Here is a 110,231-nt window from a genome sequence, read left to right on the forward strand (position 1 = left end):
TAACTAATTAATCCATCGGTTGTTTTCCTCTGACTTATTCAGCAAGCCCTAATTATCCTAAGCAGGATGCGGAGTGCGATCGCATCCTACCTTCAAGCTGTGAGAGTTCAACTTCAACAGGAGCCACCCAAACGGTTTTCGGTTTATCTAGATTGAGTTGAACCGGGGTAAAATCCTCTACCGACAAAGATTCGGCTAACTTATCTAGGCGAATCTCTTCTCATTTACCTGTTGAGCATTCCAGGGGGCTTCCGTCAAAAAGTGGATGCGCCGCCTCGGAGGTTTCCTCCGAATTTAGGCGCACCAAGAGTGTAATCGGTGGTAAGTCACTCCCACCGCGTTATCCGCCATTTGAGACAGGTTTTTTCGTTCACTTTCCCCTAATAATCCCCCTTTATTAACTCTTTATTTTCGTTTAAGTCCCGTTAAGCCTAAAAAAGCACTAGGCAATTGGTTTATACCCAATTGCCTAGTTTTTGCCTATTTACTAATAACCAGTAACTACAAGTGCTAATAGTAGTCAGTTTCTGGTTCTGGGAGAGGCATCACTTCAAAATTAGAAGGGTCTCGTAGGTAGCGGGTAGCTTCCTCTTCTAAACGGTGGATGCGGTAGGATTCAAGGGCATTTGTGTGCCGGAGGGCTGCCAGGTAGCCATCAATATACAACCGCAGGTCATCGAAGCGATAACCTCTATTCCACATAAAAACTAAAGCATCAGTAAGCTGTTGGTAGTAGCGTATGGTTTCAGTATCTTGAAGCATGGTTTAAAGAGTTTTGAGTTGCTAATTTTAAGTTTTGAGTTGTACGCTGTCAATTCGATGAGTCATAACTACAATGACAGATACTACTCATTGTTATTGTGCCCAAGGTAAGCAGGGAAATCTCCTAGCTTGGGTAAGAAGAATATTTCCCGCTTAGTTGGCAAAATTGTCATAGGACTGATTTTTCGGAAACTAAAGTGTATAGGTAAGAAAGGCGATCGCATGGATCGCCTTTCTCTCAGCTGAGGTAGAGATGCTTGATTATACGGCATCGCCCAGTTGGGGGTATTTTTTTGAGCAATCGGCGGTTCAGACATCAGCTTACTCAGCAGCAGTCGAATACGTTAATGTTCGTTAAGCTTATTGTACCCCTAGAGCCACTATACGGTTGGAGCCTTCCTATTACTATCTGGTAGAACAGTTCTGGGGAACTGTTGAACTGGCTATCTTTATATCTTCCCTCGAAGTGAGCTTGCTTCCTCAGTAACAGCTGTTACAAAATCTTGACATTAGCTTTGATAACCTGAGACGCACCGCGTCAAGGAAGTAAGCTGCCGTGGGATTGGTTTCTATTCAAATTGTTGAGGGTAATCCTCATTTGCGATCGCTATTGGGCTGGCACTTACAGCAATCAGGCTACTGGGTGCATCAATCAGCAACACTGCATCAGGCAAGAGACACGTTCTACCATCGTCAACCGACACTGGTTGTTCTTGACTCTGATTTACCTGATGGTGACGGTGTCGAGTTTTGTCGCTGGCTTCAGCAGCAGCGGCAATCGCTGATTTTAATGTTGTCTGCCCGCAACACAGAAAGTGATATCGTTGCCGGACTCAAAGCTGGTGCGGATGATTACTTGACTAAACCGTTTGGGATGCAAGAGTTTATGGCGCGGATTGAGGCACTAATTCGACGTGTCCGCACAACCGCTGCGCCAATTTCTCTTGAATATGGTGACCTTAAAATTGACCTCGTGCAGCGTCGTGTTCGCTTCAAAGACGAGTTTATTGACCTAACACCTCAGGAATTTAGCTTGCTCTATGTGCTGGCACAAGCAGAAGGACTGCCTCTAAGTCGTTCTGAACTCCTACGCCGCGCTTGGCCGGATGCCATTGACAACCCACGCACGATTGACACCCACGTCCTCTCCCTCCGTAAAAAGATTGAAACCGATCCCCGACAACCTAGCTTGATTCAAACCGTTCGCAACGTCGGTTATCGGTTCAACCCCGCCGTAATTCAAGGAAATCAGATTCCATCAGGAGAACTAGCGACTCAAAGAATTAATGCTGGATATCCTGCTGCATCAGTAGCAGCCAGAGTAATTCAGCAGTAAATCAAATGAAGTAGGTAGCAGCGCCTCAGATAGGCTTCGTAATTCATCCCACCTTAAAAAAACTGGGATGAACGGCGACATTTCTGTAAACTAGAATGGGATGCAAACTGTTTAAGTTTGTGTGAAGTATTCTGGTAACTGCGTTATGACTATGGTATTCACAGCAGCTTTTCTCGCGGCTTCTGCTTCGCCGATCGTAGCTCCTGAACGCTCCAGTCAAGTTACCCCCAAGCACTATCCCAACTACAAGGTAATTGTGCTAAACGATGACTTCAACACGTTCCCGCACGTTGCCGAGTGCTTGATGAAGTATATTCCCAACATGACAAGCGATCGCGCTTGGGAACTTACCAATCAGGTACACTACGAAGGCCAAGCAACTGTCTGGGTTGGCCCTCAAGAGCAAGCGGAACTTTATCACCAGCAGCTTAGTCGTGCTGGATTAACAATGGCGCCTCTAGAAGCTGCCTAAATAAACATCATGAGCAACCCCAACGGCGGTAGACTGGTTTGGAATCACTCAACTCACATTCCGGGGCTAATTCCCGTACTCGAACGACTCCTCGGTAACAGTAGTAGCATTCAAACCATTACTCCTGCCGTGATTGGACGTGCTAGAAGTCATTGTCCTAGGTTGGAATTGAAAGTATCTGTACCGATTCGGGGCGGATATAAGATTATTGCTAGGGCTGGAAAGACGTTTCAAGAAGTGTTTATTCTGACTGTCTTGGATAAGGAAGAGCTAGAAAATGCGATCGCAAAAGCTCTAAAACGCTAAGAAGTTCTCAAAAAGCCCTCATAGCTGAAAGCCGTCAGCTTGTCGCGTATCAGCTTTTTTGTTTTCCTTGTTCTGTCTAAATTTCACATACCACCCCCTGCACCTCATCTCTCCAGGAAACCGCTATAGCCACTAGCTATCGGTAAAACTAATAGAGAAAAAATGCGAACAAAGCTTTGTACAACTCCCTAGGACTTGTGCGAAATCCCCTATTCACAAGTTTTTCACAATTTCTACTTAGTATTCAAAAATCAGGGTTCTAATAGTTGTTAGGTATTAGGTGGTAGGGGAGAGGGATTTTCATTGCAATGTTTGTGTACTCCTGTTCATGGGTGTCTTCTTGCTAAGTTGATGTGCAATAAAACTGTATAAATCTTGATAGTGAGTTGTTAGTTTTTAGGCGTTAGTAATAAAAAATGTTGCTCAACTCCTCCTTTGACTTTTCAGCAACCAATATTTCCCTAATAACCAATAACCAACAATTAACAACTAACAACCAACACCCTTAGCATTTAGAATCGGTGTCTTCACAAGCACCAATACTCACCCAGCTACTGGAACCATCAGTCCAATGTTCTTTTTTCCAAATTGGGGCATTATGTTTTAGCGTGTCAATCGCATACTTGCAAGCTTCAAACGCTTCGGAACGATGAGGACACCCAACAGCTAGCAAGACACTAATTTCCCCAACCTGTAAGCGACCAATACGATGATGAATTACCACACGATTCACATCAGACCATTTCTGTCGAATCTCAGCAGCAATTGAAGTGAAGACCTGTACTGCCATCGGTTCATACGCCTGATACTCCAGGGCAACAACTGGCTTACCGTCCGTTTGCTTGCGTACTGTCCCACTCATGACAACGATAGCCCCATTCGCTGGATCATCGGCGAGGGCATAAATTTCCGTCAGGGATAACGGCGCAAAGGTAATCGTAAAACTATCTCCAGCATACTGTTGAGCTGAAGCGCTAAGAGACTTGATTAATCCTAAATTCATCGCAACTATCGCAACTTCTGTGTTGTTAATTAAAACGCCTAAACCTATTGTGTTTGATCTAGTGCCATTGGTGTTTACTCAATTAGTGCTGAAATACACTAAAGAAGAAGCCTCTTTTTCACATTCCGATGAGACTAGCAACAACTAACTACGGAAAAACTTTTCAGCATAATGAAAGCAGTACTGCCTAATAATGAAATGGATGGGTTTGAGGTGACGTACCAGGATAAGATTCTTGAGCCTGGTGCTAAAGAGGCATTGGATGATTTCACGCTGTTAGCCGCACAAATTTGTGAAGCGCCAACCGCCTTGATCACGCTGCTTGACCACAATCGGCAACAGATTCACTCACAATACGGTTTAACACTTACACAGACGGCTAAGGAAATCGCTTTTTGCGCCCATGTCGCTCTAAAAGCTGACGTATTCATCGTTCCAGATGCTCTTGTTGATGAACGGTTTGCGGCTGATCCTTTAGTCATTTCTGCTCCCTACATTCGATTTTATGCAGGTGTACCCCTGATTACGTCTCAAGGATATACAGTGGGAACACTTAGTATTATTGACTATGTACCACGGGAACTGACTCCTGGGCAGTTGGCAAGGCTACAAACCTTAAGCCGTCAAGTCATTAGGCAACTGGAACTAAGACAGAATTTAGTCAATCTAGAACACACAGCGCGAGAAAGTGAACAGTTAGAGCGTAAGCTGCGCCATCGGGAGTTAGAACTCCTTGATGTCTTTGAAAATGGGCCTAGTGGTTTACACTGTCTGGATGCGAACGGGATGATCCTGTGGGCGAATCAATCTGAACTCGATCTTCTTGGTTACACTCGCGAAGAGTATGTTGGTCATCCAGCCGCAAACTTCTACGCTGACAAGGCAGTAATTGAGGATATCCTCAAAAGGCTAGCAGCAAACGAGACACTACATAACTACGAAGCACGGATGCTGTGCAAGGATGGCTCAAGCCGCTATGTACTCATCAACTCCAATGTGCTGTGGGAAGATGGCAAGTTTAGCCATACACGTTGCTTTACTCGTGACATCACTGAGCGCAAATTGGCTGAGGAGGCGCTACGGCAGACTGAAGAGCGCTTCCGCAACTTAGTTGAAACGAGTAGTGATTGGGTGTGGGAAGTGGATGAAAATGCCGTCTATACCTATGCCAGTCCCAAAGTACGTGATGTGTTGGGTTATGAACCCGAAGAAGTCATTGGCAAGACTCCTTTTGATTGGATGCCTGCCGAAGAAGCTCGTCGGGTCGCTGATATTTTTGCTCCCATTGCCGCTCAAGCCTTGCCCTTTTCCTGTTTGGAAAACCTCAACATTCATAAAGATGGGCATTTAGTTGTTCTTGAAACCAGTGGCATTCCTTTCTTCAATGCTGAAGGGAGATTTCGCGGTTATCGAGGGATGGATCGAGATATCACAAGGCGAAAATCAGTAGAGGCAGAACTTCGTGATTTAGGAGCGGCACTGGAAAATGCAGTTGAGGGAATTTCTCGTTTAGATGCCCAAGGGCGCTACATCGCTGTCAACAAATCCTATGCCAATACTCACGGCTATGAGCCGGAAGAAATGATCGGGATGGAGTGGCAGTTAACAGTACATCCTGAAGACGTGGATAAGCTGACAGCAGCTTACCAACAGATGTTGGTCTCAGGCAAGGTGGACACTGAAGCCAGAGGGATACGCAAAGGAGGTGCAGTTTTTTATAAGCAAGTGGTGATGATTGCGGCTTACGACGGACAAAAGCAATTTATCGGTCATCACTGCTTTATGAAAGATATTAGCGATCGCAAACGAACGGAGCAGAAAATCCATGAACAAGCGGCACTACTCGATGTTGCCACTGAAGCGATTTTTGTCCACAGTCTAGACAACAAAATTCTATTTTGGAATAAAGGTGCTGAGCGTCTTTATGGCTGGAAGAGAGAGGAGGTTGTGGGAAAAAATGCCTGGAGGCTCTTGTACCAGAACAGCCAGTCCCAACAGGAAATTCAAAAGACTCTGCTTGAGAGAGGTGAGTGGCAGGGTGAGCTACATAAAGTTACGAAAGATAACAGAGATATTATTGTTGAAAGTCGTCTGACCTTAGTACGGGATACCCAAAATCAACCAAAATCAATTCTCGTTGTCAATACCGATATAACAGAAAAAAAACAACTGGAAGCACAATTTCTCCGTACTCAACGAATGGAGAGTATTGGTACATTAGCAGGTGGTATTGCCCATGATTTAAACAATGTGCTTGCTCCAATTTTGATGGCGGTTCAACTGTTACAAATAAAACTAACAGATGAGCGTTCCCAGCAGTGGCTAGATATTCTAGAAACGAGCGCTCGGCGAGGAGCAGATTTAGTTAAGCAGGTTGTCTCTTTTGCGAGAGGGATGGATGGCGATCGCACAATTGTCCAAGTCAGGCATATTCTCTCGGAAATTCGGCAAATTGCTAGGGAGACATTTCCCAAATCAATTGAAATGTATGTTGATGTGTCACAAGATTTATGGGCGGTTTCTGGTGATGCAACCCAACTACATCAAGTGTTTATGAATCTTTGCGTCAACGCCCGTGACGCTCTCCCTGATGGCGGTACGCTTAGTATTTCTGCGGAAAATCTGCTTATTGATGAAGATTATGCGCGGATGAATATTGAGGCAAAAGTTGGTACTTATGTTGTGGTGACTGTTTCCGATACAGGAATCGGTATTCCTAAGGAAATATTGGATCGAATTTTCGAGCCATTTTTTACAACTAAAGAAATAGGAAAAGGCACAGGGCTGGGTCTTTCAACAGTAATGGGTATCATCAAGAGCCATGGGGGTTTTATCAATGTGTATAGTGAAATCGGTCAAGGTACAGAATTTAAGATATACTTGCCAGCCTTAGAAGAGACGGAAGCGCGGTCGTTTGAAGAACTCGAACCACCCGCAGGACGAGGAGAACTTATTCTTGTTGTTGATGATGAAGTATCAATTCGGACGATTACTAAAACGGCATTAGAAAACCATCATTATCGAGTGTTGACAGCTAGTGATGGGATAGAAGCGATCGCTTTATACGCTCAGCACAAAAAATCTATCAATGCCGTTTTGATTGACATAATGATGCCTGAAATGGATGGCTCAACGACTATTCGTACTTTACGGAAAATGGAGCCACAGGTTAAAATTATTGCCGTTAGTGGATTAGTCTCTACTGATAAGCTGGCACAACTAGCAATGCTTGAAGTTAATACTTTCTTATCAAAACCTTATACAACAATAGACTTGCTAAAAAGCCTACATACTGTTCTCAACTCTCACGTCTAGAAACTATTTCCATAGCACTCGCCCAGGCAATTAGGACTCTCGCCAAATGCTAAAAGCTTGACACAAGTCAATATGTATCCCTTTTGCCTTCTGCCTTTTGTTATAAAGCTCAGAGTCGTGTTTGTAGTTGCTCGTTGCTAGCATTAGATGTTGGATTGTAGCGGAGTAATCCGTCAAGAGTTTTTAGTAATTCCTGTGTGGTGAAAGGTTTGGACAAAAATGTTTTAACCCCTGTACCGATAACAGCGGCAAGCTTATCACTTGAGGCGAGTCCACTGATAGCAATAATCTTGACTTGAGGGTTAATCTTACGCAACGTGCGGATAGTTGTTAGACCATCCATAGACGGCATCATCATATCTGTCAATACAACACTAATTTTGTCACGATGTTCAGCATATAGAGCGACTGCCTCAATTCCATCACAAGCTGTCATCACCTTGTAGTTGTAAGCTTCTAGTGAAGTTTTAGTAATTTCGCGAATCGCCACTTCATCATCGACAACGAGAATTAATTCTTCATGTCCGATCGGTAGTTCTGTATCTTCCAATACCTCTGTTTCTGTTGACTCTATAGCAGGTATGTACACCTTAAATTCGGTACCTTTTCCGATAACGCTGGATACATTAATAAAACCGTTGTGGCTTTTAATAATACCCATTACTGTTGAAAGACCCAGCCCTGTGCCTTTCCCCAGTTCTTTAGTTGTAAAAAATGGCTCAAAAATGCGATCTAAGATTTCAGGCGGAATGCCGATTCCTGTATCTGTAACAGTAACAACAATGTAAGAACCGACTTGAGCATCAAGATGCATCTGAGCATAGCTTCGATCAATAAATTGGTTTTCCGCACAGATGCTCAACCTTCCACCATCAGGCATCGCATCACGAGCGTTTACACAAAGGTTCATGAGAACCTGATGCAGTTGTGTTGCATCTCCGGAAACCGTCCAAAGGGTTTGTGGAATATCAGTGCGAATTTCGATGGATTTTGGAAATGTTTCCTTAATAATCTGCCTAATTTCTGATATTAAGTGCTTGACTTGTAAAATTGTAAACTTACCTTCTAATCCTTTGGCAAATGACAGCACTTGCTTCACTAAATTCGCGCCGCGTTTAGCATTTGCTACTAGTACAGGAATCAATCGCTGATATCGCTCCTCCTGAGGTTCTGCCTCTAGCAGTTGAGCCGTCATCAGAATAGGAGTCAGCACATTATTCAAGTCGTGGGCAATGCCGCTAGCCAGTGTACCAATGCTCTCCATTCGCTGAGCGCGGAGAAACTGAGCTTCGAGTTGTTTTTTCTGTGTAATATCAGTGTTGACAACTAGGATGGATTTGGGTTGACCCTCCTCATCACGTACCAGTGTCCAACGGCTTTCGACGATGACTTCCTTGTCATCTTTGGTAAGTTGATGCAACTCTCCTTGCCACTCACCGTTCTGGACAAGAATTTTTTGGACTTGTTTGAGCTTAGCTTGCTGTTCCCCATCCAATAGATCCAGGGCATTCTTCCCGACAGCTTCAAGCGCCTTCCATCCATACAGACGCTCAGCGCCTTTATTCCAGAAGAGGATTTGGTTGTCTAAATCTCTAACCAGAATAGCGTCTGTTGCAACATCTAGCAGTGCCGCTTGTTCGCTGATTTTCTGTTCTGCCCGTTTGCGCTCGATCGCATAACGAATCGAACGCTCCAAGAGGGGGGCACCGAGTTTGTCTTTTTCCAGGTAATCTGCTGCACCAGCATTCATTGCCTCGATGTCTACTTCGTGGTCTCCCTGACCTGTAAGTAGGATGATTGGTGCTTTGCAGCCATTTGCCACCGCTTCTTGTAGGAGTTCTAGTCCAGTGCGCTCTCCTAGGCGGTAGTCGAAGAGATAGACATCATGCTGATTTTTGGCGATCGCTTTTAATGCCGCCTCATAACTTGCGACCCAGTCCACCTCAAATCGTATCCCTTCAATTTCAGTAAACCAACCCTGCGTCAGGATATAGTCATCTTCATCATCGTCCACTAAAAGGACTTTAACGGGATCGTTGTTCATGGTTTTCTCCAACCCGTTCCTGCGGCAATTCAACAATTTCAAACCAGTATTTCCCAATCGTCTTGATCACATCGACTAACGATGCGAAGGTCACTGGCTTTGTAATGAACGAGTTTGCGCCCAAGTCATAGCTACGATATATATCTTCTTCTGCTTTTGAGGTTGTCAGCACCACAACAGGAATTTGCCGAAGATTCGGGTCGGACTTGATCAACGTCAGTGCCTCACGACCGTCTTTTTTCGGCATATTTAGATCCAAGAGGATTAGACCTGGACGTGGAGAATCGCTCTCTCGAACATACTTTCCACGTCGATACAGATAATCCATCAACTCCTCGCCATCCTTAACAAAGTACAGTTCATTGGCTAATCGGCTCTCAGCCAACGCCTCACGAGCTAACAGGCAGTCGTCGTCATCGTCATCCGCCATCAAGATTGTGACAACTGTTGGGTTGCCCTTCACTCTGTGTGTTCTCCTATCTTTTGTTTTAGAGGTAGTGTGACAATGAAGCTTGCTCCCTCTCCTAGTGTGCTTTTTGCTGTAATGCTGCCGCTATGACGCTCTGCGATTTTACGGCAGATTGCTAGACCCATGCCTGTACCTTCGTATTCGCTGCGACCGTGCAAACGTTGAAAAACGTTGAAGATGCGATCGAGATACTTTTCATCAAACCCAATACCATTATCCTCTACTATAATTTGACAAAGTTCGGCAACTGGAGAACCCTCTATCGGCTGATTTCCTTCTGGGGCAACAAGGTGTCGGCTGTAAATCTTGACGACTTGTGGCTCTCCATCTCGGTGAAATTTCAGCGCGTTGCTGATCAGGTTCTGGAGTAATTGACGCATTTGTAGCGGATCGGCGTGAATTGTTGGCAATTCACCTACTTCTACACGCGCTCCTGTCTGCTGGATACGCACTTCTAAATCAGATAAAACTTCTTGCGTCACTTGGAAAAGATTCACCGGAATGAAAGGCTGGGCTTTTGTCGTAATTCGAGACAGTACCAGTAAGTCATCAATGAGAGCCTGCATTCGTCCTGCGGCGTTCTGCATCCGATCCAGGTAGTCGCGTCCCTGATCAGCCAGTGTCTCACCGTATTTATCTTTGAGTCGGTTGCCAAAGGCTTGAATTTTACGCAGGGGTTCTTGCAAGTCGTGTGAGGCAACAGAAGCAAACTGTTGGAGTTCCGCATTAGAACGAGCGAGTTCTTGCGAGTAGCGGGTTTCTTGTTCTAAGAGTTGCGATTGCGCTAAGGCGATACCGATTTGATCGGCTAGCTGTCCCAGGAGTTCTGTTTCAAAGCTTGACCATTGCCGAGGATTGGCACATTGATGAGTAATCAGCAAACCCCAGAGCTTTTCCTTCAAGAAAATCGGTACGGATAGCTTCGCTTTCACATCGAAGTGACCCATAAATTCAACTAGGCAAGCGGGTACCTTTGCCGTTTTTATATCCGCAATCGTGTAAACTCGCCCTCGTCTATACCTCTGTAAATAATCTATGTCAAAACAGTCCTCCGTAATATCTCTGCCTAAAACCGACGGCCAATTGGGATGTACGGCTTCTGTAACGATTTTGCCGAGTCCATTAGCACGAAGCTCAAAGATCAAAACACGATCAGTCTGGAAAATCCTTTGGACTTCAGTAACCGTGGTTTGGAGAATTTCCTGGATGTGCAAAGACTGGCGAATTTTTAGCGTCACTTCAGCAAACAACTGCGATCGCAAATTCTGTCGCTGCAATTCTTCTTGGGCAAGCTTACGCTCGGTAATGTCCATATTGATGCCAGTCATGCGTACCGCTTTGCCAATTTTGTTGTGATAAACTTGACCTTTGCTGGCGACCCAATGAACACTACCATCAGGCCAGACAACACGGTATTCTAAATCGTAGTTGGCTCCCTCCTCCAAAGCCGCTCGCAGGCTTTCAATGACCAATTCCCGATCTTCAGGGTAAACGCTGCGAAGGAAGCTTTGATGAGTGCCGCCGAAAGACCTTGGGGCAAGACCAAAGTTTGATTCCGTGGTTACTGAGAAAGTAACTTTTCCACTTGAGACATCCCAATCCCAACTGCCCATCTTTGCCGCTTCTAAGGCGAGTCTCAGACGTTCCTCACTCAATTGCGCCCGCTCTGTCTGCTGTCGGAGTTCCCGCATTGAGTGACTCGCTTGGAGAAGACGACGCACACGTTGACGCAGGACTGCCCAGTGAATCGGTTTCGTAATGTAATCTGTAGCACCCGCCTTAAACGCTTGATCGACCGACTCTTGGTCTTCCAGGGCTGTAATCATTAACACAGGTGTGCGTAAGGCTAAGCCTACCTCATCTGGAGACACTTCACCATTGCTATCCCAACCAGGGCAGGAAAGGGCTTGTAACTGGTGGCAGCAGGTAAAGCCGTCCATTACTGGCATCAAAGCATCGAGCAAAACCACATCCGGGCATAAACGCAGGTATGATGCGATCGCTTCCTCTCCATCACTCGCCTCTGCCACCTGATACCCAGCTTGTTCCATCGCTCGACGAAGCTGAATCCGCATGAACTTGTCATCGTCTACCACGAGGATGAGGGGGCTATCGTTTTGAGCATCGGTGATGTTCATTGCTGACCTTGTTGTCGTACTATTTGCAAAGCGTCCAGGACTCTTTCTAACTCGGCTTCCAGTTGTTGTAGCTTGTCTTCTCCATAATCACTAATTCCAGACCGACTCATTTCCTCTATCTTGCGACAGAAATTGGCAAGCGTTGTTGCACCAAGTGTGAGACTGCTGGATTTTAGGGTATGTGCAGCTTGTCGTAACTGCATTGCATCAGCTTGAGCTATGGCGGATGCGATCGCGTCCATCAGTTTGGGTGCATCTTCAAGGTAACAATCAATCATCTCAGCCAAAACCGAGTCAGCGTCTGAACCCACCATTTCTCGGAATGCTTGCAGCACGTTCATATCAATCGGGGAATGGAGAGTAGGAGATGAGGAAGACACAACAGACAAGTCCGCAAAATCTCCCTTGTCCTCTTTTTCCTCCTTATTCTCACTTTCTTCTGATTGCCTATTTCCTTTCTCTGGCTGCCACTTACTCAGCGTCTTGCTTAATACTTCAATGCGGATTGGTTTGCTGATGTAGTCATCCATACCTGCCTCAATGCACTCCTCGCGATCGCCTTGCATGGCATTCGCCGTCATTGCAATAATTCGAGGGCGTGTGTCTGGCGGCAATTCCTGGCAAATGCGTCGGGTTGTTTCCAAACCATCCAGTTTTGGCATCTGCACATCCATCAGCACCAGATCATAGGATTGGCGATGTAGAGCTTCTAGCACCTCTAGTCCGTTGGTAGCCAAATCAGCTTGATAGCCCAGTTGTTTTAGGAGGTTTAATGCCACTTTCTGATTCACTCGATTGTCCTCTGCCAAAAGAATCCGCAACGGGAACTGTGATGCGAGTTGAGGAATAGACTGAACTGTAGTCGAGTGGGACGGCTTGAATTGAATAGGCTGTCCACTGAAAATCCGACTGACAACATTAAACAGATGCGATTGTTTGATCGGCTTGGTTAGGAAGGCAGCGAAATCGACAGGGGCAACGTGATAACTTGGGTCTGGTCTACCAATAGAAGTCAACATAATTAAAGGTAATTTTTGGTAACCAGGCTGCTTGCGAATTGCTGCGGCAAGAGTCAGACCATCCATTTTTGGCATCTGCATATCCAGAATTGCCATATCAAACACTTCCCCTTGCTGTAGACAATCAAGGGCTTCAAACCCTGATTGTGTAAGCTTCGTCAGCATTCCCCAAGACTGGGCTTGCAGCGCTAAAATCTTCCGATTAGTCGCGTTGTCATCCACAATCAGCAGTCGCTTGCCCTCTAACTGAGGTGGTCGATTGTCAAGGTTAATAATCGGTGCATTGGAATCACAGGGAGCAACTACAGTGAAATAAAACGTGGAACCACGATCAACTTCACTTTCAACCCACATCCGACCCCCCATCATCTCACTTAGCTGCTTACCGATCGCTAAACCGAGTCCAGTTCCTCCATATTGACGAGTAATCGAAGAATCGACTTGGCTAAAAGACTTGAATAGGCGATCTAGTCGATCTGAGGGAATGCCGCAGCCTGTATCCTTGACAGCAAATTGAATTTCATAATCAAGTTGAGGAGTGGAGAGTTCAGAAGCGGGATTTGTGCTGCAATTATTCTCCTTGTCCCCTTCCCCACTCCCTAATTTTCGAGCTGTCACCGAAACAACCACTTCTCCTTTCTCTGTGAACTTGACAGCATTACTGAGCAAATTCACTAAGATTTGGCGCAATCGGGTCACGTCTCCCACAATTGTGGCTGGGGTTTCGGGATGAATTAGGTATGCCAGTTCAATGTCTTTTTCTGCGGCTTTGAAAGCCAGTAAATCTAGGGATTCTTCAATACAAGTTCGTAGGTTAAAGCCGTGTGATTCGAGTTCCAGCTTGCCGGATTCAATTTTGGAGAGGTCAAGGATGTCATTGATCAGTGCCAGTAAAGCATCGCTACTACTTTGAGTTGTTTCTACGAAATCATACTGCTGGGGTGTTAGTTCTGTATTGAGCAACAAACCCGTCATGCCAATAATCGCATTCATTGGCGTGCGGATTTCATGGCTCATATTGGCGAGAAATTGACTCTTGATGCGGGTTGCCTCTTCAGCGGCGGCTTTTGCCTTTTCCAGTTCAAGATTCGCCTGAGATACTTCCTGTGTGCGTTCAAACAGCGCTTGTTGAGCGAAGTAGCGTTCAGTAATATCGTCAATAATCCAGAGACGACCCGGTACGTCACGCACACGAGTCACTGTGCTAGAGAGACTCAGGACTTTCGGCTGAGGTTGGCTGAAAATCCAGTTCCAGTTGCGAATTTCTGGCTGAGGCTGGGAAAAAAACTGGGCTGCCTGTGCGGCGATTTCGGCTTGGTTATCCGCACTAGTGCGTAAGATTGCCATGCCTTGGGCGAGTAGGTGTGGCTCGATCGCACCTGGGGTTAAGTCGAGTTGTAGTGCTGCGGCTTGGTTAACCCAACCTTGTTCACCACTTTCATCAACGAATACGACACCTTGATGAATGGTTTCTAACATTGCCCCAAAGCGTGCCTGGAGTTTATCAAGACGTAGAGTCGTGTCGCTAAATTGCAGCAGGGTGCGTAATTCACCCAGTAGCGACTCGATAAATTGTTGTAGGTAGAATGAGATTTCGGTCGGCTGATGCCAGATTAGCAAGATTGCGCCCTGTACTCCCTCTTGTTTTCCTTGACGAAGCGGGTCAAGGGGAGGTTGCAGTGGCAAAATCGCCAGGGACTTAGTACCTTGGGCTAGTAAAACATGGGAAGCGTTGGGGGTGGCGGGGTAATTGGTATGGTAGAGGCAGCGATTTTGAGCGATCGCTTCTTCAAAGAGGATCGGCGTGGTGAGTTGATCGGGGAGTGCCTTCGGAGGCAAACATACCAATGCCTCAGCGGTTACCTCATCCAGTCTGCGTAACGCGATCGCAGCATCAGCACAGGCATACTCACGGAGTAAGGTAAGGGCTTGTGTGATTAGTGTAGAAGGCGTATCGGCAATGTCTGCTTCAGTAAGTTTTGCTAGCACCTCTTGGGAAGCCAATCGCCACTCAATTCCCCGTAAGAACCTGCCGAGTAGGAATCCGAACCCGGTGACACTGCCCAGTTGAAATGCCTGACGCACGAGCGTTTCCTCACTCCCAGGTACTATGCTCGTTAGCACCAGGCAAAGTCCTGCTAATGAGCCTACTACCACCACTGGTAGGGGTAACAGGGTGCAGATTGTCAATAGCGCTAGAGCAACAAACCGCTCTGGTATCCAGCCATCAAACACACCTAGCGCAATAGTAAGAAAGAGTGTGAGTCCTAGTAAGCCTTTGCCAAAGGTTGGTAACTGGTCAGGAGGATGTCGCCATCGTGAAACTAGGCGCTGTAGCATTAAGTGGAAAGACATGAAGCGATCGCACTCGTAACAACATCGGGTGCGCTGATATGAGGAAGGTGTCCCTTAGCATCGATGTTAAGGAGCTTACTAAAAGGAATTTTATCTGCCATATACTGACCGACTTCAGGGGGTACAGCAATATCATCACTTGCCTGTAAAATCACAGTGGGTACAGTAAGTCGCGGCAATTCAGCTCGGTGATCGGATTGGAAAATCATCTTCGCAACGGCTTGTGCAATATCAGGACGGATAGCGGTAAGGGTATTTGCAAACTCCCTCGCCAATTCTGGTCTATCCTGGGTAGCCATCGCAATCGGAGCAAAGCCACTTGCCCAAGCATAGTAGTTAGATGACATGGATTCATAAAGCGCATCCAGGTCAGATTGCTCAAAGCCTCCGTAATAACCTGCATCATTGAGGTAACGGGGAGAGGCATCGATAAAAAATAGTTGACTAAAGCAATCAGGCTCAACTAACGCCGCGAGTAAGCTAACCATTCCACTAACCGAGTGACCCACAAGAATGGTCTTGGTTAGCTTTAACTCAGCGCACAAATCCAACAAATCCTCAGCATAGCTGTAGAGACTGCTGTAACGGCGTGGACTATAGGCAGAAAAATCTGACTTACCCGCCCCCACATGGTCAAAGAGCACGATACGGAAATCTGAGGAAAAGCTAGCGACTTGAGGTCGCCAAGCGGTTTGATCTGAGCCAAAGCCGTGGGCAAATATGATCGTCTGGCTGCCGTTCCCCAGGACTTTAACATTATTGCGCTGAACAATACTATTTCCCATAAGTGGGTATTCCTGATTGCATCACCTAAGTCAAGGATGGCACAAGTTTGACACGGATTGAATAGTGCTCAATCCCTCATCCAAAAGCCTGCGTATAAGCTCAAGGCTTTATTGATATATTAACTAGCAACATACCGCTTATCTAGACTTATTAAAGCTTCCTTGTATAAATAACTTCCCAGCTCTCTACATCCTCTCGGTTTTGGACTGTATCTGAAGTTGCAATAGCTTGTACTTCATCAAAAAAGACTTCAGTCTTTTGTAAATTCACCCTAGTCATTAAACCTTGCTTGATTAGCTTATTCAAATGTTTGTAAATTAAGCTCAAATGGGGATTAAGAGCGAAGTTAGAAGGCTTTTGTGAGCTGTTTCGTAACGTTTCTGATATCTGGCTCAGAATTGAACTAGGGTTGAATTGCACAAAAAAAGACTTAGTATACTCCTCTGTATACAGAAGCTTATCTACTCTTAGGCTAAAACCTTGAACTTGCTGTGTTGCTTTTTCAAGTAGGGCAGTTGGCGATTCTTCCGGCGCATATTCGCCTGAGTAAATAGTGACATGAGGAGTGAAAGCTGGAGCATCATACTCTTGTGCAAGAGTATTGATAATTTCCTGGAAATATGCCCTATCCTCGTCTGAGGGAATAAGCCAGAACGATACTTTGGTTTTCAACTTACAACTCCTGAATAGATCGTTTTCCTCTGAAGCTTGGAGTGCTTTAATCAAGACTTAAAATAGGGGTTAGGTGGTAGGTGGTAGGTGGTAGGTGGTAGGGGAGAGAACTTTCATCGCAATGTTTGTGGGCGTGAATGCATGAGGTTTAATCCATCAATTATTCGGGTAAGCAAGGTCATTCATTGGTAGGCTCCAGAGATGGAACTGAGCCACCAAGCAATACGCTGTTTGTCGGTATAACAGTAACGAGCTGAGCATCTTCATCAATGCCAACCTTGGCTAATCCAAATTGCTCGATTACCCAAGCATTGGTTGTTAGGTGTAAGCTAATTTCGGTAGCTCGGTACTGACTTGATTCTGATGCCAATGCAGCTGGTAGGAGTAACTGATCTGCCAGATGCAACTCTACAGGTGCGCCGTTGGCATGAAACTCTAGCAACTCCTCCGTTGCCATCTCAGCAACTCGCTCTGCTGGTACTCCCAGTTTTCCCACCGCACCGAAGCCAGCTCTACTATGCTCGTACTCAGCCGTGAGAACAATTCCCGCTCCTGGTGCGATTCCCCGTCCTCGCAGTGGCTGTACATGAGCTTTGAGGTGTGCTTCCCGCAATAGGTTTTCTGCTCGACTCGCCATTCGTTGAGGGATATGGGAGGGAAGTTGCGTCACAACAGCTAAGCCCCGTACCTGCTGTAATTCTCCTCGCTCTAGCAATTGAATACCCTGTAGAGGCGAAGCGTTCCTGCCGATTATTCGCAATTCCACCTCACCATTGCCTTGAGGATACCAACCCCAAGCGTGTAGCTGCACTTCTGCCTGCACACCCATCTGGTTCAGGATGGGGAGATACACTTGCTCAATGTAAGTGATAGGCGGACTCCAAGGTACATGCGTTCCTCCCTTGAGTGTCACTACAGAGTCACCCGTTGCTAGTGCCAAGGGCAGTAGGATTGTCTGCAAAATCAGAGTGATAGCACCTGCGGAACCTGCGCCTGTAGTCTGAGCAACATCAAAGGTGTAGTGTCCCGCTTGAACTGGGCAACTGGGAATAAACTCTAGTGTTGTTGAACGGACGGCATCCCCTTTTAGCTGAGCCTGACAGATGCTAGCGGCTGCTCGCACAGCCGTCAAGTGTTGAATTGATAGTCCTGGCTTTTCACGCCCTGCCCGAATACGATCAAGATGAATGGGTTGACCAGTAATGGCAGCTAAGCTTAGGGAAGTCCGTAAGATCTGACCACCACCCTCGCCGTGGGAGCCGTCAATGTGAAGCATATTGGCTAATGTGTGTCTTTAATTAAAGCTGGATTCAGCACTGGCTTATCCACTGTAAGGTTATCGTCACATCAAGACAAAGAGCATACGCCTTAGAGGGGAGAATGTAGTGAAGGGGCGATCGTTAAGGTGGTAGGTGTTAGGTGGTAGGTGGTAGGTGATGAAGAGACTTTCCCTACAACCTGCAACCTACAACCTACAGACTGCCTTTGAGATAGATCCCGTACAATAAACTGGTTCTATTGCCTCCGAAGAGAGAATTTAAGCTTCCTAGTGGCGATCGCAATTTTTCTTCTCACTCTTATCCTGGTTATCTGGCAGCCGCGAGGACTGGGGATTGGATTTAGTGCTATTGGTGGGGCGCTGCTTGCCCTTGCCACGGGTGTTGTTACGTTGCAGGCTGTCCCAACAGTTTGGGCAATTGTCTGGAATGCGACATTTACCTTAGTTGCTTTGGTGATTATTTCCCTCATCCTGGATGAAGCCGGTTTTTTCCGCTGGTTGGCATTGATTTTGGCTCGTTGGGGGGTTGGGAATGGGCGTCTACTGTTCTTCTTAGTAGTATTGCTGGGAGCCTTGGTGACAGCCTTGTTTACCAATGATGGAACTGCCCTGATCTGGACAGCTACAGTAATGGAACTGCTGCTACTACTGGGGTTTAACCCAAAAGCAACGTTTGCGTTTGTCTTCGCTACGGGGTTTATTGCCGACGCGACAAGCTTACCCTTGCCAGTTAGTAATCTCGTCAATATCATTGCGGCTGACTATTTCAATATTTCTTTTTTGCGCTACGTTTTGGTGATGGTGCCGATCAATTTCGTTGCGATCGCATCCAGTTTAGCTGTTCTTTGGTTCTACTTTGACCGTCATATCCCACTCACCTATGATTCCGCTTGTTTGCCGCCACCACGGGAGGTAATTCGCGATCCCCTCGTCTGTCAGTGGAGCTTTGCGATTTTAGGGTTACTCTTAATTGGCTACTTTTTTGCGGAACCGTTGGGTGTGCCCGTTTCCTGTATTGCCGGAATTGGGGCATTGGTAATGCTGGCCTTAGCAGGGCGTTGGTTTCATAAAGATGCGATCCCCATCATTCCCATCCGTAAGATTTTGCAGGAAGCCCCTTGGCAGGTGATTTTATTTAGCTTAGGGATGTATCTGGTTGTCATCGGCTTGCGTAATGCTGGAATAACAGCGCTATTGAGTCAGTGTTTAGAATTCCTCTCAAGTTGGGGGCTAACGCTTGCCGCGACTGGAACTGGTGTTCTGGCAACTCTGCTTTCTGGGGTGATGAATAATCTGCCAACGGTATTACTCAACTCTCTAGCGATTCAAGATGTCTCTGGAGGCGATCGCATTCTTCAAGAAATCATGGTGTACGCGAATATAATTGGTTGTAATATAGGAGCAAAAATTACACCGCTCGGTAGCCTATCAACACTGCTCTGGCTGGATGTTCTAGCGCGTAAAGGATTTCGGATTAGTGCCTTTCAATACATTCCTATCGCTCTCATCCTAACCATTCCTGTTTTGTTTATTAGCTTGCTCAGTTTAGCGATTTGGCTTCCCTGGATCATTGCCTAATTGTCTTGTACATCTAGGGTAGACGTGATATCTTCTGGTCTCTAAGCAATATTAATAACAATTTAAGAAAGATAAAGTAGTATAAATTTATCAAGGAAACTAGACATAGGGTTTAAACTAGCAATAAAGATTTAAAAGTTTCATTACTATTAGGGTGTATCTGCTTACCTCTCAACAATAGCTTCTGAGCTAGCACGGCGTAATATTTTGTTATGCCAGTTGCTTTCTCAAAAGCACTTTTCGACTACCCCGCGCCTTGGCTTTTGTAGACTTAGCCTAAAAACTAGGTCTTTTAGAGTCTCCTTGTCGCTCTCAAAACGCTAGAGAGGAGTTGAGCCAATAAACTAGGTGAATGATCAATGGTAACCAAAGTGGCAGAAAGCCCAACCACTAAGCGAAAGAGAGAAAAAACTGAACCCGAACACTTTCTTGAGGGTGCGCTGGAGAAGTTCTTCAACCTGACGCTAGATATGTTTTTCATCGTGGGGGTTGATGGCTATTTCAAGCAACTCAACCCGATGTGCGAGAAAACACTGGGTTACACCACTGAGGAACTAAGAGGTCAACCGTGGGTTGAGTTTGTTCATCCAGAAGACCAACAATCAACCCGTGATCAGTTACACAAGCTTGCCACAGAAACTTGCCCAGTACAGTTTGAAAATCGCTACCGTTGCCAAGATGGTTCCTATAAGTGGCTGTCGTGGAACGTCACGCTATGCCAAGAACACGAATTAATCTACGCAGTTGCTCGTGATAATACCGAGCATAAACAAGCAGAAGCTGCTAGAGCAGAAACTGAAGAGAGCTTTCGCTTATTGGTAGAGGGCGTTAACGACTACGCCATTTTCATGCTTGATTCCCAAGGTTATGTGGTTAGCTGGAACTCAGGTGCCGAGCGCACTAAGCAGTATTCCGCTTTAGAAATCATTGGTCAGCATGTCTCCTGCTTTTATTCAAACGAGGATATAAAGCTAGGCAAACCGCAGCAAGGATTAGACATTGCAGCACGTCAGGGTCGCTTTGAAGAAGAAGGTTGGCGAGTACGCAAAGATGGCTCGAAGTTCTTGGCAAATGTTGTCACTACCGCCTTACATGCAGAGGACGGACAGCTAAGTGGTTTTGCCAGAGTGACACGGGATATTACGGAACGCAAGCTTGCTGAAGATGCGTTGCAAAAGGCGAATGACGAGTTAGAAAAACGGGTTGAGGAGCGAACCGCTGAACTGATAGAGACGAATGAGCTTCTCAAGCAGAAGATTACTGAACATAAGCGCACTGAGATGGCTTTACGCCGTTCAGAAGCGCGCTTGAAAAACCAAGCTGAGCAATTGGAGATTGAAACGCGAAACGCTACGTCTCTTTTGCAAGAACTTCAGCGCACTCAAGCTCAGTTAATTCAAACAGAAAAAATGTCAAGTCTGGGGCAACTCGTCGCTGGTGTTGCTCACGAAATCAACAATCCTGTTGGTTTTATCTATGGCAACATCGACTATGCGACTTGCTACATCAAAGACTTGATGCGCTTAATGAAGCTCTATTCCCATTACTACCCAGAGCCACTGCCTCAAATCCAGTCGGAGATGAATGCCATTGACTTCGATTTCCTAATGGCAGATATGCCAAAACTCCTGGCTTCGATGAAGGTAGGAGCAACCCGGATTCGCCAAATTGTTCTGTCATTGCAGAACTTTTTAAGGGCTGAGCAAGTCGAGATGACACCCGTAGATATCCATGACGGGCTTGAAAGTACACTCTTAATTTTGCAGAACCGCTTGAAAGCAACAGACCAGCATCCGGAAATTACACTTCTCAAAGAGTACGGAATCCTGCCACTGGTGGAATGTTATGCGGGACAAATCAATCAAGTATTCATGAATCTCCTCACTAATGCCATTGATGTGTTGGAGGGGTCACCAGAACTCCGCGATATGTCGCGTTGCATCACAATCAAGACTGGCGTTCAGGATATGCGGAGAGAGTATGCCGGAAACAGCACGGAGGAAAAAGTTCCTCATGCTGTAATCCGGATTGCTGACACAGGCCCAGGAATGAGCGAGAACGTTTGCCGTAAGTTATTTGACCCATTCTTTACGACAAAACCAGTGGGCAAAGGCACTGGCTTAGGCTTATCCATTAGTTACCAAATCATTGTGGAAAAGCACGGCGGTCAGTTAACTTGTGTTTCCGAACCTGGAAAAGGGGCAGAGTTCTTAATCGCAATTCCAATCAGGCAGCGTAAGTCCTCATCAGAATTATCTGAGTCTGAGTGTGACTGAGGGTATTAAGCCATGTCAACACCCTAGTTCTATGCCATCTGAGGCTGGTATATTCATTGCTTGCTGCGCTACTACTGAGGGCGAGGAGGCAGCCTGTTCGATTTGAGCCAAAAGCGTTTGCGCCTCTAGGTCGCCCTTATTGGCTTGCTGTTTGAGGTAGCGCTTCAGTTCATCGGCTAGGTTTGTTGGGATATACATTGGGCTTTTTCTGTTTTAAACTTCAGCCGCTTCTAGCTGAAAGCTGAAAGCTTTTCCTTGCTCAAGGTTTACCAATCCACTTCCATAAGGGGTGACTTGGTCCTTGCTGAGAAATTCGACGTACTTGTTGCTCTAGACGGTGTTGTTCTTGGGGTGGTAGTCCCCATATTACATTCCGACTTTGCCAAACTAAGACAGCGACAGTCATACCAATACAGAAAGCAAGACCGAGTGCAGGTATGCGGTTGTAGACAATTGCGTAGCGTAGGGCTGCCCAGGTAAAATGCGATCGCATCAACGAAAGTTCATACTGCCACCCCCACAAACTTAATGGCGCAAGCGTTAGCCAGAGGATGCCAACCAGCAACCAACGACCGTAGACGGTTAGCTTATGTAACCGTTTTACCTGTGCCTTAAAGGTAGGGTCAAGGTCTGGGTGGGTAGTTTGAGGCATCTCGGTGTCTGGCTGATCCATTTTTGCGGTTAAGTCTGGCGAGGGCAGTGCATATCCTCTAAGCAGTTGGGCAGCAATCAACAAAATCAGGCTTTGGCAGTGCGTTTTCTCCACCAGGCAAGTAGTGTGCTGGCGATGAAAATACTCGAATAAGCACCGGCTGTAAATCCAACAATTAGACACAGGGCGAAGTTTTTCAGCGTTTCACCGCCAAACAGGAAGATAGAGAACAATGTCAGCAGCACCGTCAACGTAGTGTTAATCGACCGAGTTAGAGTTTGATTTACAGCATCATCAACAACTTGGTCAATGTTCTGCTCTGGATTCAGGCTGATTACCTCCCGCACTCGGTCGTAAATGACAACCGTATCATTGACCGAGAAACCAATAATCGTCAGGATACCAACAACGAAGAGACTATCGATTTCAACACCTTGCACTAAACCCAAGATGGAAAATATCCCAAGTGTAATAATGACATCGTGGAATAGGGCAACAAAGGCGAAAAATGCATAGTCTAACTGGAATCGGAAGGTTAGGTAGACGAGGATACCCGCGAAAGAAAGAATAATCGCCAGTAAGCCAGACGAAAACAACTGCCGACCTAAGGTTGGACCAACTGTATCTATCTGAGTGGCTTGAGGATCAAATGCACCAACTTTTTCGCTTAGGGTATTTCGTAGTTGGGTGCGTTCCTCACCATTAAGTGTCTTGGTGCGAATCGTCAGCGCTTGTTGTTTTTCGCCCAACACTTGGATGCTGCTACCACCTAAGCCCTGCTGGGCCATTACATCCCGAACAGTTGCCACATCAATCGGTTTGTCACAGTTACCAGGTTTTGTGCAATCCAGTTCAAATTGCAGCCTTGTACCACCAACAAAATCTAGACCTAGACGTAAAGGTGTTCCCAGTGTAGCTGTGGAAATCACCATGCTGATGATACCCGCAAGGATGATAGTGGCAGAAACCGTCCACCAAAGCGATCGCTGTTTGATTACATTGAGTTTCATCTTGACCCCTTCACCTATGACTTAACTGACGCTGGTGGGTTGGGAACAAAGAGTTCAGGCTTCTGACGCAATCCTGGAAATCCCAGAACCACAAGTAGCAGGAAGGTGCGACTACAGGTAAGCGCAGTAAACATACTCACCGCTACTCCCAAACCGAGTGTTAGGGCAAAACCCTTGACTAAACCTGAACCCAACCAAAACAGCGCTGTACAAGCAATCACTGTGGTCACGTTACCATCCAAAATACTCGAAAATGCCCGGTAAAAACCTGATTCTACAGAACGATAGAGTGTCTTTCCCGATCTTAATTCTTCTCGTGTTCGCTCAAAAATCAGCACGTTGGCATCAACCGCCATACCAATGCTGAGGATGAATCCCGCAATTCCTGGCAGAGTTAAAGTAACTCCTAATAGAGCAAAAGACGCGATTGTCAGCACTGAGTAGATAACCAGTGAAACATCAGCAATCAAACCGGGTAACCGATAGTAGACAGCCATGAATATCAAGACCAAGACCAAACCACCGATGCCAGCATAGATACTGCGTTGAATACTATCTCGCCCTAACGTTGCACCGACAGTGCGGTTCTCCACAATCTCCACTGGTACAGGTAGTGCGCCTCCTCGCAACTGTACAGCTAACTCGTTAGCTGTTTGAACCGTAAAGTTTCCAGTAATTACAGCATTTCCACCCGTAATGCCATTTGCGGCAAATTCTGGCCCAACTGTAGGCGAGCTAATCAGAGCATTATCAAGGAAAATACCAATGCTGCGACCCGTTCCTGCCAAGTTTTTAGTTAGCTGAGCAAAGCCTTCCGCGCCTGCTGGGTCAAATCGGAGAGTTACTTCCCAGGCATTATCGCCTTGAGCGGGTTGGGTGCCAGCATCTTTAAGATTTTTTCCTGTAAGTTTGGCAGGTTCAAATAGCTTGATGATTGCTTCGTTACTGCTTTGGAGTTCTTCTTGATTAGCGGCGATCGCGTTTTGATCACCTGCCTGTCTCAGTTGTTCCTGTCTCAGTAATTTCTCCTGTTGCACCTGCCTTTCTATTCCCAATTGCGCCTCGGTTCCAGGTTTTTGTTCCCGAAACTCTAGCTGTGCTGTTCCCCCCAGCACTCGTTCTGCCTGTTGCGGGTCATTCACCCCTGGCAGTTGCACCAAGATTTGATCAGAACCGACCGTTTGTACCACGGGTTCTGAAACCCCAAGTCCGTTGACTCGATTTTCAACGACACTAAGAACAGCTTCGAGTTCCTTTGACGTGATTTGTTTAATGTCTTCTGTTGTCTTTACCTGAATAGTCAGTTGCGCTCCTCCCTGTAAGTCCAGTCCCAACTGGATGGGAATCTTGACCAGCACTGTGACCGCTGCTATTACAAGGACTAGGATAAAGGCTAATAATAAACGCTGTTTTTGCATAACTCCGACTCGCCGCAACAAGTGATATGATATCTCTTTTGCAGATGCCCCTACCTTTTGAGCAATGTCCTTAGTCGCTGGCGAACTATTAACCTTGGCAAAGCAGGGGAAGAGGTGCAGTAGGGAAAAAGCCTTCCCATTTCATTGTTGAAACAAGTCTAAACTTCCTCCAAGAGCTACCTTTTGCACCTCTAGCTTCCTTTGAATGCGCGATGTGCAACTCCTAAAAAAGACTTTTGAAACCCCTAGGGTTAATCCATTCCAACCAATCGCCTTTCTTTCGCTAGAAAATGAGCGATCGCAACTTAAACTCGCAACGCGACCATTTTTTGTACAGCCTCCACAATCTGTTGAGGTTGCACAATCGTCAGGTTCTCCAAAACCCCGTTATACGGCGTTGGAATATCTTGAGATGACAGTCGCAGTACGGGTGCATCCAGTTCATCAAATAATCGATCATTAATTGAAGCGGTTAATTCTGCACCAATCCCACCCGTCTTCATACACTCCTCAACGATAATGACTCGGTGAGTTTTGCGAATAGAAGCACCAATCGTGTCAAAGTCTAGAGGCTTGATGGAAATCAGGTCAATGACCTCCGGGTCAAATCCCTCTTTCTCCAACTGCTTCACCGCTTGCATGGCATGGTGACGCATCCGGGAATAGGTCAGAATTGTGACATCTTTACCCGTTCGTACTACTTCCGCTTTATCAAGGGGTAGTACGTACTCCTCTTCTGGCAGGTCTTCTTTGAGGTTGTAGAGAAGAACGTGTTCAAAGAACAAAACAGGATTATCGTCACGAATCGCCGCCTTAAGCAGCCCCTTGGCGTTATAGGGAGTGGAACAGGTGACAATTTTTAAACCTGGAACCGCTTGAAAGTAAGCTTCTAGTCGCTGTGAGTGTTCTGCACCCAACTGACGCCCAACACCACCGGGTCCTCGAATCACCAAGGGGATTTTGAAATTACCACCGGAGGTATAGCGTAGCATTCCAGCATTGTTGGAAATTTGGTTGAAGGCAAGGAGCAAAAAGCCCATGTTCATGCCTTCGATAATTGGTCGTAAACCTGTCATTGCTGCACCGACTGCCATGCCAGTGAAGCTATTTTCAGCGATCGGGGTATCGAGAACCCGCAGATCACCGTATTTTTTATACAAATCTCTTGTAACTTTGTAGGAGCCGCCGTAGTGACCAACGTCCTCCCCCAGAACAAATACCGCCTCATCGCGTGCCATTTCTTCATCAATGGCTTCACGCAGCGCGTTGAAGAAAAGTGTTTCTGCCATCAATCCCTAACCAAATGGGGCAAATGCCATCCTAACATTGCCTTAGCCAGGGAAAAGAAGATTTTGTTACCAGTTCTCATCGCTCCTCGAAGAGTGCATCATTCCAGGGAATGCCGCACACTCTCTTAGCATGAATGGCGTTGACTTAATAAATTCAGTTGCAACCAACCGACCCTTGCGCGGGGGGTTTGGGGGAGACGCTTGTCCCCCAATGGGGGGTTTGGGGGGCAACGTCCCCCAATCCGGGTTCTTCTACAAACGACTAGTTTTCGCTCAAGGAGAGTGACTTCCTCTTAGCACTCAGATGCCTTACGCTAAGCAATTATACTAATTGCGACTAGTTAGCTGAGGCGATTGGCTGGCTAGTTTAGGCGATCGCATCAACAGGGAGGCAACTGCTGCACGATAGAATATGTTCAGAACTTCCGTGTACGGCTCTTTAATCAGCTAACAGTGAGGAGTGATTTGTGATTAAGCCTTTGGGCAATCGCACGCAAGGAAAAACCCTCTTGTCAGCAGTATATAGGAAAATTTAAGTCGAAAAGCTGAGTTAGCACTTCACGAGAGAGGAGATAAAATCACGCATGGGCAAGGTAGTCGGCATTGACCTGGGTACAACAAACTCCGTGGTGGCTGTCATGGAGGGTGGCAAGCCGGTTGTAATTGCCAATGCAGAAGGAATGCGGACAACGCCTTCCGTGGTTGGCTTCAGTAAGGACGGAGAACAGCTTGTTGGACAAATGGCACGCCGCCAAGCGGTACTCAACCCCCAGAATACGTTTTATGGGGTCAAGCGGTTCATTGGGCGCAAGTATACAGAACTGAGTGCAGATTCTAAGCGCGTTGCCTACACGGTTCGTCGAGATGACACTGGTAACATCAAAATTAAGTGTCCTCGTTTGAAGAAGGACTTTGCCCCTGAAGAAATTGCGGCAATGGTGTTGCGAAAGCTAGCAGATGAGGCAGGTCGCTATCTAGGACAACCCGTGACAGGTGCGGTAATTACGGTTCCCGCTTACTTTAATGATTCTCAGCGACAGGCAACCAAAGATGCGGGACGGATTGCGGGTTTAGAGGTCTTACGGATACTCAATGAACCAACGGCAGCATCTTTGGCGTATGGATTAGACCGCCAAGAGAGCGAGACAATCTTGGTATTTGACTTAGGAGGTGGTACGTTTGATGTCTCTATCCTCGAAGTTGGGGATGGAGTATTTGAGGTCAAAGCAACGAGTGGTGATACTCAACTCGGTGGGAATGATTTTGACCAAAAAATTGTTGACTGGTTGGCAGAGCAATTTTTGGAAACAGAAGGGGTCGATTTAAGACGCGATCGCCAAGCCTTACAACGTCTCTTTGAAGCGGCGGAAAGAGCGAAAATTGAACTTTCAGGGGTCGGTGTCAGTGACATCAATTTACCCTTTATTACCGCGACAGAGGATGGTCCAAAGCATCTAGAAACACGCCTGACTCGCCCTCAATTTGAGGGATTATGTGCTGATCTAATCAACCGCTTGCGTAGACCGTTAAAACGTGCATTGGGAGACGCAGGCTTAAGTCCAGTTCAAATTGATGAAATTGTTTTAGTCGGTGGCTCAACACGTATCCCACTCGTCCAACAACTGGTGCGAAGCTTAATAGATAAGGAGCCAAATCAGAACGTTAATCCTGATGAAGTGGTGGCAGTAGGAGCGGCAATTCAAGCAGGCATTCTCACCAGTGAAGTGAAGGATGTGCTGTTGTTGGATGTGTCACCGTTGTCCTTAGGATTAGAAACCATCGGTGGTGTAACTAAAAAGCTTATCCCCCGTAACACCACAATCCCGGTACGGCGTTCTGATATATTTTCCACGGCTGAAAACAATCAGACGCTTGTGGAGATTCATGTCCTGCAAGGCGAACGGGATATGGCGGCGGATAACAAGTCACTCGGTCGGTTTAAGCTCACGGGTATTCCTCCAGCGCCAAGGGGTGTGCCTCAAATCCAGGTAGCGTTTGATATTGATGCGAATGGGATTTTGCAGGTTACAGCGTTAGATCGGACAACGGGTCGAGAACAAAGTGTCACGATTCAAGGCGCTTCTACTCTTAGTGACTCAGAAGTGAACCAGATGATTCGTGAAGCGGAGCAATTTGCCCAAACCGATAGGGAACGGCGGGAGCGGGTGGAGAAGCGTAACCGTGCTGAGACACTAGCAAATGACGCAGAACGGCAACTCAAAGAGGTGACTCTAGATTTCGGTTCGCAGTTTGCTAGTGGTTATCGACGTCGGATTGAAGCGTTGGCGGCTGAACTCCGTGAGGCGATCAAACGTGATGATGAGCGTAGTATTGATCGGGCACAATCTGATCTTCAGGATGCCGTGTATGAGCTGAAGCGCGAGGTGCGGATGCAATACGCGGATGATGAGGATGATGACTTCTTTGGCTCGATTCGTCGTACCTTTACGGGAGAGAGTGATAGTGACCGATATCGCGATGATCGGCGTGACTCTTCTCGTGATTCCTACCGTGACTCCTCTCGTGATTCTTACCGTGACTCTTCTCGTGATTCCTACCGTGACTCTTCTCGTGACTCTTCTCGTGATTCTTACCGTGACCCTTACGATGCTGGCGGTCGTTCATCACGACCTCAACCGCGTCGTGCGCCACTACAAAATGATTGGGATGATGATGACGATGATTGGTTCTAACCACAATTAGCTGTTAAAGCTTTTTTTGAGAAAGTCGTTTAAGGGAGCTAATCTAAAGTTCATCACGTTTCTCGCCCCAAACCAACCTTTGGCAACGAAGAGCTAGCCGCTAATTAAAGGATCGATAAACACTATCTCTATGCAAAACTTTCGGGACTATTATGAGATTTTGGGGGTGCCCATAGAGGCATCCAATGAAGAAATTAAAAAGGTTTATCGGCGGCTGGCTCGGCAGTATCACCCTGATCTAAATCCGGGAGACAAAGAAGCAGAAGAGAAGTTCAAGGATATCGGTGAGGCGTATGAGGTTCTCTCCGACCCAAATAAGCGATCGCAATACGACCAGTTCAGCCGCTTTTTGAGGAAAAAAGGTTTCAAAAAAGGCTCTAAAGTACCAAACTTTAGAACAACAGGCGATAATGACGGAACATTCCGCAATCGCAATGGTGGTCGTAGCTCTACCCAAGAAGTTGATTTCAGTCAGTTTGGAGACTTTAATAGCTTTGTTGACCAACTGCTAGGACGCCGTAACGCGGCAAGGGCAGCAACAGAACCGGAACGTTCTAGTGTCCGAGTCAACACATCAGATGCCTTCCGACCAGGAACAACAAAAACGGCTTACACCATTAATCCTCGTGCCGATCGCAAAGATATCGAGGCACGACTAACGCTGCCTTTAGAAAAAGCCTATGAAGGAGGGCGAGAGAGAATCCGCCTAGAAGACGGGCGGTCTTTGGAAATTGATTTACCTCCTGCAATGGTGACAGGTCAGCGTGTGCGGCTTAAGGGGCAGGGCATCGCGGGTGGCAACCTCTACCTGAGAATTACAGTTGCTCCCCATTCCTTCTTCAAACTAGAGGGTTCAGATATCTTCTGTCAGTTGCCAGTAACTCCCAGTGAGGCGGTGCTAGGTAGCGCAATCGAAGTGCCAACCCTGGATGGCAGAGTGAAAATGACTGTTCCGAATGGAGTCCGGTCAGGGCAACGACTCCGACTTGCGGGTAAAGGCTACCCCAGCACCACTGGAAGCAGAGGCGATCAGCTAGTCGAAATCCAAATCACCGTTCCCAGAGACCCTAGTCCCCAAGCACGAGAACTCTACGAAAAACTGCGGCAGATTGAAAACTTCAACCCTCGTCTTGATTTGCCAGTTTAATTGAATCTTGTGCCGCTATCAGAGTGTTGATACGGCTAGAGGATTAGTGATTGGGGATTGGGGAAACTTGCTGGAAAGCGATCGCTACTCCCAAGCTGAATTACTTTGCATTCAGCAATATAGTCAAGGGCGCACAGCCGTGCGGCTTTAACTGTATTGTTTAATCCCCCATTCCGCACCCTCAACTGTCACAGAGCGGCAAGGGCTGGTAGCAGTGACTAGATGCCACAATTTTTAAGTAGAAATACTCGATTTCGCTGATGACAATGATCATCGAAATCAGGGGAGAGGGGTGAGCGACACTCGCCCCTCCCCCACCCTGTCGATTACAGGATAAAGAGAAGTCAAAGTTGACAGGAAGAGTCAAAAAATCAAGGAATAAAGGTTGACTGGCATAAGAGATAGTTGAGATGAGCCAACAATCTTTTAACTCACTTGACAAGAATCCAACTGAAACTGAATGATTGACTCATGAGGTTGAGAGTAATAAATAGTAAGCGCGACAGGAAGCGGGAAAAAACCTTAAAATATCTAAGCGCTCCTGGGTCAGATTAGAAATTTGTTTGACCGTAGCAATCCGCAGGAAATGAACCGACTGAAAGCATTGAAAAATCCAACGTAAAGTGGGATTGATGGTGGGTTGACCCAACTGATTTTTCAAGGTGGAGTTGGATTGCTGCAACTGGGAACGGAGATATCGTTGACCCAAAGTATAGACCAACAAACACAACCCCATTACTAAAGCCAAAGCCTCAATTCTTTCGGGAGATTTGAGAAAAACACTATCGGCAAAAAATAAAGGGTCTTTCAGAAAAGCAAAACCTCTCTCGGAAGATTGCTGTTCCTTGTACTTGGCAATCATTTCATCACAGCTAAGCTGGTCAAGATCTAAAACATTGGTAGCCAGTATGAATCGTCCCGCTGCTAGAGTCTGTCTAGCAATGGCACCAGCATCCGGTTCCAGTTGTGCTTGAATTTTATAAACCTGTTGAGAGGATTCAGCTCTAGAAAAGGAATTAGCCTCAGATTCAGATTCACAGAGAACTGACACTATCTGAATCTGTGTTAAGTTGTGATATTTAAGTTGTTTAGATAACCGACTGGCAGCCGCCAGCGCATCGGGTTGACAAGCGAATTCTTGAGCAGCTAACTCCCGCAATTTTTTTTTAGCTTCTTGATGCGCTTTGGTGATATTTTTTTCCAGTTGGCGCAAGTCTGAGATTCGACGGCTTTCGCTCTCTACAACCAACCACCGTTGGCGAACTCCACCATAATTACTGGTATGAGCTGCCCAACGATATCCAGCAATTGTACTTTCAACGAAGTCTTTAGAGTTCAGTTGCTCTATCAGTTGCTTGGCTTGAGAAAGAGTTAGGGGAACTCGGCATAACCATCTTAAGCTAGCCATCTGCTCGATGTTAGGGGCTGTATATAAAGCACTGTCAGCCACCATCAAAGCATCCAGTTCTAGCTGCTTTTTAAACTCCCTAAAAATTTGGGCAAAGGCGGCTGAATCTGATTCATTGCCAGAAGCGACCCGTAAAAACAACGGCACATCTCCATCGCCACTACAAATTAGGTTTAAGATGAACTGCTTTAAATCAGGACGATGGTCACGGGAATAACCGTAAGTAATTCTAATCGGTATCGGAGCTGTTTTGGGGCTACTAACTATTTCTCCCGGTTTTTCCCCTACTAGCTGGTTGATTTGCTCTACTATTCCTATCTCATCTATTAGACCCGCAACTAAGCCAAGATGGTCTAGATTTTGTACGGAAATTTCTGGTACGGAACTCATCGACTCTTCGAGGAATCAACCCCTGCCACTCAACGGGTAGAGTCTATTATTTCATTACTATTGTCTGGCTCAAAAAATAGCGCAGCTTTTTTGAGCCAGCTTCTCAGCGAATGATTATCACCCCTCCCCCCTGATTTCGATGATCATTGTCATCAGCAAGATTGAGTATTTCTACTTAAAAATTTGGGCATCTAGTCACTGCCACCAGCCCTTGCCGCCCTGTGACAGTTGAGGGTGCGGAATGGGGGTTTAATGAAAACTTGATTCAGTTTGTTTTTGAGGGAGAGTTAAAGGCGATCGCACTCTTCAATTTGAACATCGCACTTCGGAAGAAACGCGCTAGCGTTAGCGAAGCGAGGCGTTAGCCTAGCATCCCGCTCTTGGTTATCGCTCCTACACAGATGGACTAACTATCCAAAACCCTTCAGCAGGCAGTTGTGCTTCTTCGCCTGAGCGGATTGGGCTTGAGTTTGGGTTTGGGGCTGGGAAGCAGAAGCCACTCCTACTCCCGAAAGCGGGTGTGTGCTAACGACTTTCCAGACAGCATCCTGAATGATACTAACTAACTCAGGATTGTTCACCTTGTAAGGGCTTGCGGTCAACCCTTTTGGGTTTTCCTTGAATAGCGTTGCATAGAACGTAGACCCCACAATGTAGGAACCTACATCGTTAAAGTGAATGCCGTCAGAATAGACTTGCGTGATGTTTGTATATCCTGGTACCTGACCCGCTTTTATCCGTTGGTTCAGTTCATACAGAACATCACCCACTGGCACCATGAAAATACGATCTTGTGTCTTGGGGTACGCTTTTCTCAACTCGGAAGTCAGCTTCTCAAAATAGTCCCGCGACTCTTCTGTGCCATTCCCTTCACTCGTATACTTCCTAAGCCATTTCTCGTCAAAATCAAGACTGCCATTTTCATTGCGGCGAGGCCAGCGAGAGTAGACATAGATGCGAAGGTTGGGGCTTTTTGGTAAGGCTAGGTTGATGTAGTTCTTTGCCATCGCCAAATCTCCGTCGTTGCTGTCAAGCTGGCGGTCAAATGGCTGGAGGGTAAGGACATCCCATTGGTAATTTGGCAAAGCGTTCGGGTAGTAGCCAAAAGGTTCTTCGCAGAAGCCGTCGGCTGGATGTTCCCAAATCCAAGCCAAAGGTGCCCCAGGAATCATGTGCCTACCAAAAACATACTGATGTCCCCGACTCTCTACCAACTGGCGAAGAGCATTGTAGTTGATAGTATCTGTGACGCTGTTGCCAATATGATAAACGCGAAGCGTCTGGGCGCTATGTGCAGCAAAGTTAAGTAGAACCACCGTCAAGATTGCTAACAAGCCTACTGTGAGCATCCTTACAACTCTTCGATAAGACATGAAAGCATTCTCCTAGGGTGAAAAGGAAACAATGAGGAATCTCCGCTTCCGTTTTGTTGGCATAACGGCGGTTAGTTTAGCGTCGATGCTTAGTGTGGTTTAGCTATGCAAGGAGTGTTAGCGTAGCTTTCGCCTTACACCCACCGTCCTACAACTACCCGCACCGTTCCATCTTCCAGGGTTTCTTCCTCTTCAACATTAAAACCCTGCTCCTGCACCGATGTCATCAGCATTTTATGAGCATACTTCTGCATAATTGAATTTACAAAAGCCTGCTGATCTATCTTCGCTCCCCAAAAATCTGCAACTAGCTCGTAAGTTTCACCATTGCGGCGAAAACCCAAATCATAGCCATTGTCTTGCCGGATGACGTACTCAGCGTTTGTTTTATTCCCTGCGTAGCCTCGGACTTTTTTGTTGTACTCTAACGTGTATCCCAATTCCTGCAATGTCTGCTGTAGGATTTCACCATTTTTGATTTGAACTTTGATTGTGGTGAAATGAGACATGAAATTTTTCTCCTTAGTTATGTTGTTATTAGCTGCCTAAAATTGACCTCTCCCCCAACTGCTCCTGCTCTTGACTGAGGAGTCTAGCTCTCCTTTCCTTCGCAAGGGTTGCGGTACTGGGGGAAGTCTTAACTTCTTCTAAACCCACCAGGCAATTACTACTCTAATCGTGCCATCTTCTAACGTTTTTCCTCCTCAACTGTAACGAAGTGACTATGGTATTAGTTGTCGCAGACGGTTGTACCCTAGTGTTGGGGTTCACGACCAAGATTCAGACGTTCGTAGCCTCATGCGATCGCGTCTTTACGGTCATCGACGAGCCGCCTGCGATCGCGGACGAGCCTGATGCGCGATCACTTCCTGTCTATCCCCGCACACTAGCCCTTTGAGACGTGAGCTTTGAGTACAACTCTGGGCAACCCTACTGTAAAACCAAGTCGGCAGTAGGTATGTCATCCGGCTTAATTGTTATAAGTCACCGTCCAGTTTTGAGGTTGTTTAAGCTGTCCTAGTAATCCCTTAGTAGTTGACAACAAAGTTGTGCGAGTTCTCAAAGGATATCTCGTTAGGGCGTATCCAGGTGGGGCGTCTATTCCTTCAAAATGTTGATGGGGATTAGTATATTTGGCTCTTTGACAGTAATTGCCTACACCCTTGATTGTTAGGAGGACTGGCTCAGACCGATTGCATTTCTCAAAAGGAAGCGGAAAAATTCCATAGACTTGATGCCGACCCAACCACGGCTTAACAACTACTTTGAGAGCAGGAACGGTAGTAGTGGGACGGTTAGATGCTAGATATCCTAATCCAGTACACCGACCATCCAGTGGTTCCTGTAGGCGATGAACTAACTGGGTGATACCCACCATTGTAAGTAGAACAATGGTAAAGAAAAGTTGACCTTTTCGTAAGTTCAATCTCAACCTTTGTTTCATACCTTGTTTTAGTTCAAAGTTGATATACGGGGAATGGGGAATGGGGAATTGATAAATTTAATCGACTTCGAGAGGGCCGATGCCTCGTTGCTGAGTGTAGCGTTTCAACTCATCCACTAGCTGGGTATCATTGGAGGCTGTTCTTGCACCTGCTTCGGCTGCCCAGTGTTTCAAATCTTCAATTTGTTCGCGTGCGATCGCAGCTATTGGTACTGTCTCCTCTATGGCCCGTAAAATATCTGTTATCACCAAGTCCCGTCTGTTACCTGACTCTGTTCGCTCAAAAAAGGCTCGGTGCATTGCATCCACCACTACCTGCTCAATCTCTGCGCCACTAAAGTCTTTCGCTGTTTTTGCCAACAGTGCCATATCGAACTCCCGCAATCGAGAAGGACGCAATCGTTGCAAATGTACTTTAAATATCTCCTGTCGCTCACTTTCTGTCGGTAAATTCAAAAAGAAGATTTCATCAAATCGTCCTTTCCGTAGTAATTCAGCAGGCAAAATTCGTACATTATTCGCCGTTGCCACAAGAAATACAGGTGTTGTTTTCTCCTGCATCCAAGTGATCAAACTGCCAAACACGCGGCGAGATGTGCCAGAGTCGCCATCAACACCACTGGCAAGATTGCCAAACGCTTTATCAATTTCATCAATCCACAAGACACAGGGTGCCATGGCTTCTGCTAATTGAATCATCTGCCTGACTCGGCTTTCACTTTCCCCGACAATGCCACCAAATAACCGCCCTGTATCCAGTCGCAATAGGGGCAATCGCCACTCATTAGCAATGGTTTTGGCACTTAGGGATTTACCTGTACCTTGAATTCCCACGAGCAACACACCTTTGGGGTTAGGAATGCCGTATTGTCTCGCTTCTTCCGTAAACGCATCCGATCGCATTCTTACCCATTGCTTCAAGTTTTCCAACCCACCGACATTCTTGAGCGATTCATGAGTTGTAAAGAACTCTAAAATGCCTGTCTGACGAATTGTTTGTTTTTTCTCTTCTAATACTTGGTCAATATCAGTCTCATCCACTTGTTGTTTTGCGGCAAGGGCAAGGGCAAGTACCCGCCGAATTCGCTCCCGGCTTAATCCTTGGCAAGCTTTAATCAGTTGTTCGAGGGCAAGTCCCGTAAGTTTGAGTTTTTCCGAGACTACCAGTTGCTCAAGTAAGTAATTAATTTCCTGTACATTGGGTAGGGGAAAATCAATGACTGTCACTTCTTCGCTTAGCTCAGCCGGAAGTTCTAAGGTATGACTAGTGAGAATTAGGGTTTTACGACTGCGTTTGAGTTCCCGTATGAGGTTTTTCAACTCTCGAACTACAGGCGCGTTGCGATCGCTATGGGGATTTTTCAGCAAAAAGTGCAAATCTCGTAGTACAAAAATTGTACCTTCGGTTGTCGAGGTCTTGGCAATCCGGTTCAGCGCTCCCATCACTGAACCTTTATCAGCACCGTTGTCATCCCAACCGCGCACAATGTCCCATAGTAATAGCTTACGTTCCGGCTCTGACATCAGTGCGACTTCGAGCAATACATCTTCAACTGGCTCTTCTTCCACGCCAACGATGTACAGTAGCGGGTAACGTGCCCGCAGCATTAAATCTAGCTGTTGCACTAGGGCACTATGGGGACTCATTGAGGACATTGGACTTGTCGTGTTGGTGGATAGGTGAGCCAGAAGCGATCGCGTTTTGACGAAAATCGGTTACTAAAGTTATGGGACACTTGAGTTGATGTGTACCTAGCTCGATTGTACTGAAGTCAAGCAAGCGTCTATTATCTCCAACTACTAAATAGCGATAACTGTTCTTCTCCAAACACTCGCTCTTGCTCATTTAGTTGCATCACTCTCCGCTTCAGATTGGATAAATTCTAAGCATTCTGTACTGTCTCCACTCTTCAACAAAATGAGGAAAAAAACATGACGACGCTATTAATTCAAACCGAAAGCGTCCCGCTGATGGTGAATTTTCCTGCTATAAAATCGATGAGTATTGAACAGTTCTATGAATTCTGTCAAGCGAATCGCGATTTTAGAATTGAGCGTACTGCTAGTGGAGAAGTTATCATTATGCCACCAGCTTTTTCAGATATAGGCAATCGAAACATTAAAATTGCTCAGCAACTTGCAAACTGGGCAGATTACGATGGAACAGGTGAAACGTTTGACTCTAGTACAAGCTTTACCCTGCCTAATGGGGCAACCCGCTCTCCTGATGCTTCCTGGATTAAACTAGAGCGTTGGTATGCTTTAAGTAAAGAACAACAAGCCTCATTTGCTCCAATTTGTCCAGATTTTGTGATTGAGTTACGCTATAGGAGCGATACTCTTAGAGGATTGCAAGACAAAATGCAGGAATATATTGATAACGGTGCATTACTCGGATTGTTGATTGATCGTAAAATCCGAAAAGTATATATATACCGTCCTCATCAAGAACCTGAGATTTTAGATAATCCCGAAGTCGTGTGTGCTGATCCAGAGCTTCCAGGATTTATCTTGCGGATGGCAACAATCTGGTGATTAATAATATTTTGCCTGAAATAAGTTTTGGAGTGAGCAGCTTTACTAGCGTTCTTATATGAGCAATCAGTCATGAGGAATTGACAACAGTTGAGGGTTAACTGTCAACACAAAGTGACTAAATTTAAATTATCTAGCAAGCTCCTTGAACAACTGCCAACATTCCTTTGCGATCGCCCAATCTTCTTCTGTATGTATAACCACGACTGGGATGGTGGAGTCGGTTGCGGCTATATCTTCATCTACAGGAGAGGCTTGATTTTTCGCTTGGTCAAGTTTTAGTCCGAGAAATCCAAAGCCTTCAACGGCAGCAGCGCGTACAGGTGCAGAATTTTCCCCAACACCACCAGTAAAGATGAGTGCGTCTAAGCCTCCAAGAGAGGCAAGCATTGCACCAATATGCGATCGCAAGCGATGGACATACACATCAAATGCTAGCTGTGCGCGGGAGTTTCCCTCTTCAATGGATTGCTTGATTTGGCGCATATCACCACTAACGCCAGAAAGTCCTTTTAACCCAGACTGCTTGTTGAGGATATTGTCCAACTGCTCAGCGTCATAGCCTTGCCGAATCAGGTGAATCAGGATACTGGGGTCAACTGAACCAGAGCGAGTACCCATCATCAACCCTTCTAAGGGTGTATAACCCATTGTTGTATCAATACAGACACCGTTACGAACAGCGGCGAGTGAGCAACCATTACCTAAATGGCAGCTAATGATTCGTAGGGAGTCTAAAGGTTTACCTAACAGTTGAGCTGCTCGTTGTACACAATATTGATGACTAATTCCGTGAAATCCGTAGCGGCGAATCCCTTGCTCAAACCATGCATAGGGGCCAGGGTAAACGGCGGCTGAGAGCGGCAATTGGCTGTGGAAGGCTGTATCAAATACTGCCACTTGCGGCACTTGTGCCAATATTTGTTCAATCGCTTCAATTCCTTCTAGGTTAATTGGATTATGGGCGGGAGCAAGCTCTGCTAGCTGTTGGATGGCGGCTTTCACATCCGGTGTAACGAGTGTTGCCTCAGTGTATTCTTGTCCTCCGTGAACAATCCGATGTCCAACAATATCAATGTCACTCAGTTGAGTAATCACCTGAGTGCTACCGCGCCAGAGGGTATTGAGCATATAAGCGATCGCTTTTTGTCGCTCATCCACTGGTCGTTCTTCTTCTAAGGACGCACCTAGAGAGGTTTTCACCTGGAAAACAGCTACATCTGATTTCCCTGTCCAGTCGATTTTTGCCTCCCATAGTGGTGCTATGGCAGCATCCGGAAGAGAATCATCCAACTGGTAAAGGCAACTCTTTTGGCTACTTGACCCCGCATTCAGCACCAAGATTTTCATTAAAATCCCTTGAATTCTTCTAACGCTTGTAAAGAGAGATTGAGCAGCAGGTTAAGGCTCCACTTTCAACATCAGGACAAGCTGCCTTGTGATAGCTCCGTGAACAATTTACTGCCCAATGCCGTCAATCTCATTATCGCGAGGCAATAACCTGAGTTTTGCTGCGCTATGAATATTGAGCATAAAGGAATCTATCAACAATCTGCTAGGCAGTTGGCTTGGCTGTGACTAATGTGCTGACCCTTATAGTTCAATAACTTTTTTTAACTGAGTAGATATATCGTTGGAAGGTAAATGATGAAATTCAAAACTATTTTATTAGGAGCCGCATTAGCAAGCGTTACTCTTTTCGCTTCATCCAATCTAGTACAGGCTCAAGTCTGTCCCAATATTGCAGAAGTTCCTCCTGCCAAGCAAACCAGAATCATTCGTAATGATAGCTATGGTTATCGCTTTAGCATCCCGCAGAACTACAGAGCAATGGCATTTCGTAGCAATGCAGTACTGGTATTTGACCCTGGAACTTTTGAAACGGCACAGTGCTATGTGAGGAATAGAGTTCCTACAGAGCTTCCTTCTAGTATCTCTGTATATACAACCCCCGTTAATCCTGGAAACCGCAGTGTAGCCGATCTGGTTAGACAAAACAACCCGACAATCGAGAAGATTGAAAATACCAGAGTTGCCAACCAAACCGCTGTCTCTTATACCTCTAACGCTCTGGGATACCAGAGAGGTGTTGCTTTCTTTACTCCCGACCGAAGGTACATGATTACTGTCTCGGCTCCGTTTAATCTTGAACAGGGTCGTCCTACTACTATCCTTAATAAAGAGGTGTTTGATACGGTTCTCTCAAGCTTTACTTTTGGGCGTAGTTAATACTTTTGTAGGGTGCGTTATGAATGCACCCTACAAAAGTGCTACACACCTGTTTTCCGAATGGCACCTGCCCAACCGATCGCATTTAAAGTACGTAGTGAGTCAACAATAGATTTCAGGGAAATGTCCTCTGGATAGCCAATCTCGCCGCCGGATCAGTCCCACTTTTGGAGTCAATAGTGGGGGGATAAGGCATGTTGGATCAAGAGATTCAATGCTCTTTCAACTTAATCAATAAGCTTTTATATGTATTAATTCTTTATCCTAAAAACGTTATAAATTGGCAAACATATGTTAAACATCAATTTTCAAAATAGAGCGAAACCCTTAAAATTTTATTGATAAATAAGCTCTGGAGCCTCGATGTCTGATAATAAGTCTGCATCACCTTTTGAGATTTAGCAATCCTAAGGATAAACCATGATTGAACTTCACCAATCTTCACCTTGTTGGGGACTACCAGATTTAAGTCCTTTTTGTATCAAGTTACATACATATTTTCGGATTGCTAAACTGCCCTATGAAGTGAGCAGGGAACTAACGTTTCAAGATGCGCCTAAAGGGAAGACCCCATTTATTCGATACAACAATAAACTGATTGGTGACTCGAATTTAATTATTGATTACCTGAATAAAACATTAGAAATAGACCCGAATGAAAACTTAAGTCACGAAGAAAAAGGTGTTTCCTTAGCATTTATACGGCTAATAGAAGAAAACCTTTACTGGGGGCTAATTTATTACATTTATAAAGTAGAAGATAACTGGCTATCCTATAGAACGATTCTAGAAGAATTAATATTAAAGCAATTCCCAGAATCTATTCGGAACCAGATTCTTGAAGAATTGTACGACCAAATTGTCAAACAATTGTGGGGTCATGGCATGGGTCGTCATTCTGAGCCGGAAATCTATGAAATTGGAAAGCGTGATTTGTGCGCTTTGTCTGATTTCTTGGGAAATAAGCCGTTTTTCATGGGTGAGAAAGCCACCACTCTCGATGCGGCTGCCTATGGTTTTCTCTCACGGTTGATGTATGATTCTTTACCATCCTCCCTCAAAGAAGAAGCACTAAAACTGGATAATTTACAACTATTTTGTGAGCGAGTGAGGGCAGAATTTTACACACAGCAAGAGACAAAAGCCTGGAACGTTCAAATTGGATCATAGGTCAGAGAGGAGCATCAATCAATCACCCTCTATAAGAAGGGGGCGTTATTAAGGCCCCCTTCTCTTAACTAGAACTGTTGCAAATAAATGCTTGAGAAAACGGTATTGCTACTTAACAGGAGCGCCCGATCGCACAGTTCCCCCTTCATCAGCAGCATCCGTTGATTTAGTTTCACTGGGCGTTTCAGGTTGAGCGCCACCAGAGTGGGGCCACTTCCAATCCCGAACATCTGGCAGATCATCGCCATACTGAGAGATGTAATGGACGTGTTCAACGAGCTTATCGCGGAGCATCTGTTTGACGTGCGCTCCGATATACTGAAGCCCTGGCACGCGATCGATCACATCCATGACTAGATGGAAGCGATCCATATCGTTCCGCACCACCATATCAAAAGGCGTGGTTGTCGTTCCCTCTTCTTTGTAACCCCGCACATGGAAGTTCTGGTGGTTTGTCCGGCGGTAGGTTAAGCGGTGAATCAGCCAGGGGTAGCCATGATAGGCAAAGATGACGGGCTTATCGGGCGTAAAGATCGAGTCGAAGTCTTTATCGTTCAGACCATGAGGATGTTCTGTCTCCGGCTGGAGTTTCATCAGGTCTACCACGTTTACGACTCGTACCTTGAGTTGTGGGAAGTGCTGGCGCAGTAAGTCAACGGCAGCTAAGGTTTCCAGAGTAGGAACATCGCCTGCACAGGCCATGACTACATCAGGTTCACCTTCCTGGTCGTTACTTGCCCATTCCCAGATACCAACACCTGCGGTGCAGTGCTTGACAGCAGCATCCATATCCAAAAACTGCAACGCGGGTTGTTTTCCGGCAACGATGACGTTGACATAATGGCGGCTACGCAAACAGTGGTCGGTCACAGATAACAGCGTATTGGCATCGGGTGGTAAGTAAACCCGAATCACACTTGCCTTCTTGTTTACCACATGGTCAATAAAGCCTGGGTCTTGGTGGCTGAAACCATTATGATCTTGCCGCCAGACGTGGGAAGTCAGGAGGTAATTGAGCGAGGCGATCGGTCTACGCCAAGGGATGTGGCGGCAACTCTCTAGCCACTTGGCGTGTTGGTTGAACATCGAGTCAACGAGGTGGATAAATGCCTCATAACACGAGAAGAAGCCATGACGCCCTGTGAGTAAATAGCCTTCTAGCCATCCTTGACAGGTATGTTCACTGAGGATTTCCATCACGCGACCGTCAGGAGAAAGATGATCGTCGTAGGAGTAGGTGTCATCCATCCAGGTGCGATCAGTTGCTTCAAAGACATCGCCCCAACGGTTAGATGCGGTTTCATCGGGTCCCACAATCCGGAAATTGCGGCTTTCCTGGTTGAGCTTCATGACATCCCGCAGGAATTTACCGGAGACGCGGGTTGCTTCTGCATACGTTGTACCGGGCTTCGTCACATCGACGGCATAATCTTGGAAATCAGGCAGCTTCAATCCTCGAAGTAGGACACCGCCGTTGGCGTGGGGGTTGTCACCCATGCGACGCTGCCCCTTGGGAGCGAGTGCGGCTAGTTCATCAATCAGCTTACCCGTTTCATCGAAGAGTTCTTCCGGCTTGTAGCTCTTCATCCACTCTTCGAGCATTTTGATGTGGTCGGGTTTGCTGGCGAGTTCTGCAAAGGGAACTTGATGCGATCGCCAAAAACCTTCGGTTTTCTTCCCATCCACTTCCTTGGGTCCCGTCCAACCTTTAGGCGATCGCAAAATAATCATCGGCCACCGAGGACGCTTGCTAAAGCCATTAGTACGGGCATCCTGCTGAATCGCTTTGATTTCCTCAATGGCAGCATCCAGCGTTTGAGCCATCAACTGATGCATGGCTTCAGGATCGGAGCCTTCTACAAAGTAAGGCTTGTAACCGTAGCCAACAAACAAGCTTTCTAATTCCTCATGGCTAATTCGCGAAAGAATTGTCGGGTTCGCAATCTTGTAGCCATTCAGGTGCAGGATGGGCAATACAGCGCCGTCAGTTGCAGGGTTGAGGAACTTATTGGAGTGCCAAGCGGTAGCGAGTGGACCAGTTTCCGCTTCCCCGTCACCCACAACGCAGCAAACCACCAAATCAGGGTTATCGAATGCCGCACCGTAAGCATGAGAAACCGCGTAACCCAGTTCACCACCTTCGTGAATCGAGCCAGGAGTTTCAGGGGCAACGTGGCTAGGAATTCCACGCGGAAAGGAGAACTGCTTAAACAGTTTATGCATCCCCTCGGCATCTTGGGAAATATGAGGGAAGTACTCGCTGTAGCTACCCTCCAGGTAAGTGTTGGCCACTAATCCTGGACCGCCATGTCCTGGCCCTGCAATGTAGATGGAATTTAGATCGTATTTTTTAATGATGCGGTTGAAGTGAACGTAGATGAAGTTAAGCCCCGGAGTCGTACCCCAATGTCCGAGTAGCCGAGGCTTAACGTGTTCTAGCGTCAGTGGTTCCTTCAGCAGTGGATTGTCAAGTAGATAGATTTGCCCGACGGAAAGGTAGTTAGCCGCACGCCAGTAGGCGTTCATTTTGCGTAATTCTTCTGCGGCAAGGGGTTTTGTTTCTACGGTAGGTGCGATCGCTTGAGTCATACTGAATTTCTGCCTTTTTCAATAAGTGCAATGCGTGAAGCAGTTAAGTGAGTCGTTTATGGATTCAGTAACAATCAACAAATGATGAATGACCTTTTGACTGATACCAAACCATGTGCTATTAGCAAAGCGCCTCCGTTACCAGTACACCGACAAGCAATCTGTTCATCAGGAACCTCTCTAGTAAAAAGCAAATATTCTGTTAAGAATGTGGCTTTTAATTGCTGTACATCTTTCCTAATTGCATCCTACTAATCCCTGCTCTACTTAACAAGTTAGTTACTTCCTCAACCGTATAGTTACCAGAAGTAAAAAAATTAGGCACAGTCTTTCACTGAGTGTTTCCTTAAGATAAAGTTAAATCTCCAATTAATGAGCAACTTCTGATTAGAACTCATAGGAAGATAGTTGAGAATACAAATTGTAAACATCTGCATTTAGAGTGATCTCATGCTGGAGACGAGTGAGTGCTTGGAGGTGAAATGCCCGATTCAGTTTACATTAGACATCATTGGTAGTAAATGGGCACTTCTAATCCTGCGGGAGCTTTTCACAGGAAATCGTCGTACCCATGAATTTCTCGAAGCTCTACCAGGAATTAGCACGAAAACACTTACCATAAGACTGAGAGAATTAGAAGCTTATGGCTTAGTTTCCCTCCACGTTTTTCCAGAAATCCCACCTCGTGTTGAGTACTCTCTAACCTAGAAAGGGAGAGAACTTCAGCCAGTGATGGCAAGTCTGTATCAGGTAGGGCAACAGTGGCTACAGCGAGACGATTGCGAGTGTCCTCTAAATGTGAATGTTGCGACAAAATTGGAGCATTTAGCTTAAGAGTTTATGTATTGAGCAATACATTCATCTATCAGACTCGATAGAATCTTTTCCAATATCCAAGCGATTCTGCTTCAAAAAATAACCAACAAGATAAAGGGAACCGCACAAGACAATTAAACGGTTTGAGGGTTCCGCCAAGTTTGAACTCGTTGCAGCTTGTAGCCCTGCTTCTAAGTTAGGATAAGTGCGGCAATCCTGTAGTTCTGGGCAACGATTTTTAGCGACGATAGCGAGGGCATCTGGGTCGGCTGAACTGTGGTCAGGTACTGGGACTAGGTATAAGCGATCGCATGGGCGTAGGATTGCCTCAAAGATGTCAGCATGGTCTTTAGTCGAAAGAATGCCCATCACCCACGTAACCGGAGTATTTAGAGTATCAACATACTGACGCAGGGCAACGGCAGCAGCAGGATTGTGTGCCCCGTCAATGAGTAAGCGATGATTGCGCCAGTGAGTCCACTGAAGGCGTCCGTGCCAAGTTGTTTTTGCCATCCCAGAGGCAATTACATCGTCTGGAATCTTCCAACCCTGTGAACGGAGGATTTGCAGGGTAGCGATCGCAAGTGCTGAATTACTTAGCTGAATATCTCCCAGTAGTTGCAACGGGTACTTAATACCCTCATATTCTGCCCAACCTTCCTGAATCCGCTTAGCTGATGTTACCCAAACCGTAGGGCATTCTAATTCTTGTCTTCGCTGCTTTACAACTGCCTCAGCTTCTGCTGGAAATTGTCCGACGACAGCCGGACAACCTGCTTTGAGGATGCCAGCTTTCTCTCTTGCAATGTCAGCTAAGGTAGGGCCAAGGTTTTGCCAGTGTTCCCGACTGAGGGACGTGATGATCGAGACAAGAGGGCGATCGCATACATTGGTGGCATCCAGCCGTCCCCCTAATCCCACTTCCACGACAGCGACATCAACCTGCTGATGTTGAAAATACAACCAAGCCGCTGCTGTAATGACTTCAAACTGAGTCGGTGAATCGTCACAGTCCTCTGGAATTGCCGCTTTAACCCGTAGCAGGAATTCTCGCAAAGCGTCCGTTGAAACTGGCTGTTCATTCAGACAAATTCGCTCATTCCAATCAATTAAATGCGGGGAAGTATAACGTCCAACTCGATAACCTGCCTCAGTTAGCACAGCAGAGAGGTAAGCACAAACAGAACCTTTGCCATTTGTCCCGGCTACATGAATTACTGGAACTGCATGGTGTGGATTGCCTAAATCTGCCAAAAGTTTAGTAATTCGCTCTAGTCCCAAATGCACACCAAAGCGTTGGAATGATTGAAGGATTTCGCTAATTTCTGCCATTAAGAAAATATTTACTGGAGGTTTAAACCAAAGAGTCGTTCAATCAGTATCTGAAATCTCATATCAAAGTGCATTCAAAGCGGCTACTAAATCAATGGTGCCTTTCTCCTTAGCGGCGTTATCTGGGCATGATGAGAGAATGCGATCGCTCTATTCAATAACCAAGTAATACCCAGCAAACTCACTCCAAGAACGCCATCCGGCTCAGGAATCGAAGTAGAAGGCGAATCTAAAGAATACGTCACATTTCCTTCAAAGGAATCAAATGAATTAACTTGATAGTCAAACTGATTTCCAGCATTCAATAAAGTGGTGTCATCACCAAAAATAGAGAAAATGGAAAAATCATCAAGAGAATTATCAAAATCAGCAACTAGATAGTTCAATCCTACTAAATTACCATTATTGAACACAGCTATAGGGAAATTAGGGAAACTCAACTCATCAGTTTGAGTATAGGTTTCACCGAAAAAATCAAAGAGGATGAACAATCCCTCTGTGACTCCAACTGCCTCTACTCCGATTCCTGTTAAGGTTGAGTCATCGTAGTTGAAGGAACCCTCATAGGTATTGTTGGCTAATGAACCAGTGGTTATATCCACCCGGAAGTCATAAGTGATTACTGCTGCGTGTACAGAGTCAGGTTCTATTGCCGCGAAGCTCAAGGTTAATCCAGCGATCGCAACCGCCAATTTTCTATAGGTATTCACGTTATCCTCCAGTATGACTCACGACCTTCTCCCATTCTTTCAACCTCTACTACTTACCTATCACTCCACTCGACATGAGTAATATTTACCTCAGCACCTGCTGAAATACTCCCTCCAAATGAGGCTGTTTTTCCCTGAGCAACTGTTGAGGGTTGAGCATAGATAAATCCATTATCAATCTGATTACCCTGCTCATCAATAACTTGATAATTGACTCTGACAAGATTCACTGTTTTACAAGTTCGATTGGTTACTTGACCTCTTAGTGAGTTACCGTTATACCTCACATTAGTAATTGGTATTTCAGCATCGCCTGAAGTGCAAGCACTGCTAACATCTTCCGTTCCTGAAGGACATAAATCTTTTAGATCTATCCTTCTCCCATCAACTGTTTCCATATAACAAAGGGGAAGCTCAACCTCCGATATCGGTATAGCGAGAGAGATGGCGCTCCCTGATAGAGAAGGAATCAACACTATTGCTGAAAAATTTAACAGAAAAGATGAAACAGTTTTTGACATTTTGCCACCAACCTTTTAGGCTCCTTTACCATCGCTGAATTTGCAACCGCTTGCTTTTGCTAAGACGCGCACGGCGATTTTTTAAAAGTCTAGTTTTCTGTTGGACAGCGTGAGCTTGTAGCCCTAAATCTTCCAAGATTTCTGCGGCAGCGGCTTCGCCCGTTTCGCAGCCACCTTCCATGTAACCTTGATACTCTAGGGAGCAGTGTTCACCAGCAAAAAATAGATTGCCCACGCGCTCACCTTCTACGCCGTACATCTGTGTCCATTGCCCTACTAAATAACAGGAGTATGAGCCACGACTGTATAGCTCTCCTAGCCAATACGCTCGTACAGCTTTACCCTGCAACTGGGTGGCACTAATGCCAGGGAAAATCTGTTCTAGTTGCGGCATTAGTCTTTGAACATGAAACTCTGGCGTTGCTGTTCCGAGGGTTATACCTTGCTGTCCTCCAGTGAAGTTAGTGATTAAGCCGTTTCCACGGGTAAAGCGACTCTGACTAGTCTCCCAAGTATTTTGAAACCCTAAGTTTGTATAGACGTTGGCAGTGGAATTATAGCGGCTGCGCCAAACTTTTCCGGTATAGCCAGTGATCAATTTGGTGTTGGTGCCATAGCCTAAAGTATCAATGGCTAATCTTTTCGCTGGCGGTAAAGTCACATTGAGCGGAATTGAGCGTAGTACACTAAAGGGCAAGGTAAGCAAGATTCGTTCATACGTGCGATCGCTAGTACCTCCTGAGCGTAATGCAACTTGGTAGCGACCATCAGGACTGCGGCTAAGTGACTCTAAAACGGTTTCGGTTCTAAGAGAATTTGCTAATAACTCCCCTAATCGACGGGGAACTTGGTCATTACCGCCAGCAATATAGTAACGCTCATCACTGGTTCCGTAGATCTCAAATTCACCAGATTCAGTGCCGATTAAATAGATGAGATTCAGACAGGACTGTTCTTCTGCCTCTCGACCATACTCTCCCGTATAAGCAACCTGGATTATTTGCCGCATGGTCGTGGTGGTCGGGATACGCTCTAAATACTCTGTAATTGAGAGATTATCTAAAGCGGCTGTAGCTGGATCAGGTGTTGCATAACTTTCAAAATTCTCAATCGCTACTAAATCGGCATCAATTTGTTCAGCAACAGGCGCAAAGTCATTGATAATTTCCTCAATGGGAACTTTGCGTCCTCCAAAGAAGTACGTTTCTTGTATCAACCCCTGCTCAGCCGCTAGCAGGTCAACGATATTAAAGCCAAGTTCCTCAGCTAGCCCTCGCAAGCAAGTATGGTCTGTATCAATGAATTCTCCCCCCAGTTCTGCGGTAATCTGGGTGCCAGCCGCTTTGGGTAAACTCCGAATCCGACCACCCACCTGATTTCTGGCTTCAATGATATCCACAGGAACACCAGCTTGTTTCAGGCGATAGGCAGCCGTTAGTCCAGCAATGCCTGCACCCACGACTAAAACTAATGAGAAATTTTTCCGATTGAAGGCTAATCCTGTTGAGATTTTAGATAATTGAGCTTCATTTCAGTTCCTGTACTAGTTAGATTGCATCTTGTTATGCCATACGCTGCAAACGCTAAGGTGCAACAGGTGTGGGACAATCTAAAATTCCTGCATCAAGCGATTGATTGCGTAACATTAGCCTAGTTTGAGGAAGTTTGACTGTGAGACTGCACTGGTTATTACCCAGTTTTTTGGGCTTTTTTCTGTTTTTATCTCCTGCTGAAGCGGCGAGACTGCTAACTTGGCGTTTTGACGCTGATCAGAATCAGCTAAGCTTTACGACAGACGAGGGGGTTCAACCTAAAGCACAGCTAATTGTTAACCCGACTCGTTTAGTGATTGATTTGCCTGGTATTAGCCTGGGACGCCCAAAAATCGAGCAGCCAGTGGGCGGGGCAATCCGTTCTGTGCGAGTGGGGCAATTTGACGAACAAACGACTCGCTTGGTAGTTGAATTAAACCCTGGCTATACAATCGATCCCCAGCAAGTAAAGTTCCGGGGAATCTCTCCTACTCAATGGACGGTACAGTTACCGAGTCCGGAACAAACAGCGCAGTTGCCTGATACATCATCCCTGCTGATTCAGAACCAAATGGCTCAGGCGATCGCAAATGGCATTCTAGAGTACATTCATCAAAACCTCTGATGCTAATCAGGCACTTGGGGTTGTAGAAGCGATCGCCAAGTGCCCGTACTCTACTTAAGTATCTAGCCGTCTTTTTCAAAGACTTAATAAAGACAGTTTACTTTACTTTACATTTTTTAAAAGAACAGCCAAGATATATCTAGATACCTTGCAAGTATTTTTCATTACCTAAATCTCAGTCCTCATTTGCGTAAATTAACTGAATGAAGTGAGATTGCCGCCATTGAGCTTAGGCTCAATCGCGACAGAGATACGTTTTTCATTAATCCCACTAACTACTTCGTACAGCCTCGCTGCATCTACTTATCTCGCTGCACGTTGTAGAGCGTCTAAGCCTCATTCAGGTGGCGCTAGTTTTTTTGAAAACAATTAAACTGCCAAAAATCTCAAACACAAATATGGATGCGTCAGAACTTCTAGAGCGTTATCAAGCAGGAGAAAGAAATTTTCGTAACGCTCAATTGACCTGTGCCGACTTGAACGATGCCAATCTGTTGGGTGTCAATCTTAGTGGTGCCGACCTCAGTGGTGCTAGCTTAATTGATGCCGACCTCAGTGGTACCGACCTCAGTGGTGCGAACCTGTTTGGTGCCGACCTGTTGAGTACCGAGTTGTTAAATGCTGACCTAAGTTATGCCAACTTGAGCGGTGCCGAGATGTTGGGTGCTTCCCTAAGTGATGCTGACCTACGTGGTGCTGTTTTGTTGAATGCCAACTTGAGGTATGCCAACCTGAGCGATGTCTGTTTGAGTCGTGCAAATCTAAGTTTTGCCAACCTATTGGGGGCAAATCTATTTGGGGCAAATCTCTTAGGTGCTGACCTGAGTTATACCAACTTGTTTGGTGCCGACCTGTTTGGGGCAAACCTGCTTGGTGCCGACCTAAGTTATGCGAATTTGTTTGGGACTAACCTGAGTTATGCGAATTTGCTTGGTGCCAACATCTATTATCCGACGAGTTTACTTGCTGCCAACTTGAGCGGGGCAAACCTGAGTAGCACCAACCTGAACGGTGCCGACCTAAGTACAGCGACATTGACTGAAGCTAAATTAGTTGATATGTACTTGCAGCAAGAAAATTTGCAGCCGTCTAACTTATACCATGCTAAGTTAAGCCGCTTGCTCAATGCTCTTTCAAGTCGGAAATTATCCGATGGCGATCTAAGCCACCGATTACATGAACCAGACGTTTAGCAGCTTATTAACATTCAGAAGACTTAGCCAAGAGAGTGTTGAGGCTCTGGATGATTAAGGGAGTTGCACTAATAATAATCAGCCCTGACACGAATAGGCTAATCACACCATCTGCCCATATCCAGTTCAGTGCCCAAACTGCGATCGCGGCAATAATCACACCCACTGAACTTGCCGCATCAGCAAGGACATGGAGAAATGCACCTCTAAGATTGAGGTCGTTGTGGCTGTCCTTGTGCAGCAGGAAAATATTGATACTATTAACCCCAAAACCGACGCTAGCCGTCGCTAACATAGGCAGACTGAGAATTTCAACTGGGGGAGACTGTAGGCGTTCAACCGCTTCCCAGCCAACCCATACTGCAATAACTACCAGTCCCACCCCATTGACCAGTGCTGCCAGTACCTCAAACCAGTGGTTTCCGGATTCTAAATTACTGGCTCGACGCCTCTGAGAGAGCCAGGTCGCTAGCAGGGCTAAAATTAGGGCGAAACAATCCGATGCCATGTGTCCCGAATCAGCCAAGAGTGCAAGACTGTGGCTAAATAGCCCTACTGCTAGCTCTGCTAGGGCAAAGCTACAAATGAGAACTAGAACTGTAACCAGTAACCTCACCTTATTTGTGGTCTGAGATGGCTGACTAATAGAGGTTGTGTGATGAGTACAGGAGGCAGAATGTTGATGCATGGACATAAATGAGAGCGTGGAACTCAATCAAGGGTGATCTTACTGTGAGGACTAAACCCCGCAATTGGCGAAGAATATAGCGTTTTTCAAGTTGATGAAGTACAAATTGCTTGTAAGGGCGCACGGCGGTGCGCCCTTATGCTGTACTGACTCGAAAACGGCTGTAAATAAACATAGCTTAGGAATAATAGGTAATGGACTGTTTGCGATCTGCCTTTGGTGGTGCCGAAAAGCGCGAGCGCCCACTGTCTATGTACCCCTTCTCCAAAACTGTGTTATTGCCAAACTGCTATTTGGTTATGACTTTACAGCGTGTAGAGATGTTTCAGGTAACTCTCTACAACCACCCATCAAAGCTCAAGGTCTTTGAGCAAGTCTTTGGAAATTACCCCATGAATGCCTTTAACAATATCCACCACCTGGGAAACTTCAAAGTCAATTGCTGCACTTCCTAGTAGTAGGGCATCCGCTTTCGTCATTCCGTACTTCTCTTCAATAATCCGCAGGGACTCCCGTACCGACTTCTTCATCGCCTCGTCCAAGTCCTTGTCTAGTCCAATCGCTAGCCATGCATCCGGTGTTTCAGCCATTGGTGTATCTAGTTTCATGTCCTTATGGACAACTAGCTCAAATGTCGGAGTCAGGGAGCATTCAATCGCTGTCAAAGCGACTTCCCCATTGCCTTGAGCGCAGTGGGGGTCTCCGGAATAAAATAGTGCCCCTGGAACTTGAACAGGCAAGTAGAGGCTGGTGCCTTCTCCGATGTGCTTGATGTCGATATTCCCGCCATAAATTCCAGGCGGCACAGAGTTTACGGCATCTTCCCGGTTAGCCGGAACTACTCCCATGATTCCCATAAATGGCTTCAGAGGAATGTCTACATTCGGTCGTCCATTGGAGGGGCGGAAAACCCCAATTTTGCGCGCTGCATCTATGGGAATTACTTTTGAATAGATGGGAGCATCATTTTCTGGGTACTCACCCGGTAGTGAACCTTTGCTGTGACGGTTAGAAATTACGCCATAGGGTGCCCGATAATCAATTTTAAGGGTCTTGATTTCAAGGACATCTCCAGGTTCAGCACCTTCTACAAAGACTGGGCCTGTAATAACGTGTGGTCCTGGACCCGTTTTTTCTACCTTAGCCTTGACAGTAAGCTGGTCAGGCAGGATTTTCTCTTTAGTAATCCCTGCTTTTGTGAAAAACTCGGTGGTGTCTCCTTGGTCTGCTAGGATGCCTTCGTGGGAAATCGTCTGCATGACGATGCGATCGCCTGATTTCACGCTCAAAATTGGCTTGCTATCCGACTTAAATAGCTCTCCCCAGATCACATTTTCAGTTGTAGACATCACCGTATGGGTTGCTGCTGTTGCCCCGACAACAGGTGACAAGGTGCCGACCAAACCCCAAAGCAGGACAACTCCAGCCGTTGTTCCGGCTATCCAAGCCCAGTGACGCGGTAAAAAAGACTTCAAAGATTTCGCAATCGTCTGCCCTAGACTTTTTACCACTACTACACCTCTATGCCAATGGCGATACGCCAATCCTGACCACTTTGGCTTTTTCATCGTATTTCTGTTCTCCTTCACACCCACGCCGCCTAATAATTAGAACCTTTTCAAGCCACCTTGATGGAATGTCAAGGCTCCATGCTTAACGTCGAAATATAAAAGGAATCTTAAGTAGTCTTTGTAACCTAAATTACAAATCAAGAGAAAAGCCCCCTACCTTTAGGAGTAGAGAGCTTTGTTAATTAACATTTTGAGTTGATTAGCCGTCTAAAAACTAACAACTCTTCAAGGCACTTAACCCAACAACTCTTTAGCCTTTGCTACCACGTTATCTACCGTGAAGCCGAACTTCTCCATGCAGACTGGGCCAGGAGCGGAAGCACCAAAGGTGTCAATGCTGACTGAGACTCCCTCACTGCCAGTGTATTTACTCCAGCCAAAGCTAGTGCCTGCTTCCACCGAAACTCGCTTGGTTACAGCTTTGGGCAGTACGGATTCCCGATAGTCTGCATCCTGAGCTTCAAACAACTCCCAACAGGGCATTGAAACGACCCGTACTTTTTTGCCCTCACCACGCAACTGCTCTGCTGCTTTGACACAGAGTTGGGTTTCGCTACCTGTCCCAATCAGAATAAGATCAGGCGTACCATCGCTATCTGACAGGATATAAGCGCCTTTTGCTACACCCTCAATAGAGGTATTGGGAAGATTGGGCTGTGCTAGCCGAGAGAGAGCTAGGAGTGAAGGCAGTGTCTTATTACCGAATTTCATTCCCCTAGCCGTCTCAATCGCCACCTTGTATGCCCCGGATGTTTCATTGCCATCAGCAGGGCGAATTACCAGCAAGTCGGGAATCGCTCGTAGAGAGGCAATATGTTCAATCGGTTGGTGTGTCGGACCATCTTCGCCGAGCTGGATTGAGTCGTGAGTCATCACATAGATGACACCCGCTTCAGACAAAGCAGAGAGGCGAATCGCCGCTCGCATATAGTCGGTAAACACCAAGAAGGTAGCGCAGTAAGGAATCAGCCCCGATCCATCCAAAGCAAGACCGTTGCAGATGGCTCCCATACCATGCTCACGCACTCCAAAGCGGAGGTTGCGATGTTCGTATTGATCCTTTTGGAAGTCTCCGGGGAAAGTCTTCAGATAGGTATTGTTGGAAGGAGCTAAGTCAGCAGAACCACCGATGAGTTCTGGGAGAACGCCAGCTAGAGCATTGAGGACTTTACCTGATTGGACGCGGGTAGCTTCCCCCTTGTCCTCTGGTGTGTAGGTCGGCAGAACCGAATCCCAACCCTCTGGGAGTATAGCCTCATGCATCCGGTGTAGTTCGGCGGCTTCTTGAGGATATTTCTCCTTGTAACGATCAAACAGTTGATTCCACTCTTCTTCTATTTTTGCTCCGCGATCGATCGCTTTGCGCCAGTGATTAAAAGCATCTTCTGGAATAACAAATGGCTCGTATTCCCAACCCAAGTTCTTGCGTGTAGCCTCTACTTCTGCGGCACCGAGGGCGGCACCGTGGGCATCATGGCTATCAGCTTTATTGGGTGAACCATAGCCGATTGTTGTGCGAACCTTAATTAAAGAAGGCTTGTCGGTGACCGATTTGGCTGTTTCGATGGCTTTATGAATTGCCTCCAGGTCGGTGTTGCCATCTTCTACAACCAGGACGTGCCAGCCGTAAGCTTCATACCGCTTACCAACATCTTCTGTGAATGCTAGGTCGGTGGAACCGTCGATGGAAATATGATTGTCATCGTAGAGGGCAATCAGCTTGCCTAGCCCCAAGTGTCCAGCTAGGGAACAGGCTTCGCTGGTTACGCCTTCCATGTTGCAACCATCACCTACGATGACGTAGGTATAGTGGTCTATGACTGGGAAATCGGGTTTATTAAATTTGGCTGCCAAGTGAGCTTCAGCCATTGCAATTCCAACACCATTGGCAAGCCCTTGACCCAAAGGTCCGGTTGTAATCTCGACCCCAGGATTCATGAAGTTTTCTGGGTGACCAGGGGTTTTTGACTCCCATTGGCGGAATTGCTTGAGGTCTTCGAGGGTAAGATCCTCGTAGCCAGTCAGGTAGAGCAGTGCATACTGCAACATACTGCCATGCCCCGCAGACAGCAAGAAGCGATCGCGATTCAACCAGGCAGGATTTTTTGGATTAAACCGCATAAAGCGATCCCACAGCACGAATGACATCGGTGCTGCGCCCATTGGCAGCCCTGGATGACCTGATTTCGCCTTCTCTACCGCGTCAATTGCTAAAAAGCGGATGGAGTTGATGCACAGTTCTTCGAGAGATTGTTGGGTTGCAACGGCCATAATTTCTGTTTAATGACTAAACGTGAACTAAGGTTTAACGCAAGATTTGTGTGAGCTAGAACTCTCGGACTTACGCACCCTTTAGATTATTTTAGGTATTTTTACCCAGTTGATCCCCCTTGTGTCGCCAAAAATTTTTGGGGCAATTGGGGGATACTAGAGCGTCAGTCTTGAACTTGACAGCTCTCGGTTACCCTAAGGCTATATACTCATCATCCCATTAGGGGGATCGATGAGCAAGCCTTGGGGATAGAGAGTAGAGCCGTCGATAGGGACTAGAAATTCATCCCTACCTGTATTTCTTGAATGCTAACGTGACATTGTGACCGCCAAACCCAAAAGAATTGGATAATACCACTTCTACCTTTTGATCGCGACTGGAACCTGGTACATAATCAAGGTCACAAGCGGGATCGGGATTTTTTAAATTGATTGTTGGTGGAATTTTGTCATTAGCTACTGCCATCACCGCTGCGACAGCCTCAATGCCACCAGAGCCACCCAATAGATGTCCGGTCATTGATTTGGTGGAACTAACGGCTACTTTGTAAGCGTGCTCACCTAAAGCTTTTTTAATTGCTGCTGTTTCCGTCGCATCGTTAGCTGGGGTACTGGTGCCGTGAGCATTGATGTAGCTCACTTGCTCTGGCGTAATCCCAGCGTCTTTCAACGCTAGCTGCATTGCCCTAGCTGCACCTTCTCCACCTGGTACAGGTGAGGTGATGTGATAAGCATCGCAGGTCATCCCGTAACCGACGATTTCGGCATAAATTTTCGCCCCACGGGAGAGAGCGTGTTCTAGTTCTTCCAAGAGGAGAATACCAGCTCCTTCGCCCATCACAAAGCCATCGCGATCGCGATCAAAGGGACAGCAAGCTGATTCAGGCGTATCGTTACGGGTAGAGAGGGCACGGGCAGCAGCGAAGCCTGCAAAAGACAACGGTGTTACAGCGGCTTCGGTGCCTCCACAAATCATCGCCTGAGCATAGCCTCGTTGCACCAAGCGAAATGCATCCCCTACAGCATTAGAACCCGCTGCACAGGCAGTCACTGTGCAGTTATTCGGTCCTTTTGCACCCGTATGAATTGCCGTCAGACCCGCTGCCATGTTGGCAATCATCATCGGAATCATAAACGGGCTACATCGATCAGGTCCACGAGTTAGGTAGATCTCTTGCTGATCTTCTAATACTTTGAGTCCACCAATACCCGTGCCAATAATTGCACCCACCTGTTCTGCGTTCAGCTCGTTAATCACAAACTGAGCGTCTGCCAGAGCTTGCTTGCTGGCACATACCCCAAATTGAGCAAAGCGATCCATACGCTTTGCTTCTTTGCGTTCCATGTACTTATGAGGATCGAAGCCTTTCACCTCACCAGCAATTCGGCAATCGTGCCGGGATGGGTCAAACAAAGTAATCGGAGCAATGCCATTACGCCCGCTCAACAACCCTTCCCAGTACTCAGCTACAGTGTTGCCTATCGGTGTAATTGCACCGAGACCTGTAACAACGACGCGCTTTTTTTCAAAATTTGTCATGATGCCAGTAAAACAGGGTTTGCACACCCAAAACGCAGAACTTCTCGTGAAATCCTAAAGCTCATCTTAAGCAGGAGCTTCTGCTTTATTACTGATATAGTCTACAGCCGCTTGGACGGTCGCAATCTGTTCAGCAGCCTCATCCGGAATCTCGATGTCGAACTCTTCTTCCAAAGCCATCACGAGTTCAACAGTATCCAGGGAATCGGCATTTAAATCGTTGGCAAAGTTGGCTTCAGGCGTTACGTCATTTGGGTCAACTTCCAGTTGTTCCGTAACTATTTTCTTAACTCTCTCAAAAATCTCTTGGTTCATAAAATGTTCCTCAACCTGGTCGGTTGAACTTTTCAAGCTGTGTTACTTACCTAGTTCTAGGCATTTTCTCATCTTATCGGAAAGCGGTGCGATCAATACGCTAGATGGTCGCTTCTCTAACTGGCACCTGATTTTTTTGGTAAGTCCACACTTTCTTTGACAATTGCTAGCCCCATCCCAGTGCCAGACATAGTCCCGACCTGACTGCCTCGACGAAGGACTCAGATAGTTGAGGAAGGTCTTCTGACCCAGTGTGATAATTAAGCGCAGGATGCGGCGCGATCGCAAAAAGCCAGGGCTAACTGTCTACAGAACTTGAAGCACAAAGACGTTGGCTATACTTCAATTCCCGGGACTCTTGCTTTACAAGACCTGCCATTGCGGATTGCTGTAATGTCATGAAAGCGTTTAAATCGTCTAAGCCATACTTGGTTGTTTGCAAAAGCAGCCGCAATCGATTCTCGGCTTCAACTGTTAAGTAGCCAGTGGCGAGAGCCTGTTGGACAATTTCAAGAATTCTATCCATTTGCTTAGACTTCCACCTGTTCAGCAAAATCGGAGATTCAGAAAACGTCTGAAGCATACATCACATTCAAATGCATTAGCAAAGAGAGCAGTCCAACTGATCTCTCCTGAGATTGAGGTAGATGGCAACCCTGTGGAAGCCATTTCACAGCGGAAAAAGTAGACTAGAACGCTTGTAAAAGTCAGTTTTTGCGCGGTAGCTGCGGTAGCTATAGTACTTATCACCCTTTCTTGTGCCTTTTATGCAAAAAGTTTCCTCGACTTGCCGTAACCGTCGGCAGGAAACAACGTGATGTTTAACAAAACTAAACAAGATTGTGACTTCATGCTTCACCCATTCGGGTAGTTTTGCCTAAAGTCATTGTCTAGTACCCTCAGAAAATCAGGGCTTTAGTGGTTGTTGCTTGGAAGAACGGCTTACTCTAAAAACCAAAAGTCACTGCCACCACCGAGTTGGGAAATTGCTGGATGATCTAGTTTTAGGCAACTTCCATCGGATACCGACTCTACTTTAGAGGATTAAAAAGGCGATCGCTGGCACCGGGTGCGATCGCTCTATTGAACTATTCTCTGTTTCACACCGATGATGAAGATATTTCAAAATGGCTGGACAAGGTGCTAACAACTATACTGATACTTCCGTGGCGCTTAGCTATTCCTTGATTTACCTGTAAAACATCCTCATCATTTCACCGAATTATTTAGAAGCCATACTCTTAGTAAGGCGTTCTACTACAACTGTCTCCCTTTGATGTTATTTTCGACGCGAACATTCACTGAAAGTTCCGCTACAAACAATCTACTAAAGCAACATGATGAATTACGATCTTCCTCAAGGTGAAAATAATTATAAAAAATATTCCCCCTTTCGGAGGGAATCTAAATTGTCATCAAGATTACTAACATCTACAAGGTAATTCAGCTACTTCATAAATCTTATCACCAATTTGGTGATTGACAATTGGGGCGAAGATACTGTTCTGTACTCGTTGTGAGCGTAAGGCTGATGGAGCCTCTTGCGAAAGCTACTGATTTACTGCCTAGAGCAACGATCAAACATTTTCTGGTAGGTTTCCTGAAGTTCTGGGTTATCTAAAACCAGTTCCACACGTACTTTTGCACAGCCATGCCGTCCTTGAAGGGCGATCGCTTCTAAAAGATTACTCGCCGCTTTTGGAGACAGAAATTCCCCAGTCACAGTCGGACGGATATCAGAAGTTGGCACTGCTAGCTGCGGTACAGCACTATCTGAACGAGATGCGTCTCTCAGTTCAACACCAGTAACTTCCCCATGTCCTAAGTCAATTTCTGCGAGTTGTATAGTTTCTGAGCCAACTTGCTCAATGATTAACTTCTCGCGTTGAACAGGTACCTCTACAATACGGGTTTCAATTTCTTTGCGAACAACAACCTCGCCTATTTTCCGTTTGCTGCGGTTGATAACCAACCGTTCTTCTAGCAAGCGAACAATTTCTTCTTCTACTACCTCTCCTAGGTCAGGATCGTCAATCATAGTTCGGTTATTCAATTCTTCTGGATATTCCGTTGTTAAAGATTCCGGCTTGGGACGCGAAGTTTCACTATTCTCTAAACTGGTGTCGCTTACCTGAGTGACTGGGGGTGTCACCAAGGGTTCTGAAACCGCCTTCACGTCCTGGACAGAAGGTTGATACACAGGTAGCTGATTAAGTTCTGTTTGAGTGAGGTCTACAAAAAGCACTCGATTAGGTGTATCAACTTTCTGAATATATCTACTACTTAATAAAAAAAGAGGGGAGGTAGATTGAGCCTCTGAACGAGACATAACCATGTTCAACTGGCGGCTCTGGTTGAGTATGAAATCCTCAATCCGTCCAATGAGTTGCCCTCGCATATCGATCACAGCGTATGAACGCAGTTTTGCTCTTAATTTTTCTAATAAGTCATTGATTCTCGTTTTATTTTTTATAAACTCCGCCTTGCTCCCAGACATTTCTGTTCCCTCTCTCTTCCAATTTAACTAAAGCCGTATTTAAAACTACAGGTAGAGCCAACTGAGTTGCTTGCTCTACCTGTATCAGCTATGAATGCTTTCTTACTAGTACAATTTTGGCTTGTGCAGGAAAGCTATTCAAGTTTGGGTTTTGGAAGCCTAGCGATTTCTGTTAATTACAGGATTACCGTCAGTATCAACATCTAGCTCTTCACGACGAAGTGTTTCTGTTGCATCGACAGTTTCATGAGTCACTTCTTTTCTGATGTTGATTTCTTCACGCACGAAGGCTTTCTTTTGAATGTCAGCTGTTTCTTCGTAAACTTCCATCCGTGCAACTTCTCCATCCTGGAAGTCAACACTACCGGGGGTAACTTCCCTTGTATCAGTTGGGGTTGTACGCTCAATAATTACGCGCTCTTTATCGAGTGGAACTGAAACCTGTGCTGTCTCAGTTTCGACGTGCTTACCAACTACAACTTCACCAGTCTTTTGACGGTTTTTGTTTGCAAACAAACGCTCTTCATACAGTTTGATTCTCTGCTGACCCTGCTCAGCTGTGTTATAGAGATGCTGGTCATGATCATCATATTTGTAGGTGTCACGGCTATAGCTAGGCTGAGTAGCAGCGGCAGCAGCTACACCTGTACTGGCTGCGGCTGGTCGGAAAACGCCTCTAATCCGCTCTTCGTAGTCGTAGTCAACCGTCATGTTATCGCTGTACTCAGGCAAGCTTTCTACTTGCTCTTTGGTCAGACCTGTAACATAAACGCGGTGGCGATCATAATCCATTTGAACGCGACCAACAGGTACCAAAACTTTCTTACCAAAGACCCAGAAACCAGTGTCTAGTACTAAGTACCGGAAGCGTCCTGTTTCATCAAGAAGAGCATCATAAACACCACCGACTTTATCGTCTTTTTCGGTGTAAACATCATATCCTTTGATGTCATCGCCGCCGAAAATTTCTTGCTTGTAGTTTGGATAAGCATCTGCGAGTTTTACAAGAGCCATACAATCAATCTCCTATCTTTCATTTCTATTAAACACTTGAATAAACAATAGTCAAAAATGCATCTAGACTTCATCTTACTAATGGCAGATAAGTGAGAAATACTGTTTATGGCTTCAAAACTGTAAACTAGTTATACCAAAGCTTTTACTTTAGGTTTATTTTTATTAGGGTTTTTAATCACTAAAATTGCTAATACTTCAATTCATCTATCGAATGACTGAAAGTAAAATATTAAAAAATAACTCTATTTATAGACGATAAAAATATATTATTAACTCTGGCGGAAACTCAATGGAGTTTGATAATGTCTCAAGTTTAGTTGAACAATGGATAATCACTCTTGGTTAACGCTGTTGCAACAGCAGCGAGCGATCGCAGTCATTCGAGCATCTCGCCAGTCTCTAGGGGTTCAAATGGCTAAGGCAGTGGTGGCAGGTGGGATGTCGGTAATAGAAATTACTTGGAATAGCGATCGCGCGGCTGAATTAATTAGTCAATTGCGCTTGGAACTACCAACTTGCATCATCGGAACAGGTACTTTATTAACTCAAGTACAATTACAACAAGCGATTGAAGCTGGGGCACAGTTTCTCTTTACCCCTCACGTAGACACGGCTTTAATTACGGCTGCTGTGGATGCAGGTATTCCAATTGTTCCAGGCGCACTTTCCCCTACAGAAATTGTTACAGCTTGGCAAGCTGGCGCTAGCTGTATCAAGGTTTTCCCGATTGAGGCGGTAGGAGGAGCAAATTATATTAAAAGTTTGCAAGGACCATTAGGTCAGATTCCTCTAATTCCTACGGGTGGGGTTACGCTAGAAAATGCCAAGGAGTTTATTACAGCCGGAGCCGTTGCTGTTGGTCTTTCTGGAGAGTTGTTTCCCAAGCCGTTAGTTGTTGCTGAAGAGTGGGAGGCGATCGCACAACGAGCAAACACTTTAAGACAACACTTAGGAGTCCTACACACATAACAGTAGTGTATGCATCCAAGAGTAGTTTTTTGTAGAACGAGAGAAGTAACTCAGCGATAAAATACAGATAGCTACTGCTACCTTGAGTAGCTCAGTTGGGAAATTCCGTTAGTGGTTAATCGTGGAGTCAAGCGGTACGTTATCTATAAGAACGCTCGAAAATCTCTATTGCATTGCAAACAAGTTTGGAACGAACTTAGAGTGATGGATGTAGCTGTAGACTCCTTTGCCTGTTATAGTTGCCAAAACTCAGTCCTAGAATTTTCCGTTGTCATTACCAATGAAGTCCTATCTTGCCGCTGCAATTCAAATGACAAGTCTGCCTGACCTAGAGAAAAATCTGGTTGAGGCAGAAGAACTCATAGAACTTGCCGTGCGTCGGGGTGCCGAACTCGTAAGCCTACCTGAAAATTTCTCCTTCCTGGGCACAGAGAAAGATAAAATTACTCAGGCAGAAGCGATCGCACAACAAAGTGAGAAATTTCTCACAACGATGGCACAGCGTTTTCAGGTGACCATCCTAGGGGGTGGTTTCCCAGTGCCTGTAAACAGCACAAGGGTCTATAATACGGCTCTGCTCATCGACCCTAGTGGCAATGAACTTGCTCGTTACCAGAAAGTTCATCTGTTTGATGTCAATGTCCCTGATGGCAACACGTATCGAGAATCGACTACAGTGATGTCCGGTACCCAGTTGCCCCCTGTCTATCCTTCAGAACAATTAGGCAACTTAGGGCTTTCCGTCTGCTACGATGTGCGCTTTCCAGAGCTTTATCGACACTTATCATACAAGGGTGCCGACATTTTATTTGTCCCTGCTGCCTTTACTGCCTACACTGGCAAAGACCACTGGCAAGTTCTTCTCCAAGCTAGAGCAATTGAAAATACCTGCTATGTCATAGCACCTGCCCAAACAGGTCGTCATTATGCGATGCGCCATACTCATGGTCACGCCATGATTATTGACCCGTGGGGCTTAATTTTAGACGATGCTGGAGATACGCCAGGAGTAGCGATCGCGGAAATTAACCCAGCTCGCCTTCAACAAGTCCGCCGCCAGATGCCTTCATTGGAGCATCGAGTTTTTGTTTAAGTAGGGGAAGCAGGGGAAGCAAGGAGGGTATTTCAGCACGGCTTGGTCTACCAATTCCCAATTCCCCATTTTCCTAATCAAATACAGGTGACCAGAGTTCAGATACAGGAAGTTCCCATTCAGGTAGTAGTTCTGTGAGTGTCAAGGTTTCGCCATTCTTTAGGATAATCCTCTCACTCCCTTGGCGATCGCAAGTCACAGTCTGCTCATCCGGGTCAATCAGTAAGCCAATTTTTGCTCCTTGCTCCAAGAACAATTGAATTTTGTCTTGGAGTAAGGATACTCGGTCAAAAGCAGATTTTATTTCCACGACTAGGTCAGGTACCAGTTCAGGATAGGTTCGTGGTATCCGCTTCAAGCGTTCTCGTGAGATGAATGCAAGGCGGGTAACCAAAACGTCTCCATTCGGTAGCGCAAAACCTGTTTGATGAACCACCCGCCCCAATTGCCGTGGTTCAATCCAAGACACTAAGCGGGTACTCAAACGGACACTAATTTCACCAGAAGTAAAGTCTGCTGGGCGTTCTGCCTCAGATGACTCACTACTTACAGCCCAGTTAAACCGACTCGTCCTCATTAGAACTGATGGTTCCTCTCGAAGAGGCTGTTGTAGTTGTTCAAGAACCTGTTGTTCCAAATCCTGAAGGTTGATGCCAAGGTTCTTGAGGACAGCCGTTGATACGCCATCTTTTTCGCGAATTAGACCCAAAAGAATATGCTCTGTGTCAATTTCATCATGGCTCAACCGCTTTACTGCCTCTGAGGCAAGTTTGAGAACCTGCTTTGCTCTGGGAGTCAAGGGTCTTTGCCTATCCAAAAGTGTTGAACCGTAGCCGATAATTTTCTGCACTTCCACTTGCGCCTTCCAGAGGTCTACCCCCATCGACTGGAGAAGCTGAGCAGAAAAGCTTGTTCGTTCACTGAGCAGTCCCAGCAGAATCTGTTCAGTGCCGACAAAGTTATGCCTCAAGCGTTTTGACTCATTTTGGGCTAGCCTTAGCACTTCGATCGCTTTTTCGCTAAGTCCTTCAAAGCTCTTTTCTTGGGGGAATCTTCTGGCGAACATAGACCTTTGCTCCAGAATGAATATTTTTTCAACAGGGCAGTTAAAAAGTTCAGCAATTTTGAAGGCGAGGGGAAGGCTGGGGTCAGATTTCCCCGTTTCCAGCGCATTGACCGTTTGACGGCTGACATCTAAACGTTCTGCCAAGTTCGCCTGAGACCAATTCCGTTCAGTTCTAAGAACACGTAGACGGTTTTTCATTCTTGGAAAACTGATTCATCAACGTCGCTCTATCTAGAAAATAGGTGAGAGGGGACAGGTAGTAGGTGGTAGGTGGTAAGGATTTTCATCGCAATGCTAGTGAACGCAGCGCATAGGCGACTGTCTTGATACGAGCCGTCGATTGGTAAAGTAAAGCTTACAAGCAAGTAAAGTAAACTTTACTTTTTTAGAGTATAGCAGTTCTTCCAAAGGATGAAATACCCTCATGTGGGTTAGGAGAGACTATTGCTGTAAATTTCACAATTATTTGGCACTTATTCTTCAGCAGGAGAAGAGGCAAGTTAACCGTAGCTCGTTTTTGCGCTGTTGCTCTGCACGTACCTGATTCAATTCCAGTTAGTGCTGCAATAGAGGTAAAAAAGCACTAACAAACATGGCAGCCTGAGTGCGATCGCGCAAATTTAACTGACTCAAAATCCTGGTAATGTGGTTTTTGACCGTTCGTTCTGAAATGTAGAGCGCTTCTGCAATCTCCCGATTACTCGCACCTGTAGCAATGAGGCACAGCACCTCTCGTTCTCTAGCCGTCAGTCCTGTGAGTTCTGGGGGAAGCTGGGTAGGCTGGGGTGGAGTTAAGGGTGGAGTGTGAGCGATCGCTTTTTCCATTAATCCTGGACCCATTTGGGTGTAGCCTTTATGAACGGCTCGAATGGCTCCTGCTAAGTCATCGGAATGAGTGTCTTTTAGCAGATACCCTCGCGCCCCTAATTGCATGGCTTGCGAGACATAATCATCGTCGTCAAATGTCGTCAGCACTAACACTTTGGTTGCGCTAAATTGCTGACAAATCAGGCGGGTGGCAGCAACACCATCCATGACAGGCATCCGGACATCCATCAAAACCACATCCGGTTGCAAGGCTTCGACTTGAGCGATCGCCTGTTGTCCGTTTTCCGCTTCACCTACGACTTCTAAATCCGGCTTGGCTTCCAGGAGACTTCTCAATCCCTGACGAATAATCATCTGGTCATCGACTAGTAATAGGCGAATCTTGACATCTGTCATAGTGCCAGCCTCGGTAACGGAATCAACACAGTAATTCGGCAGCCTTTTCCCGATTGACTTGCCAGGAAGAACTGTCCGCCCAACGCCACAGTTCGTTCCCGCATTCCCTGGAGTCCAAACCCGGTTGTATTTCGCTCTGGATTAAACCCTTGACCATTATCGTTAATCTGGAGTTGAATCGCTTCCGGATTCTCTCGAAGGTCAATGCTGACCTGGGTCGCAGCGCTATGCTTGTAAATGTTGGTCAGCGATTCCTGAATAATTCGGTAGAGTGCTGTGCTAATTTCTGTAGGAATTGGCTGAGATAGTTGAATCCTATAGTTTGGCAGAATTCCGCTTGTTTGGCTAAACTCATTGACTACTTTTGCGATCGCGGTTTCCAGCGATTGTCCTTGCAAAGGATCGGCTCGAAGTGTAGAGATTGAGCGCCGCACCTCCTGTAATGCCCTAGAACCTAGCTGTTTTGCCTCCTGCAAAAACGATGCTGTTTTCTCGGCATCGGGTGGCAGAAACAACTGGGCATTTTCTAACTGAATACTCTGTGCTGTCAAGGCGTGTCCTAAGGCATCATGAATTTCGCGGGCAATCCGATTTCGCTCTTGCAACGTTGCTTGGTCTTCAATTCGCAGGGCATATTGGCGCAATTGCTCGTTGGCAAGCAGCAGTTTTTCACGGCTTTGACGTTCGGCAAGCAAAGCATTGACCAACAGTAAGATAAACAGGAGAGCAAGTCCAAAGGTGACTGCTGCATTCAGCTTCAGCGTCAAAATCGTATTGGCTATAGATTCTGGTATTGGTCCGTGTCTTGGCGGACGCGGTGCAGGTCGTACAAACAACGTCACCAGGAAGGCAATAAATACCAGTCCTGCCACAATCAGGCGACCAACTTGCTCAAAGATCAGACAACTGCGAATTAAGATAATTAGACTGACCAGTGGGAAAAAGTCAGGTCGGCTGTCCAGCAAAAACGCTAAAAACAGTAATCCAAACTCCAACCCTGTATAAAGCACTTTGTCACGAGGACTCCCAGTCGGAAGCTTTAAGCCCATCAGACCAAAGCACATGAGCGTGAGAATCGACAATAATAGAGTTGTTGGACTAATCCCATGTCGGGTGGGTCGAATCTCTCCCAACAGCGTTATCCCCAACAGAATCCATTCCAGATAGAGCATCAGGTGAAAGGAATGGCTGGAAAAGGGCGCTCGGCGGTGCATGGTAGGGAAAGGGAAATGATTTCAGCCCTCCTTATGTAGCAGAGAGCGACTTTGCAACGATTACTTAGTTTTAATCTATTTCGGATAGAGCCTCAATTTCCAGAGCCTTGCTTCCCAACTTGAACAGGACATCTTGTGACCAAACTCATAAAGGGATTAGGACTTTGGTACTAGGTCAAATTGGGAAGTTCGATCCATGCGGAAGACCGATACCAGTTTCTAGGATTTAAATATCGAACAGCCCAATAGTTCGATTTGTCAATACCTAAGGACTACTATGAACCCTAAATTTGGTCTAAGTCTGAAAAACCGACTCTCTACCATCAAACTATTGCCACTGGTAGCTGGCACACTTTCTCTGGCACTCTCTACTGCAATTGTTCCAGTCGTGTTTGCTCAATCTAATACACCGCCTGCACCGACACAATCCCGTCAGAACTGGCTGAACTTGACACAAGAGCAGCAAGAGCAAATGCAGCAGATCAAGCAAGCTAAGCAAGAGCAGATCGACAACATCTTGACAGCGGAACAACGTTCTCTTGTGGAGGCTGCCAGAAAGAACGGAGAACATCCCCGTCGGGTTTTTCAATCGCTCAATCTCACTGACGAACAACAAGCCCAAATGGAGGAAGTACGTCAAACCGCCAAAGAGCAGATGGATGCAATCCTAACCGCCGAGCAGCGTCAGCAACTTGAGCAACATCGTCAATCCCGCCCTCAAGGAATGCGAACCCCGCAGTAGACGGATTGCTCCAGACGCGATCGCTCATCCAAGAGCCAATACTCCTCAGTTAAGAAGAATTGTAGGTTGGGTTAAGGTAATGAAACCCAACCTATATCAGCTTCAGTTTAGAGCTTATCCGAACACTATTGGAGGTTTATAGAGAGTATCTAGTAAGTAAATGAGATGAAAAAAGACCGTGTGACAACAACCCCAGTAGCTTCCATAGTTAAGCGACGAGAGGTGCTTAGCTTTCTAGGAGCAACAGCAGCCGTATCGCTCGTCGGATGCTTACGTGGACAGTCCGCCTCAGTAAAACTGACGGGCACGTCAGCTCAGACACCAACTCAGACAGCGATAGCGACGACACCTTCTTGTGTAGTAAGACCTCAACAAACAGAAGGGCCATATTTCATTGATGAGAAGCTCAACCGCTCCGACATCCGGTCAGATCCCTCTGACGGTTCGCTAAAGCAGGGAGTACCGTTGCGTTTGGTGTTTCATGTCTCTCAGATTGATGGTCGCTCCTGTACACCTCTGACTGGTGCCGCCGTGGACATTTGGCACTGTGACGCGATCGGCGTCTATTCGGACGTAACAGACCCAAGTTTCAGTACCGTCGGGAAAAAGTTCCTGCGTGGCTATCAGGTGACGGACACCAATGGAACGGTCGAGTTCGTTACAATTTATCCCGGTTGGTATCCAGGCAGAACGGTTCACATTCACTTCAAGATTCGCACTGATTCTGCGTCCCAACAAGGTTATGAGTTTACGTCACAGCTTTACTTCGATGATTCCCTCACTGATCAAATCCACGCACAGTCGCCATATGCTGCTAAGGGGCAACGCAGCGTGAACAATAACCGAGACGGCATCTTTCGAGATGATGGTGAGCAATTGATGATCCAGCTAACCGAAGATGCACAAGGCTATGTAGGGGCATTCGATATAGGCCTTCAGATATAGCTCTTCAGCAGTCAGCTTTCAGCGGTCAGCTTTCAGCAAAATAGGCTCCGGCTAAGGCTTATAGCCTCCTGTCGATGTCCTAACCTCATTGGCTACTGCTATAACGCTCTTCTGTCAGTCTAGGTGATCGCAAAGGCTGTAATCCTGATAGGACGTGAGTTTTCCCAATTGGTCTACATTTTTGAGTTTCTGATAGAAACTCACCCCTCAAATCGTTATGTGGAAAAGCTCTCAAGCTTTTACTTTGAGCGTGATTTTCCGAGACTGACAGAAGAGCGATAACTTGAACTTTGACATTCTCCCGGACTAACCGCAAGCAGAAAGCCTTACGAAAAAAAATCGGTGGCTGTAGAAATTACACAACCACCGATATGGAACAAATTAGAGGAAATCCTAGAGACTTAGGTCAAAATTTTTTGCCATTTTTATCTTTGGGTGCTACACATCAGCGTTTCAGAAGACTCCCAATCCTCTGCGATGTGTAGCGCATTGCAAAAGTAAAATGGTTTGGCTTTAGGTTTGATAAGCTCTAACAAGGCTACGTTAATTCTTTACTACAAAGCCCGTCTCAGAGATTCCTGAAACTTTGCCAAAAACTTCTGCCTTAGATGGGATGACTCAAACTTTAGCTACCTCTTAGGGAAGACACACTCTATAGTAGGCTGGCAAAGAAGCAAGGGAACCACAGCGACTTGACCTTTGCTCAAGACGAAAGTATGACACTGTCGTATAGGACAATAATGCAGTAGCAAGACAGCAAGTGATGAGCGAGGTTGCCGTGGCAGCATTTCTATTCGTAACTGATTTAGACAATACTTTAGTGGGCGACGACTACGCTTTGATAGAACTCAACCAGAAGTTGAGCCAACATCGGCAAGAGTATGGGACAAAGATAGTTTATGCCACAGGGCGATCGCGTAGTTCCTACAATACCTTGAAAGCCGAGAAGCAACTCCTAGACCCAGATGCACTCATCGCTTCTGTAGGTACAGAAATTTATGATGATGATCGAGACGATAACCCTGATCCAGCTTGGTCAGAAAAACTTTCTGAAGGTTGGGATCGAGAACTCGCTGTGGCAACGGCTGCCCATTATTCTGACCTAGTCCCGCAAGAAGACTCTGAACAGCGTCCCTTCAAAGTTAGCTATCTAGTGACAGAAGAAGCGGCTGTAGAAGTGTTACCCCGCCTGAAATCACAACTTTCTGAGCGTGGACTTGATGTTAAGTTAATCTTTAGCGGTGGTAAAGACCTCGACATTCTCCCCCGCCATGCCGACAAAGGACTAGCGGTACAGTTTCTTCAACAAAAGTGGGGAATTGATACCACACGAACCGTTGTCTGTGGCGATTCAGGAAATGACATTGCTCTATTTAGTGTCGGTTCTTCACGAGGAATTATTGTTGGCAATGCGCGACCAGAACTCCAGCAGTGGTACGACGAAAACCCTGCTGATTATCGGTACTTAGCTCAAGGACACTGTGCGGCTGGTATCTTGGAAGGCTTACAGCACTTTGGTTTCTTTAGCAGTTAACGGCTGAGCCAAACCCAGCCTTATATCTTAGAAGATTAGTCGGAATCTTCTCCCGATTCTAGTTGCCAGCCCCGTTGATGCGATTCCGCAATCAGCATTGCCCTAGCCGCTTCACTATCAACAGGTTTGGAGAAGAAATATCCTTGCCCATATTCACATTGCAGCGCAATCAAGGGGGAAACCTGCTCTAATAGCTCGATTCCTTCTGCAACAACATCCATACTCAGGGTTTGGGCAAGGGTCACGATCGCTTGTACAATCTCTGAGTTCTCACCTAAGGCTCCAATTCGGCTCACGAATGAGCGGTCAATCTTGAGTGTGCTAATGGGAAAGTGGTGCAACCGACTGAGGGAAGAATAGCCAGTACCAAAATCATCAATACAAAGATGAATATTTCTTCTCTTCAGTTCTAGGAGTAAATCCCTAACTAAGTCGGGGTTTTCCATAACGAGGCTTTCTGTAATCTCCAGCTTCAAGCTGCCAGTTACAAGATTCGTCTCCTGAAGAATTTTGTCGATTTCATCCAACAGCGCTGGTTGCACAAACTGTTTGCCTGAAAGATTGACATTAATCGTCAAGGGTTGGGCTGCGGGAAATTGCTCCTGCCAAATTTTCAGTTGACGGCAAGCTTCCCGCAATGTCCACCAGCCAATGGGGGTAATCAGTCCCGTCTCTTCGGCTGTGGGTATGAATTCTGTTGGGGATACTAAGCCGCGTTGCGGGTGCTGCCAGCGCACCAAGGCTTCAAAACCGATAATCTTCCCCGTAGAGAGAGAGACAATCGGTTGATAGTGAACCCGAAACTCCTGCCGTTCAATTGCCCGCCGCAAATCCGTCTCAATTTGCAATCTCTCCAAGGCACAGCGATGCATTGCCGCGTCAAACACCTCATAACAGGATTTCCCTTGTGCCTTAGCACGATACATGGCAATGCCAGCATCCCGGAGTAAGTCTTCAGGTTGTAAGAGGCGATAATCAGTTTGCTTTAGCATAGCGGTATCGCCTTCTGAATTAACCTTACTATCGTTATTGCTTGTATTCAGAGCAATACCAATACTGAGTGTCATAAACACTTCAGTCTCATCTAGATAGAATGGCGCACTTAGCGTCTTATCAATCGACTCAGCCACACGGGTAGCATCACTGACATCCTGAATACCTTCGAGGAGGATACCAAATTCATCTCCTCCCAGACGCGCTACTGTATCAGTAGGACGCAAGCAAGTTTGGAGGCGACTTGCAAAGTTTTGGAGCAACTGGTCACCCACTTGGTTACCCAGGCTGTTGTTGACTAACTTGAAACGATTGAGATTTAGAAATAGAACAGCTAATAGATAAGGCTGACTTGAGACGTTGCCCTCAGTAGACTCTTTTGCCCGTCGCATCGCTTGCCGCAGGCGATCCATGAATAAAGCCCGGTTGGCTAGCCCTGTTAACTGATCGTAAAAGGCATTATGAATCAATCGCTCCTCAGCAAGTTTGCGATCGGTGATATCGAAGGCGTAGATGCGAAGGCAATCAATTTCGTCGATGTAGTGTAAAACTTGTTCGTAATACGCTTCACCAATTTTGACCTCCCGTTTGAAAGAACCTTCGTGTTGCAGTACTGTCGCAATTGATGGGACTCCTGCCAGAAATGGATGCTGAACACCAAGGTCTTGTAAATCAGGCAACACCCGCATGGCTTCTGGATTGAGATAACGAACGTAACCGTCTAAATCCGTTTCAACAATTGGATTGGGAGTAAGTAGCGGAAAAGAAGCCAACCGGGCGCTTTGTTGCTCTATCTGCCGACGTTCTGTAATGTCCCGTCCCACTGACTGAAACTCAACTAGGGGCAGATGCTCTTCCTCGGTCCTATGAAGAACAGCAGGATATCTCTCTTGACCCACAATCACTCGATCAGTCCACTGTTGCCAGTGAATCTTACCGTTGGGTGTCACAACCTGGTATTCTCTTGTCGCGACTGTGCCTTTGAGACTAAGAGCAGCAAGGTACTTTTGAGTCTTTTCCTGATACTCGTAAGGAATCAATTGGAACAAACTGCTGCCGAGAAGTTCCTGAGAGGTTTTGCCAAAATAGCGGCAGTAGGCATCATTGACGAAGGTTAGTGTGCCATCTGAGAAAAACCGACAGATGAGTTCTGTTTGATCATCAACGATCGCACGATACCGTTCCTCGCTCTTCCGCAGTTCTTCTTCTAACTGCTTACGCTCCGTAATATCAATTCCTATACCAAAAAAGAAGTCTAGTTTGCCACTGTTGTTGAAGATTGGGCTACCACGCCATTCGACTAACAGTTCTTGACCTTCTTTAGTTAGCACGTAGTTTTCCTGCAAGATTGGCTGCTTTAATCTCACAAGCTGCTTAAAAATTTGGGAGAGGGCTTCGCGGTCAGCCTCTCGAACAAATGTTGATAAATAATCAGCGCCCAAAACCTCAGGCAAGGTGTAGCCCAAAGCCTTGAGGAACGATTGATTCATCATGATTGTCTTGCCTTGGGCATTAATGGCAACAAAGAAGGCAGAACTCGTTTCAATCAGTGTTTTCGTAAAATCTTTTTCCTGGCGCAGTTCTTCTTCTAACTGCTTGCGCTGAAGCACTAAGCCCAATTGCATCAAAATGGTTGTCAAGAGTTCAACTAAAGGCTTATCTACCGTGCGGGATTGGGCAATGAAGAAGGTTAGAACCGCAAATACCTGTTCACTAACAAGAATCGGAACACCAAACTCACGACGTCCAGCCGCCTCTGCCTGGGGAGGAATCAATGCCGTATCGGGTTGAGCCGAATTATCTTCAATCCACTGTGGCTGCTGTGAAGTCCATACCCGCCCTGGTAAGCCTGTATTTGGAGGAAAGGTCAGTATTTCTCTTGTCTGTCTAAACTGATACAGGGTTATGGGGTCACCATACCAAGCCGGACTACAGTTTAATCGTGAATTGTCAGAGCAAGGAAGCCAAGCTTCGCCATAATCCCAGTTCGTAAGTTCGCACACTTGGCGAAGTACTACGTTAAGCGCTGAGTCAACATCTGAGGCTTCATTGATCGCTTGTGTTAAGGATTGCAACAGATGGCTCACTTGTGAGGGTTGTGTAGCGGACTCGAAGGAAAAACGCGATCGCCTATTGAGTTCGTTTCTTAATGGCTCAGTGTCTCGCGCTAATGTTGCTGTCTGTTCGTTGAAACGTTGCTCTATCTCGGCTTGCCGTTGAATTGTTGGGGTTGGATGTAATCGGTAAGCCTCGGATGGAAGCGTTGAGACTACTGCGTCTAGCTTGGCTAAAGGAACAGATCCACTGGGAGCGAGAGTTTTGCGATCGCTAACTGGATTCTCCCGGCGTGGTTGTGCTAAGACCTTGGGAAGTAACAACACCGTCAACAACCAAATGGTCGCCGTAATTACTTCTATTCCCGCTCCTAGCCAATAGCTTGAGCTTGGGTGCCCAAGAGTCCATAAGTCGATTAAACGAGTTGTGCCACCAGCAACTGTAAGCACCCCAAGTATCATCAAGATTCCGACATAAGACCAATTGCGGCGCTGGGTCACCCAGTAAAGCAGCAGGATTGAAATTGCGTAATAAAACAAGGCAATCAGTGATTCGGCTGTGATATCTAGCCAAATCAGCTTTGACTTCCATAAATCGGGATACCCATTGAGCATAAGCAGTCTGTCAAAACACAGAGGTTCCCAACATTCCAACATAAACACTCCTGGTCAGGCACCTCACTACCATTCGGAGGAACCGAAGTAAGTTCTTCTAAGGCTCATCATGCCGGATTTGCTCTTAAGGATGAAGCAATCGGCTTTACACTTTACAGAAGCTCAACAAATGTCTCGGCTACCAACTTAAAGCCAGACAATCAGAGCGATGGGGAGGTAGGGATAATGTACATAGAGACTCCCCTCCATCATCCCATCCCCCTATCCGTCTGTCAGCCATGTGTCTTATAGACGACAGGTTGCGCCTGGTAGATGCGTCGCTCCAAAGGCAGCCCTCAATAGACATGGCTAGCTTATATACAATTGAAAATTGTCTGTTTAGTGGGTCGCTCATCAATCAGTCCTCTTATGGGGATTGGTAGCGGCTTCGGGATTTCTGCATAGCACCCTAGCTTAAGCATAATCCTCAGAGCTTGTTTATCGGAAGCAACTACTTGCTGCTTTTCCTCCTACTGATTCCACTCACAAGACCTACGCAGGCATTTTTAGTATTAAAAATTAGCTTTTAAACTCTATTAGGTAGTGCGTCGTTATCCTGATGGCGCAAGTCTTGCCTTAGTTTACACGCTTCCTCCCTGTACTGCCACTTTAAATAGAGAAAAATATAACAAGGATTTTGTCTGCTGTATGGTTGAGATTCTATAGACTTTGGTGGTAATTTGCCGCAATCCTCGCTACCGCTACTAAGGCAACCCAGAACCTACTGTTTTTTCTATCAATAGACTATTTCATTATCCTTAACCAAGAGAAATAAATAGTACCCGCTTCTTAGTAGTAATAGAGAGCGCGTGACCTTGACATCCTTTTCAGGAAAATCAATAAATTTTCATAAATGAATCCGGATAGTACTGGCTATATCTGTAGGTATTAGCATGTACATATTTGCGAAAGTAGCACCTTAGGATGGGATGTTACTGATGATGACCTGTCTTAGTAGGTTGAGTGCAGCTACCACTAAACCTAGAACTTAGCCAAGGAGTCTTCTTGAAATTTTTTACAGGTTTACTTCAGGCTCAAAACAAATTTTGTAAGGCTTGTACAACTAGTCGGTAGTCACTCTATTCGGTTTTTGGCGAGGGCATTAATCCCACACACTAAGTTTCCGTAGCCAATCGAAGCACTCTGAATATTACATGAGTGTGGCAGCTATGGTAAACATTCATTAGGTAACAAGCTTTAGATACTACTGTTTCCTTACCGCCCCGTACTTAGACAGGATGGTGGTAAAGGAAGCTGTCTTTACAATTTTAATGGATGTAGACCCAATGATTAAAACTAACATTTGGGTAGTTTTTTTTCTTTATTCAGTTTACGCCTTGATTAGTATCCCACTTTTCTTGATGACATCAGGTGGATGGATAGCAGTCTTTTTTTACTTAGCATTTTCAGGCTTCTTTTACATCATTACTACGATCCTGATGTTTTTTAATGCTACATTTCGCACAAAAAGAAGACGAACAAAGGTAAAAATTAATAGTGATTTTCTAATAAAAATCCTTGGTCTTCAAATCTTTGTTATTTTGTTTAATTATGATACTTGCGGTGAGACAACTTGCTATCATGGATTCTTGCCAACATTACTTGAAGAAATGAGCTTTCCAATTTTGTTCGCACCTCCTTTTGTCTTAGTCTTGTTTGCCCTACTTCTATATTTGGGATTATTATCACTATTTTTACTCGATGTATCCTAGATATAGCAATTTTCAGGTTGATGGGGTACAAATTTTTGGGTTTTCGGAGATTGGGAATTGGGAATTGGGAATTGGCAAGAAACTTAGATGAACCTAACGCTAAACGAGAATTGCTATATTACACACAAGCTTGCCGAATTCTCTATAAAGTTCAACTGCGGCGACTAAAGAAAATAGCTGCCAAGATAATCAGACCCAAAAGGGACAAGGGAACCCAGAGATTAGATAACTCCAACATTTGAGTTTTTTATCTTTGATAACGGATTTATTCATTAATGATAGTTATTATTTGTAGATAAAATTAAAACCAGGGTTTATTGGATTGACTATGACCTTTCCAGACTTGGTGACTTGGCTACAAGAACGAACCGCTCTCGGTATTCTATCGGTGCAGGTACTGAATGCGATCGCACAAGTTATGGAAGAACAGGTGGTGCCAGCCAATACACGGCTAGTTGTTGAAGATACTCCTGTAGAAAGCCTCTACATTCTCCGACAAGGACAACTCGAAAGCGATCGCACTAACCAAATCAGTTCTGTTTGGGGAGTGAGTTGGCTCCCTGGCGCAGTCATTTACTTACAAGAGCTGCTATTAAATCAGCTTGCTCAGCGCACAACAATAACTCGTAGCGAGTGTCATCTATGGGTAGTACCGGCTGAGCAATTTCGAGAGTTCATCGAACAATACCCCGAAATTTCCCAAGCGTTTTCGCCACAACTGGCGGCTGAACTAGCCAAACTGTCCTCTCAACTCAGCTACGAACAAGAGCGTCAAGCTATCCTGCGTCCTTATCTAGTCAACAAAGCTAGACGCGGAATTATTGGAAAAAGTCGCTATGCAGTAAGGCTGCGGCAGCAAATTAAGAAAGCCGCAGAAGATCGCAAGTCAGTCATCATTTTCGGTGAACCTGGAGTAGAAAAAGATAATATCGCCGCTCTAATTCACTTTGGCTCGGCATACCGACGTGAACCTATCATTAAAGTGGATTGCAGTACTGTACAAGCAAGTGGAGCAGAATTGTTCGGGCGTGCTGGTGGCAAGCCAGGATTAATAGAAGCTCTCGGACAAGGGACGTTGATTCTCAACAACATTCAGGAACTTCCCTCTGAGCTAATACCTCAACTGGCAACGCTACTAGAAACTGGCACTTACAAACCAGTTACCCGTTCAGAAGATGGCCCAACCGATAGCGTAATCAATTGCAGGGCACACATCATCATGGTTTCTGAAAAAACCATGCCCGAAATTGAGCGTCATGTTGGTCATTTAATCAAAGTTCCGCCCCTACGAGTGCGAAAAGCTGACATTGGCGACCAGATGGAATACTATACCAGTCTCTTGTGTCGGGCGAGAGGGATACCAAAACCCCATATCACTCCAGAAGCGCTGCGCCAGTTACAGGCGTATGATTTTCCAGGTAATTTGAGAGAATTGCAAAATCTTGTGGAACGTGCGATCGTTCAGTCGGCTGGAGCAAAAGAACTAACAGAAGAAATTGTTTGGCCGTCTCAGAGCAAGAAAAAACAATTTCGGTTCAATCTTCTAAATGCCTACCCTCGCTTGAGGCGATTTTTGCGAAGTGACTGGTGGCCCGATCGCATCAACTACGGCTTGACGTTGTGGCTTTTTCCTCTAATTGTTTTACTGGGATTTATTGGTCCCCAAAATCGCCAGGAAAACTTTACGTTAAACCTGTTTTGGGCATGGTGGTGGCCGTTAATTCTAATTGGCTTTCCCTTCGTTGGACGCCTTTGGTGCGCGGTTTGCCCTTTCATGATTTATGGCGAAGTCACCCAGAAGCTCTCTCTCTGGCTTTGGCCCCGGCAGTTGAAGCGTTGGCCCAGAGAGACGGCGGAGAAATGGGGAGGCTGGTTTTTATTTGGATTATTTGTCTTAATTTTCTTGTGGGAAGAACTCTGGGATTTAGAAAACACGGCTTATCTCTCCGCTTGTTTGCTCCTACTGATTACGGCTGGGGCAATGATTTTCTCTGCAATTTTTGAGCGTCGGTTTTGGTGCCGCTATCTCTGCCCGATTGGCGGAATGAATGGGTTATTTGCCAAGTTATCAATGACTGAGCTAAGAGCGCAGCAAGGTACTTGTTCAGCGGAATGCACGACTTATCAATGTTACAAAGGAGGCCCACAAAAAGGCGAAGGAATGGCAACACTAGGGTGTCCTTTATACTCTCACCCAGCTCAGTTGCAAGATAACCGGGACTGTGTGCTGTGCATGACTTGCCTAAAAGCGTGTCCTCATCGCTCGGTTGAGGTGAATTTGCGTCCACCAGGAATTGAACTCTGGACAAGCCATGTGCCTCGTGTTTACGAAGTGGCACTGCTGTTGTTACTGCTGGGTGGCGTATTTCTCCATCACTTACCAGAGTTGCAACAGGAGATGGGGTTATCGCTGGATTTAGATCAGTTTTTGCCCCACTTCGGTTTGTCTATTGCAGCTTTATGCATCCCAGCGGCTATTCCTTTGATTGCCTATGGCGGAATGCAGCTCATTTATCGACTCATCCAAGCTCTCAAGTCCAAAATCCCCAATCCCAAGCCTCGTTCGTTTGTGGAATTGGCTTATGGGTACTTGCCGTTGGTGCTGGCAGGTAATTTAGCTCACTATTTGCGATTGGGTTTAGGGGAAGGTGGACGGATTTTGCCAGTGACGTTGGCAACATTTGGTTTTAGCGGTGAAGGGTTACCGATACTTGTTGCTCACCCAGCCGTAATCGAGTTTTTGCAGGGTGTAACGCTAATTGCTGGCGTGCTGTTGACGATGCTTCTCACACAAAAAATTGCTTACCAGCCAACGCGATCGCTTTTTGCACAACATCTAGGTGCTGTCGTGCTGGGTGTTTGTCTTTGGGCAATTATTGTCGGTTATTGATACGGGAGGGGAAAGGAATTAATCAACCGTTCATGGGATCATTGGATGGGCGATCGCTTTTAGGAGCCAAGGTTTCTAGAAAGGCGATCGCCCCAAATTAGTCTTTGAAGTGAATGTTAAAGTGATGACATACTCAAACCCGTAGCCTCATCTTAGTTAGAGTATTGCGAAACCTCAGGGCATTAGCACAGTTTTTCTGTAGAAATCGCCTCTCGATTCAAGAAACACCATGACCGCAACGACCAAACCAATCACTCTAGCTGAGTTTCTTAAACTTCCGGAGACAAAACCAGCCAGCGAGTTCATAAACGGTCAAATCTACCAAAAACCCATGCCGCAAGGGAAACACAGCACCCTGCAATTACGCCTTGCCGATACGATTAACGAAGTAGGATTCCCAGAGAAAATTGCTTACGCTTTCCCAGAACTGCGCTGTACCTTTGGGGGCCGCTCAATCGTACCAGATGTAGCAGTTTTTCGATGGAGTAGAATTCCTTTCGATGCTGATGGAGAAGTTGCAAACACATTTGAACTTGCTCCAGATTGGACGATTGAAATCCTCTCGCCAGACCAGTCGCAGACCAGGGTAACTGATAATATTCTGTTCTGTCTCAAACATCAGACAAGTTCGGGATGGCTGATTGACCCGGAAGAAAAGGCAATTATTTGCTTTCAACCCAATCAATTACCCGAAATTAAACGGCAACCAGAGGACAGTCTGCCAGTGCCAGACTTCCTAGACCTACAGTTAACTGTTGGACAGGTATTTTCTTTGCTCATGTTGGGATTGAGGTGAGTTTGATTCCTCCCCCAACTCCTCCCTGGAGCGGAGAAGGAAGCCGGACTCTATATTACTTCCCCTTCCCTCGCCGGAAACCGGAGCTAATGTTTAGCTTCGATAATAGAAGTTTAACTCTACACTCAGCAGGAGACGACACTCAAGTCATGAACTTTGCTAGCGATAATGTCACAGGTGTATCACCCGAAATCATGGCAGCGCTGAATGCGGCTAATGATGGTGCTGCAATGCCTTATGGTCAAGATGAATATACTCAACGCTTAGCTACCCAGTTCAGTGAACTGTTTGAGAAAGAGGTAACAATTTTCCCAGTTGCAACTGGCTCAGCCGCTAATGCTCTTGCCCTATCTGTCATGACTCCACCCTTTGGGGCAATCTACTGTCATGCTGAATCACATATTAATGTCGATGAATGTGGCGCACCAGAATTCTATACAGGCGGGGCGAAGCTAGTAACACTTCCTAGCTGTGATGGTAAGATTCACGCCACTGACTTAGCAACCGTACTCGATCGCGCAGGTGCTGGTATTGTCCATCATGTGCAGCCCGCGTCTGTCAGTATTACCCAAGCAACTGAAGCAGGAACAGTCTATAGCCTCAATGAAATCCGGGCAATTGCCGAGGTTACAAAGCACCATAGTCTTTACCTTCACATGGATGGGGCGCGTTTTGCCAATGCTGTGGTTAGTTTGGGCTGTTCTGCTGCTGACTTAACTTGGCGGGCTGGCGTTGATATCCTCTCTTTTGGGGCGACGAAGAACGGCGCTCTTGGTGCTGAAGCCGTAGTCTTTTTTAATCAAGCCTTAGCTCAGAGCTTTGCCTTCCGCCGCAAACGCAGTGGGCATTTGTTCTCGAAAATGCGGTTCTTGTCGGCGCAGTTAGAGGCTTACATCAAAGATGATTTGTGGTTGAGGAATGCGGAGAATGCTAACCGAATGGCAAGGAAGTTAGCCCAAGGATTAGCCGAGTTACCGGATGTAAAGCTTTGCTACCCGGTTGAAGCCAACGAAATCTTTGCTCAATTTCCTAATACCTTAATTACAGGACTTTTAGCAGAGGGCTTTCAGTTCTACTGTAAGCAGGGAGAGCCTTTCACGACAATCCGGTTAGTGACGGCTTTCAATACAAAAGAGGCAGATATTACAGCTTTTATCGAGGCGGCTCAACGTTACTCCTCTGTCGCTTTTGCGGGATTTGAGTCGAGAGTCTAAACCGGAGTAACTTTCATTTACCGTCAAGTCTTACCCATGTCTAAGAACAAATCATTGATTTTAGCTATAACCATAACTAATACTAATTTATAGAAAGCTTAGGCAAAGAAGCGGTGAAGGTTAAGAATTGGGAAACTCTTGTTAGAGCTGAGCTTGAGAGTTACTGTGAAGGTGACTTTTAACGAGACGAGCTTCCCTCTGGGTCATAAGGATAACTAATTTAATACGGATTTCACACTTTCATTCCTAATCCTGTCTAACCTATGAAAGCTTTTTCTCGTAGTATCAGAAATGAAGCGAACACGGCAAACTAAGCTTTCTACAGGCGAAGTACGCTGGACACAGTTTTTACATTGCCGTGTCAAGTCAACTGAGAGGAATCACAAAAATGGCAAGTTACAAGGTTACGTTGATTAACGAAGCCGAAGGGCTGAACACAACAATTGAAGTTCCCGATGATGAGTACATTCTTGACGCGGCTGAGGAGCAAGGTCTTGACCTCCCCTATTCCTGTCGCGCTGGTGCTTGCTCTACCTGCGCTGGCAAAATAACTGAGGGTGAGATTGACCAATCTGATCAGTCTTTCTTGGATGATGATCAGATTGAAGCTGGATACGTTCTAACCTGTGTCGCTTATCCAAAATCTGATTGCACGATTCTCACCCACCAAGAAGAAGAGTTGTACTAAGAGTGTCAGAGTTACAAGAGACAGTTTCTCGCTCAACGTCTCTAAGGACACCTGTGGGACTTGTCTTAGCATCAACTCAATTAATGTAAGCACTTAGCCTTTTTGCTTGGCTAAGGGTCGAACCCCAATAAAGTATTTAAGCAGGAGCATGGGTCATGTGTTCCTGCTTCATTTTTGGGCGATCGCACAATATGATTGTATCCTTTTGCACTATCGAGGTTTACAAAGTTGTCCCACTTCTGATAGGCATCAGGCGAGTCAATGAGGCAGTATTCTCTCTTCTAGTGAGGAGTGAACTGTGAACGTTACAACGAAAAAGCTCTTGGGTCGAAACATCGGCAAGACTACCAAGAGCTTTTTCACGTAATAGTAATCATCTAAGCTCGCTAATGCTCTCTTCGTGTAGCCTTGATTCAGCCTACACCATGCTTCGACGTGCCTTAAGTAAGAAAGCATTTGCTCTTTCATAATTTGGCCGTTCTGGTAGATTTGTTGTTGTATAGACACGTTCAAAATCTTGGTGTAACCTCAGGCGCCAAGCATTGACCTCCTCCCAAGGCATCTCGCCACGCCGGATTGCTAACAGTTGTTGGTGGTGTTTTTCATCAATCCGCACTGGTACGAAGCCTTCTTTAAGTACCGTGATGCCTGAGAGTAAGAGGCGAACTAGATGCATTGCGTGCTTCTGCTTAATCGCCCCCTTGGTACGGAGGTCTTGTTCTAGCTTTTTGAACTGAGACATCACGTAGCCGTTATAGGTTTGGTAAACCCGTTGGGAGAGGAAACATTCGCGCATTGACAACAGTTCTTCTGCCAGTGGTGTTGCAGTTTCCACAAGAGGTGTGTAGAGACACTCTAGAACAGTAGGATTTGCCTTCAGCGCTAAGGTCAGAAATTTTTGGATTTCCCAATAGCATTCTTCGGTTTGCTTATTGTCGAGTTGTTCAGGAATGCCATTGAGTGACCAATGTAATTTTGCTGGTGGCAAGTAGATACCCCGTCGATCTGTATCAGAACCAGCATGATCTAGACCATACGCCTTGGAACCAACGACACAGCGATAAATAACATAATCGTAAAGTGATAAATCATCCCCTAACCCTAAAGCGGGTTGCAGACTTTCCTGTTGCCATTGCTTGCGGGTAGTGAGTTCTTCCCGTCGCAAGGAAACAACAGCACCATCAGGCAATTGCACTCGATAGGAATGGGAATAGTCAACTGGCGCTTGTACAATAACTCCAACAGCTCCACTAGGATGCACAAGTTCACCAGAAGCAATCACCTCAACACGAGTTACAACTTGGGTGCCAACAGGAAGGATAAGCTTAGGGATAAAGGGTTTTTGATTACTCATCGTGAACGTCTCCCATGAGCCTGAACAGCACAATGGCTGAGTGTTCTCGACCATCTATACTCAACTACAGGTCATGATCACGGCTTTGCGGATTGATCCAGATAGCTAAAGCGATCGCAAGGTGTTACACAATCACAGGATGAATTTGGGAACCAAGAAACTCTCTTGAACTTTTTCCCCTTCTCTTGTTGTGTACTGCTGCAACCATTTCTTAGGTAGCAATTGTGGTCAGTTTATACAAACTTATGTAAAGATCGCGAGAGTGAATAGATTTAAACTGTCGTGGTTCAGGGGCGCGACTCATAGCACTCTACAAGCTGGGTTGCTCTCATCGGATGCTTCCAACGAGAGGCTTAACAACATCAAAGTCTCTGATAGGTTCAACACCAGTGGGATAAACTCAAAGCCTTTCCGAAAAGTAGTTTCATAGAAACCAAGCATCTTTATTGATTGCGGTTTTAAAGCCTCACATCCACCTTTGGATGATTTTCATTGTGATTTAGGAGCAAACTCTTCAAAATGTGCCGATTACTTGGCTACCTTGGGCCAGCGATTCAACTTGACCACCTACTGTACAAACCAGAACATTCGCTGGTTGTCCAGAGTTACCAACCCAAAGAGATGACTTCTGGAGTCGTCAATGCTGATGGGTTAGGAATCGGTTGGTATCCCACTGAAGGGAATGCTGACCCCTTCACCTACAAAAGCACAGTACCGATTTGGAATGATACTAACCTTCCTGAACTAAGCCGTTACATTCAGTCGAAATGTGCGCTGGGGTATGTCCGCAGTGCAACAGCAGGTCAGGCATTAGATTTAAGTAACTGTCAGCCGTTTCGGGATAATCGCCTTTTATTTATCCACAACGGTAACATTGAAAAGTTCCGTTCGACTTTATATCGGCCAATACGCGATCGCCTAAGTGATGCTGTTTACCAATCCATCAACGGCACTACTGACTCCGAACACATCTTCGCCCTGATTGTCAACACATTGCAAGCCTTGCCAGATACCACAATCGCCAAGGCATTAGAAACAACATTGATGACCCTAACTGAGTTAGCAAAAGCCCATTCTGTGAGCTTTTCTGGCAATGTGGTTATCAGTGATGGACATCATCTTATCGCCAGTCGCTATGCTCATGGCACTTCTACACCTTCACTCTACTGGTTGAGGGATGACCCGATGTACCCAAATGCAGTAATTATTGCTTCTGAACCGCTATTCACTGGTAATTGGAACAGTTGTCCGGAGAGTAGTATTTTCAGTGTGGGAGAAAATCTTGAAGTCTACATCCATCAACTCGTGTAAAGACGCGATCGCATCTACCCTGCATCAGTGTCGCCTCGGAACTCTAGCTCTCTTTGAAGGCATTGATGATACAGCCTTTCGTCGGCAAGCTCATCCAGACTTTAGCCCCATTGGTTGGCATTTAGGTCACATTGCCTTCATTGAAGCCTATTGGATACTAGAGCGTTGTGCTGGCTTAGCACCGATGTTTCCCCAATATCATAAGCTGTTTGCGGCTGATGGTTTACCCAAGTGCGAACGTGAGAACCTACCAGCCTTTTCAGACGTTTGCGATTATCTGGATACCGTCAGAAGTAAAGTATTGAGCTACCTGGAAACCGCGCCCCTAGCCAATCAAGAACGCTTGTGGCGATTTTTGATTCAACATGAGAGCCAGCATAGTGAAATCATTGCCTTTATTTTGCAACTACAACGCTGGCACCATTTAGAACGGCATCAGGAGATGTGGGTGAGGGGACGTGCCAAACCTTTGCCTTCAGACTTGCAACCCCCAACGGAGATGCTTGAAATTCCTGCGGGTGAGTTTGAGATGGGGAACGACTCCATTGACGCCTTGGATAATGAGCGCGTGCTTCATCGTGTCTATCTGGACACTTACTGGATTGACCGCTATCCCGTCACCTGCAAACAGTACCGAGTATTTATGGAGGCAGGTGGCTACCAAAATTCTCAATGGTGGTCAACGGCTGGCTGGCAATGGTTGCAAGAGAATCCCGTGCAAGAACCCCTCTACTGGTCATTTGCCCCAACTTGGGATAATCACCCTGTCTGCGGTGTTAGTTGGTACGAAGCTGATGCCTATGCCCGCTTTGTTGGAAAGCGATTACCAACAGAGGCAGAATGGGAAAAAGCCGCTAGTTGGGACACGAGGCTTGGGTGCCATCGTACCTACCCTTGGGGAGAAGCATCACCTCAAACTCACCATTGCAACCATGATCAAACCACCCGACAAACAACACCCGTCAATGCGTATCCAGCAGGACAAAGCGCCTATGGTTGTTACGACATGCTAGGGAATGTTTGGGAGTGGACATCAAGTTGGTTTGATGGCTACGAGGGATTCGTTAGCTATCCTTATCGAGGCTATTCCCAGGTGTATTTCGACGGACAGCACCGAGTTTTGAAAGGAGGTAGTTGGGCAACTCGTCCATGGGCAATGCGATCGAGCTTTCGCAACTGGTATTATCCAAGCATCCGTCAGATTTTGGCAGGGTTTCGCTGTGCTTATGATGCTGATGGAGTCAAGTGACATACTCCAGGCGTTCGTGGCTACGCAACAGAACGCTGGCTTCTCTTAGAAAATTCATCACACCGATCAATCCTTGTGCAGGGGGTTTGGGCGGAAAGCCCCCTGCGCCTGGTTTTTCTACCAACGACTATTTTCGCTTAAGCTCGTGCCATTCCACCTAAACCACTGAAGCTGACTAATGGGTACGTGCCATGGAACGCTTACTCTCTTGCTTCCATGCCTTAATTCCACCTTTGACTTGAGTTCCCTTGATTCCCGCCTTTTTTAGCAGTATCAGCGCCCTAGCAGAATGTTTGCTCGATGTGCCGTAGGTAATCAATTGGCGACCTTTGAGCAATGACTTAATTTTGGCAGTACCTTTTCCCTTTTCAATGTCTGTTAATGGTACAAGTACTGCCCCTGGAAGATGAGAAACGTCATACTCGTTTTTGTCACGAACATCCACTAGCACGTAATTCTTGGACTTGCGATCGATCAACTGCTTGACTTGCTTAACATCGATCTGAGGTACCTTGGCTTCCTGAACGGCGTACCCCAAAATTGGCAAATCTGACGCATACTCTAACGGTACACCAGCTTCAATGACTGGTCTAAGCAAATCCGGGTCTTGACGCACAGCAAACACAGAAGCGACTACTCCTACTGCGATGACAACGCCACAACTAGACAATAACAGTGGCATTTTAGAGCGTGACTTAACCGGGATGAGTTGAGGTCGAGACATATCCTCTAGGGAATACTGAGGAATCGCTGGATCGATTTCTTTGCTCCATGCGTCAAGACCACCTGTGACATTAATACCAGATATTCCTTCTTCCTTAAGTAGGGCAAGCGTTTTTGCTGAGCGCACACCCATCTTACAGATGACAATTAAGTGAGGAGTATTGTCTGGGCTAGCATTACGCTTGTCTTCCAGCAATTGTTTAATTTTTGCAATGCCTTCTCCATTCTGGATTTGTGGAAAAGGAACGAGAACCCACCCCGGAAGCTGAGCAATTTCGTGTTCATTGGGGTTACGAACATCCACTAGCACTAAACTTTTCGTCTGAGCATCGAGTAGTTCCTTCAGTTCTTGTACACTAATTTGGGGAACTTGTGATTGCAACGGCTGATTCCCAGCAAGCGATTCCCCTGAGACTTCGCCTACAAACCCATCTCTAGGGTTTGATTTAAACAGATTTGTTTTGGAATCCATCATGGTTGGCTGAGTCCTTACCTCACTCAATACAATTAGCTTTTAGAAAATAAATGTGGTTGTAAATCTTAGTGATGTACCTATTTAAGCGGCTAAGTTTTGCAGGTTTAGTCTATCGCCTTCTAAAACAAAGCCTGATAGTTATAGATTAATCACACTATGCCAAAATACCGATATAACTAAAAATTATTATTGAATACTTTATGGACAAACTCCTTGTTTAAAGTAGGAGTGAAATAACATTTGTGTGAGAAATAACTCAATACAGGAATGTTAAACGGTTGTACTGTTTTTCGGAGAGTCGTAGAAATTTTCAGGGAAGCTTTCCGATGAGAACACGTTGATAGGTTAGGGGTGTAAAGCCGTCCATCCCTGTAGTGGCTAGATTTGCCCTAGTCGGGATGTACCCAATTTTCAGTCGGTAGCCTTGATCGAGTAACGTCCGGATGCTGAGCGAAAAATTGGTTACAACTGCTTAGTTCTGGTGGTTGAGCAACCCACTCATGGGCGATCCTTTGAAATGCTTATCTTGGTATTATCCAAGTTTATGCTAGATTTTGCGGCTTTGTACTGTACTGGTCATGTTGATTGGTTGTAGCGTAATCAGCCTTGTTTGATCGCCGTTAATTTTGTCTTTACGAAGTCATAACCCTGTTTCTAGAGACAACAAATTAAGGGCTTAAGCTGAAACCCGATAAGCAAGGTATTTCAGTCAATTTGTAATTTAATTGTAGGGAAGAAATGCAATGAGAAATCCAAATCAGAGTGCAGCTAGCGTGAGTGAAACTTACCATCAGCAATATGCTAAACCAGAAGAACGTTTACAGATTAAACAGTTAGTTAATCCTATAGCCGCCTCAGATGCTCACATCAATGCTGGTAATGATGTGATTCAAGGGTTAACTCAAACTCCTAAATCACTACCACCACACTACTTCTATGATGACCGGGGTTCGGAGCTTTTTGAACAAATCTGTGATTTACCAGAATATTATCCAACGCGGACAGAAGCGTCGATTCTGCGGCAGTATGCTGGTGAAATTGCTCAAATCACTGGTGCTTGCGAATTAGTAGAATTGGGTAGTGGTAGTTCAACAAAAACTCGCCTGTTGCTCGATGCTTACGAAGCCTTCGATTATCCATTAAGCTATTTACCAATAGATGTTAGTGCCGGAATTTTAGAAAGCAGTGCGCGACAGTTGCTATTAGATTATCCTTCACTTCAAGTTCAGGGTTTAGTTAGCACTTATGAATTTGCGCTCAAACAGCTTATACCCCCTCAACTACCAACACGAATGATTTTTTTCTTGGGTAGTACGTTGGGTAATCTTAATCCTCAAAAGTGTGATGTCTTTTTCTCACAGATTACAGCGGCTCTAAAGGTTGGGGAGTATTTCTTGCTAGGAGTCGATCTGCAAAAGTCAAAACAGTTGTTAGAAGCGGCTTATAACGATAGCCAGGGAGTAACGGCTGAATTTAATCTGAATATACTAGAGCATCTGAACCAACGCTTTAATGGGAACTTTGATACCCAACTATTTAAACACTGGGCATTTTATAATGAAAAGCTCAATCAAATTGAGATGCATCTGCGAAGTTTGAAGACACATCAGGTTAGATTAGAAGAAATTGACCTGACAGTTTTTTTTGAAACTGATGAAACCATAATGACGGAAATCTCTCGAAAGTTTGACTTGGATGTTATACAACAGGAACTCCAAGCAAAGGGTTTAAAACCGCTGAAAGTCTGGACTGACTCAAAACGCTGGTTTGGCTTATTGCTTTGCCAATTGCAACCCACGACATTCGCTAGTGTTGCTGATTAGTAGTAAAAGTTTTGGTATCTTTACTGAAAGTAGGCGATCGCATCCTCACACCTTGAAGCAGAAAGCGTAAGCTGTAGATGCGATCGCTTAATTTTACACCTTTCCCGCTAGAAGACTATCAATAAAGAACCAGAGGCTGGGGATTGGCGATCGAAAGAAGACTGCATTAGAGAATCTTACGGTGGGAAGGCGGTGGCGATTGGAAACTCTCGCAACATAGCTGAGGGGAATCTACTAGCTTATCGTCTCTTACCCCTATTAATTTCAGAAGACAACGATGAACACGGTACTTGCTGGTTATAACGTTATTGAAACTATTTATGAAGGGTTTACGACTTGTGTTTATCGTGCATTGAAGGAGACAGACTTTACATCTGTAATCATTAAAACTCTCAAATCTCCATGTCCTACTTTAGAAGAACTCACTCGTTTAAGACATGAATATAAAATTCTTCAATCTCTTAACGCAGAAGGAATCATTAAACCGATAGCCCTAGACCATTACCAAAATACATTATTGCTAATTTTATCAGATTTTGAAGGAGAGAGCCTCAAGACAACCATCAATACCCATAAATTTAAATCACTATCATTTCTACAAATTGCTATTAAAATTGCTTCCACACTCTCAGTGTTGCATCAAAACAATATTATTCATAAAGACATTAAGCCTCACAATATTCTAATCAACACCCAAAGCAACCAAGTTAAACTGATCGACTTTAGCATTTCATCACGCTTATCCAGAGAAAATCAAGCGATTAGCAATCCCAGAGAGATTGAAGGAACTCTCACTTATATGTCACCGGAGCAAACCGGACGGATGAATCGCTCAATTGATTATCGAAGTGACTTTTACTCCTTAGGTGTTACCTTCTATGAAATGCTAACGGGACAGGTTCCATTTCAGGCGACTGACCCTTTGGAATTAGTTCATTGCCATATTGCAAGAACACCAGTATCGCCAAAAGAACTGAATCCAGAGATTCCCCAAGCAGTTTCTGACATCGTAATGAAATTATTAGCCAAAATGGCTGAAGACCGATACCAAAATGCCTTAGGACTAAAAGCTGACTTAGAAACTTGCTTAAAGATGCTACAAGAGTCTGGTGAAATTTCCCACTTCAGTATTGGTCAGTTAGATTTATATAGCCAATTTCTCCTACCGCAAAAACTTTATGGTCGCGATAGAGAAGTTAGTACTTTGATGGCTGCCTTTGAACGAGTCAGTCTTGGGGCGACTGAGATGGTATTAGTCAGCGGTTATTCGGGAATTGGTAAATCATCTTTAGTCAATGAAGTACATAAACCCATTGTGGGTAAGCGAGGTTATTCTATTTCCGGTAAGTTTGACCAATTCAAGCGAAATATTCCTTATGCGTCTTTGATTCAAGCCTTTCAAGAATTGATGCAGCAGTTGTTAACGGAAAGTGATGACAAAATAGCAGTTTGGAAAGCTAAGCTTTTAGCAGCCTTTGGTCTTAATGGTCAGGTTATCATTGATGTTATTCCTGAAGTTGAACGCATTGTTGGTTCTCAGCCACAGGTTCCGCAATTAGGACCGACTGAATCCCAAAACCGATTCCATCGAATATTTCAAAAATTCATTCATGTATTCACGAAAAAAGAACATCCTCTCGTTCTCTTTCTCGATGACTTGCAGTGGGTAGATTTAGCGTCTCTGAAGTTAATTAAACTACTTGCCTGTGACTCAGGTAGTGAATATCTGTTGCTGATTGGTGCATACCGAGATAACGAAGTTAGTGCGACTCATCCGCTGATGTTGACCTTAGAGGAAATTCAAAAATCTGGTGTAGCTGTCAACAATATCGTTCTCCAACCTTTGGAGATTACTCATGTTAAGCAATTAATCAGCGATACTCTCCGTACTGATCTAGAAAAGTCAAAGCCATTAGCTGAGTTAGTTTTTAAGAAAACCCAAGGGAATCCCTTCTTCTTAACTCAGTTGCTCAAATCTCTCTACCAGGAAAACTTGTTATATTTTAATTTCACCCAAGGCTCTTGGGAGTGGGACATCGATGGCTTACAAGACATTGATATCTCAGAGAATGTTGTCGAATTGATGGTCAACCAAATTCAAAAGCTGTCACAGAAGGCGCAGAATGTCTTGAAGTTAGCGGCTTGCATTGGAGACAAGTTTACTTTAGATGTCTTAGCTATTGTCAGTGAGAAATCTCAGTCAGAAACCGCAAAGGATTTGTGGGAAGCACTACAATCCGGTTTGATTCTACCTCTTTCTGAGGCTTATAAAATTCCACTGGCGTTTGACTTAGAAGTCTCTCCTACTCAGCAGATTCAGCCATTAAAAGTTGGATATAAATTTCTGCATGACCGTGTGCAACAAGCGGCTTATTGCCTCATCCCAAATTCGCTCCAAAAAGAAACTCATCTAAAAATCGGTCAGTTGCTACTACGAAAAACTACGATTGAAGAACGAAAGAACAATATCTTTGCTTTAGTCAACCAACTCAATTACGGTAGCGACTTACTTACCTTAGATTCAGAAAAATATGAGCTAGCTGAACTGAATTTAATAGCTGGTCAGAAGGCAAAAGCAGCGACAGCTTATGAGTCTGCTATCCGCTATCTAAAGGTGGGTTTGAGCCTACTGCAAGCTTCTAGCTGGCATCAGCGTTATGAACTCACTTTAGCTCTACATCAGGAAGCCGCAGAAGTAGCATTTCTTAATGGTGATTTTGAGCAAATGGAGCAACTAGCGGCGGTAGTGCTGCAACAAGCCAAAACGCAGTTGGATAAAGTGAAAACTTATGAGGTACAAATTAAAACCTGTGAAGTTCAAAGAAAACTACTCGAAGCCGTGAAGCTTGGTCTGCAAGTTCTGGACATACTGGACGTGAAACTCCCTGAATCACCGACTTCATTAGATATTCAGCAAGCTATCAAGACAACAACAGAAAATTTGGCAGGGAAAGGCATAGACGATTTAATTCATCTGCCGCCAATGACAGATACAAACAAGCTGGCAGCCTTTCGACTCATAGCCAGTTTAGTTCCTGCTGCCTACCAATCTGCACCTGAACTATTTATCTTGATGGCTTGCCAGCAAGTCAATTTATCCGTTCAATATGGAAATAATCCTTTGTCAGCTAGTGGGTTTGCTGATTATGGAGTAGTCTTCAGCGGGTTGTTACAAGATATTGAAGCTAGTTATAAATTTGGGCAATTGGCTTTAAACCTATTAGAACGTTTAGCTGTTCATGAGACTAGAAGCCAGACTTTGTTTAAGGTTGCAACGTTTATTATACCCTGGAAATATCACGTCAGAGAAACTTTACCACTTTTGGAAGATGCTTACTCTAGCGGATTGGAGTGTGGAGATTTAGCACATACTGGATATTCAGGAACTAATAAGTGTCAACACGCCTATTGGAGCGGTTCGGAGTTAAAAAGCCTGGAACAGGAAATGGCTAGATATAGTAAGGCGATCGCACACATCCATCAAGAAGCGGCATTAACGTGGCATCAAATATTTCATCAGGCAGTTTCAAACTTATTGGGATTCGCTGAAAATCCTTGCCGTTTAATTGGTGAGGCTTACAATGAAGATCAATTATTACCACTTCATATTGAAGCCAAAGAGCGGACAGCAACACATTATATATTTCTCAATAAATTAATTTTGTGTTACCTGTTTGGTGAGTTTTCTCAAGCTGTAGAAAATGCAACCCAAGCTGAACAGTATTTGTATGGTGTCAAAGGCTCTTTGGTTGTACCGTTGTTCTATTTCTACGATTCTTTAGCACAACTAGCTATCTATCCATCATCACCACACTCACAACAAGAACACCTCTTGAGGAAAGTGATGAATAACCAGGAAAAAATGCGAAGCTGGGCAGACCATGCTCCAATGAATTTTCAGCATAAATACGAGCTTGTAGAGGCAGAGAAAGCACGAGTATTGGGTGAATACTGGCAAGCGATGGATTATTATGACCGAGCTATTGCTGGAGCGAAGGAGCAGGGATATATTCAGGAAGAAGCACTCATCAATGAACTGGCAGCAAAGTTTTATTTTGAGTGTGGTAGGGAAAAAGTAGCTCAGGTCTATTTGGCTGATGCTTACTATGGATATCTTCGCTGGGGAGCAACGGCAAAAGTCAATGATTTAGAAGCAAGATACCCTCATATTTTTCCCCAATTACCAAAGCAAGAGAGCCAAGATTTGGAGATGAACCGGACAGTTAGCTCTACGACTACAGCTAGTGTCGGCTCTCTGGATTTAGCCGCAGTTATCAAAGCGTCACAAGCCCTTTCTGGTGAAATTGCTCTCAAAAATCTTCTGACTAAGCTAATGCGGAATGTCATGGAAAATGCTGGAGCAGAAGTAGGATTTTTGATTTTAGAAAAAACAGGGCAATTAATCATAGAAGCCTCAAGTTTCTGGCAGGGTGAGATAACGGTACAGCAATCGACACCCGTAGAAACTAGTCAGCAGCTCCCCCTATCTATCATAAATTATGTGCGAAGCACTCAGGAGAATGTCGTACTGAACGACGCTAGTAGTGAGGGAGTATTTACAACAGATAGCTATATCAGCAACAAAAAAACAAAATCCATTTTATGCACACCAATTGTGCATCAAGGTAAACTCATTGGCATCCTTTATTTAGAAAATAACTTAACCACTAGCGCCTTCACCTTAGAGCGGCTGAAAGTTTTACAACTTTTATCCTCTCAAGCTGCAATTTCGCTTGAGAATGCGCGTCTCTATAATGATTTAGAAGAATCTAACCGAACACTAGAAGTAAAAGTAAAAGAACGAACGCAGGAGTTGCAAGAGGAAATTCGCGATCGCAAACGAGCCGAAGCCGCCGCTAAATCTGCAAACCTCGCTAAGAGCGAGTTCTTGGCGAACATGAGTCATGAGCTGAGAACTCCACTCAATGGCATTTTGGGCTATACCCAAATTCTCAAAAAAGATAAAACATTAACTAACCAGCAACAAAATGGTATTGGCATCATTCATCAATGTGGCGAACATCTGCTCACACTCATTAATGACATTTTAGACCTCTCGAAAATTGAAGCCCGGAAAATGGAACTTTATCCAAAAGATTTCAATTTTGCTGAATTTCTTGAGGGAATTGCTGAAATATGTCGGGTTCGGGCAGAGCAAAAGGGAACGTCATTACTCTACCAAACGCTTTCTCCACTTCCAAAAGCGATTCGAGCTGATGATAAACGCTTGCGGCAAGTTTTAATTAACTTACTTAGCAATGCTGTCAAGTTTACAGAAGAAGGCAGCATAACATTCAAAGTGGGGTATCAGGAGGGTAAACTCCGGTTTCAAGTAGAAGATACAGGCGTTGGCATTGCACCAGAGCAATTAGAAGAAATCTTTTTGCCATTCCAGCAGGTGGGTGAAGATAGGCGTAAAACAGAAGGAACGGGACTGGGACTAGCAATTAGCCGTCAACTAGTCCGGATGATGGGCGGTGACTTGAAAGTAAAGAGTACCTTAGGACAAGGAAGTGTTTTCTGGGTGGATCTGGATTTGCCTGAGATACCCCATCGCGCTGATATTGCCAAGACGCATAAAGGTAACATCATTGGTTTTAAAGGTTCTAAGCCGAAGGTTTTGGTAGTAGATGACAAGTGGGCAAACCGCTCTGTCTTAGTTAATCTATTAGAGCCTATAGGATTTGAAGTTGTTGAAGCGATTGATGGTCGAGATGGCTTGAATAAAGCGCGTGAGTTTAAGCCCAACGTAATATTCATGGATTTGGTCATGAATGTGATGGATGGCTTTGAAGCAACCCGTCGCCTCAGGATGTTACCAGATTTAATAAATGTAGTAGTGATTGCCATCTCCGCTAGCGTTTTTAATTTTGATCAGCAGCAGAGTCGAGAAGTCGGCTGCGATGATTTTTTGCCCAAGCCAGTTCAGGAGTCAGACCTTTTAGAAAAATTACGACTTCACTTAAAATTAGAATGGATTTATGAAGAAACAAGAGACGAAAGGCAGGCTGCAAATCAGGCTAATTCAAGCTCAGAAACTCAAAATCAAGAACTGATACCTCCCCCTATTAAGGAATTAGATATTTTAATAGATTTAGCTATGAGAGGTGACCTCAGGGGTATCATCGAGCAAATCACAAGACTAGAGGCGTTAGAGCCGCAATGGATACCCTTTACAAACCATCTTCGTCAACTCGCCAAAGCCTTTAAAAGTAAGCAAGTCCTAGAATTTCTTAAACACTATCAGAGGAAAGACTGAGTGGTGATAATTAATTAGGCACAATTAAACAGAACTTGTCGTTTCACGGGCTAGGGACTTGTGAGAAGTTGAGCAGGCAAAGTTTTCTAGTGCAAGAAGGCAGAAGGCAGCAGGCTCAAGGGCAGAAGGAAAGAAACCGGATTAGCAATAAGCCGTCAATTAGTCCAGATGATGGATGGCAAACTGAACGTGAAGAGTACCTTAGGAAAAGGAACTATTTTCTCTCTGGATTTAGATTTCCCTGAAGTTTCCCACCACGCTAATATTACTAATATAGAGGAAAACAACATTTGATCAGCAGCAGAGTCGAACAGTCGGTTGCAATGATTTTCTAGCTAAGCCAGTGCGAAAGGCAGAGCTTTAAAAAAAAATACGGATTTACTTGAATCTGGAATGAATTTACGAAGAGGCAAGAGAAAGACTATTCCCTAAAGACTCCGGACGTAGAGGGAAACAAATCGTGGAATTTCTCAAACAATACAAGAGGTAAGAATGAGTGTTGGTACTACAAACAAAGGTGTTATTTTAATCGTCGATGATACACCCACAAATTTAGAGGTACTGTTCGATTTTTTAGCTGATTCTGGTTTTAAAGTTTTGGTGGCTGAGGATGGTGAAACGGCAATTGAAAGAGTAGAATATGCTCCCCCTGATTTGGTTTTATTGGACATCCTAATGCCTGGAATGGACGGCTTTGAAACTTGCCGTTGCCTGAAAGCCAATGAACGAACAAAAGATGTTCCCGTAATTTTTATGACTGCCCTATCCGAGACAGTGGATAAGGTCAGAGGTTTAAATCTTGGTGCAGTAGATTACATCACTAAGCCGCTTCAGCATGAAGAAGTTATAGCTCGAATCCAGCTTCATTTGAGTCTCCAGAAACTGACTAAAACACTAAAAGAGCAAAATCTGCGCCTAGAACAGGAAATTCAAGAACGTAAGCGTTCCGACCAAAAAATTCGTGAACAAGCAGCGCTACTTGATATCACAACGGATGCGATTTTTGTTCAAGACTTAGAAAATCAAATTTTATATTGGAACAAAGGGGCTGAACGTCTCTACGGATGGAAGGCAGAAGAAGCAATTGGTAAGGAGGTTGAAGAGCTTTTATATTGGGACTCATTGCCTCAACTGCAACATAACCTGAACAGTTTAACCCCGAAAGGTGAGTGGCAAGGGGAGTTACATCAACTCACAAAAGCTGGTAAGGAAATTGTTGTTGCGACACGCTGGACGCTAGTGCGTGATGAAGATGGGCAACCTAAATCAATCCTGAGTGTCAATACAGATGTAACTGAGAAAAAACAACTTGAAGCCCAATTTCATCGCGCTCAGAGGCTAGAGAGCATTGGAACACTGGCTAGTGGTATTGCCCATGACTTGAACAATGTGCTTGCCCCGATTCTAATGACGGTGCAACTTTTGCAGCAAAAACTCAAAGATCAGCAAAGCCAAAAGTGGCTCAATATACTGGAAACGAATGCTAAACGGGGAGCTGAATTAGTAAAGCAGGTTCTCTCGTTTGCTAGAGGGATGGCTGGCGATCGCAAAATCCTACAAGTCGCTCACTTAATCTTAGAAGTAGAGAAGGTTGCTAAACATACATTCTCTAAATCTATTGAAATTCAGGTAGATACATCAGCCCAGAAACTTTGGCCAATTTTGGGTGACCCAACTCAACTCCAACAAGTCCTGATGAATCTTTGTGTTAACGCCCAGGATGCGATGCCAAATGGCGGAACGCTTAGCATCGTGGCTGAAAATATTTGGATTGATGAACCCTATACTAAGTTCAATATTGAAGCAAAAGTTGGCTCTTATATTGTACTCACAGTCTCCGATACAGGGATTGGCATTCCTGAGGAAACACTTGAGAGAATCTTTGACCCATTTTTCACAACAAAAGCTATTGACAAAGGGACAGGGCTTGGTCTTTCAACAGTAATGGGTATTGTTAAAAGCTATGGTGGATTTATCAATGTTCATAGCCAAGTCGGAAAAGGAACACAATTTAAGATTTACTTGCCAGCATTAGAGAAAACTGAAATCCAAACCCCACAAGATAGAGTCGATACTCTACCTATAGGTAATGGGGAATTAATCCTTGTTGCTGATGATGAAACCTCGATTAGAGAGATTATAAAAACTCTACTAGAAGCGTTCAAATACCGCGTCCTCCTGGCTAACGACGGAATAGAAGCGATCGCTTTATACGCACAGCACAAAGAAGAAATCTCTGTAGTCTTACTCGATCTGATGATGCCATCGTTGGATGGTTCGACCACAATTCGCACCCTGCATAAAATGAATCCGCAGGTCAAGATTATTGCTAGCAGTGGACTGATGTCGAATCATGAAATAATTCAAACTCTTGATAATAGTGTCGAAGCCTTCTTACAAAAGCCCTACACCTCAGATGACTTGTTGAAAAAGTTACAGCTAGTTCTCAATGAAAGCGATCGCTCATTTAAGCTGCCTTTGACTAGTTGAATATCATTTGCTGGGAAAGCAGAGGAAGCAGGGGAGGCAGAGGAGTCACTTTTGAAAGCTGATAGCTGACCGCTAATCGCTAATCGCTACACTAGAGTCGGATAAACGTTGGGAAGAGTAACGCTGTGGCACAAGTAACGCCTGAAATTAGACAGCGAGTTCAAGAACTGCGGCAACTGTTGGTGAGTGCCAGCTATGCTTACTACGTCCTTGACAACCCCACGATGCCGGATGCCGTTTACGACAAGCTGTATCGGGAACTGCAAGACTTGGAAATGCAGCATCCTGAGTTGATAACGCCTGAGAGTCCGACCCAGCGTGTGGGAGAAAAACCTGCATCTAAATTTACCTCTGTGCGGCACAATATCCCGCTCTACAGCTTGGAGAATGCCTTCAACATTGAGGAATTCACTAAGTGGCAAGAACGATGGCAGCGTTCAGCCCCGAAACTAGAGGGATTTGAATATGTGTGTGAACTGAAGATTGATGGTAATGCTTTGGCACTCACTTATGAAGATGGTGTTTTGACAAGGGGGGCAACGCGGGGTGATGGTGTTACAGGTGAAGACATTACCCAGAATGTGCGAACGATTCGCTCGATTCCTTTGCAGCTAAATGTAGAGAAACCGCCAGCCGTTGTGGAAGTGCGAGGCGAGGCGTTTTTGCCCTTAGAGGTATTTGAACAAATTAATGAGGAGCGAGAGGCGGCAGGAGAACAGTTATTTGCTAATCCTCGCAATGCAGCCGCAGGCACACTAAGGCAATTAGACTCCCGAATTGTTGCAAAGCGACGGTTGGATTTCTTTGGTTATACCTTGCATATTCCAGGTAAAGACGATAGCGATGTCGCTCGTACCCAATGGGAGGCGCTGGAAATGCTGAAAAAGTTTGGTTTCCGGGTGAATCCGAATCGCAAACTCTGTGCCTCGTTGGAGGCTGTTCGAGATTATTACAACTACTGGGATACAGAACGGCGAAATCTGCCCTACATGACGGATGGGGTGGTGGTAAAGCTCAACTCGTTTACCCTTCAAGAGGAACTGGGCTTTACACAGAAGTTTCCTAAATGGGCGATCGCACTTAAATATCCTGCTGAAGAAGCCCCAACTCGTGTAGACGACATCAAAATTAATGTTGGACGTACAGGCGCACTTACGCCACTAGCTCACTTACATCCCGTACAACTTGCCGGGACAACGGTTCAACGAGCCACTTTACATAATAGCGATCGCATTGCCCAATTAGATATCCGCATTGGCGATACCGTGATTGTCCGCAAAGCGGGTGAGATTATCCCCGAAGTCGTGCGCGTCCTGACTGAACTTCGCCCAGAGGGGACGCAGCCGTTCCAAATGCCAAGCTGCTGCCCTGTCTGTGAACAGCCAGTTGTTCGCCCAGTCGGTGAAGCTGTGATGCGCTGTATTAATGCGTCTTGTCCAGCTATTCTCAAAGCTGCAATAACCCACTGGGCAAGCCGTAATGCTCTCGATATTAATGGTTTGGGAGAAAAGATTGTCCAGCAACTCGTTGACCAAGGTGTTGTACATTCCGTTGCCGACCTTTATGATTTAATACCTGAGCAGCTTGCCTCAATGGAACGGATGGGTAAGAAATTAGCCGAGAAATTGGTAGGTGCGATCGCAAATTCCAAAACTCAACCTTGGGCGCGAGTCCTCTACGGCTTAGGGATTCGCCATGTTGGTAGTGTAAATGCTCAAACCTTAACCCAACAATTTCCTACCGTTGAACAGCTACAACGTGCTACCGCCGCACAAATTGAAGGCGTTTACGGTATTGGGCCAGAAATTGCTCAAAGTGTCTCTCAGTGGTTTCAAGTTCCTGCAAACCAAGCCCTGATTACCAGACTTCGAGAAGCTGATTTACAGTTAGCCGCCCAAGTGCAATCCACAACCGCAGCCAAGAGTCAACCCTTAAGCGGTCAAACCTTTGTAATCACTGGTACATTGCCCACCCTCAAGCGCGATGAAACCAAGGAATTGATAGAGAAAGCGGGTGGGAAAGTCACCAACTCAGTCAGTTCTAAAACGAATTACTTAGTTGTCGGAGAAGATGCGGGTTCCAAATTAGAAAAAGCCCAAGAGTTGGGAATCACCCAATTGAGTGAAGCCCAGCTTTTGGAATTGCTAGAAGATTAATATTCATCTTGAGTATCACCATCAGCCTGCTCATAAGACTCCTGAACACTGGATAAAGATTCATGCCACTTCATCAAACGTCTGGGCGTTGGCGCTTGGGACTAGCGCTATCGCTTGTAACCTCAGTTCTATGGGGGGTTTTGCCGATTACCTTAGCCGTAACACTACAAGCGCTGGATGTTTACACGGTGACTTGGTTTCGCTTTCTCGTTGCTTTTGGGGTACTAGTGGTGTACCTCGGCGCACGGCAGCAACTCCCCGAACCTCAGAAACTGCGATCAGCTTCATTGGGACTACTTGCGATCGCAACACTATTTTTGGGGTCAAATTACTTATTATTTCTGCAAGGTTTAGCGCAAACCTCGCCCACTACCGCAGAAATTATTATCCAGCTTGCTTCGGTTTTCTTTGGTTTAGGTGCCTTAGCCGTTTTCAAAGAACGCTACACCCTGCATCAATGGGTAGGCTTAGGTGTCCTAACTTTGGGATTAATTCTCTTTTTTAACGAGCAATTAAAAACAGTACTGACAGCCCAATCAACTTATTTAGTCGGTAATGCCCTCCTGGTAATCGCCGCCGCAACTTGGGCTATCTATGCCTTAGCTCAAAAGCAGCTTCTAGACAAGTTGCCCTCCTCAACAATCATGTTGATTATTTACGGTGGCTGTGCAATTTTATTTAGCCCCTTTGCCTCACCCCAAAAGCTTTTGACTTTAAGTCCATTACACTTTGGGATGCTGCTGTTTTGCGCCTTAAATACCTTGATTGCCTATGGTTCTTTTGCTGAAGCATTAGAACACTGGGAAGCCTCACGAGTCAGTGCTGTAATCGCACTAACGCCAATTGTTACCTTTGTCGCGGTATGGCTAATTTCATGGCTAGCACCCACTTTAATTACACCCGAACGCCTAACAACCTTAGGGATGTTAGGAGCCGTTTTAGTCGTTGTTGGTACAGTTGCGATCGCGATCGGGAAGAAGCGATAAGCAAAAACACCCTAAACTCAAGAGTCAACACGACTGCTTTGTTCAGCCAAAACTTGATTTTGCATAGCAGCAGGTTGCTGAACAAGAGACTTTAATTTTTGGGTAATTTGCTCACGCTGATTGATGAGATAAATACTAACCAACGTCATTGAGACACCCATCCATTGGAGGGGACTAAGTACTTCAGATAAAAACAGATTTCCAAATAGTAATGCAAAGACCGGAGTTAGAAATGTAAGAGAACTCAGACTCGTGAGATTACCACTGGAGGCAAAATAGAAAAATAGACCATAAGCGATCGCACTTCCAAAAACCGTCGAGTAAGTCAACGCCATCCAACCAGAGAAGTCAATATTAACCCACTGCTGGCTTTCCCAAACTCCTGAAAAGGCAAACAACGGCAGCCCTCCCAAAATCATATGCCAGCCTGTAGCCACAACTGGGTCAGCATATCGCGTCACGTATCGAATCAGCACCGTTCCTACTGCCATCGACAGTGCTGCCAACAGCATCAGCCATTCACCACTTTGAAACAACTGCTGCCAAGTCAGCTGCAAAGATAGAGAATTACCGTGGAAAAGATTGAAAATCCACTGATCAGGTAAGCCAATCAGACTGATTCCCAAGACTCCGATGCCTAACCCTAGCCAACCCCAAAGTCCAATCACTTCACCAAACAGCAACGCTGACAAAAGCGCCACGGCTAGAGGTTGAGAGTCAATCATCACTGAACCCAAACCTGCACCTGTTCTTTCCAATCCTTCTGCTAAAAAACCTTGAAACAGCGCACCATCCACCAAAGCAAACAAGCTAATCCAAAGCCATGCCGCCCATCCTTTTGGCTGAGGACGCCCCATCACCATTGCCGCCGCCAATAATAAAACCCCTGCTGGCACCAAACGTACTCCTGCCATAAATAGAGCCGTTGTGTTTGGGATAACACCTTTCATCGCTACCATTGCCGTTCCCCAGAGGAAAAATGGAGCAATTAGTAACAAAGACGCGAAGGATGAGCGGATTGGGGTGATTTTTAGGTGCATAGTTACAGGTTGGGCGCTAGGCGCAAAACGACAAAAAGGTGTAAAAGATAATATTTTATGATTCTCTACATAATTGTAACGAATTATATCGTTGTGTTAAGCGGGTGTGGAAAATACACCTTTCACTGAGACAGCGAAACTATCGTCGATCGTGCAAACTAGATCAATATCCAGCCTTGGAATTGCTAGGCTTACCTTACTTAGACTCATTCACTACATAACGACTAAATAGCTCATGGTCTGGCCTTTTAAGCCCAAATCTCGTAAACAAATTGCTCGAATAGAAGTCAATGGTGCGATCGGTAGTGCCACCCGTAAGCGGGTGCTTGAGGCACTAAAAACAGTAGAAGAGAAGAAATTTCCCGCTTTACTCTTACGCATTGACAGCCCTGGCGGTACCGTGGGCGATTCTCAAGAAATCTACAGCGCCTTAGTGCGTCTACGGCAGAAGATGAAAATCGTTGCCAGCTTTGGCAACATCTCCGCCTCTGGGGGAGTTTATATTGGTGTAGGAGCCGAGCATATCGTTGCCAACCCTGGTACGATTACTGGCAGCATTGGCGTGATTCTGCGAGGAAATAACCTGGAACGCCTGTTAGAAAAAATCGGTGTTTCCTTCAAAGTTATTAAATCTGGCCCTTACAAAGACATTCTTGCTTTTGATCGCGAACTGACAGAGCCAGAAAAAAATATTCTTCAAGATTTGATTGATACAAGTTATCAACAGTTCGTTCAAACCGTTGCTGATGGTCGGAAACTAGCAGTAGAAACGGTGAGAAGCTTTGCCGATGGTCGTATCTTTACGGGTCAGCAAGCTCTCGAACTCGGCGTTGTTGACCGACTGGGAACCGAGGAAGATGCGCGACGTTGGGCTGCCGAATTGGTTGGTCTTGACCCAGAGAAAACCAAGTGTTACACCATCGAGGAACCCAAACCCTTCTTGAACCGTTTACTGCCTAACAACGCTAGTCGAATACCCCCTGGTCTATCAGCAGGAATGAATTGGGTAGAATTTGAACTGTCTACCAGTGGTCAGCCTCTATGGCTATATCGACCTTAAGGGGATTGGAGATTAGGGATTCGAGTTTTAGTCTGGAATCTAAAATCTAACCCCTTTCCCCTTGTTAAGGTTGTTAAGGGGAAAATTAAAACAGCAATCGGAGGTGTAAATAGTGGAAGTGGACTGGCGAGTTCGGGCAATTCGTGGGGCAACAACAGCGTCTGAAAATACAGTTGGGGCGATTCGAGAAGCTGTGACAGAACTGCTGGATGAATTGGAAGCACACAATCGGCTTGACCCTAATGAAATTATCAGTGCGATCTTCACGACCACGCGAGACTTGGATGCTGTCTTTCCAGCCGCGATCGCACGAGAACGCCCCCACTGGAACAACGTCGCCTTGCTGGATGTTCAGCAAATGCACGTTGAAGGAAGCTTAGAGCGTTGTATCCGCTTCTTAATCCACGTTAATACCCCCGTCTCCCAGTGCGAGATTTACCACCCCTATCTGCGTCAAGCGAAAAACCTCAGACCTGATTGGAACTTGGCTCAAATTAGCTCAACGGTATCTTCTTCAGTGCGATCGCATCGCCGCTGATGCTTTATTAGCACTTATATAGCAGTCCTATTTGAGTTATAAGATGTGAGAGCTTCAGATTCCCGACTTCTTTGAGAAGTCGGGAATCTCGCCTTCACTACAAAGTAAATTCAGCAAACTCACTGTTTTCATCTACATCAGGATTTTTTCCTGCACGAGTAGGTTGGAAAGTCGAGCTTTGAATTAGTTGTTTGAAAGTCAGTTGGGGGTTTTGCTGAAGGATGTTCAAACTCTGAATAAAATCACGCACAACTTCACGCGGAGTCAGCAAGTCTTTTGCACCCAAGCGATTGACACATTCATTCGTGAACTCTTGTAATTGAGCAGCGGTAATAGTCTTCTTGTACTTGTAATGAACAGCATGAACCTCCGCTAACCGTTGCAAAAGCTCCAAGATATTTTCAGTGGTTAACGTTTCTAATCGGATGACGGGTGCAGAAGTATCCTGAAACCCATTTATTACTGCACGACCAGGCACCAACCGAGTACGCAAAGCTTCGTAGCTGTAGAGTCCCCGACGGGAATCTTCGAGAAAATCAGGCGTTCCACCCATAAGGATACCGAGGTTCTCGGCTCTACCTTGCATTGAGTCGTTGAACAAAGCTAGGAGCTTATCGTAGTTGTTTTGTCGGGAAACTGTATGAGAAATTTTGTATAAATGAACTGCTTCATCAATGAGAATAAATAGTCCTTTATAACCAATATCAGCAACAAACTTGGCGAAGAGTTTGATGTAGTCATACCAGCTATCATCATCAATAATCACACGCACTCCTAGCGCTGACTTTGCCTCCGATTTAACAGCAAATTCTCCACGTAGCCAACGCAAGGCAGCATCTTTTTTTTCATCATCATCAGCTCGGTAGCCCTGCCAATAAGCTGTAACAACAGTAGCAAAGTCAAAGCCATGAACTAAATTTTCCATGTCTTTGACGACTTCTAAAATTTTGGCTTCTACTTGGTCATCAAATCCATCATCACTTGGACGCTTTCCCGTTGCTTGAGCAACCTGGGTCAAAATCCCACTAATCCAACGTTCGAGAATCAGTTTCATTGCACCACCATCAGGATTAGTTTTGGTGGCAATGTTCCGCATCAATTCTCGATAGGTGGCAACACCCTGTCCATTGGTTCCAGCTAATCGGCGTTCAGGAGATAAGTCTACATCGGCAACGACAAACCCCTGCTCCATCGCATGATTCCGAATTAGCTGGAGCATGAAACTCTTACCAGAACCATAGCGCCCTATGATGAAGCGGAACGTTGCACCCCCTTCGGCAATATTTTCAAGGTCTTGCAAGAATGCTTTGATTTCCCGTTCCCGTCCGACAGCAATATGTTCCAGACCAATTCTCGGCACAACTCCCCCACTGAGGGAATTAATAACAGCAGTAGATTCCCTTTTATTAATTTTGAGATTTGCCATGTGCTTATTGCTTAGTTTCAATTGTTCTGGGAGATGATTCTGAGGGTAGTGTAGAGGAATTAGGAAGATGGGGATAAATGCGATCGCAAAAAAACAGTGTTCCAGAGGCGACACACAAAGGAATCGTGAAAAGATTCAACAAGGGAATGCTCACCAACCCCAGACAAACCAGGCTGAAGCTGGCACTAGCAGGTAAACTTCTAACTACAATCCCCAACTTTTCCCTGAAGTGTAAGCGTCTACGTTCTAAAGGAGCATCAAGAAAGTCGATGCCAACAATCATCGCAGCAAGTGTGATACCACCAACAGCCGCTACTACTGTCCCGATTCCTGGCGCAAAGTTTAGCAGTAGTAACGGTAACCCAATTCCTGCTATCAGCACTAGTTTCTTCAACTCAAACAGAATTGCTCTTGAAATATCCCGAACAATTCCCACCTCGACAATCTGCAACTGACTTGTGCGTATCTTCTCCAACTGTTCTGAGAGCTTGCCATACCACGGCGCACCTAGCAATACCCCAAATTGCACGAGTAAAAAACCAACTACTAGCAATAACCCTACTACTAGCAGGAAGTGCAACAAGAAGCCTAAGCCAATAATTAAGTACTCTAAAAAGCTGAGCCATACCGGAAGCTTAGCAATCAACGTCTCCAACCAATTCGACAAATTGATGAGTAAACCTTCGACACTCTCCCAACCAAAAAAGAGTAACCCCACATAAAGGACAACACCGACTACAAAATTCACCAAAATCGGTACTGCCATATAACCCAACAATCGAGGGTTGCGCTGAAAAACAGCAAGCGCTCGAAACGGGTAAGTTGCCCCTGCCAGTAATCCAAATCCACCCAGTGCTTTCCGCATCATTGCTCAGCTACTTTAGATATTCACCGTTGGTAACGCTCTGACTCTAGCGCATAGAGTTTAAGACTGCCGTCGCACAATCAGGGGATGGGAAGAGGGGACAATCCAGAAGGGCGTAGCCACAGAGGCAATTGTCCAATGCTTATTTGAGGAACTTGCACTCTTATCGGCGATCGCATATTGCTAAACTAAAAACACGCCACTGGAACAGCAGGATACGAAAGCCGTGTCTATTACAACTGCCAAAGCTATCACCCTAGAGGAATTTCTTAAGCTTCCGGAAACAAAACCTGCAAGCGAATATATCAATGCAGAGATTATCCAGAAGCCTATGCCAAAAGGGAAGCATAGTCGGTTGCAGTTCAGACTTTGCAATACTATCAACGATGTAGCTGAACCTCTTCATAGTGCTTCTGCATTCCCCGAATTGCGCTGTAGCTTTGGTATCCGCTCAATCGTGCCAGATGTAGCTGTTTTCAAGTGGTCGCGAATCCCTTTTGATGTTGATGGGGAACCTCCCAACGATTTTTTGCTCTGTCCAGACTGGACGATTGAAATTCTCTCTCCCGAACAGAGTTCAAACCGAGTGATTGGAAATATCCTCTACTGTCTACAGCACGGTTGCCAACTGGGATGGCTAATAGACTCAAGCGATCGCTCTATTCTCGTTTTCCTTCCAGGTCAGCAACCAGAGTTGTTACAGGATAGCGATCGCCTATCTGTATTAGGGGAGATTGACCTAGAGATAACGGTAAGTCAGGTTTTCAGTTGGTTAAAGATGGAAGGATAAGGCTGTTGTACCTGTGGTTGGTAAGGATGAGGTGCGATCGCTATTCTCATTAACGCTGAAGTGTGGCTCCTGCATTTGGCGTTGATATTGAGCGGGAGTAGATGTTGGGGTTTTTGGCATCAACCCAACTTACGGTGATGGCAATCACATTATTTTCTACAAGGGCGAAATAGCTAGATACCCCAATCAGTCTGACTTTGTAGCAATCTCATCCATTGGCTTGAGAGGAAATTTGGTTAGGATATTGGGCAGAGTTTTGATCCAGTGTCTATCTACCTATGCTGAACTTCGCCAATTGGCATCCTTTGATTCGTATTTTGATCGGTATCGTTGCTTTGGCTTTAGCTGTAGCTGGATTACGCGAGTTTCCTGAGCTAACAAAACTTGCTTCAGGTCAACAAGAAACAGCTTCAAAAGAAGCTGAACCAGAACTAACAGATGTTCGTATCGTTACGGAAACAGAAGAAGGAAAGCCAGTAAAAGGCGCATCTGTTCGATTTTCCTACAGAGGCTCTCCTACAGAGCGAATAACTACTGATGACGGCTATGTCCAAATAAAAATCCCCTCTACCGAAGATGTAGAAATCACGCTCAGTAAAGAAGGGTATGAGACTAGAAAGCACATAATTAACTTAAAGAACGATCCAGGTGAAAACAGAACTTTTCTATTGAAAAGAAAACAAATTAAGTCTAATTCATCTTCTTAAATGCCATCTACCAATTTACCTCTTACCAGCAGGTTCTCAATTATTGAGGTGTTGCTCAAGCTATTTACAATAGGTATTCACTCATCTGAGGAAGGACCAAAAGCTTGGTTTGAGACGTTTGCTGTGACAGCTACATTAATGGCTTGTGGTTACCTAGCGTGGTATTACGGTATTTTCATAATTCTCTCATTAATTTTTGGCGCTATAGCTGCTGGAATGTTTGTTTTCTTAGCGCCTGCTTACACAATTCAGAACAACATAGCTACAAAGCCAGCCGTAAATACCCTTAAGACTATCTCTAGAATCAAGACCGAAAGAGTAAATTCTCTTACAGGTAATGAGTTAATTGAGGAAAAAGCTCGCCAAATTAAAGCTATTAACGAGCTGGCACAAAATTTTCCCCATTTGATTCAGGAGTATCCAGAACTCGGTAAGATATTTGAAACTATAAGACAAGGGGCGGCAGAGGCTTCAGTCAAATCTGATATTGAGGAGCAAGAGCGGACTCGTCAAAAACAGCAAGAACAGAGGCAAAGGGAGGAACGTGAACGAACTTTAAATGAGCTAAGAGCGAGAGCTGGGGAACCCAGTGGATATCCACCAGATCCAAATAACCCAAAGCACCCGCCGCCAGGATATCCCATCAAGGTAACTAAGAATTTGACGAATGAAAGCCACAAAGGCATTTACTACAGACAAGATGACTATGATTATTGGGATTACAATGCTGACTGGTGGTTCGAGAGTGAAGCCCACGTACCCAAGCATAAATACAGACGCCCTCGCCTTAAGGGTAAAGGTAGAGGCTTCAGACCCTAGCAAATCGATGTACCTTATCTCAAGATTGCAAATCACCCACTAGCTTTATTCTTCCTCGTCGCTGGCATCATCAATGCGATCAGCTTTGCTGGAGCGCTAGGCTTCGCCTCATTTCGTTTACGTGTGATCGCTAATGTCCCTCTCAGTCCAACTTCTTTATATCTTCGCTGGTTAATCTACTAGCTCATCTAAGGAAAGCTGTAAGAGATCGCACAACGCTTTCGCCTGTCGTAGATAGAGCTGGGGAGCAATGTTCAAAGCCCCTCTCCGCCTCCCAGAGGGGTTTGGGGAGAGGTCTACCGACTTGTGTGTACACGGTAGGACACGGGGAGGGAGCAAGATGACTTTTGCTCTTCTCCTCGTTCCCCAATGGAAACAGGCGATCGCTTTCTCGTTACCAGAAATCATCATGAGGAAACTAATTTTTCTAATGCGCTGCCCCGAATATTTGTTTTGCCGTTACTCGTAACTGTGCGATCGCTAACACAATCAAAACTTCTAGTCATCTGCTCCAATACGTTTTTATACCGTGTACTTCCAAGCTGATTAACTAACAAATATGCCTCGGTATAAGCCTGACAAATCAACTTGTTTATAGAGAGCAAGGGAACTGTAACGAGAAACAGCCTGTCCAGTCTCCGGAAGGTACAAATTCAGTCCACATAATTCTTTTGAATCAGTATTGCTAAAATTACGACTACCAAAAAGCTTTCCACCTGTTTTGTAGTAAGCAATAACTGATGACTCTAAAAACTCAGTAAACTCACTAAGCTCATGTGACTCTTGATTAATGTTGCTTGAAAGATGCCTAAGCAAAGCCAGCACATCACAATGCTGCTCATCAAAATAACGGAATGTTGGAAGAGCTGATAGATTAACTGTTTGTAAATTCTTATCAAGAAGAGGTTGAATCAGCCGTGAGAGCTTAACTGGAATCTGTTCAACTGCTTGATTGTCCACCAAAGTGAGTGTGTGATACATATCAGCACGTTCAGATTCCATAATTGCTATAGCCGCTTCATATCCCCCAACTGATGGTTCCTTAAGCCGTTCAAGAAAGCCTTTGTAATAATAATTTGGTGCGCCAAGCTCAAGCTGAGATGCAAGCGTGTATCGAGCACAGTTTCTTGCTTCGTATACAATTTCCAGCGTGGCTTTATTGCAGTTTTGAAAGAAAAGTAACTCAACTCGTCCACAAGTACTCTTATTAAATTGAGTTAGTTTGCTGGCAAACTTATCAACTCCCATCCATGTAGTTGTTTGACTGTTTAATCCATGAGCATCAGGACTAATTTCATTAATTTTGCCGCCATGACCAACAACAATTACCGCCCAATGTTCTGCGTTGAAAGTTTGATTTGCCCAGTCAAGGTATTTAGAGAATGCTGATATGTCGCTACTGTCTTCTCCTACAATATCCATTTCTTGTATAGCGCCATTGATGAGGATACGACGGCGCATTTTAGTATCACCAAAATAGTCTGATTGAACAGCCACCACTACTTCTGAGTCTCTTGTACCCTCAGCTAGCATTTCAATGATTGGTTCACCAAAGCGAACAAGGTCATTATCATAAGGCATCCAGTACAGAACTACCCATCTATGACGTGATTTCGAGTGGAGGGATTTAGGAATCATCGCAAAAGAGGAATCTCTATATACAATTCCAGCGAAGCAAGCTGAACCCAATGCAAAATAACGGCAGAAACTTCTTCGTTTCATTGTCAAACGCACAGATATTAACTTAAACTTTGTAGCTATTGTGGACTAACTGAATGTTAAACGCCAATAGCTAAGCTTCCGGTTACTATTCCAACCAATAACTCAGTAGCTTAGTAGCATAACTTTTTATTATGAGGCACTAATTCAGAGGATGTCTGAAAAGTTACTATTGGTGCCCCTACAAATGGCACTTTAGATCTCAATTTGCGTAAGTTCTAATTAAGTTGTTCCAAGTCATCGAAGAGACTCGATGTTAAGCTCCAACTTCTCTCCCAACCATAAAGAACGATCCGTGTGATCTCCCACATCATCGCCTGTCTCAGGATGAACCAGAATATCCAACCCCTCACGATTGAGCATTAACCAGGGAACAACCTTGCCAAATTGCCCCGGTAAGAACGCAACTTGATACATTGCCTTTGAGTGTGGGCCAATGGGTTTGTCATGCCAACGCCCCAGTTGCACTTCAAAGTTACTGCCCAATCCTTCTCGTACACGCGCTGCCGCCTCATGACTGGCGGTATCGAAGTAGATATGAGCATGAAAACCAGTAATTTCAGCGGTATCTTTCATCGCCTTAATCGCTCCACTTTATCTGAGAGTGAACCGCTCTTGAGTTCATTTAGAAAACTTGACGCGATTCCAAATGAGCTTCAATTTCCTTACGGGTTCGCCAAACAGGTCGCAACTCATTACGAGCATATAGCGACAACTGGTCGCCAATATGGGGTGAACCTGGCTGAGTGGCATTTCCGTAAGTAAGCAGTACCTTTGCCTGTACGGGATTAGAAAACTCAATGGCGGCAATGTAGCTATCACCAGCAATTTGTTGGAAACGTCCCTCAGTAGCTGGGACTAAATCCACAACTCGGAAGATTCCAAAAAGTCCAGGGCCACCACTAGCGGGTAAATCCACATTACCGTAACGTAATCGAGCCACCTCACCCCAAGGCACATCCAGCGACCCATAGAGCGATTTTACAGTGACGGCAACTGCCTTTAAGACATTGACAGCCGTAGCCGGGTCAGATAAACCGTCAGGTGTTGTCATTGGACTTTGCTCGTTCCAGGCAGTCGTGAACCAATTAAACGGCTGCATAGATTGTGCCCACAAGGCAAATAGCACTGCACCTCGACTTTCGGCATCGGCTTTTCGATCCCAAGCTTCCAAAACATCAGCCGCTTGCTTTCCTAATTCTCCACCCAACTGTCGTGCGGCTGGAATCAAATCATCCAAAATTCGGTCTGCCAACTCCATCCGGGATGAGAACTTGTCGGCAATCATCTGCTCAAAACTCAGCTTTTCAGACTCCATCAGCATCCGTGCTGAACGCTGTGCCCGAAAGTGCATGAAACGTGGGGCAAGGTAAGATGGATAATCGTTGGGATTCAGTGCTGGTGGGAATGTTGCACTCCAAGGGGGGTCGTTGGCATTCTGTAACCAACCGCTAGGTGGGTCGAGGACACGGGGTAAATCAGTGTAAGGATGGGTTTTTGTCCATAATATGGCGGATGTGTCACCTGGAACAACTCCCTGCCAATATTTCCAATCGCCTTGGGAGTGTATCGGTACCTGAGCGTTGAAGAGGTATAGGATATGCCCATCGCGATCGCTATAAATTATATTGAACATTGGCAACTGCAAGCGCTGGAGTGCTGCTTCAAACTCGCTCACGTTCTTTGCCCGTGCCATGTCCCAAAACTGCCCCATGATGTCAGGCTGATCTAACCCAACCACTCGCAAGGCAATGGCTTTCCCTTCTTTTTGACCCACGATTGCGCCGTGAATTGAGCGTTTTACAACTAGTTTCTCCTCTCGTTGAGTGCCATCGGCTTGCTTTACCTTTAGCGTTTGGGTTTCGGTTTCAAATGGGCGAACACTACCATCGAAGAGATAGCCTCCATCCGCCAGCGTCAGTTCGTAAGCATCCCAACCATCATGGGTGTTAACCGTGGATGTCCAACCTAGGTTATTGTTAAATGCGATCGCCAACATCGGCATTCCCACCAACGCCACCCCATAAGCATCAATCTCTGGTGCCGTTAGTTGCGCTTCGTACCACAGAAATAAATCTGACCAAGGTAAGTGAGGATTAGCCAGTAGCATCGCGTTACTACTAGCTGAATGAGACGGTGCAACTGCCCAAGCATTTGAACCCACAGAAGGGCGACGGGAACTGAGACTTGCTACACTTCCTGGATTCACAACAAAGGTGAAATTAATCACCCGTTGCACATGAGCCAGCACATCCACACCATTAACGGGAAGTACCTGCTCAATATCATCGTTAATTTGGTCAGCGTGTTCCTTGGCATAGGCATTAATTCCCGATGCAAAAGCATCAAGATAGCGGCGCATCGTCGGGTTCTGTTCCTCGTACCAGTTACTTGCCCGACGCGGAATGCCCATCGTTCTCACATACTTGTCTGATTCAAGATATTTTTCTCCCCAATACTCTGCTGCCTGTCCTCGTGCTTGACCATATAATCGCAGAATCAAGTCGCCATGACTCTGCATCTGCGCCCAACCAAAGGCTTGAAATAACCCCTCCGCATCTTTCCCATAGATATGCGGCACACCCCAACTATCCCAAAGAATTTCTGTTTGTTCTGAACCAATAGCAGGATTGCGAAAGCTCAAGAACAAAGCGAGAACACAACTGAGTAGTAAAAGGAACAACCAAAGAAATTTTTGTCTGAGGCGAAGGGGGCGTATTCGAGCGAAAGTCATGCTTAGATAAAAGCGTTTAGCTATCAGCTTTTGGTATTGGATGATTTTGTTGTAGGGGCCTATGGCATACCATTGGTGTCAACTTAAGGAAATACTGCCCCAAATAAGTTGGGTGTGAGCGTCGA

85 protein-coding genes and 4 pseudogenes are annotated in these 110,231 nt (G+C 45.5%); 39 read left to right on the forward strand and 50 right to left on the reverse strand.

Annotated features, from left to right (window positions below; translation table 11 throughout):
- Positions 1–85: 85 nt before the first annotated feature.
- From AC5JL3_RS04250 to AC5JL3_RS04260, 3 genes and pseudogenes are all read right to left on the reverse strand, one after another.
- Positions 86–220 (reverse strand): annotated as a pseudogene (locus tag AC5JL3_RS04250) (IS701 family transposase); the annotation flags it as partial.
- Positions 214–393: pseudogene (locus AC5JL3_RS04255) on the reverse strand (hypothetical protein); the annotation flags it as partial. The pseudogenes AC5JL3_RS04255 and AC5JL3_RS04250, both read right to left, overlap by 7 nt.
- Before the next feature lie 117 nt (positions 394–510).
- Positions 511–762: a DUF6761 family protein gene (locus AC5JL3_RS04260; RefSeq protein ID WP_192218012.1), complete on the reverse strand. Its 252-nt coding sequence runs from the start codon at positions 760–762 to the stop codon at positions 511–513.
- Positions 763–1,318: 556 nt separating this feature from the next.
- On the opposite strand from AC5JL3_RS04260, the gene AC5JL3_RS04265 reads away from it, so the two are divergent.
- The 3 genes from AC5JL3_RS04265 (at position 1,319) to AC5JL3_RS04275 (ending at position 2,876) form a co-directional block, all read left to right on the forward strand.
- The gene (locus AC5JL3_RS04265) at positions 1,319–2,098 is read left to right on the forward strand and encodes a response regulator transcription factor (RefSeq protein ID WP_192218013.1); all 780 of its coding nucleotides are present in this window, start codon (positions 1,319–1,321) and stop codon (positions 2,096–2,098) included.
- A 151-nt stretch (positions 2,099–2,249) separates the two neighbouring features.
- Positions 2,250–2,570: an ATP-dependent Clp protease adapter ClpS gene (gene clpS / locus AC5JL3_RS04270; protein ID WP_496073368.1), complete on the forward strand. Its 321-nt coding sequence runs from the start codon at positions 2,250–2,252 to the stop codon at positions 2,568–2,570.
- Positions 2,571–2,579: 9 nt separating this feature from the next.
- Positions 2,580–2,876, forward strand: a complete 297-nt coding sequence (locus tag AC5JL3_RS04275) for a DUF2103 domain-containing protein (protein ID WP_192218015.1) — start codon at positions 2,580–2,582, stop codon at positions 2,874–2,876.
- A gap of 505 nt (positions 2,877–3,381) precedes the next feature.
- On the opposite strand, the gene AC5JL3_RS04280 is transcribed toward AC5JL3_RS04275, so the two are convergent.
- A complete protein-coding gene (locus AC5JL3_RS04280; RefSeq protein WP_496073290.1) occupies positions 3,382–3,879 on the reverse strand; it encodes a molybdenum cofactor biosynthesis protein MoaE in 498 nt (165 codons plus the stop codon).
- Between the two features lie 171 nt (positions 3,880–4,050).
- Between AC5JL3_RS04280 and AC5JL3_RS04285 the strand changes: the two genes are divergently transcribed.
- A complete protein-coding gene (locus AC5JL3_RS04285) occupies positions 4,051–7,194 on the forward strand; it encodes a PAS domain S-box protein (RefSeq protein ID WP_496073291.1) in 3,144 nt (1,047 codons plus the stop codon).
- A 109-nt stretch (positions 7,195–7,303) separates the two neighbouring features.
- Here AC5JL3_RS04285 and AC5JL3_RS04290 read toward each other — a convergent pair whose 3' ends face one another.
- The 7 genes from AC5JL3_RS04290 to rtcA all read right to left on the reverse strand — a co-directional run bounded on the left by AC5JL3_RS04290 (position 7,304) and on the right by rtcA (position 17,953).
- The gene (locus AC5JL3_RS04290; protein ID WP_496073292.1) at positions 7,304–9,238 is read right to left on the reverse strand and encodes a hybrid sensor histidine kinase/response regulator; all 1,935 of its coding nucleotides are present in this window, start codon (positions 9,236–9,238) and stop codon (positions 7,304–7,306) included.
- Positions 9,219–9,701 (reverse strand): response regulator, encoded by a 483-nt coding sequence (locus AC5JL3_RS04295; RefSeq protein ID WP_496073293.1) that lies wholly within the window; start codon positions 9,699–9,701, stop codon positions 9,219–9,221. Before AC5JL3_RS04295 ends, AC5JL3_RS04290 begins: the two co-directional genes overlap by 20 nt.
- Positions 9,698–11,845 (reverse strand): ATP-binding protein, encoded by a 2,148-nt coding sequence (locus tag AC5JL3_RS04300; protein ID WP_496073294.1) that lies wholly within the window; start codon positions 11,843–11,845, stop codon positions 9,698–9,700. The genes AC5JL3_RS04295 and AC5JL3_RS04300 overlap by 4 nt, the downstream gene beginning before the upstream one ends.
- Positions 11,842–15,219 carry a hybrid sensor histidine kinase/response regulator gene (locus AC5JL3_RS04305; protein ID WP_496073295.1) on the reverse strand — a complete coding sequence of 1,126 codons (3,378 nt, stop codon included), beginning with the start codon at positions 15,217–15,219 and terminating at the stop codon, positions 11,842–11,844. Before AC5JL3_RS04305 ends, AC5JL3_RS04300 begins: the two co-directional genes overlap by 4 nt.
- Positions 15,204–16,004: an alpha/beta fold hydrolase gene (locus AC5JL3_RS04310; protein ID WP_496073296.1), complete on the reverse strand. Its 801-nt coding sequence runs from the start codon at positions 16,002–16,004 to the stop codon at positions 15,204–15,206. Before AC5JL3_RS04310 ends, AC5JL3_RS04305 begins: the two co-directional genes overlap by 16 nt.
- Before the next feature lie 151 nt (positions 16,005–16,155).
- Entirely contained in the window at positions 16,156–16,677 is a 522-nt protein-coding gene (locus AC5JL3_RS04315) for a 2'-5' RNA ligase family protein (protein ID WP_496073297.1), read from the reverse strand.
- A gap of 178 nt (positions 16,678–16,855) precedes the next feature.
- Positions 16,856–17,953: an RNA 3'-terminal phosphate cyclase gene (rtcA, locus tag AC5JL3_RS04320; RefSeq protein WP_496073298.1), complete on the reverse strand. Its 1,098-nt coding sequence runs from the start codon at positions 17,951–17,953 to the stop codon at positions 16,856–16,858.
- 273 nt (positions 17,954–18,226) lie between these two features.
- Between rtcA and AC5JL3_RS04325 the strand changes: the two genes are divergently transcribed.
- Positions 18,227–19,534 carry an arsenic transporter gene (locus AC5JL3_RS04325; protein ID WP_496073299.1) on the forward strand — a complete coding sequence of 436 codons (1,308 nt, stop codon included), beginning with the start codon at positions 18,227–18,229 and terminating at the stop codon, positions 19,532–19,534.
- Positions 19,535–19,893: 359 nt separating this feature from the next.
- The gene (locus tag AC5JL3_RS04330; protein ID WP_496073300.1) at positions 19,894–21,810 is read left to right on the forward strand and encodes a PAS domain-containing sensor histidine kinase; all 1,917 of its coding nucleotides are present in this window, start codon (positions 19,894–19,896) and stop codon (positions 21,808–21,810) included.
- 15 nt (positions 21,811–21,825) lie between these two features.
- Here the strand turns inward: AC5JL3_RS04330 and AC5JL3_RS04335 are convergent, their stop codons facing one another.
- The 5 genes from AC5JL3_RS04335 to AC5JL3_RS04355 form a co-directional block, all read right to left on the reverse strand.
- Positions 21,826–22,008 (reverse strand): hypothetical protein, encoded by a 183-nt coding sequence (locus AC5JL3_RS04335; protein ID WP_496073301.1) that lies wholly within the window; start codon positions 22,006–22,008, stop codon positions 21,826–21,828.
- Positions 22,009–22,069: 61 nt separating this feature from the next.
- Positions 22,070–22,576 carry a hypothetical protein gene (locus tag AC5JL3_RS04340; RefSeq protein WP_496073302.1) on the reverse strand — a complete coding sequence of 169 codons (507 nt, stop codon included), beginning with the start codon at positions 22,574–22,576 and terminating at the stop codon, positions 22,070–22,072.
- Positions 22,549–23,472 carry a protein translocase subunit SecF gene (gene secF / locus AC5JL3_RS04345; protein WP_496073303.1) on the reverse strand — a complete coding sequence of 308 codons (924 nt, stop codon included), beginning with the start codon at positions 23,470–23,472 and terminating at the stop codon, positions 22,549–22,551. Before secF ends, AC5JL3_RS04340 begins: the two co-directional genes overlap by 28 nt.
- A gap of 14 nt (positions 23,473–23,486) precedes the next feature.
- Positions 23,487–24,890 (reverse strand): protein translocase subunit SecD, encoded by a 1,404-nt coding sequence (gene secD / locus AC5JL3_RS04350; RefSeq protein ID WP_496073304.1) that lies wholly within the window; start codon positions 24,888–24,890, stop codon positions 23,487–23,489.
- Positions 24,891–25,195: 305 nt separating this feature from the next.
- A complete protein-coding gene (locus AC5JL3_RS04355; protein ID WP_496073305.1) occupies positions 25,196–26,179 on the reverse strand; it encodes an alpha-ketoacid dehydrogenase subunit beta in 984 nt (327 codons plus the stop codon).
- A 584-nt stretch (positions 26,180–26,763) separates the two neighbouring features.
- On the opposite strand from AC5JL3_RS04355, the gene dnaK reads away from it, so the two are divergent.
- From dnaK to AC5JL3_RS04370, 3 genes are all read left to right on the forward strand, one after another.
- Positions 26,764–28,872 (forward strand): molecular chaperone DnaK, encoded by a 2,109-nt coding sequence (gene dnaK, locus AC5JL3_RS04360; RefSeq protein WP_496073306.1) that lies wholly within the window; start codon positions 26,764–26,766, stop codon positions 28,870–28,872.
- Positions 28,873–29,011: 139 nt separating this feature from the next.
- Positions 29,012–30,028, forward strand: coding sequence for a DnaJ C-terminal domain-containing protein (locus AC5JL3_RS04365; protein ID WP_496073307.1), 1,017 nt, complete (start codon positions 29,012–29,014; stop codon positions 30,026–30,028).
- 7 nt (positions 30,029–30,035) lie between these two features.
- Positions 30,036–30,179: a hypothetical protein gene (locus AC5JL3_RS04370; protein WP_496073308.1), complete on the forward strand. Its 144-nt coding sequence runs from the start codon at positions 30,036–30,038 to the stop codon at positions 30,177–30,179.
- A gap of 318 nt (positions 30,180–30,497) precedes the next feature.
- On the opposite strand, the gene AC5JL3_RS04375 is transcribed toward AC5JL3_RS04370, so the two are convergent.
- A complete protein-coding gene (locus AC5JL3_RS04375; RefSeq protein ID WP_496073309.1) occupies positions 30,498–31,826 on the reverse strand; it encodes an IS1634 family transposase in 1,329 nt (442 codons plus the stop codon).
- 221 nt (positions 31,827–32,047) lie between these two features.
- On the opposite strand from AC5JL3_RS04375, the gene AC5JL3_RS04380 reads away from it, so the two are divergent.
- Entirely contained in the window at positions 32,048–32,191 is a 144-nt protein-coding gene (locus AC5JL3_RS04380) for a hypothetical protein (protein WP_496073310.1), read from the forward strand.
- 45 nt (positions 32,192–32,236) lie between these two features.
- Here AC5JL3_RS04380 and AC5JL3_RS04385 read toward each other — a convergent pair whose 3' ends face one another.
- Together AC5JL3_RS04385 and AC5JL3_RS04390 are read right to left on the reverse strand one after the other, a co-directional pair.
- Positions 32,237–33,199 (reverse strand): hypothetical protein, encoded by a 963-nt coding sequence (locus tag AC5JL3_RS04385; protein WP_496073311.1) that lies wholly within the window; start codon positions 33,197–33,199, stop codon positions 32,237–32,239.
- Between the two features lie 134 nt (positions 33,200–33,333).
- On the reverse strand, positions 33,334–33,708 hold the full coding sequence (locus AC5JL3_RS04390; RefSeq protein WP_496073312.1) for a DUF1257 domain-containing protein: 375 nt from the start codon (positions 33,706–33,708) through the stop codon (positions 33,334–33,336).
- Positions 33,709–33,923: 215 nt separating this feature from the next.
- Here AC5JL3_RS04390 and AC5JL3_RS04395 point away from each other — a divergent pair, with 215 nt between their 5' ends.
- A complete protein-coding gene (locus AC5JL3_RS04395; protein WP_496073313.1) occupies positions 33,924–34,097 on the forward strand; it encodes a hypothetical protein in 174 nt (57 codons plus the stop codon).
- 72 nt (positions 34,098–34,169) lie between these two features.
- Here the strand turns inward: AC5JL3_RS04395 and AC5JL3_RS04400 are convergent, their stop codons facing one another.
- The 3 genes from AC5JL3_RS04400 to AC5JL3_RS04410 form a co-directional block, all read right to left on the reverse strand.
- A complete protein-coding gene (locus AC5JL3_RS04400; RefSeq protein ID WP_496073314.1) occupies positions 34,170–34,625 on the reverse strand; it encodes a hypothetical protein in 456 nt (151 codons plus the stop codon).
- Positions 34,626–34,700: 75 nt separating this feature from the next.
- Complete coding sequence (locus tag AC5JL3_RS04405) at positions 34,701–36,299, reverse strand: AAA family ATPase (protein WP_496073315.1); 1,599 nt, start codon at positions 36,297–36,299, stop codon at positions 34,701–34,703.
- A complete protein-coding gene (locus AC5JL3_RS04410) occupies positions 36,277–36,489 on the reverse strand; it encodes a hypothetical protein (protein WP_496073316.1) in 213 nt (70 codons plus the stop codon). The genes AC5JL3_RS04405 and AC5JL3_RS04410 overlap by 23 nt, the downstream gene beginning before the upstream one ends.
- An 86-nt stretch (positions 36,490–36,575) precedes the next feature.
- Here AC5JL3_RS04410 and AC5JL3_RS04415 point away from each other — a divergent pair, with 86 nt between their 5' ends.
- Entirely contained in the window at positions 36,576–37,178 is a 603-nt protein-coding gene (locus tag AC5JL3_RS04415) for a Uma2 family endonuclease (protein ID WP_496073317.1), read from the forward strand.
- 129 nt (positions 37,179–37,307) lie between these two features.
- On the opposite strand, the gene AC5JL3_RS04420 is transcribed toward AC5JL3_RS04415, so the two are convergent.
- Positions 37,308–38,528: an acetate kinase gene (locus AC5JL3_RS04420; RefSeq protein WP_496073318.1), complete on the reverse strand. Its 1,221-nt coding sequence runs from the start codon at positions 38,526–38,528 to the stop codon at positions 37,308–37,310.
- Positions 38,529–38,822: 294 nt separating this feature from the next.
- Here AC5JL3_RS04420 and AC5JL3_RS04425 point away from each other — a divergent pair, with 294 nt between their 5' ends.
- Both AC5JL3_RS04425 and AC5JL3_RS04430 read left to right on the forward strand, forming a co-directional pair.
- Positions 38,823–39,407 carry a hypothetical protein gene (locus AC5JL3_RS04425; RefSeq protein ID WP_496073319.1) on the forward strand — a complete coding sequence of 195 codons (585 nt, stop codon included), beginning with the start codon at positions 38,823–38,825 and terminating at the stop codon, positions 39,405–39,407.
- Positions 39,408–39,827: 420 nt separating this feature from the next.
- The gene (locus AC5JL3_RS04430) at positions 39,828–40,577 is read left to right on the forward strand and encodes a glutathione S-transferase family protein (protein ID WP_496073320.1); all 750 of its coding nucleotides are present in this window, start codon (positions 39,828–39,830) and stop codon (positions 40,575–40,577) included.
- Between the two features lie 108 nt (positions 40,578–40,685).
- On the opposite strand, the gene AC5JL3_RS04435 is transcribed toward AC5JL3_RS04430, so the two are convergent.
- The gene (locus AC5JL3_RS04435; RefSeq protein WP_496073321.1) at positions 40,686–43,166 is read right to left on the reverse strand and encodes a phosphoketolase family protein; all 2,481 of its coding nucleotides are present in this window, start codon (positions 43,164–43,166) and stop codon (positions 40,686–40,688) included.
- 450 nt (positions 43,167–43,616) lie between these two features.
- Here AC5JL3_RS04435 and AC5JL3_RS04440 point away from each other — a divergent pair.
- Positions 43,617–44,000: pseudogene (locus AC5JL3_RS04440) on the forward strand (winged helix-turn-helix transcriptional regulator).
- A 24-nt stretch (positions 44,001–44,024) separates the two neighbouring features.
- On the opposite strand, the gene AC5JL3_RS04445 reads toward AC5JL3_RS04440, so the two are convergent.
- The 4 genes from AC5JL3_RS04445 to AC5JL3_RS04460 all read right to left on the reverse strand — a co-directional run bounded on the left by AC5JL3_RS04445 (position 44,025) and on the right by AC5JL3_RS04460 (position 48,004).
- Entirely contained in the window at positions 44,025–45,314 is a 1,290-nt protein-coding gene (locus AC5JL3_RS04445) for a bifunctional folylpolyglutamate synthase/dihydrofolate synthase (RefSeq protein ID WP_496073322.1), read from the reverse strand.
- Positions 45,315–45,400: 86 nt separating this feature from the next.
- Positions 45,401–46,024 (reverse strand): hypothetical protein, encoded by a 624-nt coding sequence (locus AC5JL3_RS04450; protein WP_496073323.1) that lies wholly within the window; start codon positions 46,022–46,024, stop codon positions 45,401–45,403.
- A gap of 53 nt (positions 46,025–46,077) precedes the next feature.
- Positions 46,078–46,422 carry an FxLYD domain-containing protein gene (locus AC5JL3_RS04455; protein WP_496073324.1) on the reverse strand — a complete coding sequence of 115 codons (345 nt, stop codon included), beginning with the start codon at positions 46,420–46,422 and terminating at the stop codon, positions 46,078–46,080.
- Positions 46,423–46,570: 148 nt separating this feature from the next.
- Entirely contained in the window at positions 46,571–48,004 is a 1,434-nt protein-coding gene (locus tag AC5JL3_RS04460) for a flavin monoamine oxidase family protein (RefSeq protein WP_496073325.1), read from the reverse strand.
- Positions 48,005–48,216: 212 nt separating this feature from the next.
- On the opposite strand from AC5JL3_RS04460, the gene AC5JL3_RS04465 reads away from it, so the two are divergent.
- Together AC5JL3_RS04465 and AC5JL3_RS04470 are read left to right on the forward strand one after the other, a co-directional pair.
- Positions 48,217–48,702 carry an AMIN domain-containing protein gene (locus AC5JL3_RS04465; protein WP_496073326.1) on the forward strand — a complete coding sequence of 162 codons (486 nt, stop codon included), beginning with the start codon at positions 48,217–48,219 and terminating at the stop codon, positions 48,700–48,702.
- Between the two features lie 398 nt (positions 48,703–49,100).
- Positions 49,101–49,895, forward strand: coding sequence for a pentapeptide repeat-containing protein (locus AC5JL3_RS04470; protein WP_496073327.1), 795 nt, complete (start codon positions 49,101–49,103; stop codon positions 49,893–49,895).
- A 7-nt stretch (positions 49,896–49,902) separates the two neighbouring features.
- On the opposite strand, the gene AC5JL3_RS04475 is transcribed toward AC5JL3_RS04470, so the two are convergent.
- The 8 genes from AC5JL3_RS04475 to AC5JL3_RS04510 form a co-directional block, all read right to left on the reverse strand.
- A complete protein-coding gene (locus AC5JL3_RS04475; RefSeq protein WP_496073328.1) occupies positions 49,903–50,511 on the reverse strand; it encodes a cation diffusion facilitator family transporter in 609 nt (202 codons plus the stop codon).
- Positions 50,512–50,933: 422 nt separating this feature from the next.
- Positions 50,934–52,151, reverse strand: coding sequence for an acetamidase/formamidase family protein (locus tag AC5JL3_RS04480; protein ID WP_496073329.1), 1,218 nt, complete (start codon positions 52,149–52,151; stop codon positions 50,934–50,936).
- Positions 52,152–52,388: 237 nt separating this feature from the next.
- Positions 52,389–54,425: a transketolase gene (gene tkt / locus AC5JL3_RS04485; protein ID WP_496073330.1), complete on the reverse strand. Its 2,037-nt coding sequence runs from the start codon at positions 54,423–54,425 to the stop codon at positions 52,389–52,391.
- A 289-nt stretch (positions 54,426–54,714) separates the two neighbouring features.
- On the reverse strand, positions 54,715–55,965 hold the full coding sequence (fabF, locus tag AC5JL3_RS04490) for a beta-ketoacyl-ACP synthase II (RefSeq protein ID WP_496073331.1): 1,251 nt from the start codon (positions 55,963–55,965) through the stop codon (positions 54,715–54,717).
- Positions 55,966–56,031: 66 nt separating this feature from the next.
- Positions 56,032–56,280: an acyl carrier protein gene (acpP, locus tag AC5JL3_RS04495; RefSeq protein ID WP_192217833.1), complete on the reverse strand. Its 249-nt coding sequence runs from the start codon at positions 56,278–56,280 to the stop codon at positions 56,032–56,034.
- A gap of 298 nt (positions 56,281–56,578) precedes the next feature.
- Entirely contained in the window at positions 56,579–56,806 is a 228-nt protein-coding gene (locus AC5JL3_RS04500; RefSeq protein WP_496073332.1) for a hypothetical protein, read from the reverse strand.
- Between the two features lie 1,032 nt (positions 56,807–57,838).
- A complete protein-coding gene (locus AC5JL3_RS04505) occupies positions 57,839–58,777 on the reverse strand; it encodes a DUF2382 domain-containing protein (RefSeq protein WP_496073333.1) in 939 nt (312 codons plus the stop codon).
- A gap of 159 nt (positions 58,778–58,936) precedes the next feature.
- On the reverse strand, positions 58,937–59,791 hold the full coding sequence (locus AC5JL3_RS04510) for a DUF2382 domain-containing protein (protein WP_496073334.1): 855 nt from the start codon (positions 59,789–59,791) through the stop codon (positions 58,937–58,939).
- 327 nt (positions 59,792–60,118) lie between these two features.
- Here AC5JL3_RS04510 and AC5JL3_RS04515 point away from each other — a divergent pair, with 327 nt between their 5' ends.
- On the forward strand, positions 60,119–60,763 hold the full coding sequence (locus tag AC5JL3_RS04515) for a bifunctional 4-hydroxy-2-oxoglutarate aldolase/2-dehydro-3-deoxy-phosphogluconate aldolase (protein WP_496073335.1): 645 nt from the start codon (positions 60,119–60,121) through the stop codon (positions 60,761–60,763).
- Positions 60,764–61,043: 280 nt separating this feature from the next.
- The gene (locus tag AC5JL3_RS04520) at positions 61,044–61,856 is read left to right on the forward strand and encodes a carbon-nitrogen hydrolase family protein (RefSeq protein ID WP_496073369.1); all 813 of its coding nucleotides are present in this window, start codon (positions 61,044–61,046) and stop codon (positions 61,854–61,856) included.
- Positions 61,857–61,929: 73 nt separating this feature from the next.
- On the opposite strand, the gene AC5JL3_RS04525 is transcribed toward AC5JL3_RS04520, so the two are convergent.
- From AC5JL3_RS04525 to AC5JL3_RS04535, 3 genes are all read right to left on the reverse strand, one after another.
- Entirely contained in the window at positions 61,930–63,120 is a 1,191-nt protein-coding gene (locus tag AC5JL3_RS04525; RefSeq protein ID WP_496073336.1) for a Clp protease N-terminal domain-containing protein, read from the reverse strand.
- Between the two features lie 357 nt (positions 63,121–63,477).
- Positions 63,478–64,146 (reverse strand): response regulator transcription factor, encoded by a 669-nt coding sequence (locus AC5JL3_RS04530; protein WP_496073337.1) that lies wholly within the window; start codon positions 64,144–64,146, stop codon positions 63,478–63,480.
- Positions 64,143–65,360 carry a sensor histidine kinase gene (locus AC5JL3_RS04535; protein ID WP_496073338.1) on the reverse strand — a complete coding sequence of 406 codons (1,218 nt, stop codon included), beginning with the start codon at positions 65,358–65,360 and terminating at the stop codon, positions 64,143–64,145. The genes AC5JL3_RS04530 and AC5JL3_RS04535 overlap by 4 nt, the downstream gene beginning before the upstream one ends.
- A gap of 277 nt (positions 65,361–65,637) precedes the next feature.
- Here AC5JL3_RS04535 and AC5JL3_RS04540 point away from each other — a divergent pair, with 277 nt between their 5' ends.
- The 3 genes from AC5JL3_RS04540 to AC5JL3_RS04550 all read left to right on the forward strand — a co-directional run bounded on the left by AC5JL3_RS04540 (position 65,638) and on the right by AC5JL3_RS04550 (position 68,581).
- A complete protein-coding gene (locus AC5JL3_RS04540; protein WP_496073339.1) occupies positions 65,638–66,102 on the forward strand; it encodes a Spy/CpxP family protein refolding chaperone in 465 nt (154 codons plus the stop codon).
- A gap of 165 nt (positions 66,103–66,267) precedes the next feature.
- Positions 66,268–67,047 (forward strand): intradiol ring-cleavage dioxygenase, encoded by a 780-nt coding sequence (locus AC5JL3_RS04545; protein WP_496073340.1) that lies wholly within the window; start codon positions 66,268–66,270, stop codon positions 67,045–67,047.
- 763 nt (positions 67,048–67,810) lie between these two features.
- Positions 67,811–68,581: a sucrose-phosphate phosphatase gene (locus AC5JL3_RS04550; protein WP_496073341.1), complete on the forward strand. Its 771-nt coding sequence runs from the start codon at positions 67,811–67,813 to the stop codon at positions 68,579–68,581.
- A 35-nt stretch (positions 68,582–68,616) separates the two neighbouring features.
- Here the strand turns inward: AC5JL3_RS04550 and AC5JL3_RS04555 are convergent, their stop codons facing one another.
- Positions 68,617–72,285 carry an EAL domain-containing protein gene (locus tag AC5JL3_RS04555; protein WP_496073342.1) on the reverse strand — a complete coding sequence of 1,223 codons (3,669 nt, stop codon included), beginning with the start codon at positions 72,283–72,285 and terminating at the stop codon, positions 68,617–68,619.
- Between the two features lie 2,037 nt (positions 72,286–74,322).
- Between AC5JL3_RS04555 and AC5JL3_RS04560 the strand changes: the two genes are divergently transcribed.
- The 4 genes from AC5JL3_RS04560 (at position 74,323) to AC5JL3_RS04575 (ending at position 79,582) form a co-directional block, all read left to right on the forward strand.
- Positions 74,323–76,884, forward strand: coding sequence for a sigma 54-interacting transcriptional regulator (locus AC5JL3_RS04560; RefSeq protein WP_496073343.1), 2,562 nt, complete (start codon positions 74,323–74,325; stop codon positions 76,882–76,884).
- 229 nt (positions 76,885–77,113) lie between these two features.
- Entirely contained in the window at positions 77,114–77,680 is a 567-nt protein-coding gene (locus tag AC5JL3_RS04565; RefSeq protein ID WP_496073344.1) for a Uma2 family endonuclease, read from the forward strand.
- Positions 77,681–77,769: 89 nt separating this feature from the next.
- On the forward strand, positions 77,770–78,894 hold the full coding sequence (locus tag AC5JL3_RS04570) for a threonine aldolase family protein (protein WP_496073345.1): 1,125 nt from the start codon (positions 77,770–77,772) through the stop codon (positions 78,892–78,894).
- A gap of 388 nt (positions 78,895–79,282) precedes the next feature.
- A complete protein-coding gene (locus AC5JL3_RS04575) occupies positions 79,283–79,582 on the forward strand; it encodes a ferredoxin (RefSeq protein ID WP_496073346.1) in 300 nt (99 codons plus the stop codon).
- Between the two features lie 418 nt (positions 79,583–80,000).
- Here AC5JL3_RS04575 and AC5JL3_RS04580 read toward each other — a convergent pair whose 3' ends face one another.
- On the reverse strand, positions 80,001–80,936 hold the full coding sequence (locus tag AC5JL3_RS04580) for a nucleotidyltransferase domain-containing protein (RefSeq protein ID WP_496073347.1): 936 nt from the start codon (positions 80,934–80,936) through the stop codon (positions 80,001–80,003).
- Between the two features lie 519 nt (positions 80,937–81,455).
- Here AC5JL3_RS04580 and egtC point away from each other — a divergent pair.
- Together egtC and egtB are read left to right on the forward strand one after the other, a co-directional pair.
- Entirely contained in the window at positions 81,456–82,247 is a 792-nt protein-coding gene (egtC, locus tag AC5JL3_RS04585; protein ID WP_496073348.1) for an ergothioneine biosynthesis protein EgtC, read from the forward strand.
- Complete coding sequence (egtB, locus tag AC5JL3_RS04590) at positions 82,219–83,496, forward strand: ergothioneine biosynthesis protein EgtB (protein WP_496073349.1); 1,278 nt, start codon at positions 82,219–82,221, stop codon at positions 83,494–83,496. The genes egtC and egtB overlap by 29 nt, the downstream gene beginning before the upstream one ends.
- A gap of 175 nt (positions 83,497–83,671) precedes the next feature.
- Here egtB and AC5JL3_RS04595 read toward each other — a convergent pair whose 3' ends face one another.
- Complete coding sequence (locus AC5JL3_RS04595; RefSeq protein WP_496073350.1) at positions 83,672–84,694, reverse strand: rhodanese-like domain-containing protein; 1,023 nt, start codon at positions 84,692–84,694, stop codon at positions 83,672–83,674.
- A 743-nt stretch (positions 84,695–85,437) separates the two neighbouring features.
- On the opposite strand from AC5JL3_RS04595, the gene egtD reads away from it, so the two are divergent.
- From egtD to AC5JL3_RS04625, 6 genes and pseudogenes are all read left to right on the forward strand, one after another.
- Entirely contained in the window at positions 85,438–86,517 is a 1,080-nt protein-coding gene (egtD, locus tag AC5JL3_RS04600; protein ID WP_496073351.1) for an L-histidine N(alpha)-methyltransferase, read from the forward strand.
- Between the two features lie 277 nt (positions 86,518–86,794).
- A complete protein-coding gene (locus AC5JL3_RS04605; protein ID WP_496073352.1) occupies positions 86,795–92,776 on the forward strand; it encodes a hybrid sensor histidine kinase/response regulator in 5,982 nt (1,993 codons plus the stop codon).
- 129 nt (positions 92,777–92,905) lie between these two features.
- Positions 92,906–93,070: pseudogene (locus AC5JL3_RS04610) on the forward strand (ATP-binding protein); the annotation flags it as partial.
- 198 nt (positions 93,071–93,268) lie between these two features.
- Positions 93,269–95,266: an ATP-binding response regulator gene (locus tag AC5JL3_RS04615; protein ID WP_496073353.1), complete on the forward strand. Its 1,998-nt coding sequence runs from the start codon at positions 93,269–93,271 to the stop codon at positions 95,264–95,266.
- Between the two features lie 125 nt (positions 95,267–95,391).
- On the forward strand, positions 95,392–97,422 hold the full coding sequence (gene ligA, locus AC5JL3_RS04620) for an NAD-dependent DNA ligase LigA (RefSeq protein ID WP_496073354.1): 2,031 nt from the start codon (positions 95,392–95,394) through the stop codon (positions 97,420–97,422).
- 62 nt (positions 97,423–97,484) lie between these two features.
- On the forward strand, positions 97,485–98,408 hold the full coding sequence (locus AC5JL3_RS04625) for a DMT family transporter (RefSeq protein ID WP_496073355.1): 924 nt from the start codon (positions 97,485–97,487) through the stop codon (positions 98,406–98,408).
- Between the two features lie 17 nt (positions 98,409–98,425).
- Here the strand turns inward: AC5JL3_RS04625 and AC5JL3_RS04630 are convergent, their stop codons facing one another.
- The gene (locus AC5JL3_RS04630) at positions 98,426–99,448 is read right to left on the reverse strand and encodes a DMT family transporter (protein WP_496073356.1); all 1,023 of its coding nucleotides are present in this window, start codon (positions 99,446–99,448) and stop codon (positions 98,426–98,428) included.
- A 235-nt stretch (positions 99,449–99,683) separates the two neighbouring features.
- On the opposite strand from AC5JL3_RS04630, the gene sppA reads away from it, so the two are divergent.
- Positions 99,684–100,508, forward strand: coding sequence for a signal peptide peptidase SppA (gene sppA, locus AC5JL3_RS04635; RefSeq protein WP_496073357.1), 825 nt, complete (start codon positions 99,684–99,686; stop codon positions 100,506–100,508).
- 118 nt (positions 100,509–100,626) lie between these two features.
- Positions 100,627–101,046 carry a chorismate mutase gene (gene aroH / locus AC5JL3_RS04640; protein ID WP_496073370.1) on the forward strand — a complete coding sequence of 140 codons (420 nt, stop codon included), beginning with the start codon at positions 100,627–100,629 and terminating at the stop codon, positions 101,044–101,046.
- Positions 101,047–101,143: 97 nt separating this feature from the next.
- Here the strand turns inward: aroH and AC5JL3_RS04645 are convergent, their stop codons facing one another.
- Positions 101,144–102,472 (reverse strand): ATP-binding protein, encoded by a 1,329-nt coding sequence (locus tag AC5JL3_RS04645; protein WP_496073358.1) that lies wholly within the window; start codon positions 102,470–102,472, stop codon positions 101,144–101,146.
- A 4-nt stretch (positions 102,473–102,476) separates the two neighbouring features.
- The gene (locus tag AC5JL3_RS04650) at positions 102,477–103,340 is read right to left on the reverse strand and encodes an EI24 domain-containing protein (protein ID WP_496073359.1); all 864 of its coding nucleotides are present in this window, start codon (positions 103,338–103,340) and stop codon (positions 102,477–102,479) included.
- Positions 103,341–103,563: 223 nt separating this feature from the next.
- On the opposite strand from AC5JL3_RS04650, the gene AC5JL3_RS04655 reads away from it, so the two are divergent.
- A complete protein-coding gene (locus tag AC5JL3_RS04655) occupies positions 103,564–104,127 on the forward strand; it encodes a Uma2 family endonuclease (protein WP_496073360.1) in 564 nt (187 codons plus the stop codon).
- Here the strand turns inward: AC5JL3_RS04655 and AC5JL3_RS04660 are convergent.
- On the reverse strand, positions 104,110–104,247 hold the full coding sequence (locus tag AC5JL3_RS04660) for a hypothetical protein (protein ID WP_496073361.1): 138 nt from the start codon (positions 104,245–104,247) through the stop codon (positions 104,110–104,112). The genes AC5JL3_RS04655 and AC5JL3_RS04660 overlap by 18 nt on opposite strands.
- Positions 104,248–104,405: 158 nt before the next feature.
- Here AC5JL3_RS04660 and AC5JL3_RS04665 point away from each other — a divergent pair, with 158 nt between their 5' ends.
- Together AC5JL3_RS04665 and AC5JL3_RS04670 are read left to right on the forward strand one after the other, a co-directional pair.
- A complete protein-coding gene (locus tag AC5JL3_RS04665) occupies positions 104,406–104,834 on the forward strand; it encodes a peptidase associated/transthyretin-like domain-containing protein (protein WP_496073362.1) in 429 nt (142 codons plus the stop codon).
- Complete coding sequence (locus AC5JL3_RS04670; protein ID WP_496073363.1) at positions 104,835–105,653, forward strand: hypothetical protein; 819 nt, start codon at positions 104,835–104,837, stop codon at positions 105,651–105,653.
- A 171-nt stretch (positions 105,654–105,824) separates the two neighbouring features.
- Here the strand turns inward: AC5JL3_RS04670 and AC5JL3_RS04675 are convergent, their stop codons facing one another.
- From AC5JL3_RS04675 to AC5JL3_RS04690, 4 genes are all read right to left on the reverse strand, one after another.
- Positions 105,825–106,064, reverse strand: coding sequence for a hypothetical protein (locus AC5JL3_RS04675; RefSeq protein ID WP_496073364.1), 240 nt, complete (start codon positions 106,062–106,064; stop codon positions 105,825–105,827).
- 135 nt (positions 106,065–106,199) lie between these two features.
- Entirely contained in the window at positions 106,200–107,234 is a 1,035-nt protein-coding gene (locus AC5JL3_RS04680) for a clostripain-related cysteine peptidase (protein ID WP_496073365.1), read from the reverse strand.
- A 375-nt stretch (positions 107,235–107,609) separates the two neighbouring features.
- Positions 107,610–107,948 carry a DOPA 4,5-dioxygenase family protein gene (locus AC5JL3_RS04685; protein ID WP_496073366.1) on the reverse strand — a complete coding sequence of 113 codons (339 nt, stop codon included), beginning with the start codon at positions 107,946–107,948 and terminating at the stop codon, positions 107,610–107,612.
- A 49-nt stretch (positions 107,949–107,997) separates the two neighbouring features.
- Positions 107,998–110,106 (reverse strand): acylase, encoded by a 2,109-nt coding sequence (locus tag AC5JL3_RS04690; protein ID WP_496073367.1) that lies wholly within the window; start codon positions 110,104–110,106, stop codon positions 107,998–108,000.
- Positions 110,107–110,231 lie beyond the last annotated feature (125 nt).

This window comes from Symplocastrum torsivum (genome assembly GCF_059505465.1).

Bases quoted from the DNA above. Each gene is read 5' to 3' on its own strand.
- AC5JL3_RS04510 (WP_496073334.1), bottom strand. From the start codon at position 59,791: ATGGCTCTTGTAAAACTCGCAGATGCTTATCCAAACTACAAGCAAGAA.
- AC5JL3_RS04645 (WP_496073358.1), bottom strand. From the start codon at position 102,472: ATGGCAAATCTCAAAATTAATAAAAGGGAATCTACTGCTGTTATTAAT.
- AC5JL3_RS04305 (WP_496073295.1), bottom strand. From the start codon at position 15,219: ATGTCTTTCCACTTAATGCTACAGCGCCTAGTTTCACGATGGCGACAT.
- AC5JL3_RS04500 (WP_496073332.1), bottom strand. From the start codon at position 56,806: ATGGATAGAATTCTTGAAATTGTCCAACAGGCTCTCGCCACTGGCTAC.
- AC5JL3_RS04550 (WP_496073341.1), top strand. From the start codon at position 67,811: ATGAGCGAGGTTGCCGTGGCAGCATTTCTATTCGTAACTGATTTAGAC.
- AC5JL3_RS04260 (WP_192218012.1), bottom strand. From the start codon at position 762: ATGCTTCAAGATACTGAAACCATACGCTACTACCAACAGCTTACTGAT.
- AC5JL3_RS04470 (WP_496073327.1), top strand. From the start codon at position 49,101: ATGGATGCGTCAGAACTTCTAGAGCGTTATCAAGCAGGAGAAAGAAAT.
- AC5JL3_RS04670 (WP_496073363.1), top strand. From the start codon at position 104,835: ATGCCATCTACCAATTTACCTCTTACCAGCAGGTTCTCAATTATTGAG.
- AC5JL3_RS04580 (WP_496073347.1), bottom strand. From the start codon at position 80,936: ATGAGTAATCAAAAACCCTTTATCCCTAAGCTTATCCTTCCTGTTGGC.
- AC5JL3_RS04355 (WP_496073305.1), bottom strand. From the start codon at position 26,179: ATGGCAGAAACACTTTTCTTCAACGCGCTGCGTGAAGCCATTGATGAA.
- rtcA (WP_496073298.1), bottom strand. From the start codon at position 17,953: ATGCTTCACATTGACGGCTCCCACGGCGAGGGTGGTGGTCAGATCTTA.
- fabF (WP_496073331.1), bottom strand. From the start codon at position 55,965: ATGACAAATTTTGAAAAAAAGCGCGTCGTTGTTACAGGTCTCGGTGCA.
- AC5JL3_RS04615 (WP_496073353.1), top strand. From the start codon at position 93,269: ATGAGTGTTGGTACTACAAACAAAGGTGTTATTTTAATCGTCGATGAT.
- AC5JL3_RS04565 (WP_496073344.1), top strand. From the start codon at position 77,114: ATGACCGCAACGACCAAACCAATCACTCTAGCTGAGTTTCTTAAACTT.
- AC5JL3_RS04535 (WP_496073338.1), bottom strand. From the start codon at position 65,360: ATGCACCGCCGAGCGCCCTTTTCCAGCCATTCCTTTCACCTGATGCTC.
- AC5JL3_RS04480 (WP_496073329.1), bottom strand. From the start codon at position 52,151: ATGAAAAAGCCAAAGTGGTCAGGATTGGCGTATCGCCATTGGCATAGA.
- AC5JL3_RS04650 (WP_496073359.1), bottom strand. From the start codon at position 103,340: ATGATGCGGAAAGCACTGGGTGGATTTGGATTACTGGCAGGGGCAACT.
- AC5JL3_RS04505 (WP_496073333.1), bottom strand. From the start codon at position 58,777: ATGTCTGGGAGCAAGGCGGAGTTTATAAAAAATAAAACGAGAATCAAT.
- AC5JL3_RS04525 (WP_496073336.1), bottom strand. From the start codon at position 63,120: ATGAAAAACCGTCTACGTGTTCTTAGAACTGAACGGAATTGGTCTCAG.
- AC5JL3_RS04690 (WP_496073367.1), bottom strand. From the start codon at position 110,106: ATGACTTTCGCTCGAATACGCCCCCTTCGCCTCAGACAAAAATTTCTT.
- AC5JL3_RS04455 (WP_496073324.1), bottom strand. From the start codon at position 46,422: ATGGAAACAGTTGATGGGAGAAGGATAGATCTAAAAGATTTATGTCCT.
- AC5JL3_RS04445 (WP_496073322.1), bottom strand. From the start codon at position 45,314: ATGGCAGAAATTAGCGAAATCCTTCAATCATTCCAACGCTTTGGTGTG.
- AC5JL3_RS04395 (WP_496073313.1), top strand. From the start codon at position 33,924: ATGGTATTAGTTGTCGCAGACGGTTGTACCCTAGTGTTGGGGTTCACG.
- AC5JL3_RS04285 (WP_496073291.1), top strand. From the start codon at position 4,051: ATGAAAGCAGTACTGCCTAATAATGAAATGGATGGGTTTGAGGTGACG.
- AC5JL3_RS04660 (WP_496073361.1), bottom strand. From the start codon at position 104,247: ATGCCAAAAACCCCAACATCTACTCCCGCTCAATATCAACGCCAAATG.
- sppA (WP_496073357.1), top strand. From the start codon at position 99,684: ATGGTCTGGCCTTTTAAGCCCAAATCTCGTAAACAAATTGCTCGAATA.
- AC5JL3_RS04335 (WP_496073301.1), bottom strand. From the start codon at position 22,008: ATGTATATCCCAACAAACCTAGCCGATGAACTGAAGCGCTACCTCAAA.
- acpP (WP_192217833.1), bottom strand. From the start codon at position 56,280: ATGAACCAAGAGATTTTTGAGAGAGTTAAGAAAATAGTTACGGAACAA.
- dnaK (WP_496073306.1), top strand. From the start codon at position 26,764: ATGGGCAAGGTAGTCGGCATTGACCTGGGTACAACAAACTCCGTGGTG.
- AC5JL3_RS04385 (WP_496073311.1), bottom strand. From the start codon at position 33,199: ATGTCTTATCGAAGAGTTGTAAGGATGCTCACAGTAGGCTTGTTAGCA.
- AC5JL3_RS04410 (WP_496073316.1), bottom strand. From the start codon at position 36,489: ATGAGCAAGAGCGAGTGTTTGGAGAAGAACAGTTATCGCTATTTAGTA.
- AC5JL3_RS04435 (WP_496073321.1), bottom strand. From the start codon at position 43,166: ATGACTCAAGCGATCGCACCTACCGTAGAAACAAAACCCCTTGCCGCA.
- AC5JL3_RS04630 (WP_496073356.1), bottom strand. From the start codon at position 99,448: ATGCACCTAAAAATCACCCCAATCCGCTCATCCTTCGCGTCTTTGTTA.
- AC5JL3_RS04280 (WP_496073290.1), bottom strand. From the start codon at position 3,879: ATGAATTTAGGATTAATCAAGTCTCTTAGCGCTTCAGCTCAACAGTAT.
- AC5JL3_RS04300 (WP_496073294.1), bottom strand. From the start codon at position 11,845: ATGAACATCACCGATGCTCAAAACGATAGCCCCCTCATCCTCGTGGTA.
- AC5JL3_RS04405 (WP_496073315.1), bottom strand. From the start codon at position 36,299: ATGTCCTCAATGAGTCCCCATAGTGCCCTAGTGCAACAGCTAGATTTA.
- AC5JL3_RS04555 (WP_496073342.1), bottom strand. From the start codon at position 72,285: ATGTTGGAATGTTGGGAACCTCTGTGTTTTGACAGACTGCTTATGCTC.
- AC5JL3_RS04420 (WP_496073318.1), bottom strand. From the start codon at position 38,528: ATGAAAATCTTGGTGCTGAATGCGGGGTCAAGTAGCCAAAAGAGTTGC.
- AC5JL3_RS04425 (WP_496073319.1), top strand. From the start codon at position 38,823: ATGATGAAATTCAAAACTATTTTATTAGGAGCCGCATTAGCAAGCGTT.
- AC5JL3_RS04625 (WP_496073355.1), top strand. From the start codon at position 97,485: ATGCCACTTCATCAAACGTCTGGGCGTTGGCGCTTGGGACTAGCGCTA.
- AC5JL3_RS04330 (WP_496073300.1), top strand. From the start codon at position 19,894: ATGGTAACCAAAGTGGCAGAAAGCCCAACCACTAAGCGAAAGAGAGAA.
- egtD (WP_496073351.1), top strand. From the start codon at position 85,438: ATGAGAAATCCAAATCAGAGTGCAGCTAGCGTGAGTGAAACTTACCAT.
- AC5JL3_RS04595 (WP_496073350.1), bottom strand. From the start codon at position 84,694: ATGATGGATTCCAAAACAAATCTGTTTAAATCAAACCCTAGAGATGGG.
- AC5JL3_RS04415 (WP_496073317.1), top strand. From the start codon at position 36,576: ATGACGACGCTATTAATTCAAACCGAAAGCGTCCCGCTGATGGTGAAT.
- AC5JL3_RS04520 (WP_496073369.1), top strand. From the start codon at position 61,044: ATGAAGTCCTATCTTGCCGCTGCAATTCAAATGACAAGTCTGCCTGAC.
- AC5JL3_RS04570 (WP_496073345.1), top strand. From the start codon at position 77,770: ATGTTTAGCTTCGATAATAGAAGTTTAACTCTACACTCAGCAGGAGAC.
- AC5JL3_RS04545 (WP_496073340.1), top strand. From the start codon at position 66,268: ATGAAAAAAGACCGTGTGACAACAACCCCAGTAGCTTCCATAGTTAAG.
- egtC (WP_496073348.1), top strand. From the start codon at position 81,456: ATGTGCCGATTACTTGGCTACCTTGGGCCAGCGATTCAACTTGACCAC.
- AC5JL3_RS04680 (WP_496073365.1), bottom strand. From the start codon at position 107,234: ATGCCTTATGATAATGACCTTGTTCGCTTTGGTGAACCAATCATTGAA.
- AC5JL3_RS04310 (WP_496073296.1), bottom strand. From the start codon at position 16,004: ATGGGAAATAGTATTGTTCAGCGCAATAATGTTAAAGTCCTGGGGAAC.
- AC5JL3_RS04275 (WP_192218015.1), top strand. From the start codon at position 2,580: ATGAGCAACCCCAACGGCGGTAGACTGGTTTGGAATCACTCAACTCAC.
- AC5JL3_RS04375 (WP_496073309.1), bottom strand. From the start codon at position 31,826: ATGAGTTCCGTACCAGAAATTTCCGTACAAAATCTAGACCATCTTGGC.
- AC5JL3_RS04675 (WP_496073364.1), bottom strand. From the start codon at position 106,064: ATGATGATTTCTGGTAACGAGAAAGCGATCGCCTGTTTCCATTGGGGA.
- AC5JL3_RS04515 (WP_496073335.1), top strand. From the start codon at position 60,119: ATGGATAATCACTCTTGGTTAACGCTGTTGCAACAGCAGCGAGCGATC.
- tkt (WP_496073330.1), bottom strand. From the start codon at position 54,425: ATGGCCGTTGCAACCCAACAATCTCTCGAAGAACTGTGCATCAACTCC.
- clpS (WP_496073368.1), top strand. From the start codon at position 2,250: ATGGTATTCACAGCAGCTTTTCTCGCGGCTTCTGCTTCGCCGATCGTA.
- AC5JL3_RS04605 (WP_496073352.1), top strand. From the start codon at position 86,795: ATGAACACGGTACTTGCTGGTTATAACGTTATTGAAACTATTTATGAA.
- AC5JL3_RS04530 (WP_496073337.1), bottom strand. From the start codon at position 64,146: ATGACAGATGTCAAGATTCGCCTATTACTAGTCGATGACCAGATGATT.
- AC5JL3_RS04560 (WP_496073343.1), top strand. From the start codon at position 74,323: ATGACCTTTCCAGACTTGGTGACTTGGCTACAAGAACGAACCGCTCTC.
- AC5JL3_RS04290 (WP_496073292.1), bottom strand. From the start codon at position 9,238: ATGAACAACGATCCCGTTAAAGTCCTTTTAGTGGACGATGATGAAGAT.
- secD (WP_496073304.1), bottom strand. From the start codon at position 24,890: ATGCAAAAACAGCGTTTATTATTAGCCTTTATCCTAGTCCTTGTAATA.
- AC5JL3_RS04540 (WP_496073339.1), top strand. From the start codon at position 65,638: ATGAACCCTAAATTTGGTCTAAGTCTGAAAAACCGACTCTCTACCATC.
- AC5JL3_RS04365 (WP_496073307.1), top strand. From the start codon at position 29,012: ATGCAAAACTTTCGGGACTATTATGAGATTTTGGGGGTGCCCATAGAG.
- AC5JL3_RS04575 (WP_496073346.1), top strand. From the start codon at position 79,283: ATGGCAAGTTACAAGGTTACGTTGATTAACGAAGCCGAAGGGCTGAAC.
- AC5JL3_RS04430 (WP_496073320.1), top strand. From the start codon at position 39,828: ATGATTGAACTTCACCAATCTTCACCTTGTTGGGGACTACCAGATTTA.
- AC5JL3_RS04685 (WP_496073366.1), bottom strand. From the start codon at position 107,948: ATGAAAGATACCGCTGAAATTACTGGTTTTCATGCTCATATCTACTTC.
- AC5JL3_RS04665 (WP_496073362.1), top strand. From the start codon at position 104,406: ATGCTGAACTTCGCCAATTGGCATCCTTTGATTCGTATTTTGATCGGT.
- AC5JL3_RS04390 (WP_496073312.1), bottom strand. From the start codon at position 33,708: ATGTCTCATTTCACCACAATCAAAGTTCAAATCAAAAATGGTGAAATC.
- secF (WP_496073303.1), bottom strand. From the start codon at position 23,472: ATGAAACTCAATGTAATCAAACAGCGATCGCTTTGGTGGACGGTTTCT.